Origin of the sequence: Streptomyces sp. NPDC007025 (genome assembly GCF_042869455.1) — a bacterium.
Taxonomy (GTDB): Bacteria; Actinomycetota; Actinomycetes; order Streptomycetales; family Streptomycetaceae; genus Streptomyces.
On sequence record NZ_JBIAFT010000010.1, the window covers coordinates 115,344 to 226,547 of the forward strand.

The 111,204-nt window shown below is 74.2% G+C and carries 102 protein-coding genes, 1 tRNA gene, 1 other RNA gene, 3 pseudogenes and 1 riboswitch (2 of these 108 running past the window's edge); of the genes and pseudogenes, 64 read left to right on the top strand and 43 right to left on the bottom strand.

Going from position 1 to position 111,204, the window contains the following annotated elements; all coding sequences use genetic code 11:
- Positions 1 to 567, bottom strand: partial view of a glycosyltransferase gene (locus ACFYMO_RS20430; protein WP_366770627.1) — the 5' end (the start) only. 627 nt of this gene lie to the left of the window's left edge; 567 of the gene's 1,194 nt are visible here — the first part of the coding sequence; the start codon lies at positions 565 to 567; its stop codon lies beyond the left edge, outside the window.
- Between the two features lie 153 nt (positions 568 to 720).
- On the opposite strand from ACFYMO_RS20430, the gene ACFYMO_RS20435 reads away from it, so the two are divergent.
- Positions 721 to 2,364, top strand: a complete 1,644-nt coding sequence (locus tag ACFYMO_RS20435; protein WP_388547869.1) for an O-antigen polymerase — start codon at positions 721 to 723, stop codon at positions 2,362 to 2,364.
- Here the strand turns inward: ACFYMO_RS20435 and ACFYMO_RS20440 are convergent.
- From ACFYMO_RS20440 to ACFYMO_RS20450, 3 genes and pseudogenes are all read right to left on the bottom strand, one after another.
- Positions 2,333 to 3,574 (bottom strand): annotated as a pseudogene (locus ACFYMO_RS20440) (hypothetical protein); the annotation flags it as partial. The gene ACFYMO_RS20435 and the pseudogene ACFYMO_RS20440 sit on opposite strands and share 32 nt — an antisense overlap.
- 77 nt (positions 3,575 to 3,651) lie before the next feature.
- On the bottom strand, positions 3,652 to 5,358 hold the full coding sequence (locus ACFYMO_RS20445; RefSeq protein ID WP_366770629.1) for a lipopolysaccharide biosynthesis protein: 1,707 nt from the start codon (positions 5,356 to 5,358) through the stop codon (positions 3,652 to 3,654).
- Positions 5,355 to 6,743, bottom strand: a complete 1,389-nt coding sequence (locus ACFYMO_RS20450) for a glycosyltransferase family 4 protein (protein WP_366770630.1) — start codon at positions 6,741 to 6,743, stop codon at positions 5,355 to 5,357. Before ACFYMO_RS20450 ends, ACFYMO_RS20445 begins: the two co-directional genes overlap by 4 nt.
- A gap of 171 nt (positions 6,744 to 6,914) precedes the next feature.
- Here ACFYMO_RS20450 and ACFYMO_RS20455 point away from each other — a divergent pair, with 171 nt between their 5' ends.
- Positions 6,915 to 7,397: an adenylyltransferase/cytidyltransferase family protein gene (locus tag ACFYMO_RS20455; RefSeq protein WP_019358622.1), complete on the top strand. Its 483-nt coding sequence runs from the start codon at positions 6,915 to 6,917 to the stop codon at positions 7,395 to 7,397.
- Here the strand turns inward: ACFYMO_RS20455 and ACFYMO_RS20460 are convergent.
- On the bottom strand, positions 7,357 to 8,106 hold the full coding sequence (locus ACFYMO_RS20460; RefSeq protein WP_388547874.1) for a CDP-alcohol phosphatidyltransferase family protein: 750 nt from the start codon (positions 8,104 to 8,106) through the stop codon (positions 7,357 to 7,359). The two genes, ACFYMO_RS20455 and ACFYMO_RS20460, sit on opposite strands and share 41 nt — an antisense overlap.
- A 161-nt stretch (positions 8,107 to 8,267) precedes the next feature.
- Between ACFYMO_RS20460 and ACFYMO_RS20465 the strand changes: the two genes are divergently transcribed.
- Complete coding sequence (locus tag ACFYMO_RS20465) at positions 8,268 to 9,236, top strand: hypothetical protein (RefSeq protein WP_366770632.1); 969 nt, start codon at positions 8,268 to 8,270, stop codon at positions 9,234 to 9,236.
- A 124-nt stretch (positions 9,237 to 9,360) separates the two neighbouring features.
- On the opposite strand, the gene ACFYMO_RS20470 is transcribed toward ACFYMO_RS20465, so the two are convergent.
- The gene (locus tag ACFYMO_RS20470) at positions 9,361 to 10,191 is read right to left on the bottom strand and encodes a bifunctional DNA primase/polymerase (protein ID WP_388547877.1); all 831 of its coding nucleotides are present in this window, start codon (positions 10,189 to 10,191) and stop codon (positions 9,361 to 9,363) included.
- A 216-nt stretch (positions 10,192 to 10,407) separates the two neighbouring features.
- On the opposite strand from ACFYMO_RS20470, the gene ACFYMO_RS20475 reads away from it, so the two are divergent.
- A complete protein-coding gene (locus tag ACFYMO_RS20475) occupies positions 10,408 to 11,289 on the top strand; it encodes a glycerophosphodiester phosphodiesterase (RefSeq protein ID WP_388547880.1) in 882 nt (293 codons plus the stop codon).
- 89 nt (positions 11,290 to 11,378) lie between these two features.
- Here the strand turns inward: ACFYMO_RS20475 and ACFYMO_RS20480 are convergent, their stop codons facing one another.
- Complete coding sequence (locus tag ACFYMO_RS20480) at positions 11,379 to 11,993, bottom strand: TetR/AcrR family transcriptional regulator (protein WP_366770635.1); 615 nt, start codon at positions 11,991 to 11,993, stop codon at positions 11,379 to 11,381.
- A 129-nt stretch (positions 11,994 to 12,122) separates the two neighbouring features.
- On the opposite strand from ACFYMO_RS20480, the gene ACFYMO_RS20485 reads away from it, so the two are divergent.
- Positions 12,123 to 12,293: a DUF6243 family protein gene (locus tag ACFYMO_RS20485; protein ID WP_366770636.1), complete on the top strand. Its 171-nt coding sequence runs from the start codon at positions 12,123 to 12,125 to the stop codon at positions 12,291 to 12,293.
- A gap of 111 nt (positions 12,294 to 12,404) precedes the next feature.
- Positions 12,405 to 13,211 (top strand): dimethylargininase, encoded by an 807-nt coding sequence (gene ddaH / locus ACFYMO_RS20490; protein WP_366770637.1) that lies wholly within the window; start codon positions 12,405 to 12,407, stop codon positions 13,209 to 13,211.
- 81 nt (positions 13,212 to 13,292) lie between these two features.
- On the opposite strand, the gene ACFYMO_RS20495 is transcribed toward ddaH, so the two are convergent.
- From ACFYMO_RS20495 to ACFYMO_RS20505, 3 genes are all read right to left on the bottom strand, one after another.
- Entirely contained in the window at positions 13,293 to 14,294 is a 1,002-nt protein-coding gene (locus ACFYMO_RS20495) for a small ribosomal subunit Rsm22 family protein (RefSeq protein ID WP_366770638.1), read from the bottom strand.
- Between the two features lie 95 nt (positions 14,295 to 14,389).
- Positions 14,390 to 15,562 (bottom strand): serine hydrolase domain-containing protein, encoded by a 1,173-nt coding sequence (locus tag ACFYMO_RS20500; RefSeq protein ID WP_366770639.1) that lies wholly within the window; start codon positions 15,560 to 15,562, stop codon positions 14,390 to 14,392.
- The gene (locus ACFYMO_RS20505) at positions 15,544 to 16,956 is read right to left on the bottom strand and encodes a Bcr/CflA family efflux MFS transporter (RefSeq protein ID WP_388547886.1); all 1,413 of its coding nucleotides are present in this window, start codon (positions 16,954 to 16,956) and stop codon (positions 15,544 to 15,546) included. The genes ACFYMO_RS20500 and ACFYMO_RS20505 overlap by 19 nt, the downstream gene beginning before the upstream one ends.
- 157 nt (positions 16,957 to 17,113) lie before the next feature.
- Between ACFYMO_RS20505 and ACFYMO_RS20510 the strand changes: the two genes are divergently transcribed.
- From ACFYMO_RS20510 to rnpB, 3 genes are all read left to right on the top strand, one after another.
- Positions 17,114 to 17,989: an SDR family oxidoreductase gene (locus tag ACFYMO_RS20510; protein ID WP_366770640.1), complete on the top strand. Its 876-nt coding sequence runs from the start codon at positions 17,114 to 17,116 to the stop codon at positions 17,987 to 17,989.
- A gap of 174 nt (positions 17,990 to 18,163) precedes the next feature.
- Complete coding sequence (locus tag ACFYMO_RS20515; protein ID WP_366770641.1) at positions 18,164 to 19,348, top strand: lactate 2-monooxygenase; 1,185 nt, start codon at positions 18,164 to 18,166, stop codon at positions 19,346 to 19,348.
- A 113-nt stretch (positions 19,349 to 19,461) separates the two neighbouring features.
- An RNA gene (gene rnpB, locus ACFYMO_RS20520) (RNase P RNA component class A) lies at positions 19,462 to 19,872 on the top strand.
- Positions 19,873 to 20,239: 367 nt separating this feature from the next.
- Here rnpB and ACFYMO_RS20525 read toward each other — a convergent pair.
- From ACFYMO_RS20525 to ACFYMO_RS20535, 3 genes are all read right to left on the bottom strand, one after another.
- Entirely contained in the window at positions 20,240 to 20,896 is a 657-nt protein-coding gene (locus ACFYMO_RS20525; protein WP_366770642.1) for a hypothetical protein, read from the bottom strand.
- Positions 20,897 to 21,164: 268 nt separating this feature from the next.
- Entirely contained in the window at positions 21,165 to 22,028 is an 864-nt protein-coding gene (locus ACFYMO_RS20530; protein ID WP_388547891.1) for an isocitrate lyase/phosphoenolpyruvate mutase family protein, read from the bottom strand.
- Positions 22,029 to 22,137: 109 nt separating this feature from the next.
- Positions 22,138 to 22,548: a nitroreductase/quinone reductase family protein gene (locus ACFYMO_RS20535; RefSeq protein WP_366770644.1), complete on the bottom strand. Its 411-nt coding sequence runs from the start codon at positions 22,546 to 22,548 to the stop codon at positions 22,138 to 22,140.
- Positions 22,549 to 22,949: 401 nt separating this feature from the next.
- Here ACFYMO_RS20535 and ACFYMO_RS20540 point away from each other — a divergent pair, with 401 nt between their 5' ends.
- The 3 genes from ACFYMO_RS20540 (at position 22,950) to ACFYMO_RS20550 (ending at position 25,508) form a co-directional block, all read left to right on the top strand.
- Positions 22,950 to 23,153 carry a hypothetical protein gene (locus tag ACFYMO_RS20540; RefSeq protein WP_074998500.1) on the top strand — a complete coding sequence of 68 codons (204 nt, stop codon included), beginning with the start codon at positions 22,950 to 22,952 and terminating at the stop codon, positions 23,151 to 23,153.
- A 225-nt stretch (positions 23,154 to 23,378) separates the two neighbouring features.
- Positions 23,379 to 24,767: a radical SAM protein gene (locus ACFYMO_RS20545; RefSeq protein WP_388548157.1), complete on the top strand. Its 1,389-nt coding sequence runs from the start codon at positions 23,379 to 23,381 to the stop codon at positions 24,765 to 24,767.
- Positions 24,768 to 24,896: 129 nt separating this feature from the next.
- Complete coding sequence (locus tag ACFYMO_RS20550; RefSeq protein WP_366770645.1) at positions 24,897 to 25,508, top strand: dihydrofolate reductase family protein; 612 nt, start codon at positions 24,897 to 24,899, stop codon at positions 25,506 to 25,508.
- A gap of 50 nt (positions 25,509 to 25,558) precedes the next feature.
- Here the strand turns inward: ACFYMO_RS20550 and ACFYMO_RS20555 are convergent, their stop codons facing one another.
- Positions 25,559 to 26,068, bottom strand: coding sequence for a DinB family protein (locus ACFYMO_RS20555; protein WP_366770646.1), 510 nt, complete (start codon positions 26,066 to 26,068; stop codon positions 25,559 to 25,561).
- Positions 26,069 to 26,466: 398 nt separating this feature from the next.
- On the opposite strand from ACFYMO_RS20555, the gene ACFYMO_RS20560 reads away from it, so the two are divergent.
- From ACFYMO_RS20560 to eda, 3 genes are all read left to right on the top strand, one after another.
- Positions 26,467 to 28,107 (top strand): FAD-binding oxidoreductase, encoded by a 1,641-nt coding sequence (locus ACFYMO_RS20560; protein ID WP_388548160.1) that lies wholly within the window; start codon positions 26,467 to 26,469, stop codon positions 28,105 to 28,107.
- Between the two features lie 134 nt (positions 28,108 to 28,241).
- Complete coding sequence (gene yaaA, locus ACFYMO_RS20565) at positions 28,242 to 29,024, top strand: peroxide stress protein YaaA (RefSeq protein ID WP_366770648.1); 783 nt, start codon at positions 28,242 to 28,244, stop codon at positions 29,022 to 29,024.
- Between the two features lie 73 nt (positions 29,025 to 29,097).
- A complete protein-coding gene (gene eda / locus ACFYMO_RS20570) occupies positions 29,098 to 29,730 on the top strand; it encodes a bifunctional 4-hydroxy-2-oxoglutarate aldolase/2-dehydro-3-deoxy-phosphogluconate aldolase (RefSeq protein ID WP_366770649.1) in 633 nt (210 codons plus the stop codon).
- Positions 29,731 to 29,864: 134 nt separating this feature from the next.
- On the opposite strand, the gene ACFYMO_RS20575 is transcribed toward eda, so the two are convergent.
- A complete protein-coding gene (locus ACFYMO_RS20575) occupies positions 29,865 to 31,472 on the bottom strand; it encodes a TlrC/CarA/OleB/SrmB family ABC-F type ribosomal protection protein (RefSeq protein ID WP_366770650.1) in 1,608 nt (535 codons plus the stop codon).
- A gap of 281 nt (positions 31,473 to 31,753) precedes the next feature.
- On the opposite strand from ACFYMO_RS20575, the gene ACFYMO_RS20580 reads away from it, so the two are divergent.
- The gene (locus ACFYMO_RS20580; protein WP_366770651.1) at positions 31,754 to 32,305 is read left to right on the top strand and encodes a hypothetical protein; all 552 of its coding nucleotides are present in this window, start codon (positions 31,754 to 31,756) and stop codon (positions 32,303 to 32,305) included.
- A 106-nt stretch (positions 32,306 to 32,411) separates the two neighbouring features.
- On the opposite strand, the gene ACFYMO_RS20585 is transcribed toward ACFYMO_RS20580, so the two are convergent.
- From ACFYMO_RS20585 to ACFYMO_RS20595, 3 genes are read right to left on the bottom strand one after another with little or no spacing between them, the layout of a single operon-like run.
- The gene (locus ACFYMO_RS20585; protein WP_366770652.1) at positions 32,412 to 33,668 is read right to left on the bottom strand and encodes a bifunctional RNase H/acid phosphatase; all 1,257 of its coding nucleotides are present in this window, start codon (positions 33,666 to 33,668) and stop codon (positions 32,412 to 32,414) included.
- Positions 33,669 to 33,693: 25 nt separating this feature from the next.
- Positions 33,694 to 34,437: a C4-type zinc ribbon domain-containing protein gene (locus tag ACFYMO_RS20590; RefSeq protein WP_366770734.1), complete on the bottom strand. Its 744-nt coding sequence runs from the start codon at positions 34,435 to 34,437 to the stop codon at positions 33,694 to 33,696.
- Positions 34,434 to 35,363: a Nif3-like dinuclear metal center hexameric protein gene (locus tag ACFYMO_RS20595; RefSeq protein ID WP_366770653.1), complete on the bottom strand. Its 930-nt coding sequence runs from the start codon at positions 35,361 to 35,363 to the stop codon at positions 34,434 to 34,436. The genes ACFYMO_RS20590 and ACFYMO_RS20595 overlap by 4 nt, the downstream gene beginning before the upstream one ends.
- Before the next feature lie 212 nt (positions 35,364 to 35,575).
- On the opposite strand from ACFYMO_RS20595, the gene ACFYMO_RS20600 reads away from it, so the two are divergent.
- Positions 35,576 to 36,907 carry a hypothetical protein gene (locus ACFYMO_RS20600; RefSeq protein WP_388547901.1) on the top strand — a complete coding sequence of 444 codons (1,332 nt, stop codon included), beginning with the start codon at positions 35,576 to 35,578 and terminating at the stop codon, positions 36,905 to 36,907.
- 366 nt (positions 36,908 to 37,273) lie between these two features.
- Here the strand turns inward: ACFYMO_RS20600 and ACFYMO_RS20605 are convergent.
- The 5 genes and pseudogenes from ACFYMO_RS20605 to ACFYMO_RS20625 form a co-directional block, all read right to left on the bottom strand.
- Positions 37,274 to 37,749: pseudogene (locus ACFYMO_RS20605) on the bottom strand (zinc-binding dehydrogenase); the annotation flags it as partial.
- Between the two features lie 141 nt (positions 37,750 to 37,890).
- Positions 37,891 to 38,748, bottom strand: coding sequence for a MaoC/PaaZ C-terminal domain-containing protein (locus ACFYMO_RS20610; protein ID WP_366770655.1), 858 nt, complete (start codon positions 38,746 to 38,748; stop codon positions 37,891 to 37,893).
- A 383-nt stretch (positions 38,749 to 39,131) separates the two neighbouring features.
- Positions 39,132 to 40,619: an MFS transporter gene (locus ACFYMO_RS20615; RefSeq protein WP_366770656.1), complete on the bottom strand. Its 1,488-nt coding sequence runs from the start codon at positions 40,617 to 40,619 to the stop codon at positions 39,132 to 39,134.
- A 78-nt stretch (positions 40,620 to 40,697) separates the two neighbouring features.
- A complete protein-coding gene (locus ACFYMO_RS20620) occupies positions 40,698 to 42,065 on the bottom strand; it encodes a hypothetical protein (protein ID WP_388547906.1) in 1,368 nt (455 codons plus the stop codon).
- On the bottom strand, positions 42,062 to 43,159 hold the full coding sequence (locus ACFYMO_RS20625; RefSeq protein WP_388547909.1) for a hypothetical protein: 1,098 nt from the start codon (positions 43,157 to 43,159) through the stop codon (positions 42,062 to 42,064). Before ACFYMO_RS20625 ends, ACFYMO_RS20620 begins: the two co-directional genes overlap by 4 nt.
- A 277-nt stretch (positions 43,160 to 43,436) precedes the next feature.
- On the opposite strand from ACFYMO_RS20625, the gene ACFYMO_RS20630 reads away from it, so the two are divergent.
- From ACFYMO_RS20630 to ACFYMO_RS20655, 6 genes are all read left to right on the top strand, one after another.
- Complete coding sequence (locus ACFYMO_RS20630) at positions 43,437 to 44,072, top strand: class I SAM-dependent methyltransferase (protein WP_366770659.1); 636 nt, start codon at positions 43,437 to 43,439, stop codon at positions 44,070 to 44,072.
- Between the two features lie 65 nt (positions 44,073 to 44,137).
- Positions 44,138 to 45,094, top strand: coding sequence for an N-acetylmuramoyl-L-alanine amidase (locus ACFYMO_RS20635; protein ID WP_366770660.1), 957 nt, complete (start codon positions 44,138 to 44,140; stop codon positions 45,092 to 45,094).
- A 122-nt stretch (positions 45,095 to 45,216) separates the two neighbouring features.
- Positions 45,217 to 46,086 (top strand): hypothetical protein, encoded by an 870-nt coding sequence (locus ACFYMO_RS20640; RefSeq protein ID WP_366770661.1) that lies wholly within the window; start codon positions 45,217 to 45,219, stop codon positions 46,084 to 46,086.
- A 123-nt stretch (positions 46,087 to 46,209) separates the two neighbouring features.
- Positions 46,210 to 47,220, top strand: a complete 1,011-nt coding sequence (locus ACFYMO_RS20645; protein WP_366770663.1) for an LLM class F420-dependent oxidoreductase — start codon at positions 46,210 to 46,212, stop codon at positions 47,218 to 47,220.
- Between the two features lie 371 nt (positions 47,221 to 47,591).
- Positions 47,592 to 48,635, top strand: a complete 1,044-nt coding sequence (locus ACFYMO_RS20650) for an alpha/beta hydrolase-fold protein (protein ID WP_366770664.1) — start codon at positions 47,592 to 47,594, stop codon at positions 48,633 to 48,635.
- 384 nt (positions 48,636 to 49,019) lie between these two features.
- Positions 49,020 to 49,682 carry a TetR/AcrR family transcriptional regulator gene (locus ACFYMO_RS20655; RefSeq protein WP_388547916.1) on the top strand — a complete coding sequence of 221 codons (663 nt, stop codon included), beginning with the start codon at positions 49,020 to 49,022 and terminating at the stop codon, positions 49,680 to 49,682.
- Between the two features lie 134 nt (positions 49,683 to 49,816).
- Here the strand turns inward: ACFYMO_RS20655 and ACFYMO_RS20660 are convergent, their stop codons facing one another.
- From ACFYMO_RS20660 to ACFYMO_RS20670, 3 genes are all read right to left on the bottom strand, one after another.
- On the bottom strand, positions 49,817 to 50,884 hold the full coding sequence (locus ACFYMO_RS20660; protein WP_388547919.1) for a prenyltransferase: 1,068 nt from the start codon (positions 50,882 to 50,884) through the stop codon (positions 49,817 to 49,819).
- Entirely contained in the window at positions 50,881 to 51,687 is an 807-nt protein-coding gene (locus ACFYMO_RS20665; protein ID WP_366770668.1) for a methyltransferase domain-containing protein, read from the bottom strand. The genes ACFYMO_RS20660 and ACFYMO_RS20665 overlap by 4 nt, the downstream gene beginning before the upstream one ends.
- A gap of 92 nt (positions 51,688 to 51,779) precedes the next feature.
- A complete protein-coding gene (locus ACFYMO_RS20670; protein ID WP_388547922.1) occupies positions 51,780 to 53,183 on the bottom strand; it encodes a glycosyltransferase family 4 protein in 1,404 nt (467 codons plus the stop codon).
- 260 nt (positions 53,184 to 53,443) lie between these two features.
- Here ACFYMO_RS20670 and ACFYMO_RS20675 point away from each other — a divergent pair, with 260 nt between their 5' ends.
- Complete coding sequence (locus tag ACFYMO_RS20675; protein ID WP_366770670.1) at positions 53,444 to 54,097, top strand: TetR family transcriptional regulator; 654 nt, start codon at positions 53,444 to 53,446, stop codon at positions 54,095 to 54,097.
- A 123-nt stretch (positions 54,098 to 54,220) separates the two neighbouring features.
- Here the strand turns inward: ACFYMO_RS20675 and ACFYMO_RS20680 are convergent, their stop codons facing one another.
- The 3 genes from ACFYMO_RS20680 to ACFYMO_RS20690 are packed head-to-tail and all read right to left on the bottom strand — an operon-like array spanning position 54,221 to position 56,714.
- Positions 54,221 to 55,135, bottom strand: a complete 915-nt coding sequence (locus tag ACFYMO_RS20680) for a biotin-dependent carboxyltransferase family protein (RefSeq protein WP_366770671.1) — start codon at positions 55,133 to 55,135, stop codon at positions 54,221 to 54,223.
- On the bottom strand, positions 55,132 to 55,938 hold the full coding sequence (locus ACFYMO_RS20685; RefSeq protein WP_388547926.1) for an allophanate hydrolase subunit 1: 807 nt from the start codon (positions 55,936 to 55,938) through the stop codon (positions 55,132 to 55,134). The genes ACFYMO_RS20680 and ACFYMO_RS20685 overlap by 4 nt, the downstream gene beginning before the upstream one ends.
- Positions 55,935 to 56,714 carry a 5-oxoprolinase subunit PxpA gene (locus tag ACFYMO_RS20690; RefSeq protein ID WP_366770673.1) on the bottom strand — a complete coding sequence of 260 codons (780 nt, stop codon included), beginning with the start codon at positions 56,712 to 56,714 and terminating at the stop codon, positions 55,935 to 55,937. The genes ACFYMO_RS20685 and ACFYMO_RS20690 overlap by 4 nt, the downstream gene beginning before the upstream one ends.
- Positions 56,715 to 56,837: 123 nt before the next feature.
- Between ACFYMO_RS20690 and ACFYMO_RS20695 the strand changes: the two genes are divergently transcribed.
- The 12 genes and pseudogenes from ACFYMO_RS20695 to ACFYMO_RS20750 all read left to right on the top strand — a co-directional run bounded on the left by ACFYMO_RS20695 (position 56,838) and on the right by ACFYMO_RS20750 (position 69,772).
- Positions 56,838 to 57,548 carry a GntR family transcriptional regulator gene (locus tag ACFYMO_RS20695; RefSeq protein ID WP_366770674.1) on the top strand — a complete coding sequence of 237 codons (711 nt, stop codon included), beginning with the start codon at positions 56,838 to 56,840 and terminating at the stop codon, positions 57,546 to 57,548.
- Positions 57,549 to 57,803: 255 nt separating this feature from the next.
- Entirely contained in the window at positions 57,804 to 58,556 is a 753-nt protein-coding gene (locus ACFYMO_RS20700) for a DUF969 domain-containing protein (RefSeq protein WP_366770675.1), read from the top strand.
- Positions 58,553 to 59,521: a DUF979 domain-containing protein gene (locus ACFYMO_RS20705; RefSeq protein WP_019357825.1), complete on the top strand. Its 969-nt coding sequence runs from the start codon at positions 58,553 to 58,555 to the stop codon at positions 59,519 to 59,521. The genes ACFYMO_RS20700 and ACFYMO_RS20705 overlap by 4 nt, the downstream gene beginning before the upstream one ends.
- 21 nt (positions 59,522 to 59,542) lie before the next feature.
- Positions 59,543 to 60,214, top strand: a complete 672-nt coding sequence (gene pcp / locus ACFYMO_RS20710) for a pyroglutamyl-peptidase I (protein WP_366770676.1) — start codon at positions 59,543 to 59,545, stop codon at positions 60,212 to 60,214.
- Positions 60,211 to 61,350, top strand: coding sequence for a DUF2891 family protein (locus ACFYMO_RS20715; RefSeq protein WP_366770677.1), 1,140 nt, complete (start codon positions 60,211 to 60,213; stop codon positions 61,348 to 61,350). Before pcp ends, ACFYMO_RS20715 begins: the two co-directional genes overlap by 4 nt.
- A 273-nt stretch (positions 61,351 to 61,623) precedes the next feature.
- A riboswitch (cobalamin riboswitch) is annotated at positions 61,624 to 61,719 on the top strand.
- A gap of 203 nt (positions 61,720 to 61,922) precedes the next feature.
- A complete protein-coding gene (locus ACFYMO_RS20720) occupies positions 61,923 to 63,245 on the top strand; it encodes a prenyltransferase/squalene oxidase repeat-containing protein (RefSeq protein ID WP_388547933.1) in 1,323 nt (440 codons plus the stop codon).
- A 119-nt stretch (positions 63,246 to 63,364) separates the two neighbouring features.
- Positions 63,365 to 64,147: an SCO2322 family protein gene (locus ACFYMO_RS20725; protein WP_388548163.1), complete on the top strand. Its 783-nt coding sequence runs from the start codon at positions 63,365 to 63,367 to the stop codon at positions 64,145 to 64,147.
- A 3-nt stretch (positions 64,148 to 64,150) separates the two neighbouring features.
- A pseudogene (locus ACFYMO_RS20730) lies at positions 64,151 to 65,332 on the top strand (CbiQ family ECF transporter T component); the annotation flags it as partial.
- Positions 65,333 to 65,682: 350 nt separating this feature from the next.
- On the top strand, positions 65,683 to 67,317 hold the full coding sequence (locus ACFYMO_RS20735; protein WP_388547936.1) for an ABC transporter ATP-binding protein: 1,635 nt from the start codon (positions 65,683 to 65,685) through the stop codon (positions 67,315 to 67,317).
- Positions 67,314 to 68,234: an ECF transporter S component gene (locus tag ACFYMO_RS20740; protein ID WP_366770682.1), complete on the top strand. Its 921-nt coding sequence runs from the start codon at positions 67,314 to 67,316 to the stop codon at positions 68,232 to 68,234. Before ACFYMO_RS20735 ends, ACFYMO_RS20740 begins: the two co-directional genes overlap by 4 nt.
- A 478-nt stretch (positions 68,235 to 68,712) precedes the next feature.
- A complete protein-coding gene (locus tag ACFYMO_RS20745; protein WP_366770683.1) occupies positions 68,713 to 69,306 on the top strand; it encodes a TetR/AcrR family transcriptional regulator in 594 nt (197 codons plus the stop codon).
- Positions 69,307 to 69,430: 124 nt separating this feature from the next.
- Complete coding sequence (locus tag ACFYMO_RS20750) at positions 69,431 to 69,772, top strand: DUF2000 family protein (RefSeq protein WP_388547940.1); 342 nt, start codon at positions 69,431 to 69,433, stop codon at positions 69,770 to 69,772.
- On the opposite strand, the gene ACFYMO_RS20755 is transcribed toward ACFYMO_RS20750, so the two are convergent.
- Positions 69,693 to 71,966: a bifunctional glycosyltransferase 87/phosphatase PAP2 family protein gene (locus ACFYMO_RS20755; RefSeq protein WP_388547943.1), complete on the bottom strand. Its 2,274-nt coding sequence runs from the start codon at positions 71,964 to 71,966 to the stop codon at positions 69,693 to 69,695. The genes ACFYMO_RS20750 and ACFYMO_RS20755 overlap by 80 nt on opposite strands.
- 259 nt (positions 71,967 to 72,225) lie before the next feature.
- Here ACFYMO_RS20755 and ACFYMO_RS20760 point away from each other — a divergent pair, with 259 nt between their 5' ends.
- Positions 72,226 to 72,579: an antibiotic biosynthesis monooxygenase gene (locus tag ACFYMO_RS20760; RefSeq protein WP_366770685.1), complete on the top strand. Its 354-nt coding sequence runs from the start codon at positions 72,226 to 72,228 to the stop codon at positions 72,577 to 72,579.
- 1 nt (position 72,580) lies between these two features.
- On the opposite strand, the gene ACFYMO_RS20765 is transcribed toward ACFYMO_RS20760, so the two are convergent.
- The 4 genes from ACFYMO_RS20765 to ACFYMO_RS20780 all read right to left on the bottom strand — a co-directional run bounded on the left by ACFYMO_RS20765 (position 72,581) and on the right by ACFYMO_RS20780 (position 77,535).
- Positions 72,581 to 73,240, bottom strand: coding sequence for an HAD-IA family hydrolase (locus ACFYMO_RS20765; RefSeq protein WP_366770686.1), 660 nt, complete (start codon positions 73,238 to 73,240; stop codon positions 72,581 to 72,583).
- Positions 73,241 to 73,444: 204 nt separating this feature from the next.
- The gene (locus ACFYMO_RS20770; RefSeq protein WP_388547947.1) at positions 73,445 to 74,647 is read right to left on the bottom strand and encodes a peptidoglycan-binding protein; all 1,203 of its coding nucleotides are present in this window, start codon (positions 74,645 to 74,647) and stop codon (positions 73,445 to 73,447) included.
- 138 nt (positions 74,648 to 74,785) lie between these two features.
- The gene (locus ACFYMO_RS20775; protein WP_388547950.1) at positions 74,786 to 76,774 is read right to left on the bottom strand and encodes an MDR family MFS transporter; all 1,989 of its coding nucleotides are present in this window, start codon (positions 76,772 to 76,774) and stop codon (positions 74,786 to 74,788) included.
- Between the two features lie 176 nt (positions 76,775 to 76,950).
- Positions 76,951 to 77,535, bottom strand: a complete 585-nt coding sequence (locus ACFYMO_RS20780; protein WP_366770689.1) for a TMEM165/GDT1 family protein — start codon at positions 77,533 to 77,535, stop codon at positions 76,951 to 76,953.
- A gap of 481 nt (positions 77,536 to 78,016) precedes the next feature.
- Between ACFYMO_RS20780 and ACFYMO_RS20785 the strand changes: the two genes are divergently transcribed.
- Positions 78,017 to 78,697 (top strand): HNH endonuclease family protein, encoded by a 681-nt coding sequence (locus tag ACFYMO_RS20785; protein WP_388547954.1) that lies wholly within the window; start codon positions 78,017 to 78,019, stop codon positions 78,695 to 78,697.
- A gap of 108 nt (positions 78,698 to 78,805) precedes the next feature.
- On the top strand, positions 78,806 to 80,524 hold the full coding sequence (locus ACFYMO_RS20790; protein ID WP_388547957.1) for an alkaline phosphatase D family protein: 1,719 nt from the start codon (positions 78,806 to 78,808) through the stop codon (positions 80,522 to 80,524).
- A 47-nt stretch (positions 80,525 to 80,571) separates the two neighbouring features.
- Here ACFYMO_RS20790 and ACFYMO_RS20795 read toward each other — a convergent pair whose 3' ends face one another.
- Positions 80,572 to 81,294 carry a superoxide dismutase family protein gene (locus ACFYMO_RS20795; protein ID WP_388547960.1) on the bottom strand — a complete coding sequence of 241 codons (723 nt, stop codon included), beginning with the start codon at positions 81,292 to 81,294 and terminating at the stop codon, positions 80,572 to 80,574.
- 203 nt (positions 81,295 to 81,497) lie between these two features.
- On the opposite strand from ACFYMO_RS20795, the gene ACFYMO_RS20800 reads away from it, so the two are divergent.
- Positions 81,498 to 82,325 (top strand): DedA family protein, encoded by an 828-nt coding sequence (locus tag ACFYMO_RS20800; protein WP_388547963.1) that lies wholly within the window; start codon positions 81,498 to 81,500, stop codon positions 82,323 to 82,325.
- Here the strand turns inward: ACFYMO_RS20800 and ACFYMO_RS20805 are convergent.
- Positions 82,294 to 83,331 (bottom strand): chitinase, encoded by a 1,038-nt coding sequence (locus ACFYMO_RS20805; RefSeq protein WP_366770694.1) that lies wholly within the window; start codon positions 83,329 to 83,331, stop codon positions 82,294 to 82,296. The two genes, ACFYMO_RS20800 and ACFYMO_RS20805, sit on opposite strands and share 32 nt — an antisense overlap.
- A 351-nt stretch (positions 83,332 to 83,682) precedes the next feature.
- Between ACFYMO_RS20805 and ACFYMO_RS20810 the strand changes: the two genes are divergently transcribed.
- Together ACFYMO_RS20810 and ACFYMO_RS20815 are read left to right on the top strand one after the other, a co-directional pair.
- Complete coding sequence (locus tag ACFYMO_RS20810; protein ID WP_366770695.1) at positions 83,683 to 84,576, top strand: GH25 family lysozyme; 894 nt, start codon at positions 83,683 to 83,685, stop codon at positions 84,574 to 84,576.
- 4 nt (positions 84,577 to 84,580) lie between these two features.
- Positions 84,581 to 84,853, top strand: a complete 273-nt coding sequence (locus tag ACFYMO_RS20815; RefSeq protein WP_388547968.1) for a hypothetical protein — start codon at positions 84,581 to 84,583, stop codon at positions 84,851 to 84,853.
- A gap of 275 nt (positions 84,854 to 85,128) precedes the next feature.
- Here the strand turns inward: ACFYMO_RS20815 and ACFYMO_RS20820 are convergent, their stop codons facing one another.
- Entirely contained in the window at positions 85,129 to 85,704 is a 576-nt protein-coding gene (locus ACFYMO_RS20820; protein ID WP_366770697.1) for a CGNR zinc finger domain-containing protein, read from the bottom strand.
- 81 nt (positions 85,705 to 85,785) lie between these two features.
- Here ACFYMO_RS20820 and ACFYMO_RS20825 point away from each other — a divergent pair, with 81 nt between their 5' ends.
- The 3 genes from ACFYMO_RS20825 (at position 85,786) to ACFYMO_RS20835 (ending at position 88,559) form a co-directional block, all read left to right on the top strand.
- On the top strand, positions 85,786 to 86,967 hold the full coding sequence (locus ACFYMO_RS20825) for an epoxide hydrolase family protein (protein WP_388547971.1): 1,182 nt from the start codon (positions 85,786 to 85,788) through the stop codon (positions 86,965 to 86,967).
- Between the two features lie 588 nt (positions 86,968 to 87,555).
- Positions 87,556 to 88,002, top strand: a complete 447-nt coding sequence (locus ACFYMO_RS20830; protein ID WP_388547974.1) for a GntR family transcriptional regulator — start codon at positions 87,556 to 87,558, stop codon at positions 88,000 to 88,002.
- Between the two features lie 2 nt (positions 88,003 to 88,004).
- A complete protein-coding gene (locus tag ACFYMO_RS20835; protein WP_388547977.1) occupies positions 88,005 to 88,559 on the top strand; it encodes an HD domain-containing protein in 555 nt (184 codons plus the stop codon).
- 4 nt (positions 88,560 to 88,563) lie between these two features.
- Here ACFYMO_RS20835 and ACFYMO_RS20840 read toward each other — a convergent pair whose 3' ends face one another.
- The gene (locus tag ACFYMO_RS20840; protein WP_388547980.1) at positions 88,564 to 89,037 is read right to left on the bottom strand and encodes an NUDIX domain-containing protein; all 474 of its coding nucleotides are present in this window, start codon (positions 89,035 to 89,037) and stop codon (positions 88,564 to 88,566) included.
- Positions 89,034 to 89,807 (bottom strand): helix-turn-helix domain-containing protein, encoded by a 774-nt coding sequence (locus ACFYMO_RS20845; RefSeq protein ID WP_388547983.1) that lies wholly within the window; start codon positions 89,805 to 89,807, stop codon positions 89,034 to 89,036. The genes ACFYMO_RS20840 and ACFYMO_RS20845 overlap by 4 nt, the downstream gene beginning before the upstream one ends.
- A 1,035-nt stretch (positions 89,808 to 90,842) precedes the next feature.
- On the opposite strand from ACFYMO_RS20845, the gene ACFYMO_RS20850 reads away from it, so the two are divergent.
- From ACFYMO_RS20850 to ACFYMO_RS20925, 16 genes are all read left to right on the top strand, one after another.
- Positions 90,843 to 91,100, top strand: a complete 258-nt coding sequence (locus ACFYMO_RS20850) for a DUF6284 family protein (protein ID WP_388547987.1) — start codon at positions 90,843 to 90,845, stop codon at positions 91,098 to 91,100.
- Positions 91,100 to 91,387 (top strand): DUF6303 family protein, encoded by a 288-nt coding sequence (locus ACFYMO_RS20855; RefSeq protein ID WP_388547989.1) that lies wholly within the window; start codon positions 91,100 to 91,102, stop codon positions 91,385 to 91,387. Before ACFYMO_RS20850 ends, ACFYMO_RS20855 begins: the two co-directional genes overlap by 1 nt.
- The gene (locus ACFYMO_RS20860) at positions 91,384 to 92,385 is read left to right on the top strand and encodes a DUF2637 domain-containing protein (protein ID WP_388547991.1); all 1,002 of its coding nucleotides are present in this window, start codon (positions 91,384 to 91,386) and stop codon (positions 92,383 to 92,385) included. The genes ACFYMO_RS20855 and ACFYMO_RS20860 overlap by 4 nt, the downstream gene beginning before the upstream one ends.
- Complete coding sequence (locus ACFYMO_RS20865) at positions 92,382 to 92,882, top strand: hypothetical protein (RefSeq protein ID WP_388547993.1); 501 nt, start codon at positions 92,382 to 92,384, stop codon at positions 92,880 to 92,882. Before ACFYMO_RS20860 ends, ACFYMO_RS20865 begins: the two co-directional genes overlap by 4 nt.
- Entirely contained in the window at positions 92,879 to 93,247 is a 369-nt protein-coding gene (locus ACFYMO_RS20870; protein ID WP_388547995.1) for an RRQRL motif-containing zinc-binding protein, read from the top strand. The genes ACFYMO_RS20865 and ACFYMO_RS20870 overlap by 4 nt, the downstream gene beginning before the upstream one ends.
- Before the next feature lie 85 nt (positions 93,248 to 93,332).
- Positions 93,333 to 94,904, top strand: coding sequence for a hypothetical protein (locus ACFYMO_RS20875; protein WP_388547998.1), 1,572 nt, complete (start codon positions 93,333 to 93,335; stop codon positions 94,902 to 94,904).
- A 1-nt stretch (position 94,905) separates the two neighbouring features.
- Positions 94,906 to 97,068, top strand: a complete 2,163-nt coding sequence (locus ACFYMO_RS20880; protein ID WP_388548001.1) for a hypothetical protein — start codon at positions 94,906 to 94,908, stop codon at positions 97,066 to 97,068.
- 189 nt (positions 97,069 to 97,257) lie between these two features.
- Positions 97,258 to 97,719 (top strand): hypothetical protein, encoded by a 462-nt coding sequence (locus ACFYMO_RS20885; protein ID WP_388548004.1) that lies wholly within the window; start codon positions 97,258 to 97,260, stop codon positions 97,717 to 97,719.
- Between the two features lie 17 nt (positions 97,720 to 97,736).
- Positions 97,737 to 98,039: a hypothetical protein gene (locus ACFYMO_RS20890; protein WP_388548166.1), complete on the top strand. Its 303-nt coding sequence runs from the start codon at positions 97,737 to 97,739 to the stop codon at positions 98,037 to 98,039.
- 50 nt (positions 98,040 to 98,089) lie between these two features.
- Positions 98,090 to 98,503: an NUDIX domain-containing protein gene (locus ACFYMO_RS20895; RefSeq protein WP_388548007.1), complete on the top strand. Its 414-nt coding sequence runs from the start codon at positions 98,090 to 98,092 to the stop codon at positions 98,501 to 98,503.
- 21 nt (positions 98,504 to 98,524) lie between these two features.
- Entirely contained in the window at positions 98,525 to 98,983 is a 459-nt protein-coding gene (gene ssb, locus ACFYMO_RS20900; protein ID WP_388548009.1) for a single-stranded DNA-binding protein, read from the top strand.
- Between the two features lie 95 nt (positions 98,984 to 99,078).
- Complete coding sequence (locus ACFYMO_RS20905) at positions 99,079 to 99,957, top strand: bifunctional DNA primase/polymerase (protein WP_388548012.1); 879 nt, start codon at positions 99,079 to 99,081, stop codon at positions 99,955 to 99,957.
- A complete protein-coding gene (locus ACFYMO_RS20910; protein WP_388548015.1) occupies positions 99,954 to 100,286 on the top strand; it encodes a hypothetical protein in 333 nt (110 codons plus the stop codon). The genes ACFYMO_RS20905 and ACFYMO_RS20910 overlap by 4 nt, the downstream gene beginning before the upstream one ends.
- Entirely contained in the window at positions 100,283 to 101,515 is a 1,233-nt protein-coding gene (locus tag ACFYMO_RS20915) for a DUF3631 domain-containing protein (RefSeq protein WP_388548018.1), read from the top strand. The genes ACFYMO_RS20910 and ACFYMO_RS20915 overlap by 4 nt, the downstream gene beginning before the upstream one ends.
- A gap of 176 nt (positions 101,516 to 101,691) precedes the next feature.
- Entirely contained in the window at positions 101,692 to 101,952 is a 261-nt protein-coding gene (locus ACFYMO_RS20920; protein ID WP_388548021.1) for an excisionase family DNA-binding protein, read from the top strand.
- Between the two features lie 80 nt (positions 101,953 to 102,032).
- A complete protein-coding gene (locus ACFYMO_RS20925) occupies positions 102,033 to 103,238 on the top strand; it encodes a tyrosine-type recombinase/integrase (protein WP_388548024.1) in 1,206 nt (401 codons plus the stop codon).
- A gap of 114 nt (positions 103,239 to 103,352) precedes the next feature.
- Here the strand turns inward: ACFYMO_RS20925 and ACFYMO_RS20930 are convergent.
- Positions 103,353 to 103,424 (bottom strand) — tRNA-Val (locus ACFYMO_RS20930).
- A gap of 170 nt (positions 103,425 to 103,594) precedes the next feature.
- Here ACFYMO_RS20930 and ACFYMO_RS20935 point away from each other — a divergent pair.
- Positions 103,595 to 104,851, top strand: coding sequence for a hypothetical protein (locus ACFYMO_RS20935; protein WP_366770736.1), 1,257 nt, complete (start codon positions 103,595 to 103,597; stop codon positions 104,849 to 104,851).
- A 187-nt stretch (positions 104,852 to 105,038) separates the two neighbouring features.
- Positions 105,039 to 105,743 carry a DUF4383 domain-containing protein gene (locus ACFYMO_RS20940; RefSeq protein WP_388548027.1) on the top strand — a complete coding sequence of 235 codons (705 nt, stop codon included), beginning with the start codon at positions 105,039 to 105,041 and terminating at the stop codon, positions 105,741 to 105,743.
- A gap of 10 nt (positions 105,744 to 105,753) precedes the next feature.
- On the opposite strand, the gene ACFYMO_RS20945 is transcribed toward ACFYMO_RS20940, so the two are convergent.
- Genes ACFYMO_RS20945 through ACFYMO_RS20955 form a run of 3 tightly spaced genes read right to left on the bottom strand, consistent with a single transcriptional unit; the run spans position 105,754 to position 110,548 of the window.
- Positions 105,754 to 106,815, bottom strand: coding sequence for an HAD family hydrolase (locus tag ACFYMO_RS20945; RefSeq protein WP_388548030.1), 1,062 nt, complete (start codon positions 106,813 to 106,815; stop codon positions 105,754 to 105,756).
- On the bottom strand, positions 106,812 to 109,385 hold the full coding sequence (locus tag ACFYMO_RS20950; protein ID WP_388548033.1) for a phosphoribosyltransferase: 2,574 nt from the start codon (positions 109,383 to 109,385) through the stop codon (positions 106,812 to 106,814). Before ACFYMO_RS20950 ends, ACFYMO_RS20945 begins: the two co-directional genes overlap by 4 nt.
- On the bottom strand, positions 109,382 to 110,548 hold the full coding sequence (locus tag ACFYMO_RS20955; RefSeq protein WP_366770700.1) for an HpcH/HpaI aldolase/citrate lyase family protein: 1,167 nt from the start codon (positions 110,546 to 110,548) through the stop codon (positions 109,382 to 109,384). Before ACFYMO_RS20955 ends, ACFYMO_RS20950 begins: the two co-directional genes overlap by 4 nt.
- 271 nt (positions 110,549 to 110,819) lie before the next feature.
- On the opposite strand from ACFYMO_RS20955, the gene ACFYMO_RS20960 reads away from it, so the two are divergent.
- Positions 110,820 to 111,204, top strand: the 5' portion of a protein-coding gene (locus tag ACFYMO_RS20960; RefSeq protein WP_366770701.1) for a TerD family protein. 815 nt of this gene lie beyond the right edge of the window; the window shows 385 of its 1,200 coding nt (coding positions 1-385); its start codon is at positions 110,820 to 110,822; its stop codon lies beyond the right edge, outside the window.

A 111,204-nucleotide genomic window follows, 5' to 3' on the forward strand; every position in this document is an offset into this window, starting at 1 on the left:
GGGCTGCGGGGTGACACCGTTGACCAGCCGGTACGCCGGGCCCATCGGCTCCGGCGCCACCACCGCCTCGGTCAGCTCCCGCTCCTGCTCGGTGAGGTGGAGCACGGCGTCGGCCTTGCGCAGGACCCGGCGCAGCCCCAGCACGTCCACGGCCCGGGCCACCCGCTTCTCGGTGGGGTCGATCATCCCGTGCGTCTGCAGCACCAGCGGGCGGCCCAGCGCAGAGGCCAGCAGCGCGACCGGGAGCGTGACCAGGTCGCGCATCAGGTGGACATGGACGACGTCGGCCGAGCGCAGCATGCGCGGCGCCGCCGCCAGCAGCGCGGCCGAGGTGATACCGCTGACCTCGAACCGCGGCAGCAGACGGCGGGCCTGGAAGAGGCGGGCCGGGACACCGTCCACGGTGCGGGGGAGCGGCCGGCCCGCAGGGAATCCGTCGCCGAGCGCCACCAGGGCCGTCTGGTCGCCGCGCGCCCGCAGTCCGCGGCACAGGTTCAGGGCGACCCTGGTGGGGCCGCCGAAGTCGTGGGTGGGCGTATGCAGCGTGACGATGTGCAGCACCTTCAACGGTGTCCCCTCCCCTGGCCGTGCCGATGATATTAGTCGGTACAGCTGCTTTCGCCCCGGTCTTTCATGGTTTTCGCGGCCTGCGCGGCCCCCGCGGGTTCCGCGGGTTCCGCCTCCCGCCGTCGCGGGGCGGCGCCGGCCCCGGGAGCGGCGATGAGCGACGCGGACACCCCGGCCTCCGCGCCGCGGCAGCGGTTCGCCGCGACGGCGCCCCGCGCGGTGCTGTCCCGGGCACTGGCCGTCCCGCTGGTGGCGGCACTCGTCGCCGTCCTGCCCGCGGCGGTCGCCACCCAGCCCGGACCCGGTCCGCACGACGCCGCCTTCTGGCTCCAGTCGGCCACCTGCGCCTACTCCGGCACCCGGCTGGCGGCCATGGTGCTGACCGCGCACCGCCGGCTCATCCAGGGCGCGTTCTGGCTGTTCTGCTACATCGCCATGGGGATCGCGCCGCTGGCCCAGACCGTGCTGGACAGCACGCCGACCCCGGTGGTCGGACCGCGCGCGGACACCGTACTGGCCTCGGCGCTGGTGCTGGCGGGCCTCGTCGCCTTCGACGTGGGCGCCCTGCTGGCCCGCCACCGGCCGCCGCTGCGCAGCCGGATGCACGAGCGCCACCGCCCCGCGGCGGTCGTACGGCCGCGCAGGCTGTACGCACTGTGCGCGGTCGCACTGGCGGGCAGCGGACTGCTGATCGCCCGGCTGGACGGGCCGGGCGTTTTCTTCAGCAACCGGCAGGAGATCAGCGAGACGCTCGGGGGTACGGAGGCCGCCTCGCAGGCGGGCTCGGCGTTCCTGCGCGGGTTCGGCACCGTACCGGCGCTGCTGGCGCTGCTCTTCCTCACCCGCCGGCTGGTGGTCTCCCGCGCGGCGCGCCGCAGACCGCTGGTCCCGGTGCTGTGGCTGGTGATGCTGGCGCTCAACACCGTCGTCAACAACCCGGTCTCCAACCCGCGGTACTGGTTCCTGACGGTGCTGTTCTCGCTGCTGTTCACCGCCTTCCCGCGCAGCCCGGTGATGTACCGGGCCGCGCTGGCGACCGGGGTGGCGGTGGCTCTGGTGGTGTTCCCGTTCGCGGACCGGTTCCGCTACGAGGAGGGCGCCGACCGGCCGCGGCAGGCGACGGACTCGCTGCTGGAGCCGCTGACGATGAAGGACTACGACCAGGCCGGCATGCTCGCCAACACCGTCACCTTCGCCGAGTCGGGCGAGGGCCACAGCTACGGCCGCCAACTGGCTGGCACCGCACTGTTCTTCGTGCCGCGCTCGGTGTGGGACGGCAAGCCGCACGACCCGGGCACCCGGGTGGGCACCTGGATGGGGATGCCCTACCCGAACCTCTCCTCACCGCTGTGGGCCGAACTGTGGCTGGACTTCGGCCCGCTGGGCATGGCACTGGGGTTCGCCGCCGTCGGCTACGGCGCCGCCCGCGCGGACCGGCGCTACGCACGGCGCACCGCTGAGGAGGCCGCGGCGGGCCCCGGCCCGCGAAGGCGGCGGGAGGGGGCCGGGCCGGGAAGCGTGGCGGCGGTGGCGGTGCCGCTGGTCGCCGGCTACAGCTTCATCCTGCTGCGCGGCTCGCTGCTCCAGGCCATGGGCCGGGTGGCCATCGCGGTGCTGTGCCTGCTGTTCGTCACTTCGTTCCGGCAGGACCGGCAGGGTCCACGGGACCGGCAGGGTCCACGGGAGCGGCGGGGCCACCCGCCCCGGCGGGACCGGCTTCCGGCTCCTCGTCGGCCCGGGCCGCCCCAGGGGTCCGGCCGGGACCGGGAGCGGACGGAGCCGGACCGGGCGCGCTGACAGCGTCCGGACCCCCCGCCGTACGCAGCAGCCGGGCCGCGCGCAGCCAACTCGCCGTCCCCTTCGCCGCGGAGCCCAGGCACAGCCCCCAGGCCGCGCCCGGCACCCCGCCCAGCGCGTAGCCGCCCAGCAGGCAGCAGACGGAGGCGACGGAGAAGACGAGCTGGAGGGGCAGCGTCGTGCGCGGCCGCAGCACCCGCAGCGTCAGCAGCCCGCAGGTGCCCAGCGCCATCGCCGCGTACTGGCTGCCGGTCGCGGGCAGCAGCCGGGCCGCGGAGGTCCAGGTGTCGCCCAGCAGCGCGCGCCCGTAGCCGTCCGGCAGCAGCAGCAGAACGGCGGTCCAGGCGGCGGCGACCGCGGCGAGCACGCCTCCCGCGGCGGCCGCGGCACGGGCTGCTCGTCGTCCGCCGCCGGTGCGGTTCAGCAGCGGCGGGCCGAACCCGGTCGCGGCGTTGAACAGCACGTTCATCGGCCCGTAGAGCGTGGTGGCGCCCCGCAGCGCACCCACCGCCAGCGGGTCGGCGAGCAGTCCCAGGCCGATGACGGCCAGTTGGCTGCCCGCGTTGCCCACCCCGAACTCGACGGCGAACCGGCGGCCCAGATGGTCCCGGCGCAGGCAGCGGGCCGGGTCCTGGCCCGCGCCCCGGGTGTGCCGCCCCAGCAGCCACAGCGCCACCGCGAGCGCGGGCAGCGCCGAGACCCCCCAGGCCAGCAGCAGCCGCGCCGCACCGGCGCCGGGTGGCTGGGCGGCGAGCGCGGGCAGGACGGCCGCCAGCCGCAGCACGTCGGCGAGCAGCGCGTACTGGGGCCGGTGCAGGGTGGCGAAGGCGTAGCGGGTGGTCTCCTGCGTCAACGTGAGGGGCAGCACCAGCGCCAGCGCGGCCAGCGCGGTGCCGGTGCGGCCGCCCGCCGCCCACAGCGCGGGCGCGGCGACCACGGCCGGGGCCGCGGCCAGCGCGGTGAAGGCCACTCCCGAACGGCAGGCCCGCGCCACGCGTTCCGGCGCGCCCCGCTCCAGGACGAGGGCCTGGCCCACATAGGCGACGGTGAGGCCGAGGAGCACGGTGAAGACCGTGTAGACGAGGGAGAACGCGGCGAAGGCGTGCACGTCCGACCGGCGCGCCGCCACCACCAGCACGGCGATGTTCGTCGCTGCCGCCACGCCCTGGTCGGCGACGGAGCAGACCAGCGCGGTGCGGGCCCGTGGCATCCGCCGCTCCGGTTCCCGCGCCGGACCGCCGCCGGGGTGCTGCACCCGGATCCCCTCTCGTCAGCCGCCGGAAGCGCTCAACGGTCCAGGACCCGCAGACCGACGCCCTCGCGGACGAACTCCGCGGGATGGGGGCGCGGCGGCAGTCCCCGGTCCGGCGGCGAGGCGGGGCCGGACGCACCGCCGCGCCCGGAGTCGCCGCCGGTGCCCTCGGAGTGCAGGAGCGCACCGAGCACGCAGCCGCCCGCGCCGGCGACCAGCTCCCGCACCCGGGCCAGGTCGTCGCGCCGCACCTCGCGCGGGTCGCAGACGAGCAGGACGCAGTCGACCCGGTCGATGAGCGCGATGGCGTCGGCGTACGACAGCACGGCGGGCGCGAGCACCAGCAGCACGGAGTCGCTGTCGTCGGCGTGCCCGATGAGCTGGCTGACGGCCGAGGAGGTGAGCGCGCGCGGCACCTTGCTGACGCGGTGTCCGGGCACCAGGTCGAAGACGCCCGACTCGCCCGCGTCGATCGGGACGCGGTACCCGGCGGGCCAGCCGATGGTGCCGTGGCCGGGCGCCCGGGCCCAGCCGGGCCGGAGGCCGTCCGCGTGCCGCAGCCGCTCGGTGAGCGAGGGGGTGCGCAGATCGGCCTCCAGGAGCAGCACCTCCTTGCCCATCTCGGCGAAGGAGGCGGCCAGGTTCACGGAGGCGGCCAGCGCGGTGCCGATGCCGCCGCGCGGCGGGACGACCAGGACGCGGCGGCGCCGCGCGAAGGTCTCGTCGTAGGCGAGCCGGAAGGCGACCGAGCGGTACTCCTCGGCGAGCCGGCCGCCGGCCAGCAGCGGACGGGAGCGCGCACGGCGCTCGGCCCGCTTCTCGCGGCGGCGCCCGCGCCGGCGCGGCAGGGTGCCCAGTACCGGCGCGTGCAGGGCGCGCACCACGTCGCCGGGGGTGCGCACGGCGGGGTCGAAGACGAGCCGTACCCAGGCGGCGAGCAGGCCGAGGCCGATACCGACGGCGGCACCGAGGCCGAGCATCAGCGGCAGTCCGGGACCGGCGGGCGCGTCGGGCGGGACGGCCTCGGTGACCACGCGGCCCGGGGTGGTGTCCTCGGCGCGCAGGTCGCTGATGCTGCCGTTGAGTTCGGCGATGCGGCTGACGACGGAGGAGTGCGCGGAGAGCGTGCCGTCGAGCGCGCCCTCCCGGCCGGAGGTGGCGATCTCCTCGGCAAGCCGGTCGCGCTCCTTCAGCAGCGGCTCGCGCTGCTTCTCGTAGGAGTCGACCATGCTCGCCGTGCGCGCCTCGGCGTCCTGCTCGCGGTTGCCGAGGTAGGCGGCGGCGAAGGCGTTGGCGCCGCGCGCCGCGGCCCGCGGGCTGTGCCCGGTGTAGGAGAAGCGCAGCATCCGGGTGTCGGGCGGGTTGGTGACCTGGAGGTCGGCGGCGAGCTGCTGGGGGCGGCGCCCGGAGTCCAAGGCGTCCGCGGCACGTTCGGCGACGACGCTGCTGAGCGCGGTGCGCCGCTCGGAGCCCATGCTGGTGCCGCCGGCGGCCGAGGCGGCGCCGCTGCTGTCGAGGGGCAGCGGGCGCACGGTGATCTCGGTGGTGGCGGTGTAGGAGTCGGCGCCGCTGACGCCGAGCCAGCCGCCGCCCAGGACGCCGAGGGCGATGCCGAGCGCGATCAGCCAGCGGTAGCGCAGGAGTTGGCGGAACTGGTCGCGGAGCAGGTCGGGTTCGTCGTCGGGATGGACGGCCGGGGCCGGATCCCGCTCGTCGCGGCCGGGCACGCCGTGGCCGCTCACGCCGGTCCGCCCTGCTGCCGGACGGCACCCGCCGCGGCGCCCCGCCGCGGACCGGGCCGGGCGCGGGGGCCGGTGCGGTGGCCGCCGGGTGCGGGGGCCAGGGCGCGGGCCTCTTCGAGCAGCGCGGTCAGCCGGGCCAGCGCCGCGGTCCGCCCCAGGTGGCCGGTGGCGTACGCGCGGCCCGCGGCACCGAGCGCGGCGGCGCGGGCGGGGTCGGCGGCCAGGCCGCGGAGGCCGTCGGCGAGCGCCGCGGGGTCCTCGGGCGGTACCAGGACCCCGGCGCCGGAGCGGCGGATCTCGCCCGCGGTGCCGCCGCTTCCGGCGACGGAGGCGAGGACCGGGCGCCCGGCGGCGAAGTAGGAGGTGAGTTTGGAGGGGACGCTCATGTCGAGCACGGAGGCCCGCTGGGTGACGGCCAGCACGTCGGCGGCGGCCAGCACTTCGGGGAAGTCCGCCTCGTCGGCGGGCGGCAGCAGTTCGACGCCGGGCAGCGGGGCCGCCAGCCGGTCGAGGTGGCGGCGCTGGTTGCCGTCGCCCATCAGGACGACGCGTAACCGCTCGCCGCGGAGCAGCCGGGCGGTCCCGATCAGCACGTCCAGGCCCTGTTTGAGGCCCATGTTGCCGGAGTGCAGCAGCACCGTCTCCTCCGGCCGCCAGCCGAGCCGGGAGCGGGTCTCCTCGCGGGGACGGGACGGGGCGGAGATGTGCGTCCAGTTGGGCACGGTACGGATGCGGGAGGCCGGGACGCCGAGCGCGGTGACCCGCTCGGTGAAGCTCTCGTGGATGACGCCCACCAGGGTCGCCGCCGCCAGCACCCGGCGCTCCACGGAGCCGGCGAGGGCGGCCGCCCGGTCGCCGCCGCGGATGCCGCTCTGCGCCGCCCCGGCGCCCATCAGGTCCTGGACGACCGGCACGAACGGCACTCCGGCACGGCGGGCGAGCCGGGCGCCCAGCAGTCCGCCCGCGAGGCTGGGGAGTTGGGCGACGACGGCGTCGGGCGGTCCGCCGAGCCGGGGCGGGGCGAGCAGTCCGTGGGCGAGCACGGACGCCTCGTACAGCGCCCGGCGCGCGGCGGTCTGCCGGGGCGGGACGGTGTGCCTGCGGCGGTGCACCCGGACTCCGCCCCGCTCCTCGGTGGCCCGCCAGACGCCCCGGTAGGCGGGGTCCGTACGCCAGGCGGGGTAGTGCGGCATACCGGCCAGGACGTGCACGTCCCAGTCGGGGCGCGCGGCCCAGTGCTCGGCGAGCTGGGCCGCGTAGGGCCCGATGCCGGCCTGCTCGGGTGCGTAGTTGGTGGACACCAGCAGCACCCGGCGCCCGGATGCCTCCTCGCGCAGCCCACCGGGCGCGGTCCCGTCCCCGGGCACCGCGTCGCCGTTCACCATGGATCCCCCCACAGGTCCGCCGCTCGTTCCCCCGGGGCAGCGTAACGCCTGCCGTGCGTGCATTCGCCGACCTGTGCCTGATTCCCGCCGGTTGTGGTTGCATGCTGCGATGCGCGGCGGCCGGGGAGGGCCGCGGCGCGGTCAACGGCATGCGTCCTGGGGGGACTTCACATGACCCACACGGTCGGCTACGCGCCCGGAGCGTACGACCTGTTCCACGTCGGCCATCTGAATCTGCTGCGGCACGCCCGCTCGCGGTGCGACTACCTGGTCGCGGGCGTGGTCTCGGACGGGATGGCCGAGCGCGCCAAGGGGCGCCCGCCGGTGATCCCGCTCGTCGAGCGGCTGCAGATCGTCCGCAGCATCCGGTTCGTGGACGCGGCGTTCGTGGAGACGGTCCCGGACAAGCTGGAGACCTGGCAGCAGGTCAGATTCGACGTGCTGTTCAAGGGGGACGACTGGCGGGGTACGCCGAAGGGCGAGAAGCTGGAGGCCGACTTCCGTACGGTCGGCGTAGAGGTCGTCTACTTCCCGTACACCATGCATACCTCCAGCACTCAGCTGCGGCGCGCACTCGACGCACTGGCCGCCCCTTCCGGGCCGGCCGCGCCGGTCACCCCGGAGGCGGGGCGGACAGCTCCCGGAACCATTTGACCGCGAACGCGGCGAGGAAGAGCGCGTAGCAGACGAACAGCGCGGCGTACCCGGCGCGGAACAGCCCCGGGGCGCCGAGCAGCAGGAAGACGGCGCAGAAGACCCCGTGGTCCACCGGGAGCAGCGCCACGGCCCGCAGCGTCGAGGGCGGCGCGGCGTCCGGCGGCGGCGCAGCGGCACGAGGGTCGGGCCGGGGCCGGAGCTTGTCGGTGAGCAGCCCGCCGAAGAAGATCAGCACCGCCACGAGCTGGAAGCCCAGCGGCAGCAGCAGCCAGCCCGCGTGCGGCGGTTCCGCGAAGCGGTAGAAGGAGATCAGCACGGCCGAGTGCAATCCGGTGATCTTGGCGCAGTCCACCACGTGGTCCAGCCACTCCCCCGCCGGGCTGCCGCCGCCCCGCAGCCGGGCGAGTTGCCCGTCGGCGGAGTCCAGCGCGAAGCCGACGAAGAGCGCGGCCCAGACGGCCGCGCCCAGCACCCAGGACGGCCGCACCAGCGCCACGCCCACCACCCCGGCGAAGCTGCACCCCGCGCTCAGCAAGGTCACCTGGTTCGGGCTGAGCCCGGCGCGGTACGCGGCGGCCGCGAAGACCCTGCCGAGCGGCCGGTTGAGGTACCGCGAATAGAGCGAGACCCCCTTGGCCGTCTTCTGCGCGCCCTGTAACCGGCGCAGCGCCGTACCGAATGCTGCGGCCTCCGTGGCCTGGACCATGCACGCCCCCTCGGTCGTCCTGCCGCGCATACTGGGCCAGGCACCGCGCGGCACGCCAGACCCCGCAGGGTAGGGTGCCTTCGCCGACAGCACCGGGAGGGTGGGAACAGGTGAAGGGGTTGAGGGCTGGCAAGCCCCCGCGCATACCGCTGGCAGCGGCCGTGACGACCGGAGCACTGCTCGCCTCGCTCACGGGCTGTGTGACCGTGCACGGCGAGAGCGCCGTGGTCCCCGCGCTGAGCGAAGCCGAGGCGGCGAAGGTGCTCAAGACCTTCGTGGCGAAGAACAACCGCGCCAACACCGCCTACGACGCCGGGTTGAACGCCCGGATCGAGACGGGCGCCCTCGGCGCCATCGACCAGGCGGGCCTCAAGTCCCGCAAGGAGGTCCGCCCGAAGGGGAACCCGGACTACCAGCCGCTGAAGCTGACCGACACCCGCTATCTGATCCCCGAACAGGCGGGCTGGCCGAAGTTCTTCGTCACCGACTCGCGCAGCAACCGCAAGGGGCAGGGCCGCTGGCTCTTCGTCTTCCAGCGCCAGCGGGCCGACGGGCCGTGGAAGGCGTCCTACCTCTCGGTCGTCGCGCCCGACCGGATCCCCCGCTTCGCGCGGGACGAGCACGGCCGGGTGCAGGCCGTGCCGGTGGGCGGCGGCTCCGGGCTGACCGTCCCGCCGGACGAACTGAGCAAGCGCTACACCCGCTATCTGCAGGAGGGCGCGGGCGACGACTTCGCCGCCGGGCGGCACACGACGGCGCTGCGCGAGAAGCGGAAGAAGGCGCTCAAGCGGGAGAACGTGCGCAACGAGTTCGCCGACCGGGCCGCGCAGCCGCCGCAGTACGCGCCATTCGGGCTGCGCACGAAGGACGGCGGGGCACTGGTGTTCTTCACCACCCTGCACCACCACAAGCAGACGCTGCCGCGGGGATACAAGCCGCAGATCAAGGACCCGCTGGTGAAGGCGATGATGTCGGGCACGCCGAAGCAGTCGGTGACCTTCGTGCGGGTCTCGGAGCAGGCCGTCACCGTTCCGGCCGAGCAGGCGCGGGGGAAGTCCGGCAGCGGCTCCGGCGGCAAGGTCGACTTCCTGAGCCGCATCGAGGGGCTGACCGCCGCACGCGGCGAGTGAACCCGTCCCGCCGGACCGGGGCCGCCCCCGGCCCGGGTGCGGCACGCGCACCGCACCCGGGCCGCGGAGCCACGGAGCCACCGGCCGGAACGGGGCGCCGCGCGGTGGCGGTCGGCGCCGGGCCTCAGCGCACCGGCCAGGGGGTGTGCTGCTCCAGGCCCTCCACCGTCACGGCGTACTCCGCGCAGGCGTCGGTGAGGGTCTCCAGCAGGGCGAGGGGCTCGGGGAGCGCGTCCCCCTCCTGCGGGGGGCGCAGCCAGTGGACGCCTTCGGCCGTGTCGGGCAGCCGCGAGGGCGGCAGCAGCACATAGCTGCCCCGGCAGTGCCAGCGCAGTCCGGGGTGCTCCTCCATCGTCTCGGGGTGGCTGTCCAGCTCGCAGGGCCACCACTCGTCCTCGTCCTCGGGGGTGCCCCGGGTCTTGGTGAAGAAGAGCATCCGGTCGCCGCCGTGCAGCGCCACCGGTCCCAGCTCCGGTTCGGCGCCGGGGCCCGCCGCCCGCTCCCGCTCCTCCAGCACGGCCAGCGCCGCGTACCCCGCCTCGGCCGGGACGTCCAGCACGTCGTGGGCGCGGCCGGTGGCGGTGATGAAGTTGGCCTCCGGTTCGGCCCGCAGCCAGCGTTCGACCTGGGCGCGGTCGGTGGTGGCCTGGGTCTGCCAGGCGAAGGAGACGGGGTGCCTGCCGGGCGTCGGACAGCCGATCCGCACACAGGAACAGCCGTACCCGGACGGGTGAGCGGCGGGGGCCAGCGGGAACCCGGCCCCGGCGGCCGCGAGCAGGAGCGTTTCACGGTCCCGGGCCGCTTCCGCCGCGGCGGCCGGCCGGTTGCCGCGGCCGCCCCAGCGCCGTCCCCCCGTGCCGCGGCCCTGCGCCGGGGAGCCGGGGTCGGACGGCTCGGCCGTGCCGTGCCCGGCCCGGCGGCGCAGCCATCGGGCGATCCTGCTCTCGCGTTCCATCTACCGCCTCACTCCGCGACCGGGAACCATGAACTCCGAGGGTACGCAGCCCCGCGGCGCGCTGAGGTGGATTCCGCGGATCGCCGATGTCCCCCTGCCATCCTGCTCCTCCCGGCGGCGGCCGCGGCAGCCGGGGTCGGGACGTCACCCGGCGGGACGCCACCCGGCCGGACGCACTGCCCGGCGGTCCGCCCGCTTCGCCCCTAGTTTGGGATCATGGCGACAAAGGCGGCTTTTGCTCCACTGATCTCGTTGTTCACCCTGACTCTCGTCGCGGTACCGGCCGCACCGGCCGCCTCGGCCGCGCCCGCCGGCCGCACCGGCCCCCCGGCCGTCGAGCAGGGGGTCGGCCGCACGGTGGCACCGCGGCTCTCCCGGCTGTCCGGCACCACCGTCACGGCACACCGCGGCGGCGCCCTGGAGGTCCCGGAGAACAGCATGCAGGGAATGGCCGCGACCCGGCGGCGCGGCTACGCACACGTCCTGGACGCCGACATCCGCCGACTGCGCGACGGGACGCTGGTGGCGATGCACGACGACACCCTGGACCGCACCACGGACCAGCACGGCAGGGTCGGCGCACTCGACTGGAAGGCGTGGCAGAAGGTGCGCCTGGCCCCGAAGAGCAGCCTGCCGGGGCAGTGGCGTCCGGAGCGCCCGCCGGCCGCGCGGGAGATCCTCGACCGGTTCGGCGGGGACATCCCACTGATGCTGGAGCTGAAGGACCCCGAGGGGCTGCCGCGGCTCGCCCGGCTGATCCGTGAGCGGCATCTGACCCGCTCGGTGCTGGTGGAGTCCAACGATCCGCGGGTCGCCGCCGCCGCGCACGAGGAGGGCCTGCTGACGGCGGTGTGGCGCTCGGCACGCCAGGCGGCCGGCGACCGCCCCGAGCGCTGGAAGGACTATGTGACGATGCTCAGCATCGACCACCGGGCCGCGGCCGGGGACGTGCGCAGGGCCGTGCGCTCGGGGATCGGCTACGTCTGGTCGCACACGGTCAACACCCGCGCGGCCCGGGACCGGATGCTGAGACTGGGCTGCGAGGGCATCGTCACCGACCGGCCGGGCAGCCTGGCGCCCACCGGGGTGGAGCCGTAGCGGCGGCGTGTGCCGGGCCGGGAGGCCGGCGACGGGAGACCGGCGACGGGAGTCCCGTCCGCCGTGCGGTCCCCGGTGCGGCACGGGGTTCAGTCCGCCGCGGGCCGCGGGGTGAGCGCCCGCAGGACCAGTTCGACCAGCCCGTCGGTGAACTCGTGGGTGAGCGGGCCGGTGCGGTTGAGCCAGCGCTGCTGGAAGGGGCCGAGCAGCAGCTCGACGGCGAGGCCGGGATCCACGTCGGGGTCGATCTGCCCGGCACGCTGCGCGGCGCGCAGCCGCTCCGCGTACAGCTTCCGGCCCGGGTCCTGGAGCCGGACGGCGAACTGCTCGGCCAGCTCCGGGTCGGCGGCCGAGGCGACGGCGAGTGCGCGGTAGGGCGCCTCGAACCCGGCGTCGGAGAACTCGTCCGCGGTGGCCCGCAGCACCGCCTTGAGGTCGGCCTCGAGGTCTCCGGTGTCGGGCAGGCCGCCGTGTTCCTCGGTGCGGACCAGGTCGGTGAACGCCTCCAGCAGCACGGCTGCCTTGGAGGGCCACCAGCGGTAGATGGTCTGCTTGCCGACTCCGGCCCGCGCTGCGATCGCCTCGATGGTCAGCCTGGGATACCCGACCTCGCCGACCAGTTCGACACTGGCCCGCAGGATCGCGGTGCGGGAGTGCGCGCTGCGGCGGGAGACACCGGGATTCTTCGGGGTCGCGGAGGGCATGCCCCGAATCTAGCAGCGAGTCGAGACGAAACGAACCGTCTTGACAAGAGGGGGTGGCCCATCCATCCTCGCCAAAGACGAGACGATACGTGTCGACTCGTCAGAGATCCGGCAGGAGAGGAGACGCTCATGAGCAAGGGACGCGGCGGGAGGATGCTCGGGGTCGGCGGTGTCCGCACCCACCTGTCCCGCGGCCGGCTCCCCGGCAGCGGGGGCGCCCCAGGGGCTCCCGCGGGCGGGAGCGACCCGTCCGCGCAGAAGCGTGAACTGCTGCGCAGACTCCGGGAGTCCCGCAGGTGACCCGCCCGCCGCCGGGCACTCACACGTACTTGACCGGCAATCCACACGAACAGGCTCCCCAGGGAGCACCATGGGCGCACCGCATCACGCACGTTCCCTGAGGAGCCTGAGATGTACGCAACCCGTCGCTATCTGATGTGTCCTCCGTCCCACTTCCGTGTCACCTACTCCATCAACCCCTGGATGGACCCCGGCAAGCCCGTGGACCTGCCCCTCGCGCTCGCCCAGTGGGAGGCGCTGCGCGACCGCTACCGCGCCCTCGGGCACACCGTCGAACTCCTCGACCCGGTACCGGAGCTGCCCGACATGGTGTACGCCGCCAACGGTGCGACCGTCGTCGACGGCCGCGTGCTCGGCGCCCGGTTCGCACACCCCGAACGCTCCGGGGAGGCGGCCGCACACCGCGACTGGTACCGCGCGCACGGCTTCGGCGACGTCACCGAGCCCGCGCACATCAACGAGGGCGAGGGCGACTTCGCCGTCACCGCCTCCTGGCTGCTGGCCGGGCGCGGCTTCCGCAGCAGTCCGCTCTCCCACGGCGAGGCCCAGGAGTTCTTCGGGCGCCCGGTCATCGGCCTCGACCTGGTGGACCCGCGCTACTACCACCTCGACACCGCGCTGTGCGTACTGGACCCCGAGGCGGAGGACGTGATGTACCACCCCGCGGCCTTCTCCCCCGGCAGCCGGGCCGTGCTGGCTCGGCTGTTCCCCGACGCGCTGCTCGCCGAGGAGCCCGACGCGCTCGCCCTCGGCCTCAACGCCGTCAGCGACGGACGGCACGTCTTCCTGCCGGAGGCCGCCACCGGCCTCTTCGCGCCCCTGCGGGACCGCGGCTACGAGCCCGTACCGGTGGACCTGACCGAACTGCTGAAGGGCGGCGGCAGCGTCAAGTGCGTCACCGCAGAACTGCGGTCCTGACCGGCCCCGCTGACCGGTCCCGGGCGGCCCCAGGCAGCCACGGGCCGTCCCGGCCGGGGGCGGCGGAGCCGTACCGCGCGGTCACCACGGGTCGCCCCAGGCGGCCTTGCGGGCCGCGCGGTAGTCGGCGCCCGCCCGCTTGGTGACGGGACGGCGGTGCACGGCGCCGCCGTCCTCGCACAGGTCCAGCAGCACCTGCCCCTTGCGGAGCTGCGGCCTGCGGACGATCCGGGCGCCCGCGGGGGCGCCCGGCACCGTCTCCCGCACCGCCGCCACATAGCTGAACTTCTCGTCCTCGTACGGCAACTCCCCGCCCTTCACCCGGCGGTGCAGCGAGGAGCGGGCTACCCGCACCGCGAAGTGGCACCAGTCCTGGCCGGGCACCAGCGGGCAGGTCCCGTCGTGCGGACACGGCGCCAGCACCCGCAGCCCCGCCCCCAGCAGCGCGTCCCGGGCCGCGCGGATCCGCAGATAGCCCTCCGGGGTGCCGGGCTCCACCAGCACCACGGCGCCCCGCGCCGCGCGCGCCGCCGCGTCCACCACGGCATGCCGGTCCTCCTCGGAGAGCTCCCCCAGCACGTAGGAGACGGTCACCAGATCGGCGGACGCCGGCTCCGGCAAGCCGCCACCCGCCGTACCGCCGCCACCGCGCAGCGAGCCGCGGCGCCACTCGGCCCCGCGCAGCGCCGCCGCCCCGGACGCCAACTCGCGGCCCAGCGCGAGGGCCGGCTCCGCCCAGTCGACGACGACCGTCGCACGGGCCGCCCGCTCCGTCGGCCACACGCGCTCGGCCGCCCACACCGCGGCGCCCGTGCCACCGCCCACGTCCAGGTGGCTGCCGGGTGTCCAGTCCCCGGCGCGGTCGGCCAGCTCGGCCAGCGCGGCGGAGGCGGCGGCGAAGGTGGCGGGCATCCGGTAGGCGGCGTAGGCGGCCGCGTCGGCGGCGTGCCGCAGCACGGGCGCGCCGGTGGGGGTCTCTCCGCGGTAGTGGGCGATCAGCCGCTCGACGGCGCCCGACGCCTGCCGCGCGGGCAGCCCGTCCAGCGCTGCGGCGAGCGCGCCGCGCAGTTCTTGCTCGATCACTTCACCAGTGTAGGAAGTCCGCCGGCGGCGGCCTCCGGCGCCGGGCGCCGCCGGGGCCCGCCGGGCGCTGACCGCAGGGCCCGGCGGGGGCGCGCTCACCGCACGGCGCGGGCCAGCAGGCTGGCCGCGGCGGCGCGCGGTGCGCTGTCGGGGGGCCGGCGCACCGGGTGCACGGTGTTGGCGAGGAGCACCAGGAAGGTGTCCGTCACCGGGTCGAGCACCAGGCTGGTCCCGGTGAAGCCGGTGTGCCCGGCGGCCCGGGAGCCGGGCCCGTCGAGCTCACCCATGAACCAGGGGGCGCCGGTGCGGAAGCCGAGGCCCGGCGGCTCCAGGAGCTGGGCGGCCGAGGCGGGCGCCAGGATGCGGGCGGGCCCGTAGGAGCCGCCCGACAGCAGGGTGCGGCACAGGACCGCGAGGTCGTGGGCGGTGGAGAAGAGCCCGGCGTGCCCGGCCACGCCGCCCATGGCGTAGGCGTTCTCGTCGTGGACCCGGCCGTGGACCAGGCCCCGGTTGAGCTTGGCCCAGGGTCTTCGCATGTCCTCGGTCGCGGCGATCCGGTTGCGCCAGGTGCGGGGCGGGTTGAAGCGGGTGTGCCGCATCCCGAGCGGTGTGGTGATGCCCTCCCGCACCAGCACGTCCAGCGTCCGGCCCGTCACCTGGTACAGCACGCTCTCCAGCAGCAGCAGGTTGAGGTCGGAGTACAGGCGGGTCGAGCCCGGCTCGGTCAGCGGCTTCTCGGCCCAGAGCAGCTCCGCGTGCTCGGCGGTGTTGTGCTCGTAGAAGGGCAGCTCGGCACGGAGCCCGGAGGTGTGGGTCAGCAGGTGGCGGACGGTGATGCCGTGGTCGGTGACCGGCGCGGCACCCGCCTGGAGGTGGTCGGCGACGAGCGCGTCCAGTGCGAGCGCGCCGCGCTCGATCTGCTGGAGGGCGGCGATGGCGGTGAACAGCTTGGTGAGCGAGGCGAGGTCGAAGACCGTGTCCACCCGCATGGGCAGCCACTCCTGACGCGGCAGCTCGACCGGGAGCCCGGCGGCGGGATCCCAGGCGGCGTACCGCAGCGCCCAGCCGGTGGCGTGCTCCAGGGCGACGCAGGGCCCGCGGCCGGCCAGCACGACGGCACCGGCGCACCAGCCCGCGGCGGGCAGCGCGTCGGTGCTGTCGGCCAGCGCGGCCAGCCGTCCGTGATCGAGCCCGGCCTTCTCCCGGAAGCGGCGCCGCGCCTCGGCACCGCCCAGGGAGGCCACGCTCCTCAGTCTCGTACGCGCCATGGGCGGCAGAGTGCCACGAAGGCGAGAGCGGCGAGGGTGACGGCACCGAACTGGACCAGCGCCATGGGCACGGCGGTCTGCTCGCCCGCCACGCCGACCAGCGGGGAGGCGACCGCGCCGACGAGGAACTGCGAGGTGCCCAGCAGCGCCGAGGCCGAGCCCGCCGCGTGCGGGGTGCGCATCAGGGCCTGGGAGTTGGCGTTCGGCATGATCAGCCCCATCCCGGACATCAGCACGCACAGCGCGGTGGCCAGCGGCGCCAGCCCCACGTGCCCGAATGCGCCGGTGGTCATCACCAGCAGCGCCACGGTCGCGGCCCCGACCATGCACAGCCCGAAGGCGAGCACCCGGTCCAGGGACACCCGGCCGACCAGGACCTTCCCGTTGAGCTGCCCGAAGGCGACCAGCCCGATGGAGTTGACCATGAACAGCAGGCTGAAGGTCTGCGGCGAGGCACCGTAGATCTCCTGGACGACAAACGGCGAGGCCGCGACGTAGGAGAAGAGCGCCGCGAACGCGAGGCTGGAGGCGAGCAGGTACCCGCTGAAGACCCGGTCGGCGAGCAGCCCGCGCATGGTGCGCAGCGCGTCCGGCAGCCCGCCCTTGTGCCGGCGTGCGGCCGGCAGCGTCTCGGGCAGCTTGCGCAGCACGACGAGGACGAGCAGCAGGCCGATCCCGGCGAGGATGCAGAAGACGCCGCGCCAGTCGGTGAAGCGCAGCACCTGGGCCCCCAGGACGGGGGCCAGGACCGGCGCGGTGCCGGAGATCAGCATGAGAGTGGAGAAGAACCGCGCCATGGCCAGCCCGTCGTACAGGTCGCGGACGACGGCGCGGGCTATCACCACCCCGGCGGCGCCCGCGAGTCCCTGGGCGAGCCGGAAGCCGGTGAGAGTGGCGGCAGTGGGAGCCAGCGCACAGGCGAGGCTCGCCAGGATGTAGCAGCCCATGCCGACCAGCAGCGGGCGGCGCCTGCCGAAGCGGTCGCTCATCGGCCCCGCGACGAGCTGGCCCACGGCCAGCCCGACCAGGCAGGCGGTGAGGGTGAGCTGCGCGCCGGCGGCGGGGATGTGGAGCGCTCCGCTGACCTCCGGGAGGGCCGGGAGGTACATGTCGATGGAGAGGGGCGGGAGCGCGGTCAGCCCGCCGAGGATGAGGGTGAGCAGCAGCCCGGCACGACGGCGGCGGGTCAGTTCGGGGCCGGCGGGTGGGACGGTGCCCGCACCGGGGGCGGTGCCGGACCCGTCGGCGGTGCGGGCCGCCGGGGCGGTGACGGACGCGGCTTCCCGGTCGGTACGGGTACTGCGGGCGGACGGCGCCGCGTGGTGCGGGTGCTGCGGGTGCTGTGGGGCGTCGGCGGGTACGGCGGCCGGTTGCTGGGGGCCGGTCTTGGACATGCACCTCTCCAGGAGATTGTCACGGACCCGAACATTCTCCCAGGAATTCCGGTACGGGCCCACACGTTTGTTCTCCCTCCCGTTCCTCTCCCGGGCGCGGGACCGCTGGCCGCGCAGCCGGCGCCGCCCGCCGGACAGGCCCGCGTACGCTGCGCCCATGACGCGCGAGAATCACCCGGCCCAAGAGGCACACCAGGCGGCACAGGCGGGCGACGCACCGGGCTCCCGGACCGCCGAGGGGGCCGCGCGGACCGCCGGGGGGCCGACCCGGAGAGCCGCCGAGGTGCCGACCGCCGGCACGGCCCTGGTGACCGGAGCCGGCTCCGGGATCGGCCGGGCCGTCGCCCTCACCCTCGCCGACGCGGGCTGGACGGTCGTGCTGGCCGGCCGCCGCCGGGGCTCGCTGGAGCAGACCGCGCAGCTCGCCGGGGGCGCCGCCACCCGGTGCGTCCCCGCCGACGTCACCGATCCGACCGCCGTCACCGCGCTGTTCGACTCCGTACGGGAGCACGAGGGCCGACTCGACCTGCTGTTCAACAACGCGGGCACCTTCGGCCCCGCCGTACCGCTGGCGGACCTCTCCTTCGAGGACTGGCGCGCCGTCGTGGACGTCAACCTGCACGGCGCCTTCCTCTGCGCCCAGGCCGCCTTCCGGCTGATGAAGGACCAGCAGCCGCGCGGCGGCCGGATCATCAACAACGGCTCGATCTCCGCCCACGCCCCGCGGCCCGGCTCGATCGCCTATACCGCCACCAAGCACGCGATGACGGGCCTCACCAAGTCGCTGTCCCTGGACGGCCGCGCCCACGATGTCGCCTGCGGTCAGATCGACATCGGCAACGCCGCCACGGAGATGACGGCCGCCATGTCCCAGGGTGTCCCCCAGGCCGACGGGAACCGTGCCCCGGAGCCGACCATGAACGCCGACGACGTGGCACGCACCGTCCTGCACATGGCCTCCCTGCCGCTGGAGGCCAACGTCCAGTTCGCCACCGTGCTGGCCACGAAGATGCCGTACATCGGCCGGGGCTGAGCGGCTTCCCGGACCGGGCCGCGGCAACCGCGGGCGGCCGGCGGTGGAGACACCGGCGGGAGCGTGCCGCGCCCGGCCGCGCCACGCGGGTGCCGCCGGTGCCGTCCGGGGTGTGGCCATCGGCCGCCGGGGCGGAGAGACTCGGCGCGCAGCGACCCGCGAAGGAGCCCGCACGTGACCGACCCCGCACCCCCGCCGGAGAACTTCGCCGGCTACCAGAACGAGATATACCTGCACGGCCTCGAGGGCCGGGTACCGCCCTTCACCACGGACGCCACCGGGCTCGGCGCCTCGGCCCGCGAACGGCTGGACGCGGGCGCCTTCGGCTACGTCGCCGGAGCCGCGGGCTCCGGTGCCACGCACCGCGCCAACCGCGAGGCGTTCGACCACCACCGCCTGATCCCGCGGATGCTCACCGACGCCACGGACCGCGACCTGCGGACGCGGGTTCTGGGCACCGCCATGCCCGCACCGGTCGTCCTCGCCCCCGTCGGCGTCCAGTCGATCCTGCACCCGGACGGCGAGACGGCGACGGCCCGCGCCGCCGCCTCGCTCGGCCTGACAGCGGCCCTGTCGACCGCCTCGTCCTACTCGCTCGAGGAAGTGGCCGAGGCGGGCGGGAGCGCTCCGCGCTGGTTCCAGCTCTACTGGCCGAACGACGACGAGGTGTGCGTCAGCATCCTGCGGCGGGCGCGCGACGCCGGCTACAGCACGCTGGTCGTCACCCTCGACACCTGGACGCTGGCCTGGCGCCCGCAGGACCTGGACCAGGCGTATCTGCCGTTCATCCGCGGAGTCGGCACCGCCATCCCGTTCTCGGACCCGGTCTTCCGGGCGGGCCTGGACAAGCCCCCGGAGGAGGACCTGGGCGCCGCGGTGCTGCGCTGGGTCCCGATGTTCACGGGGACCGACAAGTCGTGGGACCGGCTGCCGTTCCTGCGGCAGCACTGGGACGGTCCGATCGCCCTCAAAGGCATCCAGCACCCCGACGACGCCCGCCGGGCCGCCGACGCGGGCATGGACGGCGTGATCGTCTCCAACCACGGCGGCCGCCAGGTCGACGGCGCCATGGCCTCCCTCGACGCGCTCCCGGGCGTGGTCCGGGCGGTGGAGGGCACCGGCCTGGACGTCCTGTTCGACTCCGGTGTCCGCACCGGCTCCGACGCCCTCAAGGCGCTCGCGCTCGGCGCCAGCGCGGTCCTGCTCGGCCGGCCGTTCGCCTACGGGCTGGCGCACGGCGGCGAGGACGGCGTCCGGCACGTGCTGTGCTCGTTCCTCGCCGATCTGCACCTCACCCTGGGCCTGTCCGGCCACCGCACACCGGACGAACTGACCCCGGACGACCTCTGGCACCGCTGACCCCGCGGTGCCGGGCCCGCGGGGGGACGACTGCGGTGTGCCCGGCCGCTCTCCCCGCCGGGCGCCCGCACCGCTCCCAGCCCGGCGGCGGGTACGATGGAGCACACGGCGGACGAGCCGGCCGGGCGGCCGCGTCGGGGGTGCCGAGCACCCTCGCCGAGGAACGTCCGGGCTCCACAGGGCAGGATGGTGGGTAACGCCCACCCGGGGTGACCCGCGGGACAGTGCCACAGAAAGCAGACCGCCGGGCCCGTCTTCGGACGGCAGTCCGGTAAGGGTGAAACGGTGGTGTAAGAGACCACCAGCGCCCAGGGTGACCTGGGCGGCTCGGTAAACCCCATCCGGAGCAAGGTCAAGAGGGGCCGCGGCGCGGCCCTGCGCGGATGTTCGAGGGCGACCCGTCCGAGTCCGCGGGTGGACCGCACGAGGCCGGTGGCGACACCGGTCCCAGATGGATGGCCGCCACCCCGGCCGCCGCGAGGCGGCCGAGGCCACAGAACCCGGCGTACAGGCCGACTCGTCCGCCCCCTCCCGGCACTCTGCCGGGCAGGGCTGGTATCCGGCCGGCGACCGCGACCCGCGCATACGCACTCAACCGCGAGGGCATCGACTACGCTGACACCCGTCGCATGGCCTGCGTCCACAGTTCGGGCCCGGCTGAAGCTCGCCGTCCCGTTCCCGCTGGACCTCGACCTCCATGCTCCGGTGCCCTGACGCCCGGCCCACCACACTCGTCCCGGTCTGCGCGCACCGCTCGCGACGCGCACGGTCCTGGCCCGCACGCGGCAGACCGCCGAGCGGCTCCTTCCGAGGCGACCCGGTGACCCGGTGACCAAGTGGCCGCCACGGGTCGATCTCTCGCAATTCGAGGCAGGCGAGCGCCACACAAGACTAGGCGCTGATCGTGCGCAGGAAGTGGTCGGCGTCCGCGGGCTCGCCGAGGCGGCCGACCTGGATCCAGGATCCGTCGGCGAAGCGGATCCTGAACGTGGCGAATCCGCGCGGCTGGCCCGCCTCGCCTTCGGGCCGGGCCTCCCCGAGCGGGAACTCCGCAACGGGCACGAAGTCCCCGGCCTTCATGGGTGACAGCCTGCGGCGCGGGGAGGCGGCCACGCAGATGCGGTCGTGCGCCAGCATGACCAGCCGCCGGGGGTTGGGCGAGTGGCCGTACCAGCGCAGCAGAAGCCGGCCGGCGGTCAGGTTCCAGTCGCCGTCGAAGACGCCGTCGGCCGGATCGTCCTCGCGGTCGTCCGCAGCGCCCCGGTCGCGGGTGGAACGCCGCGGTCCCGCGCTCCCCGTCCCCGGTGTGCGGTCGGTCTTCCTGCCGAGCTTGTCGATCAGCATCATCGGCACGACGACGAAGAAGAACACGACGGCGCCGACGTACAGCAGCCAGTGGTGCCCCGGCTTCAGCCGGCCGTTGCCGGCGGCGCGGTGCACATCCTTCGGCGGTACCGGAAGGGGCTTGTGGATCTCGCACCAGACCAGCGCCACGGGCTGCTCGCCGAGGATCGCCCGCGCCCGTCGCTGCACCTTGCGCTTCGCCATGCCCGACATCGTAGACAGAGCCGCCGGTGGCCCCCACGCCTGCCCGGAGAGCGTCGGCGCCGGGGGCCGGGCACGCGACAGCCCGCGCGCCCGGCCGTGCTCGGCTGCCCTCAAACCCCCTGGACCCGGGGGCGTTCCGTTCCTGGTGGTGCTCGGGCCGGCGAGCGTCCGCCGCGCCCGGCCCCTCGCCGTCCGTTCGCAACGACGCCGCAGGGGGGACCGCGTCGGTGTCCCCGTCAGGCTGCTCGCGTCTCCCGGACGGTCGGGGTCACTCCCCCGGCCCGGCCGGAGCGGCGGGTGTCATGAGGGCGTTGACCTCGGCGTAGGGAATCGCGTCGGCGCCGAAGGTGAAGGTGCCCGACTCCTGGATCTCGCGGGCCGCGCGGACGACGGCGCCGAGTGCGGCGCGGGAGAGCGCGGAGCCCACGCTGATCCGGCGCACGCCCAGCGCACCGAGTTCGCGCACGCTCAGCCGCAGGGCGGGCGATCCCATCAGGACGTTCACCGGGCAGCCGACGGAGGAGCAGACCGCGCGGATCGCGTCGGCGTCCGGCAGGGCGGGCGCGTAGAGCACATCGGCGCCCGCCTCCTCGTACGCCTGGAGGCGGCGGATGGTGTCGGGCAGGTCGGGCCGTCCCTGGAAGAAATTCTCGGCGCGGGCGGTGACGGTGAAGGGGAAGTCGAGTTCCCGGGCGGCGGCCACGGCCGCGGCGACCCGCTCGGCCGCCTCTCCCAGGGGACGGACGGGGTCGTCGTCCCGGCCGGTGAAGTCCTCCACGGAGCCCCCGACCAGACCGGCCGCGGCGGCGCGCCGGATCGTCTCGGCGATGTCGTCGGGCGTCTCGCCGAAGCCGCTCTCCAGGTCGGCGGAGACCGGCAGCGGCGTGGCCTCGACGACGGCCCTGGCGTTGTCGAGGAGCACGTCCCGGGTGACGCGGCTGTCCGGCAGTCCGCGGGCATGCGCCAGGCCCGCGCCCGTGGTGGCCAGCGCCGCGAAACCGAGCCCGCTCAGGACACGTGCGGTCCCGGCGTCCCACGGGTTGGGCACCACGAAGGGGTCGGGCCCCTCGTGCAGCGCCCGGAAGGTGACGGCACGGCGGTACTGGTCGGGGACGGCCGCGGACTGCTGCATGGTGGGCCCTCTCTGCGGTGCGCTGGTTGGCTGTGGGCACTGCTCCGGGACGCCGCCCGGACGCGGACGTGCACCCCGGCGGCAGCGGCCGGCCCGGGTGCGGCCCGGGTCACTCGGCGTCGAGGTCGACGCGGACGGTCAGCAGGTCGGTGCCCACTACACGGACCACGGCGCTGTTCAGCCGCGGCAGCGCGGCGAGGCGGGCGTACGGGTCGTCGTCGGGGAGGAGGCGGGCCGTCCCGGTGTACCAGCGGCCGGAGACCCGGACCCGCACCCGCGGGTCGGCGCGGATGTTGCGCACGTACTGCGCCCGGTCGCCGTGTTCGGACACCAGCCAGAACCGTCGCCCCTCGCGGCGCCCGCCGACCGGTGTGCGGCGGGGGACACCGCTGCTGCGGCCCGTGGTCTCCAGCAGGGCCTGACCCGGCATCCGGCGGGAGAGCGGATTGACCACATGGCGCTGAAGCGCTGTGACGGCCCGGAACTTCGCCGCACTCCCCTTGCCCGCGGCTCCCGCCATGCGCGTTCCTTCCTTCGTCCGCCGAGCGGCCCCGCCGCGCTGTCGGCGGGGCCTTCCGTCCACACGCAGCCAGCATGATGGTTACGGATGTCCAGGAGTCTGCCACCGGCCACTGACAACGGCTCCGGAACGGCGACCGGCGCCGGCAGCCACCTGCACCGGCACGGCTACCTTCGCCGGCACCGTCCCCCGCGAAGGCCCGGCCCCGGATCCGGGCCGGGGGCATCCCCGGGGCGGCGCGGCCCCCGGCTCCGCCCCCCTTCCGGGGGCGGATGGTCGCCGCTTTCCGAGGAATGTGCAGCCGCCGCGTCCCGTCGGCGCTCCCGGGTCCCGGGCGGCTGTCAGGGGTGCGGGCCGCTGCCACGGGTGCGGGCCGTTGGCCAAAGTTGCACTCTGGAGTTATGACCCCTCCGATCGTCGTCCACCCTCCGTCGCAGACCGGCGGACGGAAAGTGACCGCACACACCGAGAGCCTCGGCTTCGCGCACCGGCCCGAGGACGTCGTCGAGTTCCTGCGCCGCGCCGGTCTCGACCCCGCCGAGATCCAGCTCGACGATCCCAACCTGATCGAATGGCGCGGCGGCGGCCCCGACGTATGGCGGTGACCCTCCGCGGCGCGAACCGGGCGCCTTCCGCACGTGCGAGCCTCCGCGGCGCGAGGGGCGGGCACCGGCGGGGCCGCGTGCCGCCCGCGGAACGCGGGGCCGGGCGTACGGAACAAGAGGCAGGTGTGCGGCCGATTCGGGCACCGGAGTACCGTCGGGTGCGCCCCCGGGCCGCGAAGTGAGGAGCTTGATCACACCATGCCGCCAACGCCGACTCCCCTGCCGATGCCGTCGCACGTGCCGTCCGGACGGGGCAAGCAGGGCCAGCAGGGCCCACCGGAGCAAGGCAACCGCACCGCTCTGGTCGAGGACCTCATGGAGCGCTTTCCGCATATCCCGCGGGAGGCCGTACTGAAGGAGGACCTGCTCCGCGGCGGGATGGCCTTCGACGACTCGGCGCTCAGCGACACCGCCGACCAGGCGACGGGCGAGATCAAGCCGAAGTCGTACTTCATCTTCTCCTTCGACCACCGCACCCTGCCCGAACTGGGCGAGGCCGCGCTGCGGCGGCCGCCGGAGGAGGTCGTGCTGACCGGAGGTCCGTACGACCTGAGCCGCACCGTGGTCTCCGTACGGGTGAACCCGAGCTCGCCCTATCGGGTGCGGGCCGGCGAGGACGGCGCACTCGGCCTCTACCTGGACGGGCGGCGGATCGCGGATGTCGGCCTGCCGCCGATGCCGGAGTATTACCGGCACACGCTCGCCAACGGAAAGTCCGTGATGGAGGTGGCGCCCACCATCCAGTGGGGCTACCTGATCTATCTGACGGTCTTCCGGGTGTGCCAGTACTTCGGCGCCAAGGAGGAGTGCCAGTACTGCGACATCAACCACAACTGGCGCCAGCACAAGGCCGCCGGGCGCCCGTACACCGGGGTCAAGCCGGTCGAGGAGGTGCTGGAGGCGCTGCAGATCATCTCGGACCACGACACGCTCGGCGCCTCGCACGCCTACACCCTCACCGGCGGCTCCATCACCTCGCAGGTCCAGGGCAAGGACGAGGCGGACTTCTACGGGCAGTACGCGCAGGCCATCGAGGAGCGCTTCCCGGGCCGCTGGACGGGCAAGGTGGTGGCGCAGGCGCTGCCCAAGGACGACGTCAAGCGGTTCCACGACCACGGCATCCGCATCTATCACCCCAACTTCGAGGTGTGGGACAAGCGGCTGTTCGAGCTGTACTGCCCCGGCAAGGAGCGCTACGTCGGCCGTGAGGAGTGGCACCGCCGCGTGCTCGACTCGGCGGACGTCTTCGGGGCCCGGAACGTGATCCCGAACTTCGTCGCCGGGGTGGAGATGGCCGCGCCGTACGGCTTCGACACGGTGGACGAGGCCATCGCCTCCACCACCGAGGGCCTGGATTTCTTCATGTCCCACGGCATCACCCCGCGCTTCACCACCTGGTGCCCGGAGCCGACGACCCCGCTGGGCAGGTCGAATCCGCAGGGCGCCCCGCTGGAGTACCACATCCGGCTGCTGGACGCCTACCGCTCCGCGATGCAGCGGCACGGGCTCTCCTCGCCTCCCGGTTACGGTCCGGCGGGCGCGGGCCGCGCGGTCTTCTCCGTCAGCTCGTTCATGGACACCCTGCCGGCCGAGGAGGGCGCGCCGGTGGCGTGAGACGGACCGCCCGTCACCGATGATTTCCGCCGAGGGCCCCGGTCCCTCCTCCAGCAGGAGGGACCGGGGCCCTCGGCACGCGCGGACCGGAGGCGCCGGCACGCGGGGAAGAACTCGGAGGCGAGGACCATGGCCAAGCTGACACTGACCACGATGCTGTCGCTCGACGGTGTGATGCAGGGGCCCGGCGGTCCCGGGGAGGACCCGCGCGACGGGTTCGACCTCGGCGGCTGGGTGGTGCCCTACGCGGACGCGGGGATGAGCGAGGTCGTCGGCGACTGGTTCGGCCGTGCGGGCGCCTTCCTGCTGGGGCGGCGCACCTACGAGATCTTCGCGGCGTACTGGCCGCAGGTCGGCGACGAGGAGGACCCGGTGATCGCCCGCCGGCTGAACTCACTGCCCAAGTACGTCGCCTCGACCACGCTGCGGAACCCCGCGTGGCAGGGCAGCACGGTGCTCGGGGGCGACGTGCCGGAGGCCGTGCGGGAGCTGAAGCGGCAGCCGGGCGGCGATCTGCAGATCCACGGCAGCGGCGTGCTGGCCCGGTCGCTGATGGCGCACGGCCTGATCGACGAGTACCGGCTGCTGGTCTTCCCGGTGGTGCTGGGCAGGGGCCGGCGGCTCTTCGCGGAGGGCGGCGTGCCCGCGGCGCTCGCGCTGGAGACCGCCGAGGCGCTGCCCTCGGGCGTCACGATGCAGACCTACACCCCGGCGGGGCGGCCGGCGTTCGGATCGTTCTGAGCGCCGCCGGCCGGCCGCCCGCCGTTCGGCGGGGCGGGTCCGGCCCCGGTTCAGCGGCCGGTGGCGCCGTCGGTCTGCTCGCGGAGGATGTCGGCGTGCCCCGCGTGCCGGGCCGTCTCCTCGATCATGTGCACGAGGATCCAGCGCAGCGTCGGCGGCGGGGTCTCGCGCAGGGAGCGCGCCCCGGGCCGGTCGAGGTCGTCGCAGTCGGCGACGATCGCGTCCGACGCGCGGATCGCCTCCTGGTACGCGGCGATCAGCGACTCGCCGGTCTCGGCGTGCTCGGGCGGCGCGTCGTCGTCGAGGAGTTCGCCCTGCCCTGCGTACGCATGGCCGAACCAGTTGCGCTCCACCAAGGTCAGATGCCGCACCAGGCCCAGCAGGCTGGTCCCGGAGGGCACACCCGGGGCGAGGCCGACCTCGTCGGTGAGTCCGGCGGCCTTGGCGATCACCGCCTCGCGCAGATACCGCAGGAACGCCAGCAGGGTTTCCTTCTCGCCACCCGCCACGGCAGGGGGCCTTACATCGCCACGCGCGGAAAAGCCGGTCACATCAGTCATGCCGCCGACTGTAACCAGAATTGGCTGGCGGGGCTGCGGTGGTACTGGTTGGCTTCCAGGGTGACCGCCACCCGCACTCCGCCGCCGTACGGCGCGGCCGGTCGTCACCGGTGGCCCTGCTCACCCGCCCGCGGGGCGGGACGCACCGCCGCACGGTCCGCTGCCGGCCCGCGCCGCCGGTCCGCACTCCGGTTACCGGAAGGAACCACGTCACCCGACGGTCCGTCCCCTCCCACGGCGGAGTCGATCTTCGTCGAGGAGCGGTGGGACGAGCGGAGCAAGGGGCGGCGCACATGCCGGGAACGGCGGCGGGGGCGGGGCGCGGACTGCCGCGGGACCGGGACGACGAAGCGGCGCGGAGCGCGGCGGGGAGCGCGACAGCGGCCAGGGGGACGCGGATGACGGAGTGCGGGACGGGCCCGGGGAACGGGACGGACACGGCGGACGTGGGAAACGCGGGAAGTGCAGGGGGCTCAGGGGGCGCGGGGGAGACCGCGGACACGGCCGGCAGGACGAGCCCGGCGAGCGCAGCCGGCCCGGCCGACGCGGCGAAGCCCGGGAGCACGGCGAGCACAGCGAACGCCGGGGCCACGGCGGACACCACGAGCGCGGCGTGGAGGGCGCTCGGCAGCGGGCTGGACGGAACGTTGCTGCGCCCCGGCGACAGGGACTTCACCGCGGCACGCAAGCTGTTCAACCCGCGGTTCGACGCGGTGCGCCCGGCCGCGGTGGCGTACTGCGCGGGGCCCGGCGACATCGCCGAGTGCCTGGCGTTCGCGCGGCGCAACCGGATACCGGTGTCGGTACGCAGCGGGGGCCACTCGTCCGCGGGCTGGTCCAGCGGCAACGGCCGGCTGATCATCGACGTGCAGCGGCTCGCCGGGGTGCACGCCTCCGGACGCCTGGCCACGGTGGGCGCCGGGGCCAAACTGATCGACGTCCACGCCGGTCTGGCGGCCCACAAGCGGACGATACCGGCCGGGTCGGGGCCGACCGTGGGGATCGCGGGGCTGGCACTGGGCGGCGGGATCGGCGCCGTCGCCCGCGCCTATGGGCTGACCTGCGACAGCCTCACCGGGGCCAGGATCGTCACGGCCGACGGCACGCTGCGCGAGGTGTCCGCGGACGGCGGGGCCGACGACGCCGAGCTGTTCTGGGCGCTGCGCGGCGCGGGGAACGGCAACTTCGGCGTCGTCACCTCGCTGGACTTCCGCACCCATGTGGCGCCCGGCTGCCAGACCTTCTTCCTCTCCTGGCCCTGGTCGCGGGCGGCGGCCGTGGTGCGCGAGTGGCAGCGGTGGGCGCCGGTGGCGCCGGAGGAGATCTGGTCGCATCTGCGGCTGTCGGCCCCGGCGGGCGGCCGGCCGGGCAGTGTGCGGCTGGGCGGGCTGTCGTTGGGGGCGCGGCGCGAGGTGGAGACGCAACTGGACCGGCTGGCGGGGCGGATCGGTACGACCGCCGATCTGTCGCTGCGCAGGCACGGCTACCTGGACGCGTTGAAGGTGCTGGGCGGCGTCTCGGGCTGGACCCTCGCCCAGGCGCACCAGCGCGGCACCCTGCCCGGCCGCACCAAGCGGGGCAGGGTGGCCCGCGAGTCGTACGCCGCCCGCTCCGACTTCTACACCCGCCCGCTGCCGCTCGCCGGGATACGGGCGCTGCTCGACCGGGTGGAGCGGGTGGCCGAACTGCGCGGCGACGGCGCCGGGAGCGTCGTCCTCGACGCGCTGGGCGGAGCCGTGAACCGGCCCCGCCCGGACGCGACGGCGTTCGTGCACCGGAGTGCCCGCTTCCTGGCGCAGTACGCCGTCGCCTGGCCGGACGGCTCCGGCGCCGAGGCGGTGGCGGGACACCGCGGCTGGCTGGACGCCACCCACGCCGCGATGCGGCCGTGGGCCAGCGGGTTCGCCTACCAGAACTGCCCCGACCCGGCACTGCGCGACTGGCGGCGGGCCTACTACGGTGCCAACGCCGAGCGGCTGGCCAAGGCCAAAGCCGCGTACGACCCGGACCGGGTCTTCTCGTTCCCGCACGCCGTGTGAGGGACCAGCGGGGTGCCCAGCGGCGGAGCTCAGCGTACGGGCCCGTACGCTGGGGTCCCCCTCCGGCGGCCGGAGGGGATCGCACCACCGGCGTCGCAGGCGGGCGCCGCACCGAGGGACCGAGGAGAAGTGCCGTGCTCGTGCTGCTGCCGCCGTCCGAGGGGAAGGCCGAGGGCTCGCGGGGGCGCCCGCTGGACCTGGACTCGCTCTCCCTTCCGGGGCTGAACCCGGCGCGGGAGACGGTGCTGGAGGAGCTGGTGGCACTCTGCCGGGCCGATGAGGAGAAGGCGCGGGGAGTACTGGGGATCGGCGAGGGGTTGCGCGGCGAGGTCGCCAAGAACGCCCGGCTGCGGACCGCGCCGACCCGTCCCGCCGGGGAGATCTACACCGGGGTGCTCTACGACGCGCTGGGACTGGCCACCCTCAGTCCGGCGGCCAAGCGGCGGGCCGCGCGCTCGCTGCTGGTCTTCTCCGCGCTGTGGGGTGCCGTCCGGGTCACCGACCGGATCCCCTCCTACCGGCTGTCCGCGGGTGTGAAGCTGCCGGGCACGGGTGCGCTGGGCGCCTTCTGGCGCGGCCCGGCGGAGTCGGTGCTGCCCGAGGCGGCGGGCGGCGGGCTGGTGCTGGATCTGCGCTCGTCGGCGTACGCGGGCATGTGGAAGCCCAAGGGTGAACTGGCGCGCCGCACGGCGACCGTGCGGGTCCTGCAGTCCCGGCTGGTGGACGGGGTGGAGAAGCGGTCGGTCGTCAGCCACTTCAACAAGGCGACCAAGGGCCGCATCGTGCGGGCGCTGCTGGAGTCAGGTGCGGCGCCGAAGACCCCCGCGGCGCTGGCCGGGACGCTGCGCGAGCTCGGCTACACCGTGGAGGGCGACGAGGGTGCCCGGGCGCTGGATGTGGTCGTCACCGAGCTCTGACCAGCCGATCGCGCCGGTTGCACAGGTCGCAACGGCCGTTGCGAAGCATGCTGCCCGCGGGCACGATACGGACATGACTTCCGCGCCCTCCCTGCTCGACCTCGCCCCCGTCCTCCCGGTCGTCGTGCTGGAGGACCCGGCGGGCGCCGTCCCGCTGGCCCGGGCACTGGTGGCCGGGGGGCTGCCCGCGATCGAGATCACGCTGCGGACCGGCGCCGCGCCGGAGGCGATCCGCGCCGTCGCGGACGCCGTCCCCGAGGCGGTCGTCGGCGCGGGCACGGTACTGGGACCGCGGGACGTGGAGACCGCGGTGGCGGCAGGCGCGCGCTTCCTGGTCAGCCCCGGCTGGACCGACGCGCTGCTGGAGGCCATGCGGGCCTCCGGAGTGCCCTTCCTGCCCGGCGTCTCGACCGCCTCCGAGGCGATGGCCCTGCTGGAGCGCGGCGTGACGGAGATGAAGTTCTTCCCCGCGCGCGCGGCGGGCGGCACCGGCTATCTGAAATCCCTGGCCTCCCCGCTGCCGCGGGCACGCTTCTGCCCCACCGGCGGCATCACCGCCGACGACGCGGCCGGCTATCTGGCGCTGCCCAACGTCGGCTGCGTCGGCGGCACCTGGATGCTGCCCGCCGACGCGCTCGCGGCCGGGGACTGGGAGCGGGTCCGGGCGCTGGCCGCCGAGGCGGCGGCGCTACGGCCGACCCGCTAGACGGACGTTCCCCGCGCCCACGGGCACCGGCCGGACACGTCCGCCGCCTGCGCCGGCGCCGCCCGTCACCACATGGCCGCCGCCTGCGCCACGGCCCAGCACACGCGACCCGTCCCGGCACCCCGGCCGTCGTCTCACCCCGCGACCGCACCCCCGTCCAGCGCGAGCCGCGTCCCCTCGAACCGGCCGCGCAGCGCCCGGTCGTGCGTCACCAGGACCACGGCGCCCGGGTATCCGGCCAGGGCCTCCTCCAACTCCTCCACCAAGGCGGGGGAGATGTGATGCGTCGGCTCGTCGAGGAGGAGCAGGTCCGCGGGGTCCGCGACCAGGCGGGCCAGGTCGATGCGCCGAAGCCGGCCGTAGGAGAGGTCGCCGACGCGCAGGCCCAGTTCCGCCGGGCGGAAGAGGCCGAGGGAGAGCAGCGCGTCGGCGTGGTCGTCGGCGGATCCGGGACGGCCCAGCGCGAAGGCCTCCGCCACCGTCAGGCCGGGCGGCCACGGCGTCTCGTCCTGGTGCAGATGGCCGACCCTGCCCGGCACCCGCACCGCGCCCTCGTCCGGCCGCAGTTCACCGGCCAGCAGCCGGAGCAGGGTGGTCTTGCCCGCGCCGTTCGGTCCGGTGACCAGCAGCCGGTCGGTGGGGCCCAGGGTGAGGGAGTCCAGACGGAGGCGGCCTGCCACCCGTACTCCGGTGAGCTCGGCGGCCGCCCCGGACTCGGCCGCCGCGGTACGGATGCGGGCCGTGAAGGACAGCGGGTCGGGCGGCGGCGCCACCGGATCGGCCCGGAGGCGGCCGACGCGCTCGCGGGCGATGCGGATGCGCGCCATCGCGCCGTGCGCGCGGCCGCGGGCCCGGAAGCCGCCGTGGCCGAAGTTGGCCAGCGGCACCTTGCGCGGAATGCCGTCGAGGCGGGCGGCGTTGCCGGTGGCCAGCCGCTCGTTGCGGGCCAGCTCCGCGCGCCATTCCGCGTACTCCTGAAGCCGGCGGCGGCGCTCGGCGGCCTTGGCGGCGCGGTAGCCGGGGTAGCCGTCGCCGTGGCGGGTGATCCTTCCGCCGTCGGCCTCCAGGATCGTCGTGGTCAGGCTCTGGAGGAAGACGCGGTCGTGCGTGACCGCGAGCACCGTCCCGCGGTGTGCCCGCAGTTGCTCCTCCAGCCAGGCGACGGCCCCGTCGTCCAGGTCGTTCGTCGGCTCGTCCAGCAGGAGCAGTTCCGGGCGGCCCGCCAGGACCGCGGCCAGGCACAGCCGGGAGCGCTCGCCGCCGGAGAGCGTGTCGATGCGGCGCTCGCGGGGCAGCCCGGGCAGGCCGAGGCGATGCAGGGCGGTCTCCACCCGCTGGTCGGCCGCGTAGCCGTCCCGGGCCTCGTAGCGCTCGACGAGCGCGGCGTACGCCTCCGGGCTGCCGCCGTCGCCGAGTGCCCGCTCGGCGCGGCGCAGCTCGGCCTCCAGTGCGCGCAGGTCCGCCAGCGACAGGTCGACGGCCTCCTGGACCGTGGCGGTCGGCGGGAGCGGGAGGGTCTGCGGCAGGTAGCCGACGCCGCCCGCGGCGGTCACGGTCAACTCGCCGTGGTCCGGGTGCTCCCGGCCCGCGAGGAGCTTGAGGAGCGTGGACTTGCCGGAGCCGTTGTCGCCGATGAGTCCGGCCTTCTCCCCCGGCTTGAGCGTGCAGGAGACCTGGTCGAGGACGGTGCGGCCGGAGTAACGCTTGGTGACGCCGCGAAGGGTGAGTTGTGAGGTGCGCATGGGTCGGTCCCTCCTGGCCCGGGACGGGCCGGAACGAGGTGAGTGACTGCACGGCGGGGCGCGGCGACGGCGGAGCGGTGCTCTACGCGGTCGGCGCCTTACCTCTCACAGGGAACCCATGGGCACGAAGGTACGGCACGTCCGGCGTTTCGGCAAGACGATACGTCTCGCCTCGCTCAGGCTTTTCGCCCGAGCCCCCGACGGGCGAGGGCCCGGAGACCGGCGGACGTCGCAGCCGACCTCCCGGCACGGGACGCCACCGGCGCCGGTAGGTTGCCCGCATGGCGACCGACTACCCGCCCGGCGGCGCCGGGGCGATATGCCCCGGCTGCGGCGGCGGCGACACCCGACCCGTGTCCGAAGCACGCACCGGCAAGGGCGCGCTCCGCAAGGAGTTGGGCACCCGGCTGGCCAAAGGACCGGAGAAGACCGGCGACGGCTGTATGCACTTCCTGGAGGGCATGGTGCTCACCGGAATGGGTGTGGCGCTCGCCTGGACGGGCATGGACCAGGACAAACCGCTCCACCTCGGCGGCGGCATCCTGCTGGCCGCCGCGTGCTTCGTCGGCACCATCGTCGTGGTGCGCGGCGACCGGCAGGAACAGGACGCGGAGTCCGCCGGTGCGGCGCGGGCCGACGCGCTCTGGGCGCCCGCCCGCTACTGCTACGGCTGCGCATCCGTCTTCTGCCCCGGCGGGGAACCCTGGCCCGGCGTGCTGACGCCGGAGGAGTTCCGCACCTACGTGTGGACGGAGGCCGGCTACGCGGACCAACTGCCCCGGCACGCGCCCCGCGGCGGGACCCACGGAGGCCGGCACCGGAGCACCGGCTAGCGCACGGCCGCGCGGGCACCCCGGTGTGCCGCGCGTCGCGCCCTGCTGGTCCTCGCCGCTCCCCGTCGGTCCTCGGCGGCGCCCCGCCGCTTCTCGCCGTACCTCGCTACCCGCGCAGGTGCCCTGTGTCGTTCAGCAGCCGCAGCGAGGCGTTGCCGTCGGCGTAGTAGGCGACGGCGGAGAGGGAACCGGCCGACAGCTCCATCCGGAACAGCGCTTCGGCCGGGGCCCCCAGCGCGAGCCGGGCCAGCGACTTGACCGGCGTCACATGCGTGACGAGCAGCACGGTGCGACCCGCGTAGCGGGCCAGCAGCTTGTCCCGGGCCACCGCGACCCGCCGGGCGACCTCCTCGAAGGACTCGCCGCCTCCGGTGGGGCGGGCCCCGGCGGAGGCCAGCCAGGCATCCAGGTCTTCCGGATGGCGCTCACGGACCTCGGCGAAGGTGAGGCCCTCCCAGGCGCCGAAGTCGGTCTCGCGCAGCCCCTCGTCGGTACGCACGCTCAGCCCGAGACGGTCCGCGACGACGGCCGCCGTCTCCTGGCAGCGGCGCAGCGGCGAGGCGACCACGGCCTGGACCGTGCCGCGCGCGGCGAGCGCCTCGGCCGCCGCGGCGGCCTGCCGGCGGCCGACAGCGGAGAGTTCGGGGTCGGAGCCGCCGCTGCCGGAGAACCGCTTCTCGGGCGTGAGCGGCGTCTCCCCGTGCCGCAGCAGCACGAAGGTGGTGGGGGTGCCGAGGTCGGGCCCCCAGCCCGGGCGAACGGCGGGAGCGGCGGCCCCCTCCGTGCCGGACCCGTCGTCCGCCGCGGCGGAGGGCGCGGTCGCCGCGCTTCCCGTGCTCCCGCCGGAGCCGGTGCGGCCCGTACCGGACCCGCTGCGGCCGGCGCCGGGCCCGGTGTCGAGCTCCGCACGGGACGCGCCCGGCTCCCAGCGCGCACCCCGCTTCCCGGCGTCCATCGCCTCGTTGGCGAGCCGGTCCGCGTGCTTGTTCTTCTCGCGCGGGATCCACTCGTAGCTGACCGCGTCCGGCGGGAAGACCGCGGCGGCCTCCGCCGCGAGGGGCCGCATGTCCGGATGCTTGATCTTCCAGCGGCCCGACATCTGCTCGACGACGAGCTTGGAGTCCATCCGCACCAGCACCGCGGCGTCGGCGTCCAGTTCGCGGGCGGCCCGCAGCCCGGCGACCAGGCCCCGGTACTCGGCGACGTTGTTGGTGGCCCTGCCGATGAACTCGGCGGTCTCGGCGAGGGTCCCACCCGAGGCGGCGTCCTTGACCACGGCACCGTATCCGGCCGGACCGGGGTTGCCGCGCGAACCGCCGTCGGCCTCGACGACGAAGGTGCGGCGCGCCTGGCCCCCGCTCATCGCAGGCCCCCGCCGGCCGCCGGGCTCACAGCCCCGACTCCGGGGTGCGCACCAGGATGCGGCGGCAGTTCTCGCAGCGCACGACCGTGTCAGCGGGCGCCTCGCGCACCTCGTTCAGCTCGGTGATGTTCAGCTCCAGGCGGCAGCCCTCGCAGCGGCGCTGGTAGAGCTTGGCGGCGCCGACCCCGCCCTCGCGCTCCCGGATCTTGTCGTAGAGCTTGAGCAGCTCACCGGGGACGGCGCCGGCGACCGTCTCGCGCTCCTTGCGGACACCGGCCAGCTCGGCGTCGATCTCCGCCAGCGCGGCGTCCCGGCGCGCGGTGGCGTCCTGCACCTTGGTGCCGACGGACTCGACCCGCTCGCCCAGTTCGGCGGAGCGCTCGGCGGCGGACTCGCGCCGCTCCATGACCTCCAGGACGACGTCCTCCAGGTCGCTCTGGCGCTTGGCGAGCGAGGCGATCTCGCTCTGCAGGTTGGCCAGGTCCTTGGGGTTGGTCACCGCGCCCGAGTCGAGGCGCTGCTGGTCGCGGACCGCGCGCTGGCGGACCTGGTCGACGTCCTGCTCCGCCTTGGTCTGCTCGCGGGTGGTGTCGCTCTCCTCCGTCTGCGCGGCCACGAGCAGGTCGCGGAGCTGGGCGAGGTCGGCGTCCAGCCGCTGGATCTCCTCGTGCTCGGGAAGGGTCTTGCGCTTGTGCGCGAGCTGCGTCAGGCGCGTATCGAGTGCCTGGACGTCGAGCAGGCGGATCTGATCGGCGGGCGCGGCGTTCAGTTGGGGGCTCCCGGAGTGAGGTCGTGGTCGGTCGATGCGGTCTGCTGAGCCGTGGCCGGGCGGGAGAGCGGCGACTCCTGCGGCAGCGAGGGCGCGTGCGCGGTCCACGGGTCGGTGACGGTGTGCGAGACCTCGGTGCGCAGGTCCCAGCCCTCCCGCTCGGCGACGGCGTCGAGCTGCGCGGCCGCCTGCGCGCACCAGGGCCACTCGGTGGCGAAGTGCGCGGCGTCCAGCAGAGCGAGCGGGGAGTGCTCCCGCGCCTCGGAGGCGGGGTGGTGGCGCAGGTCGGCGGTGAGGTAGGCATCCACGCCCGCGGCACGCACCGTCTCGAAGAGGCTGTCGCCGGAGCCGCCGCACACGGCGACCGTCGTCACCGGCATGGCGGGGTCGCCCGCGGCCCGGAGTCCCTGCGCGGTGACGGGCAGCGCGGCGGCGGCCCGCTCCAGCAGGTCGCCGAGCGGCAGCGGGCGCTCCAGTTCGCAGATCCGGCCCAGCCCGCGCCGGCCGGCGGGGTCGGTGGGGTCGGGCACCAGCGGCCGCAGCACACGCAGCCCGAGCGCCCCGGCGAGCGCGTCGGAGACGCCGGGGTCGGCGGAGTCGGCGTTGGTGTGCGCGACGTGCAGGGCGACGCCGTTGCGGATCAGGGTGTGCACGACGCGGCCCTTGAAGGTGTCGGCCGCGACGGTGGTGGTGCCCCGCAGATAGAGCGGATGGTGGGTGACCAGCAGCTCGGCGCCCTTGGCGACGGCCTCGTCGGCGACCTGCTGCACGGGGTCGACGGCGAACAGGACCCGGCTGACACGTGCTTGCGGGTCGGAGACGTCGCCGCAGACGGTGCCGACGGCGTCCCACTGCTCGGCGCGGTCGCGCGGCCACAGGGCGTCGAGCGCGGCGATGACTTCGGAGAGTGTGGGCTGTGCTGGCACGGGGGCAAGGCTACCTGTCCGCCGCAGCGGCGCTCCCAGCCCGGTGGGCGCAGGTGCGCGCGCCCGGCACCGGCGCCGGAGCGGACGGCGGGAGGCTCCCGGACCTCCCGCGGACGAACACGAATTCGGTCACTCGTACGCGTGAAGCGGTTCATCTCCCGCTGTCCGCGCACGAATCCGGGCCTAGCTTCGTGACCGGAGGTGACCGCAACATGACGGTGAGTGCCGCCAGGGTCATGAACGAGAGCTTCACGGTCGCGGCGGACGGCTCCTACGCCGCCCGGCTCACCGCGCACGCCGGGACGGAGCTCTGGTATCCGGAGCGCTGGACTCTCGACGGACCGGAGCCGTACGCGGTGCCGCTCCCCGTGGCGCAGCCGGAGGACGCGGACAGCGGCGTACTGCCGCTGTCGGACGGCCGGGTGCTGATCGCCCGCCGGACGCAGGGACGTTGCTCCCTGGCGCTGCTCTACCCCTCGGGTCAGGAGACCGGCGAGCGGCGGCTGGGCACCGTGGAGACGGACGCGCTGCGGCTGCTGCCCCCGGCGCCGTGCGGGACGCGGGCCTACGCGCTGGCCCGGGAGCCGGACGGCCGCAGCACAGGCGTGTGGCTGGTGACCGACGGCTCGGCCCGGCCGCCCGCGCGGCTCGCCCGGCTGCGCGGCAGCTGGTCGGGCGGCGCGTGGCTGGACCGGGAGGGCCGGATGCTGGCGCTCGACACCGCCGGGCCGGACGGCGGCGGCCCCACCAGGACCGTCGCGGTGGACCTCGGCGCGGACGGCGAGACCTCCCCGCTGCTGGAGATCGCCGAGGGGAGCGACGACCGGCTGCTGCTCGCCGACCCTGACAGCGGTCTGCTGCTCGTCCGCTCGGACGCCCCCGGCGAGCCGCGGCTGGGCTGGGGGGTGCTGGGCAGCCACCGACCGGTCCGGTTCCCCGAGGCGCTGCACCCCCGAGGCACCCGGCTGACGCCGATCGCCGTCCAGCCGGGGCAGTCGCTGCTGCCCGAGCGGTGCGCCGTGGCGCTGCGCGTGGACGGGCCGCAGGGCACCTGGCTCGCCGTGTGGCGGCCCGGTCTGCGCGAGGTGCGGCACCTCGCGAGCCCGGCCGGATGGCTGGCGGGGCACGGACTGTGGACGGCCGACGGCGAACTGCGCGTCCCCTGCTCCACGGTGCACAACCCGTGCGGACTGGCCCGGATGCGGGCCCCGCTGCCCGAACCGGAGACACCCCGGGCCACCTCCGCGCCCGCCCCGGCGGCCCCGGCGGACGGGGGCGCGGCGCGGGGGCCTGCCACGCCGGACGGAGAGCCGCCGCGCGCCGCGCCGCGGCCGCCCGAGCGGCCGGAGCCGACGGCTCCGCCCGTCGGCGACGTCACGGCTCTACAACATCACGATCACGGAGGGTCACCCTCCGGACTGCTGGGTTCCCTGGTGGGCAGAAGGGTTTCCGCAGGCAGTACGGCACCGTTCGGGGCTCTGGAGGACGCGGCGCGCAAACCGGTCCCGCTCCAGCAGGCCCCGCTGCCCAGCGGAACGGCGTGACCAGCGGATGGAAGGCCCTGAAGGACGTCGCCCCGGCTCGATAAACTCCGCCGGGTACGACGGCAGAGCAAGAGATTGACGGAGTGACATCACGATGTCGGACACCCAGACCGAGACGCCCAGCACCACGCAGACGGCCGGCGAGGGGACTCACCGGGGGAAGCACAGGGGGGAAGCCGCCGCACAGGAGGAGCGGACCGTACCGGCTCAGGGCCGGCACCGGCGTCCTGAGCCCGCGCAGTAGCCGACGGCAGGCCGTCGGCCGGCGCCGTACAGGCGCAACGGCGTACAGCGGGGCCCCGGCCACCTTCCGACCGACCGGTGGTGGCCGGGGCTCCGTCGTGTGCGCAGCCCGCCTCCACCTCCTCACCGGAGGGCGAGCCCGCTCCAGGAAGCCGCTTGCCAAGGGGAGATGCTGGTGCGGAGCGCCTCTCCGGTACGCATCTGGTCGACGGCCTCGTTGATCTCCTCCAGCCGCACCCGGTGGGTGATCATCCCCTCCAGGTCGATCCGGCCCGCCCGCCACAGCGCCACAGCGCGGTCGTAGGAGCGCAGCACATCGCCGCCGCCGTAGAGGGAGGGCAGGATGCGCTTCCCGTCGAAGAACAGCTCGAACATACTGAACCGGAGCTCGTCGTCCGCGGCGCCCGCACCCACCACGCACAGGGTGCCGCCGCGCCGGTGGCGTCGTAGGCGGTGCGGGCCGTCGCCGACCTGCCCACGACCTCGAAGACGAGGTCGAACCCCTCGTCGCCGGTCACCCGGCGCTCGGCGTCGGCGAGGCCGCCAGGTGCCACGGCCTCCGTCGCCCCGGAGCGCAGCGCGGCCTCGCGGCGCCCGGCCCCGAGGTGAGGCCGCCGGTTCGTTGTCGTCCAGCACCATCGAGCCTGTCTGCCCGGTCTCGCCCAAGTACTGCTGCGCGCATGTCGGCTCCCTCCGGAGGCGCGCTGATCGGATGGGGGCGGGGTGCGGCCGGATGCGGGTCAGATGTGGGTGAGCACGGCGTCGCCCAGCACGGGCGCGTCGTCCCGCTCGGCGGCGGTCGCCGTCAGCTGGAGGCGCCCCTCCGGCAGGCGCCAGGCGCGGATCCGCAACGTCTCACCGGGGAAGACGACTCCGGAGAACCGCACCCCGTACGAGGCCACCCGGGTCACGTCGCCGTCCAGCACCCCGTCCACGACGGCCTTGAGAGCCATCCCGTACGAGCACAGCCCGTGCAGGATAGGACGGTCGAACCCGGCGAGCCGGGCGAATTCGGGGTCGGCGTGCAGCGGATTCCAGTCGCCGGAGAGGCGGTAGAGCAGCGCCTGCTCCTCACGGACCGGACGCTCGACGGCGAAGTCGGGTTCCCGCTCCGGGACGTCCAGACGGCCGGAGGGCCCGCGCTCGCCGCCGAAGCCGCCTTCGCCGCGCACGAAGAGCTGGGCCTCAGTGGTCCACAGCGGCCCCTCCGCGTCCGCGACGTCCGTGACCAGCACCAGGACCGCGGCCTTGCCCTTGTCGTAGACGTCGGCCACCCGTGCGGTGGAGGTGGCCCGGCCGTCCACCGGGATCGGCCGGTGCAGGGTGACGGACTGGGTGCCGTGCAGCACCGCGGTCAGGTCCACGTCGAGGCCGGGTGCCGAGAGCCCGCCGACCACGCCCATGCCACCGCCCGCGACGGTGGCGAACGACGGCAGGACGTGCAGCCGGTTCTCCAGCGTGTAGCGCAGTTCGGCCGGGTCGGTCGCGGGCGTGCCCGCGCCGAGACCGAGGTGGTAGAGCTGGATGTCCTTGTGCCCCCAGGCGATCTCGGTGCTGCGGGGCTCGGCCGCCAGGGCCTTGGCTACGTCGATGGGCATCGGATGCTGGGCTCCTTGTTTCTCGGGGTTCTGCTGGGTTCTCCGGGCCGTCCGGGTCCCCTGGGTTCTCGGCGGACTCTGCGGCCTCGGGGTGCTGCGGGTTCCTCGCGGGTACGGGCGCCGGCCACCCCGGGGAGCGCATCCCGCACCCCGGGTGGAACACGTTCTAACCGACGGCCCCCCTGTATAGCGCAGCCCTCCGGACAAGGGAAGAGCTGATGTCGCGTCAGCAGCGGGGCGCGGCCGGGCCGGACGCGTGACCGGAAGAAGTCCGGCGCGGGACCCGGGCGCCGTGCGCGTCATCGGCACGGTGCCCGCAGCGGCTGCGCCGAGCACGGCCGCCGCTCACCGCCACCCCGCATCGCCGTCTGCCGCGGCGCGGACTACGGCGCCTCGGCCGACGCCGGGTCGGCTGCCGGACCGGCCGCCGCGGACGGCCGGTCGCGCACCGTGCGGGGCAGCGCGACGAGCATGAACAGCACGCACGCGCCCAGCAGTACGGCGCCCGCCCGGAAGGCGTTGCCGTATCCGGCGGCCAGCGACGCGGGGTCGTGCCGCCCGTCGGTGCGGGCCGCGGCGACGGTGGAGAGCACCGCCAGACCGAGCGCGCCGCCCATCGTGCGGCCGGTGCCGAACAGCCCGGAGAGCAGGCCCGCCTCGCCGGGGTCGTCGGTCGCGGTGGCGATGGTCGCCAGGGGCGTGGCGGCCAGCCCGGCGCCGAGTGCCATCAGCACACCGGGCGCCAGGATCGTCGTGGCGTAGGCGCCGTCCGCGTCCATGGTGCTCTGCCACGCGTAGCCCGCCCCCGCCATGGCGGCACCCGCGACGGCCAGCAGCCGGTCTCCCGTCCGCGCCATCAGGAACGGGGCGATCTTGGAGCCGAGGACGATCGTCATCGAGTGCGGGATCAGCGCCAGGCCCGCCTGCAACGGGGTGTAGTCGAGCACGTTCTGGGTGTAGAGGGAGAGGAAATACCACATGGCGAACATGGCGAGGCCGTTGATGAAGATGGCGGCGTTCGCGGCGGACACGGCCCGGCTGCGGAACAGCCGCAGCGGCACCAGCGGTTCCCGGGAGCGGGCCTCGACGGCGACGAACAACGCGAGCAGCACCAGTCCACCGCCCAGCGGCCCCAGCGAACCGGCCGCCGCCCAGCCCGCGCTGTCCGTGCGCACGATGCCGTAGGCCACCGCGCCCAGCCCCAGGGTCACCAGCAGCGCCCCGGGCACGTCCAGCCGCCGGACCGAGTCCTCCCGGCTCTCGGTCAGCCACCAGGCCGCCGCCGCCAGTACCAGCACGCCGACCGGGACGTTGATCAGCAGTACCCAGCGCCAGGACAGCGCATCGGTGAGCACCCCGCCCACCAGGCCGCCCGCCGCGCCGCCGCCGGCGCCGACCGCGGACCAGGTGGCGACCGCCTTGGTGCGGGCCGGGCCCTCCGGCACGGACGTGGTCAGCAGCGTGAGGGTGGCGGGTGCCAGGATCGCGGCGCCCGTGCCCTGGATGCCGCGGGCCGCCAGCAGCTGCCAGGGCTCCTGGGCCAGGCCGCCGGCCAGGCTCGCGGCGGTGAACAGCGCCAGCCCGGCCAGGAAGACCCGCTTGCGGCCGAAGAGGTCGGCGGCCCGGCCGCCGAGCAGCATCAGGCCGGAGAAGGTGAGGGTGTAGGCGTTGACCACCCACTGCAGCCCGGTCTCCGAGAGGGCGAGGGTGGCCCGCATGGAGGGAAGGGCGACATTGACGACGGAGACGTCGAGCACGACGAGGAACTGGCCGGCGCAGGCGGCCAGCACGACCGCCCACAGGCGGGGCGCCCCGGGGGCTGCGGAGCCGGATATGGAGCGGGGGCTCGCGGGCTGTGCGGTCTGCGGCATGCGCGTAGTGTGACACCTGCCTCCTGACCCCTGGCGCTCGTTTTCCGGGCGGGAGCCGGGTGTGGGAGAGCCGGGCGGCTACTTCGGCGGCTCCGGTCCCGTCACCCGCACCGGGCCGCATCCGGCGCGCTTGGCCTCTGCCGCGGCGTAGTCCGGCAGCAGTTCGACCGTCGGGTCGTGCTTCCTGACGAACGACTCCTCCCGCTGCACCAGGAAGGCCACCGGGCCGGTCTGGCAGGTGGCGACGTAGACGCTCATGTCGCCGAAGACGCTGCCGAACCCGTCGCCGCGGAACCGCGGGTTCCCGCCGTAGCCCAGCGGGACGACGAACGACGCCAGGCGCGGGTCCTCGATCGTGGTGAGCCGGACGCCGTCCAGGTCGAAGTCCCGGCCGTACTCGCACGAGTGGGCGGGCCCCGAGGTGTCGCCGGTGGTCCGCATCGCGCGCGCGTAGTCGCCCTTGCCCGTCAGCCAGGACGGCGCGCGGACGCCTTTCAGTCCGCACAGCCGGTCCTTCGGATAGGTGCCCGGCCGCTGCCGCTCCACGACCCGCGCCAGGTCACCCGGCTCCCGATAGCTGCCCCGGCACTTCTTCCCCGCCAGCACGCCGTTGGCCAGCTCGACCACCGCGTCGGCCAGCGCGGCCCGATAGCGGCGCCGCTCGGCCGGATCGTCGTCGTCGGAGGAGCCGAGCCGGCCCGAGGAGAGCGAGACGACGGTCGGCGGGTCGTCCCGCCGTCCGCCCACGCAGGACTCGGGCAGCGCCATCCAGGCCCGCCCGGCGGAGACCATCCCCGGGAGGTCGCCGCCCAGCGGAACCATGGCCGGGGAGAGGAACTCGCGCGTCCACTCGCGGGCACCCCTGCCGTCGAACCGCGCGAGCTGCTCGACCCGGGCCGATATCTCCCACTTGAGCTCGTCGTCCTCCCACCGCTGGAGCCGGCACTCGGTGCTGTACTCACCCAGGCGGCCGGCGCTTCTGAGCGACAGCTCCCGGGTGCGGATGTCCCCGTCGGAGAACAGCCGGCCGACCGTGTCCGCCGAGAGCGCGTCCCAGCACCTCTCCCGGGAGACGAAGGGCAGTTCCCCGGCCTGCCAGGCCAGGCCCCCCGCGGCCAGCAGCGCACCCGCGACGGCACCGATCACGGCGGCGCCCGGCCTGCCCCGCAGCAGGCGCCGCAGCCGCCCCGACGGCCGCGGCGCGGGACGCGGTTCCGCCGTCGCGGCGGACTCGGGGCCCGGCCCGGCGGCGGGCTCGGGCCCGGCGGCGGCCGGGGCGGGGTCCGGTTCGGGGTCCGGTTCGGGGTCCTGCCGCGGGGTGGGGTCCTGCCGCGGGGTGGGCCGCCCGGTGCCGGGTGCCGGCTCCGGACCGGGCCGGGCGTCCCGCGCGGAGTCCTGCTTCTCCTCGGACATCTGGTCCTTCTCCCTGTGCTGTTCGCCGCTCATGACCCGGGTGCCACCGCGGGGCAGCCGAGGCGGTCGGCGACGGAGTTGGCGGCGGCCGCGAACACCCGGCGCGGATCGGGAGCGGCGTGCGCCGCCAGGTAGGCGTCCAACTGCAGGAAGAAGACGGTGGGCCGGCCGGCGCAGGTGGCGGTCAGCAGTCCGTGCTCCTCGCCGACCTCGCCCGTGCCGCGCCAGCCCTTGCCCGGGGACCCGTCGTCCGCCAGGCCGGTGAACAGCGCTGTGAGGCGGGGCCGGGAGACCGCCGCGAACAGCGCGGCCCGGACGGGGTTGCGCACGTCCGCGGTGTCGAGCACCGAACAGGTCTGCAGATCGTCGCGGACGGCACCGACTCCGGCGTCGTAGTGGTCGTCCTTGTCCAGGTCGAACCGGAGTCCGGGAATCCGGCACAGCTCGCCGCCCTGCGCGGTGAGGCCGTCGTCGGCGTCGGCCCGGGCGAGCGGCGAGACGGCCTCGAACGGCTCGTCCGGAGCGCAGCCCGACGCGCGGGCCGCGGTGCCGGCCAGCGACAGCAGCAGGTCGGCGACCTCCTCCTCGGTTCCCATGGACGCGGTCAGCGGAGAGGTCCCGGCCCCCTGCACGGTCACCGCGGTGGGCAGCCCGTCCGCGCTGTCGCACTCCTCGGGGAGGACGAAGACGGCGCGTGTCCTGCCGACCAGACCGGGCAGACCGTCCGGCAGCGGCGCCGAGTCCGCGTCCAGGTAGGTCCGCAGCCAGCCGCGCCGCTCCTTCGCACCGCGCGGCACCGTCGCGACCTCGGCCTCGACCCGTTCGTCGTACCCGCTGCCGCCCGTGTCCCGGAGCGTCACCGAGCAGGTGGCGCGCCGCCCTTTCCGGGGCGGCGCCGACTGCTCGCCGCTGCGCTCCTCGTCCTGCGAGGTCTCGTCCAGGACGCGGGGGCCCCGGTCGCCCTCGCGCGCCTCCCAGGCGCCCCAGCAGTAACGCTGCCGATCGAAGGGCCAGGTCCCGGTGGCCCAGGTGCCCAGGCCGGCGCCCGCCAGTACGGCGATCCCGAGCAGGACCGCCAGGCCTCTGCGGCGACGTGCGGCGGGCGCCACGGCGGATCCCGCGGACATGTCGCTTCCTGTCACTCCACTCCCCCTGTGCGTCCCCCCGTGAGCCGGGACCGGCGCCGCCGCACTCCCGGATCGACAGTCCGTCGAGGCTACCTGTCGCCCGGAGGGGTGACGGCGGTAGGGCAGCATGGCACCGGACGGGCGCACACCGGGCGTGCGCCCTCGCCGCGCGCGGCCCACCGCGACCGTGCGCCGGCGAGCACACCGGTCGCGAGCGAGCACACCCGCGGCACCGGACAAGCGCAGACGACGGCGGACAACAGCAGAGGAACGCGTGATGAACCCTCAGGTACCCGAGGCCGGCACCCTGGCCGCGTTCGAGGCGGCGAAGGGTTTCATGCCGCTGGACGAAGGGCTCGCGCTGTACGCGGCCGCGGTCGAGGCGGGCGCCCTCGGACTGCCGCTGCTGGAGGTCGGCACGTACTGCGGCCGCTCCACCCTGCTGCTGGCCGACGCCGCGCGGCAGGCGGGCGTGACGGCCGTCACCGTCGACCACCATCGCGGCAGCGAGGAGCAGCAGCCGGGGTGGGAGTACCACGATCCGGAGGTCGTCGACCCGGTCGTCGGCCGGATGGACACGCTGCCTGCCTTCCGCCGCACACTGCACGCGGCGGGGCTGGAGGAGCACGTCGTGGCACTGGTGGGCCGCTCGCCCCGGGCCGCAGCGCTGTGGGGCACGCCGCTCGGGCTCGTCTTCGTCGACGGCGGCCACACCGAGGAGCACGCCACCGCGGACTACGAGGGCTGGGCACCGCATCTGGCGCCGGGCGGACTGCTGGTCATCCACGACGTCTTCCCCGACCCGGCCGACGGTGGCCAGGCCCCGCACCACATCCACGAACGGGCCCTGGCCTCGGGCGACTACGTCCCCGGACCCGCCACCGGGTCGCTGCGCGTCCTGCGGCGGCGATGAGGAGGCGGGAGGGGCCTCGGACGCCGCGGAGGGCAGGCTCTACCATCTACGCCTGTGTCGAATGGATGCGCTTCGTGAGGCGGCGGACAGCCCGGCGGACGACGGCCCTGCTGATCGCGGGAGCCGTGTGCGCGGGGGCGGCCGGGTGCGGGATGTCCGGCGGCCACGGGGGCGGCTCGGGCAGGAGCGGCAAGCCCTCCCGCTCCGCGTCGTCCGGGAAGACCGCGGGGAAGAGCTCCGGCGAGGAGACGGGCAAGACCGGTAAGAGCGGCAAGGGCGGCGGCGACCACAGCGGTGCGGACAGCCGCGGGAAGGACGGCGGAGGGCACTCCGGATCGCGGGGCGGCAAGACCCCGCTGCGCGGCAAGGTGATCGTCATCGACCCCGGCCACAATCCGCACAATCGCGACCAGCCAGGCAAGATTTCCCGGTCCGTCGACATCGGCACCGGAAAGAAGGAATGCGACACCACGGGCACCGCGACCAATTCCGGTTACAGCGAGGCGGAGTTCACTCTCGCTCTCGCGCACCGCGTCCGCACAGAGCTGCGGAAACGGGGAGCGACCGTGAAGTTCACCCATGACGGCGAGGAGCCGTACGGACCGTGCGTCGACGAGCGCGCGAAAAGAGGGAACCGGGCGCACGCGGACGCCGCCGTTTCCCTCCATGCGGACGGCGCCCCCGGCGGCAGCCGCGGTTTCCATGTGATTCTTCCCGCATCCGTGCACCGGGGCGACGCCGACACCCGGGCCGTCGCGGGCCCCTCGAAGCGGCTCGGCACCGACCTGCGCGACGCCTTCCGCAAGGCCACCGGCGAACGCCCCGCCAACTACCTCGGGAATGGCGAAGGTCTGGACACCCGGGACGATCTGGGCGGCCTCAACCTCAGCACCGTCCCCAAAGTCTTCCTCGAATGCGGCAACATGCGGGACGCGGCCGACGCCGCACTCCTCACCTCCCCGAAGTGGCGGGAAAAGGCCGCCCGGGGGGTCGCGGACGGAATCACCGCTTTCCTCACCTGAGGGGCGGGGGAAACGTGGAACCGACAGGCGAACCCCCGGGGTCTACCCGTAGTGTCGTCCGTACGATGGGGTGCTCACCCCCGGCAGACCTCAACCATGACAAGACCGACTAAGGACCCCACGTGAACATCCGCTCGCTCACCCGAGGCGACGGCGCGGTGATAGGAGCAGCGGTGCTGCTGTTCATCGCTTCGTTCCTCGACTTCTTCTCCGCAGACTGCGATGGCTCGTCCTGCCCCGAGATGCCCAACGCCTGGGACACGGACATTCTCCAGCTCACCCTCCCGTCCATCTTCCTGGCGGGGCTCATCGGCACCGGTCTGCTGGTCGGTGGTCGTTTCCTGCCGGAGGGCCGCAAGTTCGGTGCGGTCTCGCTCCCGCAGGCGGGTGTGACGCTGCTGCTGGTCGCGCTGTGGTCCGCTGTCTGGAAGATGGCCGTCGCACCGGACCAGGCCGACATGGGGGCCGGCGCCATTCTGGCGCTGATCTCGCTGCTGATCGGCGCGGTGATCGCGATGATCACGCCGGTCGTCCCGGCCCTGGCGGCCCCGCTGCTGCCCGCGAACACGGGCGGCCCCGCGCCGTACGGCCAGCAGTACCCGCAGCAGGGTGGCGGCTACGGCTACCCGGGCGGCCAACCGGGCCCCTACGGGCAGCAGCCCGGTCAGGCCCAGCCGCCCTACGGGCAGCACCCGGGTCAGCCGCAGGACGTCCAGCCGGGCCAGCCCGGGCAGCCGGGCCCCGGTCAGTCCCTCGGCGGCCCGCAGGGTGCCGCAGCGGGCGCCCCGGACCCGAACTTCCAGCCGTTCTGGTTCGCCGTCCCGATGGCGCGCCCGCTCTTCCCGGAGGACGGCTCGCCGCAGCCGATCGCCGAACTGGCGCCGGGCACCTGGTACCTCGCGGTGGAGCAGCGCGGCCAGGCCCTGATCGCGCAGACGCAGGACGGCCGGCGCGGCGTCCTGCAGGACACCTCCAACATCCAGCGCGGCTGAGCCTCCGGCTCCGCGCCGCCCCAGCGGCCCCCCGCCCTTCCGGGCGGGGGGCCGCTGCCGTACGCTGCCGGACCAGCGAGCTGACCTCCTGTCAGCCAAGGGCGGGGGAAGGGGAGGCGGCACATGCGGCTCGGACTGGCACTCGGCTACTGGGGGCGCGGGCCCGACCCCCGCGATCTCGAACTGGCCCGGCAGGCCGAGGATCTCGGCTACCACTCGGTGTGGACGGCCGAGTCCTGGGGATCGGACGCGTTCACCGCGCTGACCTGGATCGCCGCGCACACCTCCCGGATCCGGCTGGGCACCGCGGTCGCGCAGATGGCCGCCCGCACGCCCACCGCCACCGCCATGCACGCGCTCACCCTCGACCACCTCTCCGGCGGCCGGATGCTGCTGGGGCTGGGACTGTCGGGCCCGCAGGTGGTGGAGGGCTGGTACGGCCGCCCCTTCCCGGCCTCACCGCTGACCCTGACCCGCGAGTACCTGGACGTCGTGCGGCAGGTGCTGCGCCGCGCGGCGCCCGTCCGGCTGGAGGGCCGTTACCACTCCCACCCGTACGCGGGCCCGGACGGTACCGGCACCGGGAAGCCGCTCAAGCCGATCACCCATCCGCTGCGGCCGGACCTTCCGGTGCTGCTGGGCGCCGAGGGCCCCGAGAACGTGGCGCAGACCGCCCGGATCGCGGACGGCTGGCTCCCGCTGTACTGGTCGCCCACCCGGGCGGCCGCCTGGGACGAGGCGCTGTCCCAGGCACCGCCGGGGTTCCTGGTGGCGCCCATGGCGCAGGCGCGGATCTGCGACGACGTGGCGGAGGGGCTGCTGCCGGTGAAGGCGATGCTCGGCTTCTACGTCGGCGGCATGGGGCACGCCCGCCGCAACTTCCACGCCGACCTGATGGCGCGCATGGGCTACGGGGAGGCCGCGGAGCGCATCGGGGCCCTGTTCGCCGCCGGGCGCCGCGAGGAGGCGGTGCGGGCCGTCCCGGACGCTTTCGCCGACGAGATCTCCCTGGTCGGGCCGCGGGAGCGGGTGGCCGAGCGGCTGGAGCTGTGGCGCGGCGGTCCGGTGACCGACCTGCTGGTGACGGCGGCGGACCCGGTGACGCTGCGGGTGCTGGCCGAGTTGAACGGGTAGCGCCTTGAGTGGGGAATCCGGTTCAGGAACCTCCCGTTCGAGGCTCTCGTCGGCTGTCTTCGTCCAGAGGAGGGGTCCGGAGTCTTCGTCCCCGGGCCGTGGTCCAGGCGCGGATGTCCTGCTCAAGCGCCTGGGGACGTACTGCGCCCGGCCCCACTCTGCAACGTCTCCGGCGCGTCCTCGGTCAGCACCGGCTCGGCCATCACCGCCCCTCCTCGCCACCCGGCCACGAATCCGGGCAAACCCCGACTCACGCGGTGAATCCCCGGCTCACGGCACCAGGGCCGCATCGGGGTGTGTCCCCGATGCGCCTGGGGCTGGATTCGGTTCATATTCGGGAGTACCACCGCATTCTCTCTGAAGGGCCTCCTATGGCTCCGCCCGCATCCGGCCGTTCGCGACGCCACGCCCTCGCTTCGCTCACCGCACTCGGCGTGCTGGCCCCCGCCGGCCTGGCCGACGCCGCACCCCTGCCCACCGGTGCCGGGCGCCGCAGGCCACAGGTGCTGCACGCGGAAGAGGCAGGCGACCGCATCATCGACCTGACGCTCCGCTCCCCGGCCCTTGGCGGAAGGGGGGCCGTCCGGCTGCTCACCCCGAGAGGCTGGCACCGGCGCCGCCGCCACGGGGCACAATGGCCCACGCTCTACCTGCTGCCCGGGGGCGACGGCGACCATCTGATGTGGACCCAGCACCACGGCATCCACCAACTGGCCGACCTGCGGGACACACTCGTCGTCATGCCCGACATGCCGCTGTACGGCTTCGCCGCCGACTGGTGGAACCACGGCGCCGGGGGCCCGCCCCGGGTAGCCACCTACCATCTCAGCGAGATCGTGCCCCTGATGGAACGGCACTTCGGTGCCGGGCCACGTCGCGCCGTGGCCGGGGAGTCGCAGGGAGGCTTCGGCGCCCTCTCCTACGCCGCCCGCCGACCCGGCCTGTTCCGCGCCGCAGCCGGCTACAGCGGCTACGTCCACCCGCTTCAGCATCCGCACACGGTCCGTGCCGGGATGACCTACCTCGACCTCGACTGGCTCGCGCTGTGGGGCCACCCCGTACGGCAGCGCCGGCTCTGGGAGGCACACGACCCCGTCCACCTCGGGCACCGGCTCCGCGGCGTCCCCGTCCATCTCTCCTGCGGCGACGGCCGGCTCGGTCCGCTCGACCCGCCGGGGACGGGGCCCGACGAGCACGTCCCCGGCCTGGAGGACCCCGAGCACCCGTTCCCGGAGGACGTGTACTCACCGACCGAGGCGATCATGCGGGAGGAGAACGAGACGCTGGCTGTGCGACTCGGGAAGGCAGGTGCCCGGCTTACCACCCACTTCTACGCCGGTACCCACGACCCCGCCTACTGGTCGCGGGAGTTCCGGGTTTCCCTGCCGACACTTCTCGCCGCCCTGCACGGCTGACCGGCTCCGTCCCGCGCTCCGGCGGGCGGGGCCGGGGTCCGCCCGCCGGAACGATCGGGCCAAGAGCCAGGAGGGGACGGCCGGTGGCCGAGCCGGTGACCGAGGAGCCCGTCCCGAGGGGCCCCGGAGATCACCGACGCCCAGGTCGAGGAAGTGGCGCTCGCGATGCCGAAGGCCACGCCGAGGGATGCCACCCGGCAAAGCCTGCCAGGGTTCTCCGCACGGATCCCGCGAGCGCGCTGGGTGCTCTCACCCCGCACAGTGACCGAACGGTCGTCCACCGAGTAGGGTGCTGCACCGGCACGGAACGGCCTGCAACGGCAAGGAACGGCACGGACGGCGCTGCGGCACACCGGCGGCAGCGCGGACGGAAGGCGGAGGAGCGTGGCGGCGACACGGCTCGACGGACGCGTCGAACGCGGCAACCAGACCCGGCGGCTGATCCTGGACCGCGCCGCGCGGATCGCCTCCGTGGAGGGACTGGAGGGGCTCTCGCTGGGGCGGCTCGGGAAGGAGCTGGAGCTGAGCAAGAGCGGGGTCTTCACCCAGTTCGGCTCCAAGGAGGAACTCCAGCTCGCGACCGTGGAGGCCGCGCGCACCATCTTCACCGAGCACGTCGTGCGACCCGCGCTGGAGGCACCCGCCGGGCTCGCCAGGATCGTCCGGCTGTGCGACCGCTGGCTCGCCTACTCCGAGGAGCGGGTGTTCCCCGGCGGCTGCTTCTTCTTCTCCGTCGCCGCCGAGTTCGACGCGCGCCGGGGCCGGGTCCACGACAGCGTCGTGCAGGCCCGCACCGCCTGGTCCGCGTTCGTCACCCGCACCCTGGAAGAGGCCCTGGACAGCGGGGAGCTGGCCCGGGACACGGACATTCCGCAGCTCGCCTTCGAGATCATGGCGCTGCTGGAGGCCGCCAACGCCGATTCGCTGCTGCACGACGAGGAACAGCCCGCCGGGGTCGTTCCCTACCGCCGGGCGCGCCGGGCCATCCTCGGCCGGCTCGCCGGTGCCGCGGCGGACCCCGCAGCGCTGCCGGCCGCAGCCGACTGAGAAACCGCGAGGACCGAACGGCGGCGGACGGCCGGAAAGACGGCGCGCGGCCGGAATCCCCGGCGACCGGGTGGACCGGAACGGCCGCCGGGGGCGCATCCGCCGGGCCGGACCGTGCCCCGGCCCGGCCGCGGTCAGCAGCAGTCCGGTTCCAGCCCCGTCGGCAGTTCGTCGCCACGGAAGACCTGCACCGTCGCGTCGTCCCCGCCGAGCGCGGCCACCGCCAGCAGCACCGCACCCGCCGTCCAGGTCGTCCGCTCCTCGGGCCAGACCGCCTCGTCGTCGAAGACGTACCCCGTCCAGTACATGCCGTCCTCGGCCCGCAGGTGCTGCATCCAGCGCAGGATGTCCAGCGCGTGGTCCGACTCGCCCGTCGCCCACAGCGCCAGGGCCAGCTCCGCGCTCTCCCCGCCGGTCACCCACGGGTTGGGGACCACGCAGCGCACGCCCAGACCGGGCACGACGAAGCGGTCCCAGCCCTCCTCGATGCGCTCCTTGGCCGCGGGCCCGCGCAGCGCCCCGCCGAGCACCGGGTAGTACCAGTCCATCGAGTAGCGGCTCTTGTCCAGGAACCGCTCCGGGTGGCGGCGGACGGCGTGCCCGAGCCACCCGGCGGCCAGCTCCCAGTCCGGCTGCGGCTCCTCGCGCCGTTCGGCCAGCGCCAGCGCACACCGCAGAGCCTGGTAGACCGAGGAGGAACCGGTCAGCAGCGCCTCGGCGGCGGCGGTGCCGTCCGCGTCGCGCTTCCAGCCGATCTGGCCGCCCGGCTGCTGGAGGCGCAGCACGAACTCCACGGCGGCCACCACCATGGGCCACATCCGGTCGACGAAGGCGTCGTCGCCGGTGGACAGGTAGTGGTGCCACACGCCGACGGCCGGGTACGCGCAGAAGTTGGTCTCCCGCGTGCGGTCGGTGGGGCGGGCCGCGTCCCCGTCGGCGTAGGCCGCGTACCAGGAGCCGTCCGACAGCTGGTGGGCGGCCAGCCAGTCGTAGGCGGCCGCGGCGCGCTCGTGCTCTCCGGCGGCGTCCAGCGCCATCGCGGCCTCGACGTGGTCCCACGGGTCGAGATGGTGGCCGCGGAACCAGGGCAGGGCGCCGTCCGCGCGCTGTCCGGCCAGGATGCCCTCGACGGTCGTGCGGGCCTGCTCGGCGGTCAGCACGCCGGGCAGCACCAGCCGCTCGGTCCGCTCCGGGCTGGTCACTTGGCCGCCGCTGCGGACTCGTCCGACGCCTGCCGGCCGGCGGCCGCGTCCGTGGGCCCGCCGGTCCCAGGCAGATACGGCAGATGGGGCTTGGTGGCGTAGGCGACGAAGCTCTTGCCGATCAGCGGGTCGAGGGCGCGCTCGGCGACGCGGGTGGCCAGCGGGCGCTTCATGATGTCCCACACGAGCAGCTTGTGGTAGGCGCGCACCGGCAGGGCCGCCCGGTCCCCGTCGCGGTCGACGCCGAACGCGCACTTGAGCCACCAGTACGGCGCGTGCAGTCCGTGCGCGTGGTGGGTGCCGTAGGGACGCAGCCCGGCCTCCCGCAGCCGGGCCAGGAGTTCGGTGGCGCGGTAGATGCGGATGTGCCCGCCCTCGACCTCGTGGTAGGCGTCGCTCAGCGCCCAGCACACCTTCTCCGGGCCGTAGCGCGGCACCGTGACGGCGAGCCGGCCGCCGGGCCTGAGCACCCGCACCATCTCGGCCAGGACGGCCTTGTCGTCCGGGATGTGCTCCATGACCTCGGAGATGATGACGACGTCGAAGCTGTCGTCGGGGAAGGGCAGCGCGAGCGCGTCGCCCTCCATCGCGGTCGCCGTCGCGCCCTCGGGCGCCTCACCGGCCTCGGCCATCGCCGTGAACCAGGTGGCGACTTCGCGGATCTCCTCCGCGTTGCGGTCGAGCGCGACCACGCGGGCGCCGCGCCGGTAGCACTCGAAGGCGTGCCGCCCCGCCCCGCAGCCCAGGTCGAGCACGCGATCGCCGGGGGCGAGCGGGAATCGGGAGAAGTCCACGGTCAGCACGGGGGATCAGCCTTCCACATCAGCGTCTGGGGGCGGGAGCAGGGGGCGGCGAGCAGGGGGCGGGGCTGCGGGGTCCGGGTACGGCTGTCCGCTCACCGGCTCTGGGCGAGGGCGGCGGGCGCCTCCGCGGGCCGTCGTACCGCGGGTGGCCGGGTCCGGCGGGCAGGCTCCCCCATGGCCGCGCGATAGCACTCCACCGTGCGCAGCGCCGCCTTCCGCCAGGTGAACTTCTCCAGCACACGCTCCCGCCCGGCCGCGCCGAGCCGGGCCCGCAGTTCCGGGTCGCCCAGCAGCCGCACCAATCCGTCCGCCAGCGCCCCGGCGTCCCCGGGCGGCACCGCCAGGCAGGTCTCGCCGTCCCGCCCGGCGACCTCCGGGATCGCCCCACCGGTGGTGGCCAGCAGCGGGGTGCCGGTCGCCATGGCCTCGGCCGCGGGCAGCGAGAAACCCTCGTAGAGCGAGGGCACACAGGCGACCTGCGCCGAGCGGACGAGCCCGGCCAGTTCGGCGTCGCTGATGCCCTTGACGAACTCGACGGCCCCGGCGAGCCCGTGGGCGGCGATCGCGTCGGCGACCGGCCCCTCCTCGGGGCGTTTGCCGACGACGACCAGATGGGCCTCCGGACGCTGCACGCGCGCCTTGGCCAGCGCCTCGATCAGGAACACCAGGCCCTTGAGCGGAACGTCGGCGCTGGAGGTGGTGACGATCCGGCCCGGCACCTGGGGCACCGCCGGGTCGGGGGCGAACAGCCGGGTGTCGGCGCCGATGGGCACCACGTCGATGCGCTCGTGTGCCACTCCGAGATCGTCGGCGATCTCCTGCCGGGAGGAGCCGGAGACGGTGACGACCGAGGGCAGTCTGCGGGCGACGCGGCGCTGCATGCGGGTGAAGCCGTACCAGCGGCGCACCGAGGCGTGCTGCCGCCAGCCGGTGGCCGCTTCCAGCTCCAGCCGGCGGTCGACGGTGATCGGATGGTGGATGGTGGTCACCAGCGGTGCGCCCAGCGCGCGGGGGCCGCCGAGCAGGCCGTAGCCGAGCGTCTGGTTGTCGTGGACGACGTCGAACTCGCCGTGCCGCGCGGCCAGGTGGCGGCGGGCACGGAGCGAGAAGGTGAGCGGCTCGGGGAAGCCCCCGGTCCACATCGTGGCGACCTCCAGCAGGTCCACCCAGTCGCGGTACTCGCCCCGGCGCGGGGTGCGGAAGGGATCGGGCTGGCGGTACAGGTCGAGGCTGGGCAGCTCGGTGAGAGTCAGCCGGCCGGGCGCGGGCGCGGGCCGCTCGTCGCCGGGCGGGGCGCCGGGCGGGGGTTCGGGCCGGTCGGGGTCGTCGAGCACCGGGTAGGGCTGCGCGCCGATGACCTCGACGCTGTGGCCGAGCCGGGCGAGTTCCCGGGACAGATGGCGTACGTAGACACCCTGGCCGCCGCAGAAGGGGTTGCCCTTGTACGTCAGCAGCGCGATGCGCAGCGGGCGGTCGGTTACGGCCTCTGCGCTCACTCGCGGCCCCCTTCGTCACTGCGTTCCGCCGGAGCGTAGCCGCTCGCGCTAACCTAGAACAAGTTTCAGGATTCACTTTCGGAGGGCCCGGATCCCATGCGCGTACACCGCGGACCCGTGCCCGGACTCAAGAATTTACCGGCCAGTCACTTCGGGCGAGCCGCCGCGGCAGGTGATTCGCGCCACCTCGGCGGCGCCTGCAAGAATGCACGGCTCCCCACAGGGCTTTTGAACGCCACGGAAACGGGACCCACGACGCGATGCCGACACCGCCGCAGCCCAGAGACAAGCCCCGGAGCGGGGCCGGCGCCCTGCCGGACCCGTCCCCCGCCGCGCCGCTGACCGAGCGCCAGGAGGCACGCCGCCGCCGCATCCTGCACGCGAGCGCCCGGCTCGCCCGCCGCGGCGGATTCGACGCGGTGCAGATGCGGGAGGTCGCGGAGTCCTCGAACGTGGCGCTCGGCACCCTCTACCGCTACTTCCCCTCCAAGGTGCATCTGCTGGTCGCCACCATGCAGGACCAGTTGCAGCACATGCACGCGACCCTGCACGAGCACCCGCCGGAGGACACCGGGCCGGCGGCCCGGGTGGCCGCGACCCTGATGCGCGCCTTCCGCGCCCTGCAGCGGGAGCCCCAACTGGCGGACGCCATGGTGCGGGCCCTCAACTTCGCGGACCGTTCGGTCAGTCCGGAGGTGGACACGGTCTCGCGGCTGACCACGGCGATCATCCTGGACGCGATGGGCCTGCCGGACCCGCCCACCCCCGAGCAGCTCTCGGCGGTGCGGGTGATCGAGCACACCTGGCACTCGGCGCTCATCACCTGGCTCTCCGGCCGGGCCTCCATCGCGCAGGTGAAGATCGACATCGAGACGGTGTGCCAACTGATCGAGGTGACCGCCCCCCGGGACTGACCGGCCCCGCAGTTCCCCCCGGGGCCGGCCGGCACTCGCCGCCCCTTGGTCGTGTCGTCAAAGCCCCGTCCGCCCGGCCCCGCCCTCCGGGCGGATGACGCTCCGTTGACGACACTCCCTACGTCAGCGGGGTGGCGGGACCCCGGCGGACCCGTGGACCGATCCGGAACGCACCGGCGTGAAGCGGACGGCCGTACCGGGCGCGGCCTGCGCCGCGGCGCTGAGCGCCGCCGCCGGGACGACGCCGATGACCGGATAGCCGCCGGTCGTGGGATGGTCGGCGAGGAAGAGCACGGGCCGTCCCTCCGGCGGCACCTGGATCGCGCCCAGCGGCATGCCCTCGCTGGCCAACTCCCCCTCCCTGCGGCGGGCGAGGGCCGGGCCCTCGGTCCGCAGGCCGATCCGGTTGCTGGCCGCCGACACCCGGTAGGTGCCGGTGACCAGCGTGCGCAGTCCCTCGGCGGTGAACCAGTCGTCCCGCGGCCCGTAGCCGACGGGCAGTACCAGTTCGGGTCCCGGTGTCCGCCAGGGCGCCGCGTCCGGAACGGCACCGGCCCCCGCCGGAGACGGCGGGCCCAGCGGAAGAACCGCACCGTCGCGCAGCGGGGCAGGACCGAGCCCGGAGAGCAGGTCGGTGGCGCGGCTGCCGAGCACCCGGTCGGCCCCGACGCCCCCGGCGAAGCCCAGGTAGGAGCGCACTCCGTGGGTGGCGGCGCCCGCCTCCAGCACCGCACCGGCCCGCAGGCGCACCGGCTGCCCCCAGGGCGCCGGCCGCCCGTCGACCGCCACCGGGCAGGGCGCCCCGGTGACCACGGCCGTGGTGGGGGCCAGCACCCGCACCGCGCAGCCGGTGAGGGTGGTCTCCAGCGTCGCGGCACTCTCCGGGTTGCCGACCAGCAGGTTGGCGAGCCGGTGCGCGGTCTGGTCGAGCGCCCCCGAGCGGGGCACCCCCAGGTGCGCGTACCCGGGGCGGCCCAGGTCCTGGACGGTGGTGAGGGCTCCGGCCCGCACGGTCTCCAGTCCGCCGTCAGGGGTCATGGCCGCTCCTCCCGGTCCGCAGGGCCGCCCGTGTCCGAGGGCCGGTCTCCGTCGAGCGAGGGCCGGTCTCCGTCGAGGGGGACGAAGCGCACGCGGGTGCCGGGGGCCAGCAGCGCCGCCGGGGTGCGGGCCGTGTCCCACAGCACGGTCTCCGGCGCGGTTCCGATCAGCTGCCAGCCGCCGGGTGAGGAACGCGGGTAGACACCGGTGTAGGCACCGGCGAGCCCCACGGCACCGACCGGCACCCGGGTACGCGGGGTGGCCCGGCGGGGTACGTGGTACGGCTCGGGCAGCCCGGTCAGATAGCCGAAGCCCGGCGCGAACCCGCAGAACGCGACGCGGAACTCGGTGGCCGCGTGCCGCCGGGCCGCCTCGTCCGGCGCGACGCCCCACAGCGCGGCGACGTCGGCGAGGTCGGGGCCGTCGTAGCGGACGGGTATCTCGAGCACCGCTCCGCTCCCGGCGGTGAGCGGCGGCACCTGCCAGCCGGGGAGTTCCGCGGCCAGTCGGCGGGCCTGCGCGCCGCTGCCGAACTCGTCGAGCAGCACGGTCCTGGCGCCGGGCACGATCTCGCCCACGGGCGGCAGACTGCCGTCGGCGCGGCGGCGCAGCAGCTCGGCGTGGAGCGCCTCCGCCTGCTCGGCGGTGGCGAGTTCCACCAGCAGGCCGCGACTGCCCACCGGACGGATCACCGGCGGCGCCGGCTCGGTGGTCCGGTCGGCGACGGCGTCCGGGCATGGTGCGGCAGAGAGGCCGGGTGCGGCAGGGGGATCGGGCGCGGCGGGGTCGGCCTGGGCGGTCATGCGAAGGCCCGGACCTGGACGCCCGCGGTGGCCAGTTCCGCCCGGATGCGCTCGGCGAGCCGGGCGGCAGCCGGAGTGTCGCCGTGCACGCACAGCGAGCGGGCCGCGGTGCCGAGGACGGTGCCGTCGGCCGCGGTGATCTCCCCGTCCCGGGCCAGCCGCACCGAGCGCTTGACCACCTGCTCGGGGTCGTGCAGCACCGCGTCCGGCTCGGAGCGCGGCACCAGGGTGCCGTCGGCCCGGTAGGCGCGGTCGGCGAACGCCTCCTCGACGGTGGGCAGTCCGGCCCGCTCAGCGGCGGCCAGCAGCCGGGAGCCGGGCAGCCCCAGCACGGGCAGCGGCCCGCCCGCACCGGTCGCGGCCCCGGACATCCGGACCCCCGCGACGACGGCGGCGGCCTGCTCCGCGTCGTGCACGGCCCGGTTGTAGAGGGCGCCGTGCGGTTTGACGTAGGCGACGGCGGAGCCGGCCGCGCGGGCGAAGACTTCCAGGGCGCCGATCTGGTAGGCGACCTCGGCGGCCAGTTCGGCGGCGGGCACGTCCATCGCCCGGCGTCCGAAGCCGGCCAGGTCGCGGTAGGAGACCTGGGCGCCGATGCGGACGCCGCGCTCGGCGGCCAGCTCGCAGACGCGGCGCATGGTGACGGGGTCGCCGGCGTGGAAGCCGCAGGCGACATTGGCACTGGTGACCGAGGCGAGCAGGGCCTCGTCGTCGGTGAGCTGCCAGCGGCCGAAGCCCTCACCGAGGTCGGCGTTAAGGTCGATCTTCCGGTCCATCGGCAGCAACGTAAGCGATTGTTGAACAATCCGGCAAGAGGTTCGCGGTCTCGCACTCCGCGACACCCCTGTCACCCGCCGCATCCGGGACCGGCCGGCGCCCGTCCACCCAGGGAGACCACGATGACCGCCGACCCCTCCGCCGCCCTGTCGGCGCTCGCCGCCGACCGGGGACTGCTCGGCCGCACGAGCACGGCCGAGCGCGTGGCGGCGATCCTGCGCGAGCGGATCGCCCAGGGGGCCTTCCCGCCCGGCATCCGGCTCTCCGAGGAGCGGATCTGCACCGCGCTGGGCGTCTCGCGCAACACACTGCGGGAGGCGTTCCGGCTGCTGACCCACGAGCGGCTGCTCGTGCACCGGCTGAACAGGGGCACCTTCGTGCGGGTGCTGAGCGACACCGACATCGAGGACATCTACCGGGTGCGCCACCTGATCGAGTGCGCCGCCGTACGGGGGCTGGGCGCGCCGCCGTACGACGTGTCGGAGGTGCGGGCGGCCGTCTCGGCGGGCGAGCGGGCCGCGGCCGAGGGCCGGTGGCAGGAGTGCTCCACCGCGAACATCCGCTTCCACCAGGCGCTGGCCGGGCTGGCCGGGAGCGACCGCACGGACGAGATGATGCGCGGCGTGCTCGCGGAACTGCGGCTCGCCTTCCACATCATGGGCGATCTGCGCCGCTTCCACGACCCGTATCTGACCCGCAACCAGGAGATCGTGCGCGCCCTGGAGACGGGTGACGCGGCGGGCGCCGAGCGGCTGCTGGACACCTATCTGGCGGACTCGCTGCGGCAGCTGCTGGACGCCTACCCCGAAGAGGCGGCGGACGCCGACGCCTGAGGTCCGGCCCGCGTACCCCGCGTACTGCGAGCCGGGCCCGCACGTGGCACGGGCGGACACCCCCGAGCCCCCGGGCCGCAGGCGCGGTGCGCGGGCAGCGGCACGCTTTCCGGCCTCCGCCGTCCGCACACCGAAGGGTCCGGCCGCGCAGCAACCGGAGGATCACGTTCCGAATAAGTGATGCGCCTCACTCTTGTCGGATCGTTCAACAATCCCCTAGCCTCCCGAGGAATTCGCTCACGGAAGGCGGACGAGATGATCGTTCTCCTCGGCGTCCTCGTAGTGGTCCTCGGCTTCGCGACGCGCCGTAACCCCCTGCTCGTCGTCGGCGTGGCCGGGATCGTCACCGGACTGCTGGGCAAGCTCTCCCCCGTCGAGATCCTTCGGACCTTCGGCGAGAGCTTCGCGTCCAGCCGCTCGGTGACGATCTTCGCCATCACGCTGCCCGTCATCGGCCTGCTGGAGCGCAACGGCCTCCAGCAGCAAGCCCGCACGCTCATCGGCAAACTCGGCACCAACCTCACGACAGGGCGCTTCCTGACCCTGTACCTGCTCCTGCGGCAGCTCACCGCCGCCGTCGGCCTGCAGACCATCGCAGGGCCCGCGCAGAGCGTCCGCCCCATGATCGCGCCGATGGCGGAAGCCGCCACCGAGCGCCGCAACGGCGGCCGGCCGCTGCCCGAAAAGGTCCGCGAGAAGGTCCGCTCGCACTCCGCGGGCACCGACACCGTGGGACTGTTCTTCGGCGAGGACTGCTTCCTGGCCATCGGCTCCATCCTGCTGATCACCGGCCTGGTCAACAGCACCTACGACACCCATCTGGAACCGCTGCACCTCGCGCTGTGGGCGATACCCAGCGCCGCGTGCGCCTTCCTCATCCACGGCGGGCGGCTGCTACGGCTGGACCGCGCGCTGGAGCGTGAACTGGTCACCGCGAACGCACAACTGGCCGTCGAGCGGGCGGACGCGCAGGACGGCCGCAGCGAGGAAGACGGGGCTGCCAAGTGATCAAGTCCGAGTGGTTCTTCTGGCTCGTCGGAGCCGTCTTCCTCGCCATGGCGGCGCAGATGGTCTTCGACCGCACCAACCCCAAGCGGCACGGGACCGCGGCCTTCTGGGGCCTGCTGGGCGCCTGCTTCTTCTACAGCACCTGGGTCAACGAGAAGTCCCTGCCCGCCGAACCGCTGGGCGTGGCCGTCCTCGTCCTCATCTGCCTGGGCGGGTTCAACCTCACCGGCAAGGGCAAGCCCGACACCACCGACGAGGGCGAACGCGCCCGGCTGGCCGCCCGCTTCGGCAACAAGCTGTTCATCCCGGCGCTGACCATTCCGCTGGTCGCCATGGTGTGCGCCGTCCTCGCCGACAAGTGGCGGATCGGCGGCACCCCGCTGCTGGAAGAGGGCAGCGAGACCATCCTGGGGCTCGGCCTGGGCGCCGTCCTGGCACTCGGCGTGGGCATGTGGGTGCTGCGCGAACGCCGCCCGAGCGTGCCGCTGCACGCCGGACGCGGACTGCTCGAGTCGATGGGCTGGGCCCTGCTGCTGCCGCAGCTGCTCGCCGTGCTGGGCGCGATATTCCAGGCCGCGGGCGTCGGCGACCAAGTCGGCAAGGTCACCGAATCGGTGCTGCCGGACGGGCAGAAGCTGGCCGCCGTCGCGCTGTACTGCGTGGGCATGGCCGTCTTCACCATGATCATGGGCAACGCCTTCGCGGCCTTCCCCGTCATGACCGCCGCCGTCGGCTGGCCGGTGCTGATCGAGCAGATGGACGGCAACCCCGCCGCCGTGCTCGCCGTCGGCATGCTCGCCGGGTTCTGCGGCACGCTGTGCACCCCGATGGCGGCCAACTTCAACCTCGTCCCGGCCGCGCTCCTCGAACTCAAGGACCAGTACGGGCCGATCAAGGCCCAGGTGCCGACCGCCGGAGCGATGCTGGCCTGCAACATCCTGATCATCTATCTCTTCGCGTTCTAGGCGCCGGGCGGAGCTGAGCACATGTCATCCACCACTTCCACCAGGGTCCTGGTCACCGGATTCGCGCCGTTCGACGGCGCGGAGGTCAACCCCTCCTGGCAGGCGGCCCGACTGCTGGCCGCCGAACCGCCGGACGGACTCGACGTCACGGCCACCGAACTGAGCTGCGTCTTCGGCACCGCGCTGGAGGAACTGCGCACCGCGGTGGACTCCGCGGGGCCCGGCCTGGAACTGGTGCTCTGCCTCGGCCAGGCCGGCGGGCGCACCGACCTCACCGTCGAACGCGTCGCCGTGAACGTGGACGACGCGCGCATCCCCGACAATGCCGGCCGGCAGCCCGTGGACGAACCAGTCGTGCCCGGCGGCCCGGCCGGATACTTCAGCACCCTGCCGATCAAGGCGTGCGTGGCCGCGGCGCGGGCCGCCGGGATTCCCGCATCGGTCTCCCAGACCGCCGGGACCTTCGTCTGCAACCACGTCTTCTACGGCCTCGCACACCTGCTCGCGACCGAACGCCCCGACGTGCGGGGCGGCTTCGTGCACCTGCCGTTCTCCCCGCAGCAGGTGGCGGGCCGCCACCCGGCCCCGCCCTCGCTCTCCGTGCCCGACGCCGTCACCGGGCTGGCCGCGCTGCTCCAGGCGGCCGCCCGCACCACCACCGACCTGCGCGAACCGGGAGGGGCCACACATTGAGCACGGCACCGGACGCGGCGGCGGACCCGGCCCTGCCCGACCACGCGGCGGCGTTCGCCGAGGTGGCCCTGGCCAACATCACCCGCGAGTACCCGAACGCACCCGCACACCTGTACGCCGGGCCCGAGGAACTCGTCCCGCCCCGGCTGCTCCACCCCGCCTTCTACGGCGCCTACGACTGGCACTCCTCGGTCCATATGCACTGGCTGCTGCTGCGCCTGCTGCGCACACCGTGGCGGAGCGGGGACCAGAGGCGACGCACGGCGGTGGTGCGCGCGCTGGACGCCCATCTGAACCCCGAAGCGCTCGCGGTGGAGACGGCCTACCTGCGCGCCCACCCCTCCTTCGAGCGGCCCTACGGCTGGGCCTGGCTGCTGGCGCTCACCAGTGAGAGCGCCGCGGACGTTCCGGAGCACCCGGCCGACGGCGGAACGGCGCTCCCGGACGAGAGCGGTGCTCCGGGCGGGAGCGGCACCCCGGGCGAGAGCGGTGCTCCGGCGGCGCGGCGGCGGTGGCGGGCGGCGCTGGCCCCCGCCGCGGAGACCGTCGCCGACCTGGTCCTGGAGTGGCTGCCGAAGGCGACCCGGCCGGTACGGCACGGCACCCACACCAACAGCGCCTTCGCACTGGGCCTGCTGCTGGACAGCGCCGCACGCGCCGGACAGCCGCAGCTGCTGGCGCCCGTCGAGGCGAAGATCCGCGCGTGGTATCTCCCCGACCACGGGGCCGCCACCCGCTGGGAACCGTCCGGGCAGGACTTCCTCTCCCCGCTGCTCTGCGAGGCGGACGCGGTGCGACGCGTGCTGCCGCGGCACGAATTCGCCGAGTGGCTGGGGCGCTTCCTGCCCGAACTGGACCACGCCACCGGGCCGGAGTTCCTGCCCCCGCCGCACGTGCCGGACGCCGCCGACCCGCAGCTCGGGCATCTGCTCGGGCTCTGCCTCAGCCGGGCCGCGGCACTGCGCGGCATCGCCGCCGCCCTCCCGTCCGGCGATCCGCGGACGGCCGCACTCACCGCTGCCGCCGAGGCCAACCTGGCCGCGGGCCTCCCGGCGGCCGTGTCCGGCGACTTCACCACGGACCACTGGCTCGCGACGTTCGCCGCGCTGGCGCTGGGCAGCGGGACCGCCGGCTGACGACCGGGCCCGCGCGGCCGGGCCGCGCCGCGGCCGGCGGTGCCCCGCGCCCCGAGTCCTCCGCAGCCGGGAGAGGAGCCGCCCGGCTGCGGAGCCGCTCGCGGACGCCGTGACGGAGACGCCGGTACGCGGAACACCCCTACGCGGTCACGGACGCGCGCCCCCGTGACCGGGCCGCCCGCCCCGGTCGCACACCTGCGGACCGGGCCGACCCGACAGCCGCGCGGGCCACCCGGCTACAGTGGCCGACAGCCAGACAACGCCTCCGCCCGGGGGAAGCCGGTGCGAATCCGGCGCTGACCCGCAACCGTGAGCGGTCCGCCACGCCGTCGCGTACGTCCGACACAGATCGCCTCCCGCGATCCGGCCGGCGTCCGCCGCGCGGCACGGCCGGCCGCGAGCCGGAGCGCCCGTGCGGAGGCGGGCTCCTGTGGCCGCCCAGGCCACCGGCCCGTCGAGGTATACGGAGCCGAGCCCGGTGCACCGTGGTGCGGGCCGCGCAGTCGCGGGCCCGCCCGGCGGGGCGGCCGTGCCCGGCTGCGGTCCGCTCCCGTCATCGAAAGGCATCCGCAATGTCACCGCGCCGCCGCCGCGCCACGGTCCTCGCCGCCGCCACCGTGCTGAGCGCGGCCGCCGCACCCGTGGCATCCGCCGCCGCACCGGCCAGGTCCGTCGCGGCTTCCCCGGCCCGGGCCACGGCGTCCGAGCTGCCGGACGGGCTCTACGGAACGGCAGATCCCAAGTACAACGGAGTGTGGCGGCAGTCGATGGCGCTGCTCGCGCTGGACGGCGCGGAGGCCGTCCCCGCGCGGAAGGCCGTGGACTGGCTCACCGGCCAGCAGTGCGCCGACGGCTCGTTCGCCGCGTACCGCGCCGAACCCGGCAAGAAGTGCGATCCGGACGACACTCCGGCGGACGTCAACGCGACCGCGCTGGCCGTCCAGGCGCTCGCCGCCGTGGGCGGCCGGAGCGACGCGGTGCGCGAGGGGCTGGAGTGGCTGGTCTCCGTCCAGAACAAGGACGGCGGCTGGGGCTTCGCGCCGCAGGCCGACTCGGACGCCAATTCCACCTCGCTGGTCATCGGCGCGCTGCACGCCACGGGCCGGAACCCCGCCAAGACCACGGCCGAGGGCGGCGGCTCGCCGTACGACGCACTGCTGTCCTTCCAGCTCACCTGCGGCTCGAAGGGAATCGAGGACGCCCCGGGCGCCCAGGGCGCGTTCACCTACAAGCCGGACAAGAAGGGCAGGCTCGCGCCGAACAACGACGCCACGGCGGCCGCCGTCCTGGCCGCGCTGGGCGAGGGCGCGCTGCCCGAGCCGCCGGCCGAGAACGCCAAGAACACCCCGGTCACACCGCTGAAGTGCGCTTCGAGCGCGGACCAGGAGAGCGGAGAGGGCGTCCCGGGCGGCCGCAAGGCGGCCGCGGGCGCGGGTGCCGCCCACCTGGCGGCGACGCTGAAGAAGAACGGCGGTCACTTCACCTCGGTGGCCCCGGGCTCCTCGGACGAACAGCCCGACTACGCGAACACCGCGGACGCCGTCGTCGCGCTGGCCGCGGGCGGACACCGGGACGCCGCCGCCACCTCACTGTCCTGGCTGGCCGACAACCTCGACAAGTGGGACAAGGCACGGAAGGATCCGGCCGCCATCAGCTCCCTGATGCTGGCCTCCCGTGCCACCGGCGGCGATCCCGCCGAACTCGGCGGCACCGACCTGCTCTCCCGTCTCAACCGCACCGGCCCGAAGCCCGCCAAGATGCCCGAGGACGAAGCCGCCGAGCAGAAGGACTCCGGCGCCACCATCCCCATCTGGGCCTTCGTGCTGATCGGCCTCGCCGTCGGCGCCGGATTCGGCATCCTGCTCAGCGGCCGCCGCAAGAGGCAGCAGCCGTGAGGGCCCGGAACCCCGCCGGGCGCGGCGGATACGGCACGGCCGGCCGGAGCGGCACCGGGACCGGCACCGGACCGGGGGCCTGCCCGCACCGCGGGACGGCCACGCACCGCGGGACGGTCCTGGACGGGCCGGCGGCGGCGCGGAGCCGGGCGCCGAGGTGGGGCGCGTCCGCGACGGCCGCGCTCGCGGGCCTCGTGGCGCTCGCGAGTCTCGTCCTGCTGCCGTCCCAGGAGGCACGCGCCTCGGCCGCGCGGCAGCCGGCCGCCGAGTCGAGCGGCTACCGGTACTGGTCCTTCTGGCAGCGACAGGAGGGCGGCTCCTGGTCGTACGCCACCGAGGGACCGGCCACCCAGCGCCCTGAGGACGGGGACGTCCTGGGCTTCCGGTTCGCGCTGAGCGAGGACTCCGACCAGGCCGACGAGCCGCGCGGCGCCGTGCGTTTCGCCGCCGCCTGCGACGGGACGAAGGCCGGGAAGGAGAGCAAGCGGGTGGCCGTGCGGATCGACTTCGGGACCCGCGCCGACGCCCCGGGCGGCGAGTCCGGGGACCCGCCCGCCGCCCGTACCGGCTGCGCCCGCATACCGGAGAACGGCACCGCGGCCGACGCCCTCGCCAAGGTGGCCTCCCCGCTGCGCTACAACTCCGACGCCCTGCTGTGCGCCATCGACGGCTACCCCGCGACGGGATGCGGCGAGCAGGCGAAGGGCAGCGGCGGGAGCGGCAAGAGCGAGGACGGCGACGGCGACAGCGCGGCGGACACCGGGAGCCGCAGCGCGGACGGCGAGGCCGACGGCGGCCGGGGGGACGGCGCGTCGACCGCTGTGGGCGTCGCGGCGGGCGCGGCGGCCGTGGCGATCCTCGGCGCCGCGGCACTGTGGCAGGCCCGCCGCCGAAAGCGCTAGCCGATGCCCCGCTCCACATCCAGAGCAGCGCTCTCCCGGGCGGCGGCCCCGCGGCGGACGGCGCGCCCGGCAGAGCGCGGGGCGGGTACCGGAGCGGTGACCCGCTCTCCTCTGCGAGCACCGCTCTCCACCCGGAGCACCGCCCTGCACCCGGGTGCGTGGTGGCTCTGGGCCCTGGGTCTGGCCACCGCCGCCTCCCGCACCAGCAATCCCCTCCTCCTCGGACTGCTGATGGCGGTGGCGGGCTATGTCGTCGCGGCCCGCCGCACCGACGCGCCCTGGGCCCGCTCCTACACCGCGTTCCTGAAGCTGGGACTGCTGGTCCTCAGCATCCGCCTCGTCTTCGCCTTCCTCCTCGGCTCTCCCATCCCCGGCAGCCAGGTACTCGTAGAACTCCCGGAAGTGCCGCTGCCCGACTGGGCCCGCGGGGTACGGATCGGCGGACGGGTCACGGCGGAGGGCATGGTCTTCGCGCTGTACGACGGGCTCAAGCTGGCCACGCTCCTGGTCTGCGTCGGAGCCGCGAACGCGCTCGCCAACCCGGCGCGGCTGCTGAAATCCCTGCCCGGCGCCCTCTACGAGGCGGGCGTCGCGGTGGTGGTGGCGATGACGTTCGCCCCGCACCTGGTGGCCGACGTACGGCGGCTGCGCGCGGCCCGGCGGCTGCGCGGGCGGGACGACCGCGGGCTGCGCGGGGTGGCGCAGGTCGCGCTGCCGGTTCTGGAGGGCGCGTTGGAGCGCTCGGTCGCGCTCGCGGCAGCGATGGACGCGCGCGGCTACGGCCGGACGGCGCGCGTTCCGGCGGCGGTGCGCCGCACCACCACGGCGCTGACGCTCGGCGGGCTGCTCGGCGTGTGCGCGGGTACCTACGGCCTGCTGGCCGCCGCGGGCGCCGGGTTCGGGTTGCCACTCCTGCTGGCGGGCCTGGTCCTCGCGCTGGCCGGGCTGCGGCTCGGCGGCCGGCGGGCGGCCCGCACCCGGTACCGCCCCGACCGCTGGGGAGTCCGGGCCTGGCTGGTGTCGGCGTCCGGTGCCGCCGTCGCCGCGCTGCTGACCGCGGCGGCCAGTGCGCTGCCGGACCCGATGAACCCGCCGGCCGTCCCGCTGGCCGCGCCCCCGTTGCCGCTCTGGCCCGCCGCCGCCGTCCTGCTCGGCCTGCTGCCGGGCTTCCTCGCACCCGCCCCGGCCCTCCCCGGGAACGGGCCCGGTGACCGGTCCGGTGACCGGTCCGCCGGCGGCCGCACACCCGCCGGCGCCCGCCGCGCACCCGTGCCCGACGCACATTCGGCCGCACCGGCCACCGAACACCCCCGAACAGCCGAAGCCGAAGACGACCGCGACAACGGCCGGGGCAGCGGCAGCGACCGCACCGGCGTCCACCCCGACCGCACCGCCGACCACAGTGCCGACGCCGGCGCCGACGGCAGCGGGCGCGGTCCGCACGAGCGGGCGGCCGGACCGTACGCGCGGACGGCGCCCAGAGCCCGGATCCCGCGGGCCCTGCGGGACCGGCAGCACGACGAGGAGAGCACCCGGTGATCACCTTCGAGCAGGTCAGTGTCGTCCACGACGGCGCGGACGGCCCCGCTTTCCCGGTGGTGGACGCCCACATACCCGAGGGCGAGCTGTGTCTGCTCGTCGGCCCCAGCGGGGCGGGCAAGTCCACCCTGCTGGGCACCGTCGCAGGTCTGGTCCCGCACTTCACCGGCGGCACCCTGCGGGGCCGGGTGACCGTGGCGGGCCGCGACACCCGGACCCACAAGCCACGCGAACTCGCGGACGTCGTGGGCACGGTCGGCCAGGACCCGCTGGCCCACTTCGTCACCGACACGGTCGAGGACGAACTGGCCTACGGCATGGAGTCCCTGGGACTGCCGCCGGGGACCATGCGGCGCCGCGTCGAGGAGACCCTCGACCTGCTCGGCCTCAACGAACTGCGGGACCGCCCGATCGCCTCCCTCTCCGGTGGCCAGCAGCAGCGCGTGGCCATCGGCTCGGTCCTCACCCCGCATCCCCGGGTGCTCGTCCTCGACGAACCCACCTCGGCGCTGGATCCGCCCGCCGCCGAGGAGGTCCTGGCCGTGCTCCAGCGGCTCGTCCACGACCTGGGCACCACGGTGCTGATGGCCGAGCACCGGCTGGAGCGCGTGGTGCAGTACGCGGACCGGATGCTGCTGCTGGCGCCGGACGGCGAGCGGGGCGGGGGCACGGACCCGCGGGGCACGGCCCGCATCGGCGATCCGGCCGCCCTGCTGGCGGTCTCCCCGGTGCGGCCCCCGGTGGTGGAGCTGGGCGAACTGGCGGGCTGGGACCCGCTTCCGCTGTCGGTACGGGACGCCCGCCGCCGCGCGGACACGCTGCGCCGGCGACTGGCGGACCGGCCCGCGCCCGCGGCGGCGGACTCCCCGGCCGCAGAGGTCCGACCGGTCGCCGAGGTCTCCCGGCTCGGCCTGGTCCGCGACCGCGTCACCGCGCTGCACGAGGTCTCCCTCACCCTGCACGCGGGGCGCACCACGGCGCTGATGGGACGCAACGGCGCGGGCAAGTCGACCCTGCTGAACACGCTGGTGGGAATGCACCGGCCCACCTCCGGCCAGGTGTCCGTCGGCGGCAGGACCCCGCACCGTACGCGGCCGGCCGCGCTGCTGCGGCACGTCGGCCTCGTCCCGCAGGAGCCGCGCGACCTGCTCTACGCCGAGACCGTCGGCCGCGAATGCCGGACCGCGGACGCGGACGCGGGCGCCGCACCCGGCACCTGCCGGGCACTGGTCTCCCGGCTGCTTCCCGGAGTACCGGACAGCGCACACCCCCGCGATCTGTCCGAGGGACAGCGGCTGGCCCTGGCGCTGGCGATCGTGCTGACGGCCCGGCCACCGCTGCTGCTGCTGGACGAACCGACCCGGGGGCTGGACTACGCGGCCAAGTCCCGGCTGGTGGTGCTGCTGCGCGAACTGGCGGAGCAGGGCCACGCGATCGTGCTCGCCACCCACGACGTCGAGCTGGTGGCGGAGCTGGCGCACCGCGTCGTCGTCCTCGCACAGGGCGAGACCGTGGCGGACGGGCCCACCGACGAGGTCATCACCTCCTCGCCGGCCTACGCCCCGCAGGTCTCCAAGATCCTCGCCCCGCAGCCCTGGCTGACGGTCGGCCAGGTGCGGGAGGCGCTGTGAGCCGCCGTGCCGCGGCGCCCGGCACCGGGCGCCCCGACCGGGCCGTGCGCGCGGTGCGGCTGGGCCCGCGGTCGGTGGTGGCGCTGGTGCTCACCAGCGCCACCGGTGTGGCGGCCTTCGCCTGGCCCCTGCTGGCCGACCGGACGTCCGGGCTGGCGCACTCGCGGGACGCCCCCTGGCTGTTCGCGGCGCTGCTCCCGCTGCTGCTGGCGGTCGCCGTGGCGACCGTCTCCGAGACCGGGCTGGACGCCAAGGCCGTGGCGATGCTGGGTGTGCTGGCGGCGGCGGGTGCCGCGCTGCGGCCGCTGGGGGCGGGCACGGCAGGCCTGGAGCCGATGTTCTTCCTGATGGTGCTCTCCGGCCGGGCGCTGGGGCCGGGCTTCGGGTTCGTACTGGGTGCCGTCTCGATGTTCGCCGGGGCGCTGCTGACGGGTGGGGTGGGCCCCTGGATGCCCTTCCAGATGCTCACGATGGGCTGGGTGTCCATGGGCGCCGGGCTGCTGCCCGCCCCGGCCACGCTGCGCGGCGGCCGGGAGCGGGTTCTGCTGGCCGGCTACGGCGCGGGGGCCGCACTGCTCTACGGGTTGATCATGAACCTGCAGGGCTGGCCCTACATCGCGGGCCTCGGCTCGGGCATCTCGTTCGTGCCCGGTGACCCGCTGCCGGAGAACCTGGCCCGGTACGGGGCCTACGTGCTGGCCACCTCGCTCGGCTGGGACGTGCCCAGGGCGCTGCTGACCGTGGTGCTCACCCTGACCCTGGGGGGCACGGTGCTGCGTGCGCTGCGCCGGGCCACCCGGCGCGCCGCCTTCGAGGCGGCACCGGTGTTCGCGGAGCCGGCCCCGGACCGGGGCGAACCGGCGGGCGGCGCGGCCTCCGCGCCGCCGCCGGGATCCGGGGGATCATCGGCGGGGTGAGGTCCCGTGTTCCTGCCCGACCCCGACGGGCAGGAACACGGGTCTCTGGGCGAGCCCGCGGTCTGCGAGGCTCGCGGCTCTGCTTCCCGGCGGCGCGGCCCGCCGCCGGGGCCGGGACGTCAGGTGCGGTCGGCGAGGGGTCGCCGGAGCCGGTTTCCGAACTGGGAGAGGTCCGCGCGTACGCGGCCCGCGCGCAGGACGGCCCGTGGCGCACCGCTGCGCGGCGGGCGCCTCGGCGGCGGGCTGCGCAGGACGCTCCGCCCGGTCGGCGCCGTGGCGCTCGGGCCGGCGACGACCGGGACCGTATCCGGCCCGGTCCCCGCCGGCTCACCCGAGCGCGCCGCGTACCGCAGCGGGTGCTCGACCACGCCCGGGTCCCCCGTTCTCCCCGTTGGGGCCGGAGAACGCTCGTTCTCCGGCCGGGCAAGACAGTATCGTAGAGAACGGCGGTTCTCAAGACGTGGGGAGAACGGGGAGTATGGACAGCGACGCCACGACCGAGGCGCGCATCCTCAGCGCGGCGGATGCGCTCTTCTACGCGCACGGCGTGCAATCCGTGGGCATGGACCGCGTCCGGGACGCCAGCGGCGTCTCGCTGAAGAAGATCTACAAGTGCTTCCCGTCCAAGGGCGCCCTGGTGGAGGCGTATCTGCGGCGCCGGGACGACTGGGCCAGGAACGCGCTGGAGGAGCGGGTGTCCCGGCACACCGACCCCGAGGAGCGGGTGCTGGCGGTCTTCGACTGGCTCTACGACTGGGTGGACGGACCGGACTTCCACGGCTGCGCGTTCATCAACGCCTTCGGCGAACTGGGCGCCGACTCCCAGGGGGTGGTCGACGCGGTCCGCGAGCACAAGGGCGCCGTCCGCGGCTATCTGCGGGGCCTGGCGCACGAGACCGGAGCGGCGGAGCCGGAGTGGCTCGCCTCGCAGCTGGCCGTGCTGCTCGACGGCGCGATGAGCAACGCCTCCATCACCGACTCCCCGGCCCCGGCACAGCACGCGCGCTCCGCCGCGGAGACGCTGCTGCGCATGGCGACCGCCCCGGCACCCGCCGCGGACCCGGCCCGGTAGCCGCCGGCCGCGCAGCGGTTCCCCGCGGCCTCCGAAGCAGCCGCGAGAAGCTGCGGGGCCGACTATCGCCGAGCGGCCCGCGCCACGCCACCCGGCCCGCCTCGCGGACCGGCAGAAGCTCAAAGTGACCGCGTTCCTGGCCGGCGGGCTCCCAGGCGTCTCCGACGAGGTGACCGGCGAGCCCTACGAGGACGGCTCGGGCAACCGCTGCCTGCCGCTGCTGCGCGAGCCGGTGCTGTGCTTCGCCGCCGACCGCGAAGGACTCGCCGCGGCCCACCGGCGCGCGCTCTCCCCGGGCTGGCGATCGCCGGCTACACCGACGAGATGTTCGCCACCGGAAACGACGGACAACCGCGCGGCCGTGCGGGCCGTCGAGTCGGAGAAGCTCAGTCTCGCCGGGCTGGCGCTCCACGGTCCGCGGAACTCGGTGGACCGGGCGGTGAAGGGGCTGAAGCTGCACCGCTGACCGCATCCGGACCGTCCGTGACGTTCGAGCCGTCCGGGACGTCCGGCAGGGCCTGGGTGCCGCCCCCTCCGCCGGGCGGCCCGGCGGAGGGGGCGGCACCGGCAGCACCCCGGTCGGATCCGTCGGCGAAGGTGTCGGCGGCCCGGCCCACGGTCCGCTTCCCCGTGCCCCGTATCCGGGCGAGCCGGCGCTGGCCGTAGAAGCCCGCCGTCACCACGGCGACCCCGCCCACCGCGTCGAGCAGATAGTGGTTGGCGGTGGCCATCACCACGAAGGTGGTCAGCAGCGGATAGAGCGCGCCCAGCGCCCGCAGCAAGCGGTTCCGGGTGAGAAGGAAGACGACGACCGCGCACCACAGCGACCAGCCCACGTGCAGCGAGGGCATCGCCGCGTACTGGTTGGAGAGCTGGGTGAGCGCGCCGAAGTCCGGGTCGGACAGGTCCTGCGGGCCGTGCGCGGTGTCGATGTAGCCCAGCCCCGGCATCAGCCGCGGTGGTGCCAGCGGATACAGCCAGAAGCCCGTCAGCCCCAGCAGGGTGGCGAAGCTCAGCGCCGTGCGCGCCGCGCGGTACAGCGGCGCCCGGCGCACGTACAGAAAGCCCAGCAGGACGATCGGCACCAGGAAGTGGAACGTCGTGTAGTAGGTGTCCCCGGCCTCCCGCAGCCACTCCGTGCGCGCGGCCAGCTTGTTGAGGCCGTGCTCGACATCGAGGTGCAGGAACCGCTCGGCGGTCAGTATCTGGTGGCCGTGCCCCTCGGCGAGGGAGCGCGAGTCGGGCGCGTGGCCGCGGACGTAGGAGTAGGCCCAGTAGCCGACCCGGATGAGCAGCAGCTCCAGCATCAGGTTGGGGCGGCTGAGCGGGCCCGAGGGCTGCGGCGCAGCCCAGGCCGGGGCCTCCCGCAGCAGGAACGGCACGACGCAGGACGCCAGCAGGGCCGCGAGCAGCACCGCGTTCTCGCCGAGCATGCCGAACGCGGCGATCTTGGGGACCAGCGCACTGCCGTCGAGCGTCATCACCATCACCACGAAGACCGGCCACACCAGCCGGTCCCCGGTGCGCCGGCCGACGCGCCCCACGATCGCCGGCAGCACCCACAGCTGCTGGTGCTGCCACGCGGTCGGGGAGGCGACCACGGCGGCGCAGCCCACCACAGCGGCGGCGAGCAGGAGCTGCCCGTCCCGCGCGTACCGCACCGCCCGGCGCAGTGCCAGCCATCCGACGGCGGGGACCAGCACCGCCAGCAGCGCCACCTCCGGCGCCCCGTGCAGTCCGGCGCGCAGCAGCGCTCCGTGCAGCGACTGGTTGGCGGTCGCGTCCGCGGCATCGCCCAGGCCGGCCCCCGCGACGTGGTGCACCCAGTAGGTCCACGAGTCGTCCGGCAGGGCCGCCCAGGCGGCCAGGGTGCAGATCAGGAACGTCCCGGCGCCCGAGACGGCGGCCCTGCGGCGCCCGGTGAGCCACAGCAGTGGAACGAAGAGCAGGGTGGCGGGCTGCAACGCGCCGGCCACGCCGATGAGCACGCCCTGCGCCTTCCCGGCGAGCGCCACCGCGGCCTGTCCGCGCGGGCCCGCGAACGGCCCGCCCGCCGGGCCGTGTCGCTCCCGGTGCCGGTCCGCGCCGCCCGCCAGCCAGCCGACCAGCACCAGCAGCACCGGCAGGATGCTGGTCTGCCCGAGGTGGAAGGTGTTGCGCACCGGGACCGAGAGCGCCAGCAGGCTCAGGGCGGCCGGGAGCGCGAAGAGCGCGGTGCGCCGCGAGACCGGTCCGGGCAGTGCCCGGGCGGCGACGGCGGCGACGGCGGCGACCAGCAGCAGGGTGCCGAACGTCCAGACCACACCGAGCCCCTGCTCGGCGGCCCGGGTGAGGGGCTTGAGCACCAGACCCGCGAACGGCGTCCCGGTGAACGCCGCGTCCCCGTCGTAGAGGGAGCCGTGCACCCGGAGCACGCCGTTGTCGCCGGTCCAGGCGAACAGGTCCACGAGGCGTTCGTCCCTGGGGAGCCGCAGCACGGCGGCCGCCTGCCGGACGGCCAGCGCCAGCGCCAGCAGCCACAGCCCGGCCAGCAGCATCCCCGCGCGGGAGCCCAGCCGCCCCCACGGCCCGGGGAGCCTCCGCAACGGCCCGCCCCCGGACAGGTGCCGTTCGCCGCCCCGGTCCGGCCCCTCGCCGTCCACCACCGTCTCCGCCGCCACGCCCCGCCGTCTCCGTCCTGTCCGCCGGTGTTCCGTCCGCGTTCCCCCGCGGACACCCGGTTCCGCTCCACCCCCCGAGGGCGAGCCCTCAGGTTCAGACGCGAGAAACCTACTCGCTACCTGACATCTCCGCGCGCCCGGCCACCGGGACGGGAGGCGCCGGCGCACGGGGCGGGCGGAGCCAGCGGGGCCGGCCCCTCGGGGGCCGTGGCGGCCCCGGGCGGTGAGCCGTGGTGGGGCGGTGCGGCAGGATGGGCCCATGAGCATCGTCAAGATCAACGCGCTGACCGTGCCGGACGACCAGCGGGAGGTGCTGGAGCAGCGGTTCGCCGCACGCAAGGGCTTCGTGGAGGGCGCCGACGGATTCGAGTGGTTCGAGCTGCTGCGCCCGTTGGAGGGAAGCGACCGCTATCTCGTCTACACCCGGTGGCGGGACGAGGAGTCCTTCCAGGCGTGGATGAACGGCCCCATGAAGGAGGCCCACCAGCGGGCGAAGGGCGACGACGGCGGCGCGGGGTCCGGCGAGGCGGGCGCCGAGCGGCCGAAGCCCGCGGCGACCGGCTCGGAGGCCTGGTCCTTCGAGGTCGTGCAGCAGGCGCCGCCGAAGAAGTGACTCAGCCCTCGAAAGTGAGGCGCACCCGCCCGTCCTGAAGGCGGGTGGCCCGCACCCGGTCCAGGTCGGCGACGTGCACCGTGGGGCCGTGCTCCGCGGCGCGCGGGCCGACGCCGACGACCGGCATCCCGGCGGCCAGGCCCGCGGCGACGCCCGCACCCGAGTCCTCGAAGGCGACGCACTCGTGCGGCGGGAAGCCCAGCTCGGCGGCGCCCTTGAGGAAGCCCTCGGGGTCGGGTTTCCCGGCGCCGACGTCGGTGGCGGTGACCCGGACGGCGGGCATGGCCAGCCCCGCGGCCGCCATCCGGGCCGCGGCCAGCTCGGCCGTCGCGGAGGTCACCAGGGCGTGCGGCAGGTCGCGGAGCGCCGCCAGGAAGGCGGGGGCGCCGGGCACGGGGACGATCCCCTCGGTGTCGGCGGTCTCCCGGGCCAGCAGGACGCGGTTCTCCGCGTGGTTCTGTTCCATGGGGCGGTCCGGCAGCAGGGTGGCCATCGTCAGATGGCCCTGGCGGCCGTGCGCGACGGACATCACGTGGTCGGGGTCGAGTCCCTGCTCGGCGGCCCAGCCCCGCCAGACCCGGGTGACGACGGCGTCGGAGTCGACGAGGGTGCCGTCCATGTCGAGCAGCAGCGCGCGGACGGTGAGCTGTGGTGCGGGCATGCGGAAGGCTCCCGGGGTCGCGGTCGGCACGCTGGGCCCGCGCGGGGCGGGCGGCTGGGCGGGCTCATGGGCGAGGAAGGACAGATGGCCCGCCCGCCGGTCAGGGACGCCCCTTCCGTCAGGCCAGGGGCACGGGCGGGACCATTTGTTTCCTCATCATACAAAGCGGGGGCGGCCACGGGCCAGTCCGGGCACGGCCCCGGCTCATCCCGAGGTCCGGGCCTCCAGATGGCGGCGGGTCGCGGGACCGTATTCACCAGGGGCGTCGTCCCACAGCCGGTAGTGCGCCTGGTACCGGAAGACGGCCTCCTGGACCCGCGAGGAGTAGACGCCGTCCTCCTCGGCCCGCAGGTCGTAGTAGCCGGCCTGCTTCAGCCTGCGCTGGAGTTGGACGACCGCGACGCCGGAGTCGCCGGGGCGCAGCGTCTTCCCCGCGGGCCGCTCCGGGCGCTCCGGGCGCGGGCGTACCCGCTCCCGCCCCTCGGGCCGGTCCGTCGGCTCCGCCGCCTCCTCCCGGCCACTCCCGGAGGGCGACGGGCTCGCCGTGTGCTTGCCGCTGTCGCGGCCGGCACGCGGGGTCGCCGGGGCGCTCGACCGGGAGGGGGACGGCTCGGGGCGCTCGCGCTGCGGCGTCGGAGTCGCGGACGGGGTGGCGGCGTGCGGGTCCTCGTCGGGCGCTCCGGTCGGCATGTGGCGCAGCGCGCGGCCGTCCCCGGCACGGCTGCCGTCGTCGGTCAGCAACTGGGTGGTCAGCAGGCCGCCGCCGAGCACGGCGGCCACCCCGACCCCGGCGAACACCGCGGTGCTGGGTCTGCGGCGCTCGGCCATCCGGCGGTGCCGTACGGGGCCCGGCCCGTCGGCGGCGGGACGGTCGGCGCGGCCGGCTCCCGCGGCGTCCGGCCTCGCGGCGTCCGGTTCCCGGCCGTCCGGTCCCGTTCCGCCCCGCCCTGCCGCGTCCGGGAGTCCGGCCGTCTCCTGCGTGTCCGGGGCCGCGAGCGGAGCGAGGCCGGGCAGCGGTACATGGGCGTCCGCGTGGACGTCCGGCACCGTTGGCGGACCGGATCCTTCGGGCACGCCCGCCGGAGCACCGTCCCGGCCCTCACCCGGGGCCTCCTCCTCCGGAGCCCGCACGGGGTCGCTCCCCAGCAGGCGCACATAGGGGCGGATGTGCAACGGGTCGGCGGACGCGGGCTCCCGGGCGGTGCCCGGGACCGGCTCCCCGGCCTCCGGGCCGTCCTCCTGCCCGGCTCCGCCGCCGCAACCGACCCGGTCGGCGGAGGTGCACTCCGCCGCGCTCCGGCCGCACCCGGGACATCGTCCGTCCCCCGCCATCCCGCTCCCCTCCCCCGGCACCAGCACGCCGTCCGGTTCACGGCCGCCGTGCCCGAATCGCCAGTAACTGTCCAACGCTGGACGATACGCGGTCCGGGTCGGTCAGGGTCAAGCACACAGGAAAAGCCGACGGGGCGGGAAAGGACCCACGGCGGACGAGTCGTCCGATGTCGCGACGCGCGCGGCCATCCCGGCCGGGCGCTTCCGGGCGCTTCACCCGGGCCGGGGCGGGTGCGAACGGCCGCTCTCCGCGGTCAGTTCGCGCACCAGTTCCGTCAGGTCGGTGGGGCGGTCGGGCGTCCACCAGTCCCCCAGCAGTTCGGCCAACTCCTGCTGCCGGGCGTCCGCGAGGGCCCGCGCCGCCTGCTCGCCGCGCGGCGTGGCCACCAGTTCCAGGCCGGCCCGGGTCGCCAGCCCGCACTCCTCCAACTGCCGTGCCCCCTCCGCGACGAGGTGCGGCGGCACCGACCCCGAATCCTCCAGCAGCGCGGGCTCGACGGGACCGTCGTAGTGGACGCGCAGCAGCATCCACACGGCGGCGGGGGCGAGATCGAGTCCGGCACCGCGGGCGATCTCCGCGTACAGGCCGCGCCGGCCCTCGATGGTGCTGAGCCGCGAGAGGGCGCGGATGACCTCGTCCGCCGAGCTGCGCTCGACCGGGCAGGCGCCCAGCGTCTCGCTCTCGTCCGGCACCTGCACGCTGCGGCGCAGCCGCTGCTGGCGCAGCAGCCAGGTCAGCACGCACGCGAGTGCTGCCAGCGGCGCGGAGTAGAGGAAGACATCCGTGATGGAGACGGAGTAGGCGTCCAGCACCCCGCGCCGGGCACCGGGCGACAGCCGGCCGATCGACTGCGGGTCGCGCCGCAGAGTGTCGGGGCTGATCCCGGCGGGCAGGGCCCTGCCGCGCAGCGCGGCGGAGAGTTCACCGCCCAGCCGGGAGGCGAACAGCGCGCCGAAGACCGCCACCCCGACCGCGGCGCCCACCGAGCGGAAGAAGGTGATGCCCGAGGTGGCCACGCCCAGGTCCGCGTAGCCCACGGCGTTCTGCGCGACCAGCACCAGGACCTGGAGCACCAGGCCGAGCCCGAGGCCGAAGACGGCGAAGTAGCCGCCCATCTCCCACTGCGAGCTGTCCGGCGTCATCCGGTGCAGCAGGAGCAGCCCGACCGTGGTCACCGCGGTGCCCAGCACCGGGAAGACCTTCCAGTGCCCGGTGCGGGTGATCAGCTGCCCGGAGAGGGTGGAGGAGAACAGCAGCCCCAGCACCATGGGCAGCATGTGCACGCCGGACATGGTGGGGGTGATCCCGTGCACCACCTGGAGGAAGGTCGGCAGATAGGTCATGGCGCCGAACATGGCGAACCCGACGACGAAACTGATCGCCGCACACAGGGTGAAGTTGCGCACGGCGAAGAGCCCCGGGGGCAGCACCGGCTCCGCCGCCCGCCGCTCGACCGGCACGAAGCAGCCCAGCAGGAGCACCGCCAGCACCGACAGCCCGTAGACCTGCACGGAGTCCCACGGCCAGGTGGTGCCGCCCAGCGAGGTGACGAGCACGACGCAGGTGGCGGCGGATGCGATCAGGAAGGTGCCGAGGTAGTCGATCCGGTGCCGCTCGGAGCGCACCGGGATGTGCAGCGCGAGCGCGATGACCGCCATCGCGACGGCGCCGATCGGCAGGTTGACGTAGAAGACCCAGCGCCAGTCGAGGTGCTGGGTGAAGAAGCCGCCCAGCAGCGGCCCGAGCACGCTGGTCGCTCCGAACACCGCGCCGAACAGGCCCTGGTAGCGGCCCCGCTCCCGGGGCGGCACCAGGTCGCCGACGATCGCCATGGACAGGGTGATCAGCCCGCCGCCGCCCAGGCCCTGAACGGCGCGGTAGCCGATGAGCTGCGGCATGTCCTGCGCCGCCCCGCACAGCGCGGAGCCCACCAGGAAGATCACGATCGCGGCCTGGAAGAGGCGCTTGCGCCCGTACTGGTCGCCGAGCTTGCCCCACAGCGGAGTGGCCGCCGTCACCGCCAGCAGGTAGGCGGTCACCACCCAGGAGAGGTGGTCCATGCCGCCGAGGTCGCTGACGACGGTGGGCAGGGCCGTCGCCACGATCGTCTGGTCGAGTGCGGCCAGCAGCATCCCGAGCAGGAGCGCCACGATCGGCAGCAGCACCCCGCGGGGGGCAGGTGCCGCGTGTTCCCCGCTCATACGGCCACGGTGCCGCGCCGGGGGACGCGCGGCCCGCCGGCCGCCTCCGTTCGGGGGACGGCGCGGCGGGCCGCGGGCGCCTGGCCGCGGCCGCGGCACAGCGGCTCCCGCGGCGGACCGGCGAACGGTCCGGCCCACGCCCGGCAGGGCCGGCAGGACCGGCAGCCGCTCAGCCGCTACGGCGCGAGCGCCTCGTAGAGGCTGAAGGCGGCCAGCGCCAGCATCAGCAGCGCGGCCACCCGGGTGATCAGCCGCAGCGGGACGTACTTCATCAGGGTGCGGCCGCCCAGAATGCCCAGCGCGGCCACGGCCCACAGGGCGAGGACGGCGCCCAGGCCCACCGAGAGGGGATCGTCGTAGCGGGCGGCGAGGTTGGCGGTCATGATCTGGGTCAGATCACCGAACTCGGCGACCAGGATCAGCATGAAGCCGCTGCCGGCCACTCTCCAGAACGACTGGTCGGCGGGTGTGCGGGCCTGCTCCTCCTCGTCGTCGTCCTTCTTCAGCAGCAGCACCGCGGCGCCCAGCAGGAACAGCACGCCCACGATGCCCTGCACCAGCCGGTGCGGGAGCAGGGTGAGGACGCTGCCCGCCGCGACGGCGAGTGTGACGTGCACGAGGAAGGCCGCGGCGACGCCCGCGAAGACGTAGGAGGCGCGGTAGCGGGTGCCGAGCATCAGCCCGGCCAGGGCTGTCTTGTCCGGCAACTCGGCGAGGAAGACGACGCCGAACACGACGGCGGCGGCGGAGAGGCTGAGCACGGGGTCCTCCGTGGTCGGGCTGCCGCACCGGCGCGAGCACACACTTCGGCACGGCAGCGTCATGGCTGTCCGTGCGCGGGGGCACGGGTGCGGACACTGCGGGCCGAAGGTCTCGCTGGCGCGGCGCCGCCACCTGTGGCGGACGTCACGCTCCGGGCGCCGGGTCCGCGCGCGGCGGGCCAGTGTGTCGACGGTCCGGCGAAGAGCTACTCCCCTTCAGACTCCTACGACTCTACGCGATACCCGCCCCGCGGCGCGATCGACGCTCCGCCGGCCCGCTCCGGCGCGACCGGGGCGGCGGCCGCGGTGACCAACTCCCGTACGGCGTCGGTCGGATGGGTGTATCGCGTGTGGCCGGAGGCGGATTCCCGGGCAGGCTCTTGATGTGACGTGCACACGACCGCCAGGCTGTGTGCCGCACGGTCCGAAGCAACGACTCTCGCAGCACTGCTCGACTTCCCCCCACATCACGGGAGTTCGCATGGCGCATCCGCACCGGACAACAATCACCCGCTACGCGCGTCGACGCTGGACAGCGCTCCCGGCCGTCCTCGCCGCCGCCGTCAGCGGCCTGCTGGTCGCCCTCACCCTGGGCGCCTCCCCGGCAGCTGCCGAGCCACCCGCACCGCCGAGCGTGTCCGAGGCACGCACGATGCTCGACGGCCTGTCCGAACAAGCCGAGGGCTCGATGGACGGCTACTCGCGCGACAGGTTCCCGCACTGGAGCAGCCAGGGCGACAACTGCAACACCCGCGAGGCCGTCCTCAAACGGGACGGCGACGGCGTGGAGACCGGCGCCGACTGCTACCCGACGAAGGGGAGCTGGACCAGCCCCTACGACGGCGAGACCTGGACCGAGCCCTCCGACCTGGACATCGACCACGTCGTCCCGCTCGCCGAGGCGTGGCGCTCCGGTGCCTCCGGCTGGACCCAGGACAAGCGCGAGGAGCTGGCCAACAACCTGGAGATCGCCCAGTTGCTCGCGGTCACCGACAACGTCAACCAGTCGAAGGGGGACAAGGACCCCGCCGAGTGGATGCCGCCCTCCTCCGGCTACCACTGCACCTACGCGCGGATGTGGGTCTGGGTCAAGGACACCTACGGCATGACGGCCGACGCCGAGGAGAAGGCCGCCCTGGAGAAGGTGCTCACCGGCTGCTGATCCGCGAGGCCCGGCCCGCCGGAAACTGGTCGGACAGCTCCCTCGTTCCGTACGGTGCGGGTCCAAGGCCCGCACCGTACGGGTGCCACACGGACGAGGGAGATGCGCATGACCGGCCTCCGACTGGGCCCACTGCTGCGCTACGTCGACCAGGACACCGCCACCGTCTGGGTGGAGACGTCCGGTCCCAGCCGGGCCGAGGTGCACTGCGAGGGCACGACCGCGGGCGGCTCCGCCCGCACCTGGCAGGTCGCCGGACACCACTACGCGCTGGTCACCGTCGTCGGACTGGAGCCGGGCACCGAGACCCCCTACCGCGTCACGCTCGACGGCGAACAGGTCTGGCCACTGCCCGACTCGCCCTTCCCGGCCAGCACCATCCGCACCCTGCCGCCGCCCGAGGCGGCACCCGAGGAGACGGCCCCGCTCCGGATGGCCTTCGGGTCCTGCCGCTGGGCCGCCCGCCCCGCGGGCTCCCGGCACGACCCCATGGGCCCGGACGCACTGGACGCGCTGGCCCACCAGATGCTCTCCGGCGGCCCGCGCCCGGACGTACTGCTGCTGCTGGGCGACCAGGTCTACGCGGACGAGACCTCCGAACGGGTCCGCGCGAAACTCGCCCGCACCCGCGACCTGGCCGAGCCGCCGTGGGGGCAGGTGGCCGACTACGAGGAATACACCGAGCTGTACTACGAGTCCTGGCTGGACCCGGAAGTGCGCTGGCTGCTGTCCACCGTCCCGAGCTGCATGATCTTCGACGACCACGACGTGATCGACGACTGGAACACCAGCGAGGCATGGCAGCGCGAGATCCGCGCCACCGACTGGTGGCGCGAGCGCATCCTGGGCGGTCTCACCTCGTACTGGGTCTACCAGCACCTGGGCAACCTCTCCCCCGCCGAACTCGCCGAGGACCCGGTGCTGGCCGCCGTACGGCAGGCCGACGACGGGGCCGCGCCGCTGCGCGCCTTCGCCGAACGCGCCGACCAGGACCCGACCGCGGCCCGGTGGAGCTACCGCCGGGACTTCGGCCGGGTCCGGCTGGTGATGATCGACACCCGGGCCGGCCGGGTGCTGCCCGAGAACGAGCGGCGGATGCTCGACGACGAAGAACTGGACTGGCTGCACGAACAGGTGCTCGACGGCGGCCCGGGCGCTGTCGACCACCTGGTCCTGGGCACCTCGCTGCCGTGGCTGCTGCCGCCCGCCGTGCACGGCCTGGAGAGCTGGAACAACGCGCTGTGCTCGGGGGCGCGCGGACCGCGCTGGGCACGGTTCAGCGAGAAGCTGCGGCAGCGCGCCGACCTGGAGCACTGGGCGGCCTTCCCACGCTCCTTCCGCGCACTGACCGAACTGATCGAACGGGTGGCGGCCGACCAGGAGGCCCCCGCCTCGGTCAGTGTCCTCTCCGGCGACGTGCACCACGCCTATGTCACCGAGCCGGAGTTGGACGGACTGAAGGTCTCCGGGGGCGGCAGGCGGTCCCGGGTGGTGCAGCTCACCTGCTCGCCGATACACAACGACATCCCCGCGGTGATGCGCTCGGGCTTCCGCTTCGGCTGGAGCCGGGCCGGGCGGCGGCTCGGACAGGCGCTGGAGCGGCACGCCCGCACCGAGAAGCCGCCCTTCCGGTGGCGCCGCACCGGGGGCCCCTGGTTCGGCAACATGCTGATGACGCTGACCCTGCACGGCCGCGACGCCTCCTACGCGCTCCACCAGGCGCGTCCGGCGACCTCGGCGCCGGACGGCACCCCTCGCTCCGGCCTGGAGCGCGTCTTCGCCGGCCGGCTCGACCAGGCCGACTCCGCTCCGGGCGGGGCGGACTGACCCCCGCTCACGCCAGGAGCGGGGCATCCGGCCCGCCGCTCAGCGGATCAGCCGCCGCTCAGCGGCACCGTGAAGCAGCCCAGCCGGGCACCGGCCGCACCCGCGTGGCCCTGCCCGGCCCGGGTCGCCCGCTCGTGCAGCACGACCGACCCGGCCCCGCCCGGCCGGAAGGTCCAGCCGTGCCGCGAGACGGCACTGCCCCGGCCCGCCGCGTCGGTGGTGACGTCGAGCCACACCTCGTTGCGCGGATTGGCGTAGCGGGGGTCGGTGGAGGGCTGTCGCGGGTCCCGGCGGTGCTGGTAGTGCGGCCCCGCGTCCCCGGGCCTGCCTCCGCACGGGCGGGTGTGGACGTGCGCCCCGTAGGTGCGGTCCGGGAGCAGGCCGCGCACCCGCAGCCACACGGTGGTGCCGTGCCGGGTGGCCCGTCGCGCCACCGTGATGCCGGCTCCGGCCGGGACCCGGGCCTGGTCGTAGGTGATCGCGTCGGGGCGGATGAAGGCGTTCGCGGGCGAGAACTGGTCCTCGCGCACCAGGAACGGCTGCCGCTCGGCGGCTTTTCCGGGGCCGGCGGTGCCGCTCGTGCCGGCCGCGCCCGCTGCCGCCCACCGGGAGGCGGCGCCTTCCCGGCCCGCGGGCCCGCCGGGGTCCGCCGCACGCGACGGGATGCCGTCCGCGGCCCGTTCCCCGGCCGTGCTCGTCCCGCCCCCCGCGAGCAGCGCCACCACCGCCGCGGCCCCCACCGCTCCCGCGGTGCGCGTCCCTACCCTCATCCCGGCCTCCACTGCCACATGGTGCTCCGCTGGTCCGATGTTGTGAGATCGGCGTCCGGCTGGGCCGCAGGAGGGGCGCGGCACGCCCCCAGCGCCCCTGAGCGAGGGATCCGGGCGTACGCTGTACGGCGGTAGACCGCCGAACGGCGAGAGACCGGGCAGGGGAAGAAACGGGGACAGCAGTGCCGGAAATCCTGGGGTCGGTGACCGGATCCCCGTGGATCTACGTGGTCATCGCCGCGTCCGTACTGCTCGATGTCTTCGTGCCCGTGCTGCCCAGCGGCGTCCTGGTGATCGCCGCCTCCACCGCAGCCGCCGGGACCACCGCAGCGGACGCCGCCGACCTGCCCAGCGCCGCAGCACGCAGCGCGGCCGGAGGCGGCGAGCCGGTCGAGGTGCTGCTGCTGATGCTGTGCGCCGCCTGCGCCTCGGTACTGGGTGACCTGGCGGCCTGGCGGCTGGCCTGGCGGGGCGGCGACCGCTTCGACCGGGCCGTCGCCCGCTCCCGCAGACTCACCACCGCGCAGGAGCAGCTCGGTCGCGCGCTCTCGCAGGGCGGCGGCGCCCTCGTCGTGCTCGCCCGCTTCGCACCCGCCGGACGCTCCGTCGTCAGCCTCACCGCGGGCGTGACACACCGCAGGGCACGGGAGTTCGTGCCCTGGTCGGCGCTGGCCGGGGTGGCCTGGGCCGCCTACAGCGTGGGACTGGGCTACCTCGGCGCCCAGTGGCTGGGCGCCAGTTGGCTGGGCACGGCCGTCTCGGTGCTGGCGCTGTTCCTGGCGGGCGGGCTCGCCGCCTACCTGATACGGCGTGAGCCGGACGCCGGCGCCGACGCCGCGGCGGACCCGGAGCGGGCGGACACCGCCCGCGCGGAACCGGCACCGGAGGTGTCCACCGCGGGCTCCCTGCTGCCCGGACCGACCACGTTCCCGGTGCTGCCGGTCTTCGCGACGCTCCCGGCGATGCGCGCGGGCGGAGACGCCGCCGAGGAGCCCTCCGTCACCACCGCGCTCCCGTCAGCGCCCGGGTGAACTCCCATGGCCGCTGGGCCACTCCCGAACAGCGGTCGGCCGCCGGATAGGCCAGCGTGCCGCACGGCCGGTCCCGGTTGACCGACCAGAACGCCAACCGGGCCAGCCGCCGTTCGCGGGCGTAGCGCGCGATGGTGCGGAAGTCCGCGACGGTGACGAGCTCCTGATGCCCCGTGATGCCGTTCATGGTGGAGATGCCGCTGTGCGCGTACGCGGTGGCCGCGTCATAGCCGTACGCCGCACGCAGCCGCGCGGCCAGCCCCTCGGCCGCCCGTACCGTGGCGCGGCCCATGTCCAGCTCGCGCGCCTGCTGCACACCGCTCGCGGTGGTGGGCGGCCCGCTCCCGAAGGCGAACGGCATGATCGTCCAGGAGTCCGGCTCCAGTCCGGCCCGCGCCGCGGTCCCGATGAGCCGGGCGTCCGGCCCGCTCCGGCTGCTGGGCAGCGTCACATGGACGGCGAGCCCGGGGTGGGCGGCCTTGACCCGCTTGAGCGCCTCCACCGTCCGGCGGCGGGCCGCGGCGCTCTCGTAGGCGCGCGTCTCGATGTCGATGTCGATCGCGCGCAACCCGTAGGCGCGGATCACCTTCCGGTAGGCCCGGGCCAACGCTGCGGCGTCGGCGCAGTCCTGCTCCAGCTTGCGTCCGCTGCCGCCGCCGAAGGAGACGACGGGCTCGCCGCCCGCGACCCGCACCGCCCACAGGGCGCGTTCGTCCGCCCCGCCGGTCAGCGGCCGCACCCCGTCCCAGCGCGGCTCGCAGTCGCCCGCGCTCAGCATGAACGCGAAGGTGAACCCGTCCGCTCCCGTCTTCCGCAGGACTGCCCCCGGGTCGGGCGGATCCCCCCAGCCCAGCGAGTAGTACGGCGCGACGACCGGCCGCGGACGCTCCGCCGCCGCGGCCGGATCGCCGCTCCCCGTTGCCGCCCCCAGCACGGCGAGCACCGCCGGCAGCACCACCGCCGTTCGGCCCGCCGGTCCGCGTCCGCGCGCTCTCGTCGCCCTCATGCCGTCCATCCCAGCCCGCGGCGGCCCGTCTGCCCGGCAGCCACCCCAGCAGTTCATACCAACTGATGAACGGCTTTGGCCGATCGCCTCGCGCGGTCCGGCGATCCGGCGTCGCGACCAGGGCGGAGGCGGTGTCCGGCAGCGGATGCACGCGGGCCGTCGCACAGCCGCCGGACGCGTCTCCCGCGGACGTCCGCCGACGGTACGGAACACTCGGCCACCGCCGTGGGCCGGCCGCACCGGGGCGGCTTCTTCCGGATCGGTCAGGAAGAGGCGCTCCAGGGAGCTTCGACCGGTCCATTCCCGGGAAAGTCCGCAATATCACCTATGCGCCGGGCCCGGGAGCGGACGATGGCTGATCACATCAAGGGCATCGACGTGGCGTCGTACCAGTCCGAGAACTACGGCACACGAGGGCTGGACTTCGCCATCATCAAGATCACCGAGGGGACGTCCTACACGAACCCCAAGTGGGTGGCACAGCGGCAGACGGCCCGGGACGCCGGGCTGGTCACCGGCTTCTACCACTTCGTCAGACCGGGCAGCATGAAGGCGCAGGCCGACTACTTCCTCTCGAAGATCAACCTGCGCGCCGGGGACGTCCTCGCCCTCGACTGGGAGGACCCGGGCGTCTCCTCGGCCGACAAGGACGCGTGGATCGGATACGTGCAGGGCAAGGCGGCCGGACACCGGGTCCTGCTCTACTGCAACGTCGACTTCTGGCTGAACCGCGACACGTCCTCGTTCGCGGGCGACGGGCTGTGGATCGCCCAGTACAACGGCCGCCCCGGACAGCCGAGCATCCAGCATCCGTGGCTGCTCCACCAGTACACCAGCGACCCCATCGACACCAATCTCGCCCGGTTCGACAGCCGCGCGGCGATGCGCGCCTGGGCGACGGGCAGCCAGGAGGACGACATGCCCAGCCAGCAGGATCTCTACGACGGAGTGTGGGAACTCGACGGCCAGATGACCGTGCCCTGGGGCAGCGACACCAATCCCGAATGGAAGCCCAAGAGCGTCCTCATCCACATCGGCGAAGTCGCAAGGGAGACCCGGGGCCGCGTCAAAGCGCTGGAGAACGCGGTCGCCGAACTGACCGCGAAGGGCGCGGCCCGCGATGCCGTCCTGGCGAAGCTCGCGGAAGGCGGCGGACTGACCGCCGCCGAGATCCAGGCCGCGGCCGAAGCGGGCGCCCGGGCCGCCCTCGACAGGCTGGCGGCCGCACTCACCACGGAGGAGTGACCCGATGCAGGTGGACACCAAGCGCGCCATACGCACCGTCCTCCAGACCGCCGTGGCCCTGGCCGTACTGCTGCCGGCGATCGTGGAGGCGTCCGGCATCCCGGAATCCCTGCCATGGGTCGCCGGATCGCTCACCGTCGCCGGGGGCCTGGCGCGGGTCATGGCACTCCCCGGGGTGCAGCGGCTGCTGCCGGAGTGGCTGCGCACGGGAGGCGATCCGGACGGCGACCTCGACGGACCCGGGCAGCAGCTCCGGGCCCGAGGCGGCGGCGAGTGACACCGCAGCACCACGGGAGTCGGCTGCCGGGCCCTCCCGGCGCCGGCCACCCGCGAGTCGGCGGCCCGCCGGCCGGGCCGGGCCGTCGGCCGGGCCTGCGGCCTCAGCCGCCGCTCGGCTCCCGCACCCACGCGCCGCCGCTCCCCGCGCCGTCGGTGAAGTGACCGCCATCGGTGAAGTCCGCGTCGTTCATCCGCGCAACGGCACGCCTCCCCTGACGCTCACCGACCGGCGAGGGCGTCGCGGGACAGAGCCGGCCCGGAGGCGGGGGACGCTCACTCCGCCGGTTTGGAGTGCCGACGCCGGTTGGCGTTGAAGCGCGCCTTCTTCTGACGATTCCCGCACGTGTTCATGTCGCACCATTTGCGAGTGCGGCTCTGGCTGGCGTCGAAGAAGGCGGCCCGGCAGGTCGGTGAGGCACACAGGGCCAGTTTCCCGTCGCGTTCACCAGAGATGATCTCGATCGCGTCGGCGGCGATCACGCTGAGGGCGTCCTCCACACGCGCATCCGGACCGAGCCGCCATTGCCGCTCGCCGTCGGGCGTCAGGATCGCGGCGGCCCGCCCCTGAAGGCTGCGGTCGTTGATGACCTGGACAGCGGGTGCGGGGAGAGCGCCCCCGAGCGCGGCCGCCGTCGCGGCGACGTCGATCGACTCTCTTAGTTCCCGCGCGAGTTCGAGCTGGGCATCGGTGCAGGAGTCCACGACGAGGCCGTACACCGCCAGCCAGTCGACGAGCCGCTGCGGCGTGGGGATGCGCTCCACAGCATCGCCATGACGCTCCGTCAGGGTCGCCGTGAAGCTGGTGGCCGGCACATTGCCGAGGCGGAAGTCAGGGAACCCAGCACGCATGGAACCACCATAGCCGGTTGTAGGTCGACAGGACGCCATGCTAGAACCGTCTAAGCCGGTTCCGTAGTGCCAGGAGGTCTCATGTCCCGTCCGACCCGCGACGTCGAAGCAGTCGAAGCATTTGAAGCCCACGCACCTGAAGCCGACCTCGACGACCTGCGCGCACGACTGGCCGCGGCGCGGCTGCCGGAAGCCGAGACCGTCCAGCGCTCCACGCCCGGCCCCGGCCGGTGGGACCAGGGAGTCCCCCTCGCCGACCTCGTCGATCTCGTGGACTACTGGCGCACCGGATACGACTGGAGGTCCTTCGAAGCACACCTCAACCGGATCGGCCAATTCCGCACGACCATCGACGATCTGCGCCTCCACTTCCTGCACCGCCGATCCCCACGTGCGGACGCCACACCGCTGCTCCTGACGCACGGCTGGCCGGGCAGCATCGCCGAGTTCATCGACGTGGTGGACGAGTTGGCGGACCCGGAGAACCCGGACACGCCGGCGTTCCACGTGGTGATCCCCTCGCTGCCGGGCTTCGGCTACAGCGACAAGCCGACCACCACCGGGTGGGGCACCGAGAAGATCGCGGCAGCCTGGGTGCGGCTGATGGAAAGACTCGGCTACCGCACGTTCGCAGCCCACGGCGGCGACTGGGGAGGCAACATCACCACGGTCCTCGGCGGCAGGTTCCCGGAGCATGTCCTCGGCATCCACACGACATTCGCCGAGGCACCGCCCGGGCTGACGACAGACGGACTGACCACCGCCGAGCGCGAATGGACCGAGGAAACCCGCCATTTCTGGCACCATCGCGCGGCCTACGCGAAGCAGCAGGCCACCCGGCCGCAGACCATCGGCTACTCGCTCGTCGACTCACCGGTCGGACTTCTCTCCTGGATCCTCGACAAGTTCGCCGAGTGGTCGGACACCGAGGACAGCCCCTTCGAGACCATCTCCCGGGACCGCATCCTCGACGACGTCACCCTGTACTGGCTGACGCGGACCGGCGCCTCGGCGGCCCGCATCTACTACGAAAGCCACAACTCGCTCGACCCCGGCCTCCGGGTCGACGTCCCGTCGGCCATCAGCATGTACCCCCGCGACATCGAGAAGAGCCCCCGCCCCTGGGCACAGGAGCGGTACCGGCAGATCGTCCGATGGAATTCCCCCGAAAGCGGCGGACACTTCCCGTCGCTGGAGGTTCCCGAATATTTCGTCAAGGACCTGCAGGAAGGCCTCGCGGCAGTACTGGCCGCCAATCGGTGAACCCGCAGCCCGGCGCCCCCTGACCGTTGGCGGCGGCAGCGCGCTCCCGGAGACCGCGCCCGCCGGTCCTCGACACTCACCCGGAGCGACCGGGCCGCGCCGGCCGTCGGAACGGGGAGGCGCTCCGGTCGCCGGTTGCGCTCCAGGCCGGTGCGGAGAGGACCACGCCGAGCGGCTCACCGGACACGGTGTGGCCACGGACAAGGCCCGGTCACAGCCGCGGCCGGCCCCATCCGGCCCCGCCGACGACCGGGGAGACGACCGAGGAGGCCGGGCCCGGCAGTCCGGAAACAGGTCAGGGGCCCGCCGACTTCCGTCGGTGGGCCCCTGACCTGCATCTATGGTGTGGGCACAACTGGGATCGAACCAGTGACATCCTGCTTGTAAGTCAAGTGCGCCCCTCCGGGGATCAGGGCAAGCACCTTTCCTGAGCTGGGAAAACAAACCTCGTGCGTCCATTACCGTCCATGGCGCTCCGGGAGTTGTTGCCCCCCGTGGCTCCCGGCCTGGCTCCCTGCAAGACAGGAGGTCAGACAGCCGTGGCAGAGTTGGACGCTGGTTGCAAGTAGTGCACCCGGAGGAGGCTACGTGGCGCAGACCAGTCCAAGAGGCACCTACGCGCAGGTCGCCGAGACGCTGCGCAAGAAGATCGGTAGCGGGAAGATCCGCGAAGGACTGCCGTCCGAGGCGAAGCTCATGGAGCAGTACGGGGTCAGCCGGAGCACGATCGTGCGTGCCCTCAAGACACTGAGAGCAGACGGAGTGATCGAGTCGGTCCCGGGTTCGGGCTGGTTCGTGGCAGGGACCGGCGACCGGCGCCCTCTGGTCGACCGGGTCGAGGACTTCCTTGTTACCCAGGGCCTGGCCGTCGGGGACCCCTTCCCGAGCGAGAACGCTCTCTGCTCAGAGTTCGGGGTCTCCCGTACCGCGGTGCGGTCGGCGATTGCCCAGCTCGAAGGTCGGGCCATCGTTGAGATGGGCCCTGGACGCAGACGACGTATCCGAAACATCCCAGGCCAGAAGGAGCGGACGTAGCCATGACCTCCGTGGAGCTCACCGAAGACGCTTACGCGCTCGCCGAAGAAATGCTTGCCGAACCGCTCCCCCGCCGGTGGGCCCATTCATTGGGAGTGGCCGAGCGGGCACGCTCCCTGCGGCCAGTGCTCGGGACCGACGCCGAGCTGCTGGAAGCGGCTGCCATCCTGCACGACGTCGGCTACTCCCCCGGCATCGCTCACACCGGTTTCCACCCGCTCGACGGCGCGCGCTTCCTCCGCGAGCGCGGTTTCGACGAGCACGTTGTCCGACTCGTCGCTCACCATTCCTGTGCGCTCCTGGAAGCCGAAGAACGGGGGCTGCGGGCCGAGCTCGCCGACTCCTTCCCGACAGAGCAACCGCACCTCATGGATGCGCTCATCTACTGCGACATGACGACGACGCCGCACGGCAAGCCGACGACGTCTGACGAGCGTGTCTCCGAGATCGTGGGGCGATACGGCCCCGACACCATCGTGGGCCGATTCATCCAGCGGGCAGCACCTGAGATCCACTCCGCAGTGTCCCGCGTTCGGGGACAGCTCGCTTCGGCGTGACCGCTCAGCCGATGTAGGGCTCAGTGCGAGTCGCGTCCAGCCCATGCCTGATGCGAAGCATCATCGAAGGATGGATTGCCAGGGCGTCGAGGTCCGCCGGGTTTACCCAGCGGACCTCCTTCGATTCCGAACTGGTCCGCAATGTGCCGGCAACCGGCTGCGCACGGAAGCAGATGGAGAATTGCTGGCGCACCTCACCATCGTCGTAGGCCATCACGTGCTTCGGGTCGGTGTAGAGCCCGACCACGCTCAGCACCTCGACTCGGATTCCGGTCTCCTCTTCGACCTCGCGGACAACCGTCTCGCTGATGCTCTCTCCGACGTCGTGCCCACCACCCGGGAGTGCCCACAAGTCATTGTCGGTCTTGTGAATGAGGAGAAGACGCCCCTCAGCGTCCTGGACGGTCGCTGTCACGGAAGGCACCACAGAGTTCGCAGCCGGCGCCGCCGGGTCTTGGTAGTAGTCGATCCGACTCATTCGCTCCGTGCCTCCTGGACCTCACTCGGGGACGTGATCGAACGAGCACCTTCCCACACTCGCTCGACGCTCTCCGCATAGGTGTCGAAGAGCTCCCCGCCCGGCACCCGCTGGAGATGCAGTACCGGGGCCATGTAGGCGCCGACGCCATATACGTGGCCATTGGCCAGCAGCTCGTGATCGGCCCGGTAGATCGAGTTGTACAGCGTCGTTTGATGCAGCCGGAACTCGACTCCCGGGAGGCCGAAGAGAGGGCCGTAGTTCATCAGCGCGTTTCGGATCTTTGCCGCCATAGAAGCGCCGATCCCCTCGTCTTCACCCCGCACTGCTACCGCTGGGCTGGCGGGGTCCCCCAGCATGAATCTCACAGGGACCCCCGCAGCCGACTTTTCCCTGACCAGCCGGTGGAAGCCCGGGTCCTCCGTGAGCCAGAAACCGGAGTACACAAGTACGTCGAAGTGTGCGGTCGCGTCTGCGTAGAGCTTCGTCCAGAGTTCGGTAGGCACAGCCGAACGGTGCGGGTACAGCTTCAGCAGCTCGGAGTCACTGGACGTCACGACTTCTTCTACTGTGCGCTCGTCGCTCCACAGGTACGAGACTTCACGGCGTAGCAGCGATGCGGCCGCGTACTGGAATCTCCGGTAAGGCTTCCGGTTCGGCTCCGTGATCCATCGATCAACCGTCTTCGCTGAAACGCCGAGTCGGGCCGCGACCTGTTCGACCGTCAGGCCGCTCGCCACGATGGCGCCGCGAAGGCGCTCGTTCGCCATGCACCCTCCCCCTCGCGTGGGACGTCCCGGGACGACTTCGACCGTACAGAGTCGTCCCGAAGCCGTACAGCACGTGCCTACAACGTCATGCAACTCGCGGGCACGCTGGTCATGTGGCGTTCAGGGCAGACCAGTTCGGCCCTTCTCAGACTCATCGGCTTGACGAACCTGTCCCGCACTGCCATCTTGAGAGTCATGTACTACATGACTCGCTTAGAGCGGGTCGTGAAGCCGCATGGTGCACACGAACGCCCGGAGGACCCCGTGAGACGGGTCCGAAGGCAGCGTCCGTTCATTGCGAACTGAACAGCGTGATCCACCACCGTTTGAAGGCCGTGACGATGCCGGCCGAGGTGCGTGGAGATCCGTCGCCAGGCGCCATTACCGCTGGTGGTGGCAGCCGACACGTGTTAGGACCTCGCAGGGCTCATTGCTGCGGGCGAGCACGGAGGGTCGGCAGCCTCGCGACGCAAAAGAACGACGCGGCCCTCTACGGCTGGGACTACGGCTCGGGATGAAGGTCTCCCCGGGCCCGAACAGCGAGCGGACCAGCCTCCGCGTCAACGAGACCACCGCAGTCCTGTGCTGCACGTCGTCCCCCTCCCACCGTCCCCGTTCGCGGGGCCGGGAGGGGCGGCGGCGTGGGGACGCAGGACGACCCCACGTCAGCGCGCCGCCCGGAGCTGCAACTCCGGGCGGCGCTTCTACAGGCACCTGAGATGGAGGAGCCCGTGAAGTCCAGGATCACACATCTGTTGTCGATGACGGACGACGAGCGTCGGCAGATGGAGGAGGAGGTGCGGCGGCGGAACGCGCAGTCGCAGCAGGACGCGGCCGCCAAGCGCGGTTGAGCGCAGTCATACGGGCCCGCGCCGCCCAGACAGCGGCGGCGCGGGCCCTCACGCGTCACGGCATCCGGCATCCGGCCGCTCGCGCCCTTCTGGCTGCGGCGGCCGGTGCTGCTGCTGCCGCCTACGCGGCCGGCCACCGGGTGCACGACATCCACCACCCCACGTTCTGGAAGGAAGCAGACCGATGAATGTGCTGCCGCTCACCTCCCGCAGCCACACCCCCCGCACCGACACCGACGGACCGAGTGCGGCCGAGCTGGACGCCATCGAGAACGAGATGCCGGTCATCGACGCCGAGGTGGAGTTGCTGGACGCACAGATCGCCGTGCTGGACCGGACGCCGAGCGAGCTGGACCGGCAGCGTCTCCGCCGGTTCGAGCGGCGGCTGCTGACCGCCCGCCGGGAGCTGGCCAACCAGTGCAGCGCGCCGGAGGTGGCCTGATGACCGAGACGTTCACCGCGCAGATGTCCAACCTCTGGGATGGCCTTTGGCGGCTGTATGTCGTCCTCTACAACACCACCGCCCCGTGGCCCGAGTACCGGTTCGAGGGGGCCAAGCCGCCGACGTTCACGGAACGGGCCGAGGCGTTCAACCGGCTGGGGTTCGAGCTGGTGCCGGGTGCCGGATGGACCTGGGTGGAGGACAGCAAGGACCCGGATGACCCCGCTTCTCCGGTGGTGCTGATCGCGGCCACGCAGGTGCGTTCACTCGGGGCGGTGGTCGCGTGAACGGCGTTCAGGTGCGTTCAGCGGAGCGCGCGCTCTCGGTCGGCACGTGGCTGATCGTGGCCGGGGCGATGCTCTACTCCATCCTCACCGTCACCCCCCTCGCCGCCGCCCACACACCGGACGAGTGGGCGTGGACGGCGCCGATCCTGCCGCTGGTGGTGGACGCCGCGGTCGTCATCGTCGTCCGCCTGGACGCCGTGCTGGCCCGCCTGGGCGGGAACGGGGGCCGCTGGCCGGTGGTGCTGCGGTGGATGACCGGCGGCATGACCCTCGCCCTGAACGTGGCCGACTCGGCCCTGCACAGGGACCTTGTCGGGGTTGCCGTGCATGCGGTGGCGCCGCTGCTGCTGATCGTGACCGCCGAGACCGGACTGGCCTACCGCCGCGCCATCACCACCGCCGTGAACACGCTGGAAGCCCAGCGCCGCACCGAGCGCGCCGAGCGGGAGCAGGCCGCAGTACAGCGGCGTGAGGCCACCGAGCGGCAGGCCCGTGAGGAGCGCGAGCACGCGGCGATGCTGGCGCGTGAACAGCGTGAACACGAGGCCCGACTCGCCCGCGAGCAGACCGAGCGCGAGGAGCGGGCCCGGCGGGAGGAGCGCGAACGCGAGGAAGCCCGGGAGCGGGCCGAGGCGCAGGAGCGTGAACGCCAGCAGCGCGAGCGTGAACACGCTCAGGCCGAGCGTGAACGCCGTGAACGGGAGGCCGTCCAGCGGCGGGAGCGGGAGGCGTGGGAGCGGGCCGAGCGTGAACGCCAGGAGCGCGAGCGTGAACAGGCCCGGGCCGAGCGTGAACGCGCCGCCCTGCTGGCGGCCGGCCCCGCCACCGAGAAGCAGGACGAGGAGACCGCCCGGCACACCGTGCAGGCCGCGTTCGGCGCCGGGCTGCCGGTGCGTCAGGCGGCCGAGCTGTGCGGCTGGTCGGTCGGCTGGGTCTCCACCCGCTACCAGGAACTGCGCGACACCCACACCCCGGCCCTGGAAGGAGCTTCCGCATGATCACCCTCGTTCGCCGCAGCACCCTGACCGCCCTGCGCTCCGGGCTCACCCAGGCCCAGGCGGAAACCGCCGCCGCCCGCCAGGAAGCCCAGCAGCACGGCGCGGAGAGCCAGCGCAGCACCGATTCCGCGATCCGGGCCGAGTCCGCCCTCCAAGAGCTGCAAGGTGCGCTCGCCCGCAGCCGGGAGGATGCCGCCCGGCTTGAGGGAGAGCTGGACGCCCTGCGCGCCCAGTCCCTCCTGGACACCGAGGACCGGCAGGCACTGCGCACCCTGCTGCGCGTCACCAGGAAACAGCAGACCGACCGCGTCTACGTCCTCCTCCACCACGGGCAGCTGCACAGTGTGCACGCCAGCGTGGAAGCGGCGGAGGCCGCGGCCGAGGCCGAGGGCGCGCCCCGCTCGGGATGGACCACCCTCCCGCCCGGCGCCGCCCACCCCCCGGCCTCCGAGGTGTCGTGGCGGGTGCAGCCGCTCCCCCTCGGCGGAGCCCGGTGAACACCACCGGGCAGACCGCATGCGCCGCCCCGGAGACGCTGCCGGTCTACCGGTGGCGCCTGGCCCCTGACGGTCTGGCCACCCGCCGCCAGCTCCGCGCGAAGGGGCTGCGCCCCGGCGGGCAGGAGGTGGCGGCGGTCATCGAACGGCCCCGCCGCCGACGCGGCCCGCTGGTCGCCTACCTCTACCGCATCGACCTCGCGAAGCCCGTTCGGCCGATGACCCCGGCGCGCGGTCGTGCGCTCGCAGCAGCGTTGAGGGCCCGGCGTACCTGTCCGGTCTGCCGGGTGGTCCGTCCCTACTGCATTTCCCGGTCGCTCGGCGAGTGCGTGCACTGTGCCGACGCTCCCGGGCTCGCCGCATGACCCGACAGGCGAGAGCCCGGACGCTGCCGACCAAAGCACTGCGTCCGGGCCCTCTCTCGACTCCTTGGAAGGAGTGCACACCAGGATGACGGACACCACGATGAAGCCGGTAGAGGCCCCCGAGACGCCGCCGGCCGCCGAGGCCGCACCGCCCGCCCGGACCGAGACCACGCCGGCGCCCGAGACGGCCCCGGCGGTGGAGCACACGCCGGGTGGCTGGCCGGTCGTCCCGCTCGCGTTGACGGGCACGAACGCCGCCGCCTCCCTGCTGGGTTCGGCTGCGCTGGTGGGCGGTCCGGCCGCGCTGGCGGTCGCCGCGACCGGGGCGGCCGCGCTGGGGACCGCGGCCGCGGTCCGCACCCGCCGCGACCGGACGAAGCCGCATGCTCGCTCTGCCAGCAGGAAGGCCGCGGCCGGCGGACGCGGGGGCGCGGGTGGCAGTGTGCCGCGCCAGTCCCGTGGTTCGGCGCCGGGAACATCCGGCCGCAAGCCGGGCAAGGGCTCGGGCAACGGCGCCGGAGTGGGACGCAGGTCCGCGCCGGCGGGTTCGGCGTCCGGCGGGCTCACGGCCCGGAAGGGCAAGGGCCACGCGTCCTCGAAGGCCGGTACCGGCGCGCCCGGTTCGGCTGGTGCGGGGAAGTCGCGCGGGCGGGTGGGGCAGGTCAAGGCCCTGCGGGAAGCCCAGCGCAGCGCGGCGCCCACGCGTGCGCAGCGCCGCGCTGCGACCAGTGGTGCCCGGCGGTCGGCGGCCGATGCCCGGCGGGATGCCAAGTCCCGGGCCAGGAAAGCGGCGTCGTCCGGCAAGGGGTCGGTGGGCCGCACGCTGGCGAGGGGGCTGGACCGTGCGGGCAGGGCCCGCGGCGCTGCCGTGGACAGGTCCCGCGCGGCGCGTGACCGGCAGGCGGCCGGGAGGGTGGCCGACCAGCGTTCGGCGCTGCGCAGGGCACCGGCCCGCAACAGGGCCCGTCGGGCACTGCTGCGCTCCGCTTCCCGCTATCAGGGCCGCCGTCTGCTGGCGGCGCTGCTGGCCGGCGCCCTGGGCGTGATCGGGCTGGTGAGTACCCCGCTCGGCAGGCGGCTGGGGGTGCGGTGGATGCAGCACCCCGGCCGCCGTCTCTACGCCCGTATGACCGGCACGGCCGCCCAGCAGCGCACCGACCGCGACCAGTCCATCCGCGCAGCTCAGCAGGACGAGGAGGCCGCCGCCGAGGCCGAGGCGGCCGCCGACGGCAGCGAGGAGATCAAGGACCGGGCCGAGCGCCCGGAGGCACCCGTACCGGCTCCGGCCGAGGACACGACCGAAGGAGAGCACATGTCCGGTTTCAGGTTCGAGGACCACGCGGCCGAGATGGAGACCGCCGCACAGAGCTACGACCCCGACAACGCCATGGAGATCCTGGCCATGGTCGAAGGGCTCCCCGCCGCAATCACCTCGGTGGCGAACGTGATGAAGACCCTCGCCGAGCGCGCCGACTCCGAGTTCCCGCTGGAGAAGGAGGTCGCCGACGGCTTCAACGACATCTTCGGCGCGGTCATGAGCGCCGTGGCGGTCGCCGAGGACATGGGCCCGCTCTTCCGCCAGGCCCACGAGCAGGACATCGCCCGCCACGAGGACCCCCGCAACGGCCCGGAGGCCGAGAAGGGCTGGAACGTCTGAGATGAGCGCCCCCACCGTGAACCTGAACAAGCAGCCGAAGAAGACCACCACGCGGTCGAAGAAGTCGGCTGGCGGTGGGCCGGTGTGGGACTGGGCGGCCGGGCACGGACCCGTGACCGGCGCCCTGTCCGCCACCACCGGCGCCTTCGCCCTCGCCACCACCGGCGCCGCCGCCCACATGCCGCCCGCCTGGGCCCTGGGCGTCGGGGCGGCCGGAGCGATCGGCCACACCGCGACCAGCCTCCGCGACAAGCTCTCCGCCCGCACCATCGGCATGCGCGCCGCCTCCTGGCTGGTGGGCGCCGGGTGGACGACCTGGGCCATGGCCACCGGCCCCCTCTCCTGGGCCGCCCTCGGCTCCCTGGCCACCCTCGGCGTGGGGATCGGCGCCTCGGCGCGCTCCACGCTGCTGCACGAGGAGGCGCGCGAGCTGGAGGCCACCGCCGCCGCTGAACGCCAGGTCGCCCGCGAACTGTCCGCCGAGCGGCGGGCTATCGCCACCGAGTGGGCCGAGCGTATCCAGCGCGTGTGCGGCGTGACCGTGCGAGTGGTCGCCGTCGAGATGTGGCCCACCGGCACCGGCTTCACCCTCGACGCTGAACTCCCCGCAGGCGGGGTCACCTACGACAAGATCGCACGCGAAGCGGCGCGCCTGTCGGGGGATGCTCGCCTGCCGCACGGCTGCACCGCCTCCGCCTCCCCCGGCATCCACCAGGGCCGGGTGCTGGTGGATGTGGCCACGGTCAACGTGCTCTCCCAGGAGCGCACCTACCCCACCGACTACGCCCCGCTCAGTCTCCTGTCGGGGCTGCCGTGGGGGATGCGGACCAACGGTGAGGAGTGGCGCGCCTACCTGCGCGAGCAGTGCGCCCTGGTGGTCGGGCCCACCGGCTCGGGCAAGACGAACATGGTCCACACGATCCTGGCCGGATTCGCCCGCGCCACCGACGTGCTCACCTGGGTCATCGACCTCAACTCCGGATCGGCCGGCCTGCCCTGGGTCAACCCCGCCCTCAACGACGACGGCACCTTCGCCGAGGGCATGGCACCGGGTGTGGACTGGCTCGCGGCCACCGAGGAGGAGGCCGTGCTCATGCTGGATGCGGCCATCGCGGTGGCCAAGGAGCGCAAGCGCGCCTACCAGGACCTGCTCTCCCGCGCGAACACCGACCTGTTGCCGGTCTCCGCGAAGATCCCGCAGATCATGCTGGTCATCGACGAAGGCGCTGAGATCCTGGCCAGCACCGACCGCGCCACCCGCAAGCTGGGCGAGAAGATCCTGGAGGTCATCCGCATCGCCCGCGCCATGGGTGTGCGCACCGTACTGACCGCACTCGGGGCCACCGGGTCGGTGCTGGGCAACCTGATGATCCGCCGGGAAGGAAAGGTCCGCGTCGCCCTCACCGGAGGCGAGAGCGAGGGCATGGACCTGTCCAAGATGTTCCCCGGCTCCCGCGGCCTGCGCACCGACCAGGCCCCCTACAAGGGCGCCGGCTTCATGGGCACCCCCGAATCGGCGGCCGCGCTGTTCAAGGCATGGCGCATCCTGCCCAACCAGATCCGCGACATCGTCGCCGCCACCGCGGACCGACACCCGCTCCTGGACGCCAAATCAGCCCGCGCCGCCGGCGACGCCTACACCCGCCGATGGAAGCCCGACCGCACCGCCTGGATGCGGGACGACACCCCCGGCCCGAACACCGCCAGCGCGGCAGACGACCGCCACGGTGGGGGGCTGAACCTCTCCGCCCTCCGGGACCCGGAGCCGCCGCCCAGCAGCGGGCAGGCCGACCAGGACGCGCTCCTGCAGAAGTTCCGCGCCCAGATCGACGCCCAGTTCGACACCGCACCCGACCACGGCGCCGAGCCGCCCGCGGCCGAGCAGCCGCCCCCCGCGCCGGGAGGCGGACTGAACCTGTCCGCACACGAGGACAACCCCGCCCGTGACGCCGCCCTCGCCCTGCTGCTGGCCGCCGGCCCCGAGGGCACCGGAGCCTCCGCCATCGCCCGCGGCCTGGCCGAGGAGTACGGCACCACCCGGCAGACCGTCGTCGGCTGGCTCAAGTCCTGGACCGACGACGGCACCGCCCACCGGGTCGGCACCGGCACCAAAGCCCGCTACGTCCACCACCGCCACACACCCGGCAACGACACCCACAACTGAACGCTTGTCGCCTGTCGCTTGTCGCCCCGAGAAGACCCCTGCACGGCCCTCAGAGGCCCGAAAACCGGCTTTGACCTGCGAGACGACAAGCGACAAGACAAGACAAGCGACAAGCCGCACGACAAGCAGACGACGGGCAGCACCCCACCCAACCGGGGCGCTGCCCGTCGCTCGTGAAGGGAGCAACTTGTGCACCCCGACACCACACACGAGATCCCCGCCCCCCGCGTACTCCACCCCCGACCCCTCACCCCGACCCCCATGACCGCCGCCGAGATCCCGCCCGGAGTCGAGGTCGTCACCCTCCCCGACGGACGCCGCACCCTCGCCTACACCCAACCCCCCGTCCCCACCGGGCACCCCCAGACGACCCCGCCTGCGGGGGTGCCCGGGTGGGCGAAGACGACCGCGCTCCTGGCCCCGACCGTCGGCGCGGGGATCGGCGCCGGCGGCTTCGGACTCTCCTACGCCGCACCCGGAGTCATCGCCATGACCGACGCCCTCTGGGCCACCGCCGCCCTCATCGCCACCGGCTGCGGCGGCGCCGCCCTCCTCCTGTCCCGCTGGCGCAACCGCACCCCCGCCCACATCACCCAGAACATCACCGCCCACGGCTTCATGAGCCGCGCGAGCGGCACCATCAACCGCTAGGAGCCCCCGTGCCACGCATGCGCATCCGCTACAACCCCTGCCGCCCCGCACTGATCCTCACCGACACCCCGCGCCCGGACTGCCGGGCCTGCCACGGCCAGGGCGGCCACAACCACGACTACGGCCACCCCGAGACCGGCGAGTACGAAGGCACCGAATGGGAGCCGTGCCCCTGCTGGGACGACACCCACACCCACACCCTGCTCCCCCTGCCCCGCATCCGCCTGCCCCGGCACAAGCCCCGCACCGGGCAGCCCGCCGCGGACCCCTGGAACACCAACGGCAACCAGCCCGCGAAGGGCGACCAGCCGTCTTTCTAGACAGCCCAGAGACCGCCCCATGCCCACCTGATCTCCGACCGGGAGCTGACATGACCGAGTCCTTCGAGACGATCCGCTACACCGCGGACGTGGTGGCCGTGACAGAGGACCGCCGCGTTCTGCTCATCCAACGGGACTGGCCGCCGCACGAGGGAGCCTGGGCGCTACCCGGTGGCCACGTGGACGCAGGCGAGACAAGCCGCGCCGCGGCTTCCCGCGAACTCGCCGAGGAGACCGGTGTGTGGGTTCATCCGGCACACCTGCGGCAGATCGGCGCCTTCGACCGGCCCGACCGCGACGAGCGCGGCCGGTACGTCACGGTCGCCTACCTGGCGCACGTCTTCGCCGACACCCCCCTCGTGGCTGGTGACGACGCCCGCACCGCCCGCTGGTGGCCGCTGACCGCGCTTCCGGACCTGGCCTTCGACCACGCCGACATCCTGACCACCGCCGCGCACATCTGACCCAGCAGAAGGAGAGAACCCATGGCCATGGGAGACACCCCCATCACGATCATCGGCAACCTGACCGACGACCCCGAGCTGAAGTTCACCGCCTCCGGCGCAGCACTGGCCCGCTTCACGGTGGCCTCCACGCCGCGGCAGTTCGACCGGGAGTCGGGCCAGTACAAGGACGGCACCGCGATGTTCCTGCGCTGCTCGGCCTGGCGCGGCCTGGCCGAGAACACCGTCGCCTCCCTGGGCAAGGGCCACCGCGTGGTGGTCTCCGGACGGCTGCGGCAGCACAACTGGCAGACCCCCGAGGGCGAGAACCGCTCCATGCTCGCCATGGAGGTCGATGAGATCGGCCCCTCCCTGCGGTTCGCCACCGCACAGCCGGTCAAGGCCACCGGCGGCAACACCGGCGGGGTCGGCGGCCCGAAGGCCGAGGGCAGCGACCCGTGGAACAGCAAGCCGCAGTACAGCGACAACCCCCCGTTCTGACCCCGCCCGGGGCGAGCGCCCGCTCTCGCCAAAGATGCGCGCTCGCCCCGGCTCTCCCCCATCCCCGTTTTCGACAGGAACAGGAGACCTCCAGCATGCCCCAACAATCCCCGTCCACGCTGCTGGCCGCAGCCCTCGACCTGGCGGCGCACGGGCTGCCCGTGCTGCCCCTCAGCCGCGGGAAGCGCCCCTTCGGCAACTGCTCCGCCTGCGCGGGCAACGTTTGCGGGGGACGGCCGAACATGAAGCACGCCGGCGCCTGCCACTGCCCGCACGTGTGCCACGCCTGGGCCGCCGCCACCACCGATCCGCACGTGCTCACCTCCCGTCCCTGGCAGGCTGCCTGGCAGCGCGCCGTCCACCTTGCCTACCACCCGGCAGGCGCCGGGCTGACCGTGGTCGACCTCGACAACGCCGAGGCCGTGGCCTGGGCCCGCGCCACGCTCCCGCCCACACGGACCCTGGACACCGCTCGCGGACAGCACTGGATCTACCGAGGGGTCATGTCCTCGGCCAACCGCGTGCGGCCCGGTGTGGACCTCAAGTCTCACGCCGCCTACGCCCGCTGGCTGGGCACCGGCACCGGCGCCCCGGCGCCCCTGCCTGGCGTGGTGCGGGCGCTGGTGGAAGAAGAGACCACCCGCCCCCGCGCGCGGGTGGTCTCTTCACCCGAGGCGTCCGGCACCTGGCAGCGGCGCCCGGCACACGGCTGCCGCCACACCGAGGGCTACGTGCGCACCGGGCTGGAGCGCGGCCTGGCCAAGGTCCGCGCCCGCACTGAGCAGGGTGCCGGATCGCAGGCGTTCGGCGTCGCCCAGTTCCTCGCCACCCGCCACACCGCCTGTCCCGGCCCCTGCGGTCTCGACTCCCTGGCCGAGCAGATCGTGGCCGCCGCCGTCTCCGTCGGAGTCCCCGAGCCCTACGCCCGCCGCGCCGTCGCCAACGGCATGACCGCAGGCCAGGGGACAGCATGACCAGCCCTCCGGCCACCGCGCACCACAAGCCGGCGCCGCCACGGGCCCCCGCACAAGGGAAGGTCGCCCGTCAGGGCGCCCTTTCAGCTCTTCCCCCCGACCAGCAGACCACCCGGCCGCCTGCCCGCGGCGGCCGGTATCCCGTGGCCTGGCTGACCGTCACCGCGCCCGGCCGCGGGACCGTGCCCACCGCCACCTCGGTGTGCGGCTGCGGACGCAACCGCAGCGCCGTCGGCCACCGCAAGGTGGCCGCGCTGGTCGAGGAACACACCGCCCACCGCACCATCTGCCCGCTGCTGAACCGCACTGAAGGGAGGGCGGCCGCATGATCGAGCCCATCGACGGCGCCGCACTGCTCGACGACGTCGAGCGCTTCCACCGCCGCTTCAACGTCTTCCCGACCGAAGCCGCCTACGTCGCCGTGGCGCTGTGGGACGCGCACGCGCACCTGATCGACGCCTTCGACGGCACCGCCCGCATCGCGTTCCTCTCCCCGGAACCGGGCTCGGGCAAGTCCCGGGCCCTGGAGATCTCAGAAACCCTCACCCCGAACGCCGCGATGCTGGTCAACGCCTCCGCCAACGCGCTCTTCCGCTTGGTGGAGGCGTCCGAGGGTCTGCCCACGCTGCTCTTCGACGAGATCGACACCGTCTTCGGCCCCAAGGCCGGAGACAACGAACCCCTGCGCGGGTTCCTCAACTCCGGCTACCGGCGCGGCGCCAAGTCCCTGCGCTGCGTCGGGGACGGCGCCAACCAGAGCGCGGGATGGTTCCCCTCGTTCTGCGCGGTCGCCGTGGCCGGACTCGGCTCCCTCCCGGACACGATCCTGACCCGCTCGGTCATCATCCGGATGCGCAAGCGCGCCCCCAACGAGAAAGTCGAGCCCTACCGCCGCCGCGTCCACGAGAAGCAGGGCCACGCCCTGCGAGACCGGCTCGCCGAGTGGGCCGCCACCGTCCATGAGCAGGTGGCCGAGGCATGGCCGCAGATGCCCGAAGGCGTCACCGACCGCCCCGCCGACGTATGGGAACCCCTCCTCGCCGTGGCCGACGCCGCCGGCGGGACATGGCCCGAGCGGGCCCGCGCCGCCTGCATCGAGCTGGTGACCGCAGGACAGGACAACGAGGAAGCCTCCCTCGGCATCCGGCTGCTCACCGACCTGCGCGACCGCGTCTTCTGCGGCGCCGACCGCATGCCCACCGCCGTCATCCTCGAAGCCCTCCTCAGCATGGACGACGCGCCCTGGGCCGACATGGACGACAAGCCCCTCAACGCCCGCGGCCTCGCCCGCGTGCTGGGCCAGTACGTCACCCCGGGGAACAAGCCCATCAAACCGCGGGGAATCCGCACCCCCTCCGGCTTCCCCAAGGGCTACTACGCCGAAGACCTCGCGGACGCCTGGGAACGCTACTGCCCCCCACCCCCCGAGAAGTCCGCCACGTCCGCCACGTCCGCCACACCGCAGGTCAGCAGCGGTGCATCCGTGGCGGAAGCCCCCTCCGACAGCCGCCACACGCCGCCGGAAACCGACACACCACCGCTGAGCCTGGTGCGCTGACCAGCACCCACACCAGCCCACACCGGGACGCACCCGCGCGCCCCCGGTGTGGCCGCACCAATCCGCCACACAACCGCAATCCGCCACACCCGCAGCCCTCTGACCTGCGATGTGGCGGCGTGGCGGACGTGGCGGATTCCCCAGACCGGAGACGGAGAGCCCCGAAGGAGCCACACATGGCCCACCCCCAGAAGCTCAAGCTCAGCGAAGAAGAGATCGGAACGAGTGCCCCCCTGGCAGTTCCGTCCGTCCGAATGCACAGCGTCGAAGAGGCGGGGCGAATGCTCGGCCTGAAGCGCTCGATCACGTGGGAGGAGATCCGGTTGGGGCGGTTGAAGTCCGTCCGGGTGGGTCGTCGGCGTCTCGTTCCGACCGAGTACATCGAGCAGTACGTCGAACTGCTCAAGCGCGAGGCTGAATCCGACCTCGCCGCGTAGTCCATCCAGACATCTCGTAAGCCGAGCCGGGCCACCCGAGGGTGGCCCGGCTCTTGTGCGAAAGGACCACGACTCAGCTCATGGCCGACCACGGCGAGAACAAGCGGGGCCAGGGTGAGGACTCGATCTACTGGGACAAGTCCAAGAACCGGTACGTCGGCGCGATCTCGGATGGCTTCACCCCGTCCGGCAAACGCCGCCGCCCCAAGGTGACCGGCAAGACCAAGACCGAAGTCCGGCGGAAGCTCCGGGAGCTGCGGAAGGAGCTGGACGCCGGCACGCGAGTCCCCGCCCGCTACACCGCTGGCGAAGCCGTCAAGGACTGGCTCAAGCGCGGGCTGACCGGCCGGGACGATTCGACGGTCGAGTTGTACCGCGGCTTCGCGGAAAAGCACGTCATCCCGCTCATCGGCAAGGCGAAGTTGAAGGAGCTCAGCGCCGACGACGTTGACGACTGGCTGCACGACCGGGCCCAGCACGTCTCCACGCGGACCCTGCGCATTCTGCATTCGATCCTGCGGCGCTCAATCACCCACGCCCAACGCCGTGACCGGGCCGTGCGTAATGTCGCCCTGCTCGTGACCACTCCGGAAGGTCTGGAAGGCCGGGAGAGCAAGTCATTCTCGCTGGAAACGGCGAAGAAGATCCTCGTGACGGACGAAGGCTCCCGAACACATGCCTACGTCGTCACCTCACTTCTCGGGGGCGCCCGCCCGGAAGAGGCGCGGGCCCTCATCTGGGGACACGTGCATTTGGACCCTCCTGCGGACTTGGGGGACGACGCGAGAGAGGAGTGGTGCCCGTACTTGGAGGTATGGCGCTCCACCCGGCGGCACGGCGACACCAAGACCAGAAGGAGCCGGCGCACTCTGGCACTGCCTGCCTACGCTGCCGAGGTCCTGCGACTGCACCGCGCTCGGCAGCAACGGAGCCACGCTCGCCGGAAGCGGCAGTGGGACAGCTCTGCACTCGTCTTCGCCACCCGGGACGGCGGCAAGCTCGCCGCGGGGAACGTGCGGCGCGACTTGCGGAAGCTGCTGACGAAGGCTGATGTCGAAGATCCGGATGACTGGACGACCCGGGAGCTCCGAACCACCTTCGTGTCGCTGCTCGCGGATCACGGTCTGTCGAGCGAGGACATCGCTCCCCTGGTGGGCCACCGCAGCACCATCACGACGGAGGTCGTCTACCGGAAGCAGATCCGCCCAGTGATCAGCAAGGGAGCGAAGGCCATGGACGACGTCTTCGCCGACATCACGAAGAAAAACGACCCACAGCCCGAGTGACCCGAAGCCGTGGCTCCCGGTTTGGCTCCCCGGGGAGACATGTACACAGCAAGGGGTCCCCGCAGATCTCTGCGGGGACCCCTTGCGTTGCTGGTCAGAGCCTTGACGGCACAGTGGGCACAACTGGGATCGAACCAGTGACATCCTGCTTGTAAGGCAGGCGCTCTACCGCTGAGCTATGCGCCCGGAGCACGTGCGGGTCGACAGCGTACCTTGCCTGGTGGCAGACAGTGCAAACGTGCGGTGCGGGAGCACCCCGCGAACGAATCAGCTCGTGTGTTCGTTGAGCCCAGGTGGGAGAATGAGCACCGGTCCAGGAGTCACAGGCACATACGGGGAGAGGTTACGTGACGGCGATGAACGGCGGTGGAATCCGCCGCTGGGGCTGGGGCAGTGGCCGCGCGGAACAGCTCCGGGCCGACGCGCAGACCGCGAAGGACTCCGCCGCCGCCGCGTTCTACGAACTCGACACCGCCCAGCGCGAGCTGCGCATCTCCATAGAGACCATCAGTGCCGTCGACAGCTCGCCCGCCGGCCGCAAGGCCGCGGCGGACTTCGCCGAGCTCGGCAGGCGCATCGACAGCGTCAGCCACGACTACATCAGCGCGGTCGACTCCCACGATCTCGACCGCGACGATCTGGACGGCGCCGCCGCCTCCCGTGCCCGCGCCGAGCTGGACCGGGCGCGCGGCGAGCTGGAGCGGGCCAAGGGTGACCTGGACCGGTTCGCGCAGAGCCTCGGCCCGCTGCTGAGCAGCGCGGAGAACCAGCTCGCACGCCTCGCACCCGCCGTCGAGCGGGCCCGGCAGTCGCTGCTGGGCGCCAGCAACGCGCTGGACGCGGTGCGGGCCGAGGGGCTGCGCGCCGACGACCTCGCTGCGCGGCTGGCGGCTCTCTCGCCCGAGCTGACCAAGCTCAACGAGGGCGCGGGTACGCACGGGGTGCAGGAGACCGTCCAGCGCGCGGACCAGGTCGTACGGGAGGCCGAGGCGATCCGCGCGCAGGCCGAGGGGCTGCCGCAGCGGGCGGCCGACATCGACAAGCGGATCGCCTCCCTGCGCACCCGCACCGAGGCACTGCAGAACCGGGCCGGGCAGGTGGAGCCGGTTCTCAGCGAGCTGCGGCGGCGGTTCAGTGCCGCCTGCTGGCAGGACCTGCAGCAGGTGCCGCAGCAGGCGGAGCGCTCGGCACAGCAGGCGGGCGAGAAGCTGCGGGAGGCCCGCACGGCCCGCGAGGAGCAGCGCTGGCCGGACGCGACGGCACTGCTGTCGACCGTACGGGCGCTGCTGAACACCACCGACGAGGCGGTGAAGGCCGCCGGGGACCGGCTGCAGCGGCTCAACGAGGTCTCCTTCGACCACAGCGGCGAGGTCGAGCGCACCCGCTTCGCGATCCGCGACGCGCAGCGGCTCGCGATGGCCGGGCGCGCCACCCCCGACCCCCGGCATGCGCAGCCGCTGGACGACGCGGTGGAGCGGGTGGACCGTGCGATCGCCTCGCTCACCGGCCGCCACCCGGACTACTGGCACCTGCTGACCGAGCTGGACGCGGTCAAGGAGACGGTGCAGCAGGTGGTCGACCAGATCCGCCAGGAGCGCGCGTCGGGCCACTGAGGCGGCGGACCGCGGCCCCTGAGCTGCCGGGCCGTACCAGGGGGCCGTGCCGTCACCGAGCGTCGCTGTTGAGGCGGGGCTGCCGCGGGCTGATGCTGGAGGGGACAGCCGAGCGCTCTCCAGCCGCCCCGAGGGGGTCCCCGTGGCTGCGTCACCGTCCCCCGCCCGTGCCTCCCACCCTCGCCGCGTGCTGCCGCGCGGGCGGCGGGTCCTGGACGAGCACATGCCGGTGCACCACAAGCTGAGCCGGGTCTACCGGCTGGGCTCGGCCCTGGTCGGGGTCATCCTGACGTTCTTCGGCATCCTGGGCCTCACCGACAACATCGGGTTCTTCGACACCGGTGGCGACCAGGTGGGCGGCCTGAGCACGAACGGCGCGCTCAGCGTGCTCTCCGTCGTCGTGGGCCTGGTGCTGTTCGCCGGGATGGTGCGCGGCGGGAACTTCGCCTCCAGCCTCAACATCACTTTCGGCGGTCTGTTCCTGCTCAGCGGATTCGTCAATCTTGCGCTGCTGGAGACGCGCTTCAACATGCTCGCGTTCGAGCTGCAGAACGTGCTGTTCAGCTTTGTCGTCGGACTGCTGCTGCTCGTCTTCGGGATGTACGGGCGCGTGGGCAGTGCCCTGCCGCACGACAATCCGTACTGGCAGCAGCGCCATGTGGACGAGGTCGCCCGTGCCCGGCGGGAACGCGACCGGAACGAGCAGCGGACGCGTGCCCGGTTGCGGGGCGAGGAGCTGCGGCGCCGGACCTCGCTCTTCGGCGGCGCGGAGGAGGGCGGGGCCTCCGGCGGGGAGGACGAGCTGAATCCGGGCGGCGGCGGGCAGCGGGAGGCTGAGGGCGACAGGGACGGCAACGGGGGCGGTGACGGCGGGCGACGGGGCGACCGGTGACCGGGCCGGGTCACCCCTCCGGCACCACCGCGGGCGCCCCGACCGGCTCCGGTCCGGTCGGCTCCGGTCCACTCGGCTTCGCCGTCACCGGCTCGGTGACCGTCTCTGTCGTCACCGTCTCTGTCGTCACCGTCTCTGTCGTCACCGTCTCCGGTCCGGTCGGCTCGGCCAGTGCGGACCCCATCCCGCGCAGTACGGCCTCCCCCGCCAGGACGCCGCGGTCGGGCAGCACCCGCAAGTGCGGCAGCCGCAGACCGCTGTCGGCGAGTTCGCCGTGTGCGGGGCGCCATGCCGTGTCGGCGAAGCGCAGCAGATCGGCGTCGAGCAGGGAGTCACCCGCCGCGAAGGTCCGCGCCGTGCCGGCCCGGCGGACCACCTCGGCGACGGCGGCGCTCTTGGTGAGCGGGTTCGGCACGGCGTAGACCTTGCGCCCCTGCAGGGAGACGCTCCAGCCCTGCCGTCCGGCCCAGTCGGCGAGCTCCCGGACCCAGGAGTCGGGCAGCAGCGCCCGGTCGACCACCAGATAGGCGAACAGTCCGTCCGCGACGCGCTCCTTGAGCAGCCACTCGGGGCGGGCCTGCCGCAGCATGTGGGCGCGGACCAGATCGAGCGGGGCGCACGCGGTCAGCCGCTCGCGCACCCGCTCCCGCCACGCGGGATCGCTCGCCCCGTCGACCAGCAGATGGCCACCGTTGGCGCAGACCGCGAAGCGGGGCTGCGGGCCGGGCAGCCGCACCCGGCGGTACTGGTCGGGGGTCCGGGTGGTGGCGGGCACGAAGACGGTGCGGTCGGCGAGCTCGGTCAGTAGCCGGGCGGCGTCCTCCGTCATGAAGGACAGCGGACGGCTCTCGTACGTCTCGACGCACAGCAGCCGGGGGGCCCGCGCGTCGGGCATGGTCAGTTCCAGCGCCGCGGCGGAGTAGATGAGCGTGCGGTCCAGATCGCTGGCGACCAGGGTGCTGCCCGCGGCCGGGGGTGTTCCCGCGCACCGGCCCGGGGCCGCGTCCGTGCCCTTGTCCGGAGCCGTGGCCGCGCCGGTGCCCGTGACCGGGTCCAGTGGCGCCGGATTCATCGTGCGGCCTTTCCGTCGGCGCCGGTGGCACCGCGCGTGTAGCGGGGGTGGACGATGCCGACACAGCTGTAGGGCAGCTCGTCGACCTCCTCGACGGGTACGCCGCGCTGGGCGGCCAGCAGCCGTACGTGGTCGAGGTCGGTGCCCGCGCCGCGCCGCGCCAGGATGCGCCACGGGACGCGGCGCAGCAGGACCCGGGTGGTCTCACCGACGCCCGGTTTGATCAGGTTCACGTCCCCGATGCCGTACGCCTCGCTGATCTCCTCCACGGCCCGCCAGCCCGCCCAGGTGGGTGTGCGGTTCGCGGAGGCCGCCGCTGCGGCGTCCCGGACGGCGTCCGCCCGGACCACGGGGAAGCACGCCGAGACCGTGTCCACGAAGTGCCCCGACAGGTCGCTCCCGGACAGCTCGCGGTAGAACTTCGCGCCGTGGAAGTCGTGCGGGCCCACCAGGTCGGCGCGCAGCACGGTGCGGGAGATCAGTCCGGAGACGGTCGAGTTGAGGCAGGCGGAGGGGATGAGGAAGTCCTCCCGGGTGCCGAACGTGCGCACGCAGGAGCCCGGGTCGGCCAGCACCGCCAGCTCCGGGTCGAACCGGGGGTGCGCGGCGAGGGCCCGGGCCAGCTCGTGGGTGATGGCGCCCTTGCCCGTCCAGCCGTCGACGAAGACGACGTCGGCCGGATCGTGGTGGGCCGCCAGGTAGGCCAGTGCGTTGGTGTCGATGCCGCGGCCGCGGACGATCGAGACGGCGTAGTGCGGCAGGTCCAGACCGTGCGCGTAGTGCGCCCAGCGGCGCATCAGCACCCCGACGGGCGTACCCGCCCGGGCCAGCGAGACCAGCACGGGGCGCGGCCCGCGTTCGGCGAGCACCGTCTCGGTGACGGTGCCGACCGCGCGGGCCAGCCGCTCGGCCGCGGACTCCAGCGCGTCGTGGAAGAGCCGCTGGTACTCCGCGGACGGCTGGTACTCCACGGGCAGCGACTCCGCGTAGTGCGCGCCGCCCGCCTGGATGGCCTCCTCGCGCTCCTCGGTGGGCGCCTCCAGTTCGACGTCGGACAGATCGCGCAGCAGCCACGCGACCTCGTCGTGCGCGTACGAGGAGAAGTCCGGGCCGTGCAGCGGCGCGGGAAGGCGCGGGGTGGTGCCGTCCGGGACGTAGGAGGGAACGACGGACAGCACCACCTCCGGGGCGCATCCGGCGAGCTGGTCCAGCAGCCCTCCGGGGGCGTGCAGCGCGGGAGTGTCGCCCACGCTGTCCACGACCGCGACGACGGCGTCGAAGCCCTGGCCGGCGATGTTGTAGGCGTAGCGGTCAGTGTGGCCGTCCGGGCCGGTCCCGCCGTCCGTGCTGTCCGGTCCCTCGTGGGGCGGCAGGTCGTGCGCGGGGAAGCGCAGCGCGGTGCGTATCGCATACCCGGGGTCGTCGACGGCCAGGACGGGCGAGCGGGTCGTGGTGGAGAAGCGGATCTCCGCCCGCCCCTCGGTGCGCCGTTCCAGCTCGGCCGCGAGCATCAGCGGCACGTACATCAGCTCCTCGCTGCCGAGGACCAGGACGCGGGGCGGCGCGCCCTGGCCGCGCTCCGCCGGGGCCGCGCCCTCCGCGGGCGGCGCCCCGGCGCAGTCCAGCGCGGAGAGCACTCGCTCGGCCATGCCCGGCAGCGCCGCCTCCAGGCGGAGCTGCTCGCGCGGCCCGAAGCCGTGCCGCGCGCCGTCCGGAAGCCCCTGCGGCCAGTCCGTCTCCGCCCGGCGCACGGCGCCCCGCGCCTCCGGCGGCGGCGCCGGATGCGGTGCGTCGCGGTGCGCGGCGACCAGCTCCCGGCCGCGCTCCAGCACGTCGTCGGGGAGCCCCACCCGGCCCGCAGCCAGCGCCACCACGTCGATGCGGGCGCCCAGCTCGGCTGCGAACTTCTCCAGCGCCGCCACGTCCGCGCCACCGCGCGTGTCGACCAATGCGGCCACCACATACCGGTCGCGGGGGTGGGCGGCGTGCAGCGCGGCGACGGTGTTGCGCACCGTCCGGCCGGTGGAGAGCTCGTCGTCCACCAGCACCAGTGGCCCGCCGGTGCGCAGCGCGTCCGGCTCCTCGGGCAGCAGCAGGTGCGAAGTGGCGTGGCTGTGCTCCTCCTCGAAACCGCCGTACCGGGCCACCCCCGGCACCGGGCGCCGCGTGGAATGCAGCGCGCTCGCACGGCTGCCCATGCCGTGCGCGACGGTGAGTCCCAGTCCGGTCGCGGTCTCCGCGAAGCCGAGCACCACGGAGCGGGCGGCCTCCGCTGCGCCGAGCCGCTCACGCACCCGCTCCCCCAGACGGCGGCCCGCCCCCAGGACCGCCGAGGGGCGCTGCGGAACATGCTTGCCCAGGACGGTGGAGACCAGCAGGTGGGCGCGCTTGGGGTTGCGCCGCAGTGCCAGGCCCAGGAGCCCGCGCAGCCCCTCGTCCTCCAGCCGCACCCCGAGCCGTTCGGCCACCCAGGTGCCCGTCCACCCCTGCGGGTCCGTCGCCGCTGCGGTGTGCGGGCCGGTCCCGGCCCCCGTCTCGGCCGCACCGGCCTCCCGTACGCTCGCGTTCACTTGACTCCCGCCGCCAGCAGTTCCACGAAACTCACGCCCTCACGCGCCACCCCGAAGACCTCACCGCGCAGCAGTGTGCGCTCGGCCCAGGCCCGGTGCGGCTTCACCTCGTTCATCTTGTTCGTATACGCGGAGCGGACCACTCCGCCACCGCCGCGCTCGGGGCGCAGCACATCGGTCGCATCGCAGAACTCCTCGTGGCTGACGACCGACAGCGCATGTACGGGAGCCACGTGCGAGGGGTGGATGCAGGTCTTGCCCAGCAGGCCGTTCGCCCGGTCCAGCTCGATCTCGCGCAGCAGACCGTCCAGATCGTGCTCGATCAGCGCGGCGCGCACGTCCTCGGCGCGGCCGCTCAGGAAGGGGCTCCGCCGCAACTGCGGCTTGAACATCCTCTCGTGCTGCCGGAAATATTCCCATACGGGCCCGGTCACCGTGAAGCCGGTTCCGTCGGCCCTGCCCAGCACGTTCACCACGTCCGCGATGACCGAGGCGACGATCTGCACGTCGTAGGCGGTCATCTCCGGTGTGCGCCGCAGCCCGTAGGCGGCGCAGAAGTCGGTGACGCCCAGCCGCAGCGCGAGGACCCGCTCGCGGTACTTCTCCAGGGTGCGGGCGATCCCGGCGAGCGCGTCCGTGCGGGTCTCCCGGTGCAGCAGCTCGGGCGACTCCAGGACAGGCATCGCGAACAGCCGCCGCTCGCACGCCGCCTCCGCCTCGGTGAGCGCCTCCAGGAACGGCACCGAGCGGTCCGCGGTGAACTTGGGCAGCACGAAACCCGACAGCAGCCGTGCCGCCGGGCCCAGCCTGCGCACCAGATCGGTGATCTGCCGGGACTCCCGCACCCGGACGAACAGCAACGGCAACTCGTCCGCCGCGGCCCGGTCCGCCAGCTCCCGGAGCTGGCCGACGAGGTTCGCCTCGGCCGGCGGCACCTCGGCGTCCGCGATCGAGTCCTCCAGGCAGAGCACCATCGAGACCACGCCGCGCGCCGCCTGCTTGAGCACGTCGCCGGCGAGCGCGGGCCTGGTGGCCGGGCTGTAGAGAGTGGCGCCGAGCGCGACCGCGAGGGTGCCGGCGTCCGCTTCGGAAGTGAACTCGGCAGGCTCACGGTGGAAGAGCGCGCTTCGGCGCTCAGGCGTCAGATGCCTGAAATGCCGCATGGATATCCCCGTCCCGCCGTCCCGGCGCCCGTGCGCGTCGCTCCGGCGTACCTGTGGCGTCACGCGGTGGCGGTGGTCCTGCCGGGGCCGCCGTGGTGCCGCGTCGCTGCTCATCGTACGTTCGAGCATCGGTCACGAGTTCCCCTGCCTCGGCAGCGGCCGCACCCGGCCCCCGCTCCGGAGCCGCCGGGCGCCCCCACGACCACGCCCCGTCGCCACCGCGGCACGTCCCGCGTTGTCGAGGGGGTCGGTCCGGGGGCAGGATGAGGACATGACGCACGCGATGACGAAGGGGTCGAACATCCCGCTGGAGTCCAGGACGGTACGCGCCGTGCTCTGCTGGGCCCCCGGCGCCGGAGTACCGGATGTCGATGCCTCGGCTCTGCTGCTCGGCCCGGACGGCAAGGTCCGCTCCGACGACGACTTCATCTTCTACAACCAGCCGCGCCACCCCTCGGGACTGGTGCGGCACCTGGCCAAGAAGCGTGAGCCCGAGGGGCTGCGCGACACTGTCGAGGCCGACCTGGGTGCGCTGGACGCCTCCGTGGACCGCGTGCTGCTGGCCGCCTCCGCGGACGGCGGCAGCTTCGCCGCCGTCCGGGAACTGCGGCTGCTGCTGCACGACGCGGCCGACCCGGACGGCGGAACCGAGGCCG

Coding starts and splice junctions, on each gene's coding strand:
- ACFYMO_RS20435 (WP_388547869.1), top strand. CDS start 721: ATGAGCGACGCGGACACCCCGGCCTCCGCGCCGCGGCAGCGGTTCGCC.
- ACFYMO_RS20450 (WP_366770630.1), bottom strand. CDS start 6,743: ATGGTGAACGGCGACGCGGTGCCCGGGGACGGGACCGCGCCCGGTGGG.
- ACFYMO_RS20455 (WP_019358622.1), top strand. CDS start 6,915: ATGACCCACACGGTCGGCTACGCGCCCGGAGCGTACGACCTGTTCCAC.
- ACFYMO_RS20460 (WP_388547874.1), bottom strand. CDS start 8,106: ATGGTCCAGGCCACGGAGGCCGCAGCATTCGGTACGGCGCTGCGCCGG.
- ACFYMO_RS20470 (WP_388547877.1), bottom strand. CDS start 10,191: ATGGAACGCGAGAGCAGGATCGCCCGATGGCTGCGCCGCCGGGCCGGG.
- ACFYMO_RS20475 (WP_388547880.1), top strand. CDS start 10,408: ATGGCGACAAAGGCGGCTTTTGCTCCACTGATCTCGTTGTTCACCCTG.
- ACFYMO_RS20480 (WP_366770635.1), bottom strand. CDS start 11,993: ATGCCCTCCGCGACCCCGAAGAATCCCGGTGTCTCCCGCCGCAGCGCG.
- ACFYMO_RS20485 (WP_366770636.1), top strand. CDS start 12,123: ATGAGCAAGGGACGCGGCGGGAGGATGCTCGGGGTCGGCGGTGTCCGC.
- ddaH (WP_366770637.1), top strand. CDS start 12,405: ATGTACGCAACCCGTCGCTATCTGATGTGTCCTCCGTCCCACTTCCGT.
- ACFYMO_RS20500 (WP_366770639.1), bottom strand. CDS start 15,562: ATGGCGCGTACGAGACTGAGGAGCGTGGCCTCCCTGGGCGGTGCCGAG.
- ACFYMO_RS20505 (WP_388547886.1), bottom strand. CDS start 16,956: ATGTCCAAGACCGGCCCCCAGCAACCGGCCGCCGTACCCGCCGACGCC.
- ACFYMO_RS20510 (WP_366770640.1), top strand. CDS start 17,114: ATGACGCGCGAGAATCACCCGGCCCAAGAGGCACACCAGGCGGCACAG.
- ACFYMO_RS20525 (WP_366770642.1), bottom strand. CDS start 20,896: ATGGCGAAGCGCAAGGTGCAGCGACGGGCGCGGGCGATCCTCGGCGAG.
- ACFYMO_RS20530 (WP_388547891.1), bottom strand. CDS start 22,028: ATGCAGCAGTCCGCGGCCGTCCCCGACCAGTACCGCCGTGCCGTCACC.
- ACFYMO_RS20535 (WP_366770644.1), bottom strand. CDS start 22,548: ATGGCGGGAGCCGCGGGCAAGGGGAGTGCGGCGAAGTTCCGGGCCGTC.
- ACFYMO_RS20540 (WP_074998500.1), top strand. CDS start 22,950: ATGACCCCTCCGATCGTCGTCCACCCTCCGTCGCAGACCGGCGGACGG.
- ACFYMO_RS20545 (WP_388548157.1), top strand. CDS start 23,379: ATGCCGTCGCACGTGCCGTCCGGACGGGGCAAGCAGGGCCAGCAGGGC.
- ACFYMO_RS20550 (WP_366770645.1), top strand. CDS start 24,897: ATGGCCAAGCTGACACTGACCACGATGCTGTCGCTCGACGGTGTGATG.
- ACFYMO_RS20555 (WP_366770646.1), bottom strand. CDS start 26,068: ATGACTGATGTGACCGGCTTTTCCGCGCGTGGCGATGTAAGGCCCCCT.
- ACFYMO_RS20560 (WP_388548160.1), top strand. CDS start 26,467: ATGACGGAGTGCGGGACGGGCCCGGGGAACGGGACGGACACGGCGGAC.
- eda (WP_366770649.1), top strand. CDS start 29,098: ATGACTTCCGCGCCCTCCCTGCTCGACCTCGCCCCCGTCCTCCCGGTC.
- ACFYMO_RS20575 (WP_366770650.1), bottom strand. CDS start 31,472: ATGCGCACCTCACAACTCACCCTTCGCGGCGTCACCAAGCGTTACTCC.
- ACFYMO_RS20580 (WP_366770651.1), top strand. CDS start 31,754: ATGGCGACCGACTACCCGCCCGGCGGCGCCGGGGCGATATGCCCCGGC.
- ACFYMO_RS20585 (WP_366770652.1), bottom strand. CDS start 33,668: ATGAGCGGGGGCCAGGCGCGCCGCACCTTCGTCGTCGAGGCCGACGGC.
- ACFYMO_RS20600 (WP_388547901.1), top strand. CDS start 35,576: ATGACGGTGAGTGCCGCCAGGGTCATGAACGAGAGCTTCACGGTCGCG.
- ACFYMO_RS20610 (WP_366770655.1), bottom strand. CDS start 38,748: ATGCCCATCGACGTAGCCAAGGCCCTGGCGGCCGAGCCCCGCAGCACC.
- ACFYMO_RS20615 (WP_366770656.1), bottom strand. CDS start 40,619: ATGCCGCAGACCGCACAGCCCGCGAGCCCCCGCTCCATATCCGGCTCC.
- ACFYMO_RS20620 (WP_388547906.1), bottom strand. CDS start 42,065: ATGAGCGGCGAACAGCACAGGGAGAAGGACCAGATGTCCGAGGAGAAG.
- ACFYMO_RS20625 (WP_388547909.1), bottom strand. CDS start 43,159: ATGTCCGCGGGATCCGCCGTGGCGCCCGCCGCACGTCGCCGCAGAGGC.
- ACFYMO_RS20630 (WP_366770659.1), top strand. CDS start 43,437: ATGAACCCTCAGGTACCCGAGGCCGGCACCCTGGCCGCGTTCGAGGCG.
- ACFYMO_RS20635 (WP_366770660.1), top strand. CDS start 44,138: ATGCGCTTCGTGAGGCGGCGGACAGCCCGGCGGACGACGGCCCTGCTG.
- ACFYMO_RS20645 (WP_366770663.1), top strand. CDS start 46,210: ATGCGGCTCGGACTGGCACTCGGCTACTGGGGGCGCGGGCCCGACCCC.
- ACFYMO_RS20650 (WP_366770664.1), top strand. CDS start 47,592: ATGGCTCCGCCCGCATCCGGCCGTTCGCGACGCCACGCCCTCGCTTCG.
- ACFYMO_RS20675 (WP_366770670.1), top strand. CDS start 53,444: ATGCCGACACCGCCGCAGCCCAGAGACAAGCCCCGGAGCGGGGCCGGC.
- ACFYMO_RS20680 (WP_366770671.1), bottom strand. CDS start 55,135: ATGACCCCTGACGGCGGACTGGAGACCGTGCGGGCCGGAGCCCTCACC.
- ACFYMO_RS20685 (WP_388547926.1), bottom strand. CDS start 55,938: ATGACCGCCCAGGCCGACCCCGCCGCGCCCGATCCCCCTGCCGCACCC.
- ACFYMO_RS20690 (WP_366770673.1), bottom strand. CDS start 56,714: ATGGACCGGAAGATCGACCTTAACGCCGACCTCGGTGAGGGCTTCGGC.
- ACFYMO_RS20695 (WP_366770674.1), top strand. CDS start 56,838: ATGACCGCCGACCCCTCCGCCGCCCTGTCGGCGCTCGCCGCCGACCGG.
- ACFYMO_RS20700 (WP_366770675.1), top strand. CDS start 57,804: ATGATCGTTCTCCTCGGCGTCCTCGTAGTGGTCCTCGGCTTCGCGACG.
- pcp (WP_366770676.1), top strand. CDS start 59,543: ATGTCATCCACCACTTCCACCAGGGTCCTGGTCACCGGATTCGCGCCG.
- ACFYMO_RS20720 (WP_388547933.1), top strand. CDS start 61,923: ATGTCACCGCGCCGCCGCCGCGCCACGGTCCTCGCCGCCGCCACCGTG.
- ACFYMO_RS20745 (WP_366770683.1), top strand. CDS start 68,713: ATGGACAGCGACGCCACGACCGAGGCGCGCATCCTCAGCGCGGCGGAT.
- ACFYMO_RS20760 (WP_366770685.1), top strand. CDS start 72,226: ATGAGCATCGTCAAGATCAACGCGCTGACCGTGCCGGACGACCAGCGG.
- ACFYMO_RS20765 (WP_366770686.1), bottom strand. CDS start 73,240: ATGCCCGCACCACAGCTCACCGTCCGCGCGCTGCTGCTCGACATGGAC.
- ACFYMO_RS20775 (WP_388547950.1), bottom strand. CDS start 76,774: ATGAGCGGGGAACACGCGGCACCTGCCCCCCGCGGGGTGCTGCTGCCG.
- ACFYMO_RS20785 (WP_388547954.1), top strand. CDS start 78,017: ATGGCGCATCCGCACCGGACAACAATCACCCGCTACGCGCGTCGACGC.
- ACFYMO_RS20790 (WP_388547957.1), top strand. CDS start 78,806: ATGACCGGCCTCCGACTGGGCCCACTGCTGCGCTACGTCGACCAGGAC.
- ACFYMO_RS20795 (WP_388547960.1), bottom strand. CDS start 81,294: ATGAGGGTAGGGACGCGCACCGCGGGAGCGGTGGGGGCCGCGGCGGTG.
- ACFYMO_RS20805 (WP_366770694.1), bottom strand. CDS start 83,331: ATGAGGGCGACGAGAGCGCGCGGACGCGGACCGGCGGGCCGAACGGCG.
- ACFYMO_RS20810 (WP_366770695.1), top strand. CDS start 83,683: ATGGCTGATCACATCAAGGGCATCGACGTGGCGTCGTACCAGTCCGAG.
- ACFYMO_RS20815 (WP_388547968.1), top strand. CDS start 84,581: ATGCAGGTGGACACCAAGCGCGCCATACGCACCGTCCTCCAGACCGCC.
- ACFYMO_RS20820 (WP_366770697.1), bottom strand. CDS start 85,704: ATGCGTGCTGGGTTCCCTGACTTCCGCCTCGGCAATGTGCCGGCCACC.
- ACFYMO_RS20825 (WP_388547971.1), top strand. CDS start 85,786: ATGTCCCGTCCGACCCGCGACGTCGAAGCAGTCGAAGCATTTGAAGCC.
- ACFYMO_RS20835 (WP_388547977.1), top strand. CDS start 88,005: ATGACCTCCGTGGAGCTCACCGAAGACGCTTACGCGCTCGCCGAAGAA.
- ACFYMO_RS20840 (WP_388547980.1), bottom strand. CDS start 89,037: ATGAGTCGGATCGACTACTACCAAGACCCGGCGGCGCCGGCTGCGAAC.
- ACFYMO_RS20845 (WP_388547983.1), bottom strand. CDS start 89,807: ATGGCGAACGAGCGCCTTCGCGGCGCCATCGTGGCGAGCGGCCTGACG.
- ACFYMO_RS20850 (WP_388547987.1), top strand. CDS start 90,843: ATGAATGTGCTGCCGCTCACCTCCCGCAGCCACACCCCCCGCACCGAC.
- ACFYMO_RS20855 (WP_388547989.1), top strand. CDS start 91,100: ATGACCGAGACGTTCACCGCGCAGATGTCCAACCTCTGGGATGGCCTT.
- ACFYMO_RS20865 (WP_388547993.1), top strand. CDS start 92,382: ATGATCACCCTCGTTCGCCGCAGCACCCTGACCGCCCTGCGCTCCGGG.
- ACFYMO_RS20875 (WP_388547998.1), top strand. CDS start 93,333: ATGACGGACACCACGATGAAGCCGGTAGAGGCCCCCGAGACGCCGCCG.
- ACFYMO_RS20880 (WP_388548001.1), top strand. CDS start 94,906: ATGAGCGCCCCCACCGTGAACCTGAACAAGCAGCCGAAGAAGACCACC.
- ACFYMO_RS20890 (WP_388548166.1), top strand. CDS start 97,737: ATGCGCATCCGCTACAACCCCTGCCGCCCCGCACTGATCCTCACCGAC.
- ACFYMO_RS20895 (WP_388548007.1), top strand. CDS start 98,090: ATGACCGAGTCCTTCGAGACGATCCGCTACACCGCGGACGTGGTGGCC.
- ssb (WP_388548009.1), top strand. CDS start 98,525: ATGGCCATGGGAGACACCCCCATCACGATCATCGGCAACCTGACCGAC.
- ACFYMO_RS20905 (WP_388548012.1), top strand. CDS start 99,079: ATGCCCCAACAATCCCCGTCCACGCTGCTGGCCGCAGCCCTCGACCTG.
- ACFYMO_RS20910 (WP_388548015.1), top strand. CDS start 99,954: ATGACCAGCCCTCCGGCCACCGCGCACCACAAGCCGGCGCCGCCACGG.
- ACFYMO_RS20915 (WP_388548018.1), top strand. CDS start 100,283: ATGATCGAGCCCATCGACGGCGCCGCACTGCTCGACGACGTCGAGCGC.
- ACFYMO_RS20920 (WP_388548021.1), top strand. CDS start 101,692: ATGGCCCACCCCCAGAAGCTCAAGCTCAGCGAAGAAGAGATCGGAACG.
- ACFYMO_RS20925 (WP_388548024.1), top strand. CDS start 102,033: ATGGCCGACCACGGCGAGAACAAGCGGGGCCAGGGTGAGGACTCGATC.
- ACFYMO_RS20935 (WP_366770736.1), top strand. CDS start 103,595: ATGAACGGCGGTGGAATCCGCCGCTGGGGCTGGGGCAGTGGCCGCGCG.
- ACFYMO_RS20945 (WP_388548030.1), bottom strand. CDS start 106,815: ATGAATCCGGCGCCACTGGACCCGGTCACGGGCACCGGCGCGGCCACG.
- ACFYMO_RS20955 (WP_366770700.1), bottom strand. CDS start 110,548: ATGCGGCATTTCAGGCATCTGACGCCTGAGCGCCGAAGCGCGCTCTTC.